The following is a 111,945-nucleotide window of genomic DNA, read 5'->3' on the forward strand; positions in this document are numbered from 1 at the left end:
GCTTTCTGTCTAAGAGTTGAAGCAATCTATCTGGTTGGGATGCCGAATGAATGAGGAAGATTTAGCTCTATTTAAATAAGTATGAAAGTAAACGATAAAGATAAAACGTATTTTTTCGATTTTTATCTTATAATTTTTTACGTACTGTTTTATTTTTTGTTATACTTACATACAAGCAGTCTTCTGACACTTAATAAAATGTGTAGGGGTACAAAAAATGAAAAAAGACTGGAATACGATCGACTTTTTACGGCATGTTCGCCATGATTGGTTAAATAAAGTTCAATTAATTAAAGGTAATTTAGCTTTAAATAAAGAAGAACGAGTAAAAGAAATTATTGATGAAATTATTGCAGAAGCACAGCAAGAGGCAAGGTTATCCAATTTAGAAATTCCTAAATTTGCAACATTATTGTTGACATGCAACTGGGGAAATTATTGCTTCCAATTAGAATATGAAGTGTTAAATGATGAAAAGTGTCAATATATAGAAGATGCAGTACTAACAAAATGGACTACTATGTTTTTTAATATTTTAAATAAAAGTGCTAAATCATTTTCTGAAAATCATTTGTCGGTGTCCATTGCTCCCGAAAGCAATGGAATTCGTTTGTTTTTTGATTTTAGCGGAATAATAATAGATAGAGCATTAATAGATGATTTTCTGCATACAAAAAGTCCAGAAAATATCAAAATCCAAATTCGTACATTGGTGGAAGCGGAGATAGCACTAGAAGTATTTGTGGAAAATGAGAGTGCATCCGACTAGAAAATAGAAATGCTTAGAAAGACAATAGGTTAATTTTTCTATTGTTTATAGGAGGAAATAAGAATATGTTTGTGGATCAGGTCAAGATTTATGTAAAAGGTGGAGACGGTGGGAACGGCATGGTTGCTTTCCGTCGTGAAAAATATGTGCCTAAAGGCGGTCCAGCAGGTGGCGATGGAGGAAAAGGAGCAAATGTCATTTTTGAAGTGGAAGAAGGATTACGGACATTGATGGATTTCCGTTACCAACGCCATTTTAAAGCTCCTCGCGGCGAACATGGAATGTCAAAAAATCAGCATGGCAGAAATTCAAAAGACATGATTGTTAAAGTACCACCAGGCACGATTGTATCAGATGCTAATACAAAGGAAGTAATTGCTGATTTAACACAGCATGGCCAGCAGGCTGTCATTGCCCGCGGCGGAAGAGGGGGAAGAGGAAACTCAAGATTTGCCAGTCCTTCTAACCCGGCTCCAGAACTATCGGAAAATGGTGAACCCGGTCAAGAGCGAGAAGTAATGCTTGAATTAAAAGTATTAGCAGATGTTGGGTTAGTTGGATTTCCAAGTGTAGGGAAATCAACATTGCTTTCTGTAGTATCTGCTGCCAAACCAAAAATTGCCGATTATCATTTTACAACTATTGCACCAAATTTAGGGATGGTAGAAACAGAAGATAGCAGAAGTTTTGTTATGGCAGATTTGCCAGGACTAATTGAAGGCGCCCATTCTGGTATAGGATTAGGTCATCAATTCCTTCGTCATATTGAAAGAACAAGAGTAATTGTTCATGTTATTGATATGGCGGCAATAGAAGAAAGAGACCCATATGAAGACTATTTAACGATTAATAAAGAATTGCAAGAATATAATCTTCGTTTAATGGAACGTCCGCAAATCATTGTGGCGAATAAAATGGACATGCCAGAAGCAGAAGAAAACCTTAAACTATTTAAGGAAAAGTTTCAAGAGGATTATCCTATTTTTCCAGTGTCAGCACTAACTAGATCAGGGCTAAGAGATCTTTTATTTGCCATTGCTGATAAGATAGAATCGACTCCAGAATTCCCATTAGAAGAAGTGAAAGAAGAGACTGGCATACATCGAGTTCTATATAAACATGAAGCAGATGAACGAGAATTTTATATTTCCAGAGATTCAGATGGAAGCTTTATTCTTTCTGGTGAGGGAATAGAAAAGCTCTTTAAAATGACAGATTTCTCACGTGATGAATCAGTGCAAAGATTTGCCCGTCAAATGCGTGGAATGGGTATTGATGAAGAGTTAAGGGAACGTGGAGCAAAAGATGGAGATATCGTAAAACTAATGGATTATGAATTCGAGTTTATTGATTAATGTTAATTATCCTTATGAGGTGAGGAAATGAAACAAAATAAATTCGATCAGAAGTTTTATCTAGTACGAGAAGATGTCCTTCCAGAAGCAATGAAAAAAACTTTGCTTGCTAAAGAACTTATTGATCGAGGCAAAGCGGAATCTGTTTTTGACGCCGTTCAACAAGTAGATTTAAGCAGAAGTGCTTTTTATAAATATCGGGATACAATATTCCCTTTTCATACAGTTGTGAAAGAACGGCTGATTACCTTATTTTTTTATATTGAAGATCGCTCAGGCACCCTTTCTAAATTATTAAGTGTAGTTGCTTCTGGAGGATGCAATATTTTGACCATTCATCAAACCATTCCTTTACAGGGAAGAGCAAATGTCACCCTTTCTTTGAATATAGCGGAGATGGAGATATCTATTGAAGTGCTTCTTGAAAGATTGCGGAGTTTAGAGTTTGTCGAAAAAGTAGAAGTGCTGAGTTCGGGAGCGTAAATATGTTCATCCCGCGTTAAGAGATTTTGACCCTCCCCTCAAAGATTAGAAGAGAAATTGAAAAATCTAGGTGGGGGATTACTGCCCGTAAAAGCCTGTTTGAAGTTTTACTTTATAGAGAATGACAATTTTGGTTATATATATGTAGTGTTTTTTGCTGCTTATCCAATTTTGTCACTCTCTTTTTTAACAAAATGTTTGATTAAAGATTCACTTTATCAATGATGATTCATTAACCAAGCTGAAGATAAGTAAGAGAAGAAAATTCAGAATACATAAAACAGTTGGAAAATGTGGAGGAGAAAAACGTGAAAGTTGGTTATTTAGGCCCAAAAGCAACATTTACAAATATTGCAGTAAATAATATGTTTCCAAAGGAAGAGGCGATTGCCTTTTTAACGATTCCAAATTGTTTGGATGCTGTCCTGGAAGAAAAAGTAGATGTAGCGTTAGTGCCTGTGGAGAATACATTAGAAGGTTCTGTGAATATTACATTAGATTATTTGATTCATGAAGTAAATTTGCCGATTAAGGGAGAAATAACCGTTCCGATTAAACAACATTTAATGATCCATCCAATTCATATGGAGCACTTTGATAAAATGGAAGTAGTATACAGTCATTCCCACGCCATTGCACAATGTCATAAATACCTTCATTCAGAATGGAATGGCATCAGATGTGAAAATACCACTTCTACTGCAGCGGCAGCACAATTTATCAAAGAACATCCAGAAGTTATGGGGGCTGCAATTGGAAATGAATTAACAGCAAAAGAGTATGGTTTGACCATTATCAAAAGAAATATTCATGATTATGATAATAATCATACACGCTTTTTAATTTTGGCAAATAAAAGAATAGAATTTCACTCTCCTTCTTGTGATTTGCAAGGATATAAAACAACAATGATGGTAACATTGCCAGCAGATCGATTTGGAGCGCTGCATCAAGTACTGTCTGCATTTGCATGGAGAAAATTAAACTTAGTTCGGATTGAGTCTAGACCAACAAAAACAGGATTGGGCAATTATTATTTTATTATCGATCTAGATAGAAAAATAGATGATGTACTAATTCCAGGAGCAATAGCTGAATTAGAGGCTGTTGGCTGCAAAGTTCAAGTGCTAGGAAGTTATCCTGCCTATGCAATAAATGACTAAAAAAGATTTTGGTTCATTTAATTAAATGAACCAAAATCCTAGAAATGCTTTCTAAAACGAAGGGATGAAAAAAATTTTTGCACTGTTTTGATTCCTATAGGAAAATTAATCCTCTATTAAAAAATTTGCTGATTGTAATGCTTCTTCTGCTTCTTCTAAGATCTTTTTAGAGGAAGCGGAAATGGTGTGCAAATGAATTCCTTCTGTTAGTTGTGATAAATAGGCAGCGTTCGTATTGGCAATTTTTTTCATAAATTGCTGCACTTCCTTTCGATTAGAGACAAGAATAGATGCGGTTAAATCACCATAAACGGGATGTTCAATTTTGACATCTTTTACAGTCACCCCATTATCTACAAATAAATTTAATTCTTCTTCCGTTCTTTCTGGTCCATGGTTGCATGCGACAATTTTTTCATATAAAACAGGCTTAGATGGCGATAAATAGATATAGCCTTGACTTGTTGCTAATATAGGCTCATTTTTTGCCTTTAGCAAGGTAATATCTCCAACAATAATTTGTCTGCTGACATTTGTCAGTTTAGCCAGTTCGCTTCCCGTGTAAGATCTCTCATTATTTTGCAGTAAAGAGAGAATATAGGCTCTTCTTTCATCTCCTAAAAGCTTCTTTGTATCTGTCATGAAATCTCTCCTTTTTTATAGTATGAAACAGCAATTACATGCCAATGTATGAATAAATTCTTTGCTAAACAGTAAGATAAATGAATAAAAGCAAAAAATATGTATACGGCACTAAAAATCAAATAAGTAAAAAATCAAGCATATACTTGTACTATTTTATCAAAAGGAATAATAATCATGCCAATGATTTAATATCCTTTTATAGAGAAAGAAAATGAAAAAAGCTTCTTACTATAGAAGGAAACATAATTTTATAAAAAAAAGCATAGTTTTTTTGTAGAATGATAACAAATTTTTTCTGACAACATAGACTATATGGACATATGCATAGGAGGGAAACTATAGTGAAGATCCATATTGTACAAAAGGGGGATACTCTTTGGGAAATTGCCAAAAAATACGGTGTTAATTTCGAAGAGTTAAAGATGTTAAATCCCCAATTAAGCAATCCAGATATGATAATGCCCGGGACGAAAATTAAAGTTCCTACAACAGGTGGAAATATAAAAAAAGAAGCACCAATTATGGGAATAACAAAAGAAATGCCAAAAAAAGAGCATTCTTATGTAAAAGAAAAGCCAATCGCGATGCCAATTAAAGAAGCTCCTAAAAAGGAAATGCCCAAAAAGGAAATGCCTATAAAAGAACTGCCAAAAGAAAAGCCATATACTCCTAAAATGCCTACACCAATTATTCCTGAAATAGATATTAATAATTATTATACAATGAACATGACTAATGTAGACGTTGATGTTGATATTGAAGAAACAATACCAGCGCCGCTGAAGCCAGTAGAACCGCCAAAAATGCATATAGAAGCACCAGTTCAAGATGTATGTCCGCCAATTATTCCTTATCAGCCATATTGTTATGAAGTTTCACCAATGATGCCAGGTTCTGGATTTCCTCCAGGAGTCTGTCCTCCTTCTCCATTAGAACAAGTGCCGATGCAGTACGAGCAAATGCCAGGAGTAACGCATGGAGAGTATACAAAATGGGAAGAAGAGTCCTCCTCCTCTTCACATATGCATCATTATGGAAAAGTTGCGGGGGCATATCAGCCAAGTGTAATGCAGTCTAAAGCAGGATACCCTGAAATGGGCAATATTCCAGCAGATTACTATCAACAACCATTAGTGACATATGGACAAATGCCGACAGAACATGGCTATAACGAAAAACATTCCTATCAGCAGGAGTCTGCTTCTAATTCTATTGGTCATCATATTTATCAGGCTCCAATGCAAATGCCATATATTCCGGCTCAAAAAGATGATTGTGGCTGTGGTGGTCCAGCTATTCCACAACCAGGGATATATGGAGAACAAGGTTTTAGTCCACAGATGGGGGCATATCCGTATCCAGAAGTGCAAGCACCGCACATGGGAATGCCGCAAGGAGCAGGAAATCCACAAGTGGGAGCATACCCATACCCAGAAGTGCAAGCACCGCACATGGGAATGCCACAAGTAGGAGCATATCCACAAATGGGTGGCTATCCATTCCCAGAAAGTCGTCAAGGAATGCTACAAGGATTTGTACCAGCTCCGTTCCCTTCAAGTCCAATGCCAATGGATCCAAGAATGATGGGGGCTCCATATCCACAAGGAGTAGTGGGCAATATTCCATCGCCTATGATGATGGAAGATGAAGTGCATGTACAACATGTACATCAGCAAGAATCATTTGCAATGAATAATCAACAACCATTTGCATCTGAAATGATACCACCAGTTTTTGGTCCAGGAGGAAATGCGCCAGTATATGCTCCGCCGTTTAATGGAAATTTCGCCCAGCCGCCATTAATGAATCCATATGGGGCTGGTGCTACAACACCTTTTGGAATGCCTCGTTATTTTGACGATGAAAGTAGTGACTATGGAAATTAAAGGAAAAGGAGACGATTATTTTTATTATCGTCTCCTCTCTTTATTAAAAAAACGCATTCCATATCCCATTAAAGAAATTTCTAGGCTAAGAAAATCTGTCTATTTAATAAAATCTGAACCATTTTGGTTTATTGTAAAAGGCTATCCTAGCTATCAAAAACTTAAAACACAAGAAGCCTTTACTAATTCATTATTACAAGAAGGGTTTGCTGAAACATATCGATTTTATGTCTTTAAAAAAGAGCCAATTATTATAGATCAACAAGTATTCGGGATAATGGAATATATTAAGCCCAGTGAGAAAATATTTTCATATGCAAATAAGAGCAATAGAAAAGAAGCAATTGGTCTTTTGGAGAAATACTACAAAACGTCTGAAAATCTAGTGGATATCTATAAATATATTATTCCTGAACACAATATGATGAAAAAGTGGCTAGAAAGAAGGGAACAATTTAAGCGGAATATCCCTATTATTCGTTATTTTTTAGACGAGCAGTATATTCAATGCATAGAATATTGGACAGATTGGTCATTAGAATCTTTAGAAAAAGATAAAAGTTGTTTTTTGGAGGGAAAAAAAGTAGTGCTGCATGGAGATGTAGCACATCATAATTTCCTCCATGGAAAAAATAACTGCTTATATTTAATTGATTTTGATTTAATTAGCATTGGACCAAAAAGTGTTGATTATGTCCAATTGGCGAATAGATTTTTGCTCCATATAAATTGGTCTTTTTCTCAATTAGAAAAAATGCCTGTTTTTAATGAACTAGTAAAAAATAAAGCATTTTTAAGCGCCTTAGTATATCCAAGTGATTTGCTTAGAGAATGGAATCGTTGTATTAGACAAAAAAATTTTTCCAAAAAAGTACTAGAGAATTATATGATTCCATTAACAACTAATCAATTTGCCAAAAGGAAAAAATTTGCTGATCAAATTATCCAGTTAACCAAAATAATATAATGAAAATATTGCCTGTACTATAATCAGCATGAAAGTCCCCTTTTACACCAAATATAAGATAGAGCTACTGCTCATTATTCGATAAAAGGGGGCAAAACGTTTTGGAATATAGTCAAAAAATAACTGCTTCTCTCTTTTTAGGATTGTCTATTTGCTTAACAGGATGCGGCATTTCTGATGAAGAGGCAAATAATAAAGAAGTAAATAATGCAAAGCCAATGGGATATTATTCTAATGAGCATCATGAAAGGAATAATGGCGGCAATGCACGAATATTGGATAATGAAGATAATGATGGTCCCCTTGTTGAAATGATGGATCACACATTGGGAGAAGAGGGACAAACTGTTCGAAACGTAAATAATCATAAACTAACAAGAGCCGAGTTGAACGAAGAAATAACAAATAAAGAAGAGAGAACGGATGCAGCCTATGATAATCAATTGGCCAAGAATATTGAGAAAAAGTCGGCAAGTGTAAAAAATGTAAAGAAGGCGCATTCCCTTGTTTATGGAAATAATGTGGTTCTTGCTGTGCAGATGTATGATAAAGGGGAAATAGATGCAACAAAAAAAAGATTAGAAAAGAAAATTAAACCGTATATCGATAATAAAAGTATTTCTATTGTAACAGATCAAGGAATATTTTCTGGAATCGAAGAGATTAATAAAAAAATTAGAGAAGGAAAACCAAATAAAACGATTACGAATAATATAGAAGATATGTTCGAACAACTGAATATAAGATAAAGTGAAATTTCAACCAGTGGGGTTTTCCACGTCCCCACTGATTTATAGCCTGAGACCTATGGGTATAGGGCACACAAACGTTGCCACTATAGTCTGTGTACTTTTTATATCAGACTTTTACAGAAAGTTAGATTTCCCGTTTTCTCTTATGATCCTTTAGGTAGGCTCAAAAGCCCATTGATGTGTAATAAACAATAACTGGTAAGGGCTCCTTTTCCTACTAGCTATTTTGGATCCTATTAATTGTTTGTGAAAAATGTTCTATATAATTAATGATGAATCAAAAAATTGTTCTTAATGATGAATCTTTTATCATAAATCCCTTTAAAAACAGAGGAAAATGCTTTATAATGGAAAATATATTCTTTATAAAGAACAAGTTAGGTGGGGAGCATGGTGAAAGTTTTACTAACTGGTGGATACAGCAGCAGTATCGGATTAGAAGTAATACATCAATTATTACATAATAACATTCAAGTAGTTGTAGTGGATGAGCTAAAGGAAATAGACCCGATTTTTCCTCTATCCATTGTTCCCTATTATCAACAAAAAATAGATAAAAGTAGTTTATTAAAGATATTAGTAAAAGAACAAGCAACTATCATCATTCATTTAAAGCAAGAAAAAATTTTAGATAGCATAAAAGACTCGTTTGATGCATCAGAAAACAATATTGCTGCAACGATTGATGTATTAGAAGCAAGTGCAGCTGCTAATGTAAAAAAAATAATTTTTTTCTCCTCAATTTCCGTATATGGAGAATCGGAAGAACTGTTAACAGAAAATTCTCCTTTGCAACCACTACAATTTGAAGGCGTCTCTAAAAAAATAGAAGAACAATACATAAAGAATTATCATGCATTATATGGATTAACTTATACGATTTTACGATTTGCTGCTATACATGAACCAAATAAAAAAGATGAATTAACGGAAAAAGAGTGCGTTTATATAAAAGATGGAGCAACAGCTATCATAGCAAGTTTACATCAAGGAGATAATGAGTTTTTTAATATTTTATCAACTTCTGCCATGGCAGATAAAATCAGAATATCAACAGAAAAAGCAAAAAAGTTGCTGCACTGGAAACCAAGCGCCTGTTCTTTTTTGCCTGATAATAAGATTTATAAGGATTAAAACTTTCGATTGTCAGCAAATATAAAGTATGGTGATAGGTTCACAAAGTTTTTAGAATGAAAAAGAATAATATGGTGAGAATAATAGTGGTAAAGTGAAATGCGGACAGGTGAGGCATACAGTTTTCCTTATTAAGGGGAATAAATTGGATTTTATATTTCATCAATAAGGGCAGCTTGCTTCTTCCTTTATTCAGGTGAAGGAAAACAGACTGCTAATATGCTGGGATTTAAGTACACAAAAGCAATGCTATTGGTCTTTTATAAAAGGTGAAAAAACAGTTATGCTAAAAAAATGTTTTTTTAAAAGTATTAAAGAGGTGGTTAAAAATGAAAACCAGATTCCTTTTATTCTCAACTGTTTTTCTATTTTCCTTGATAGGTTCTTATTCGATGATAACTAGTATAGGACATGCAAAAGCTTCTAGCACTTTTCAAAATCATCCAAAACAATTTCATATAGTATTAAAAAGAATCTATTTAGATGGAGAAATAAGTGAAGAAAATGTAGAAGAAACGGTTTGGTCTATGGAAGATTTCTGGTCGAAATATGACAAGTGGCAGCTTGCAGATAAAAATAGCAATACACTTGTTTTTACACAAGTGGTGGATGATATATCGCCTTTGTTAAAAACAAATGGGTATTTTGGAATTTCCACTGAAGGGATACTGACCATTTATAATGGGAAACCAGAAAAATCTAATATTATTCAATCGTTTTTTCAAATAGATTTGAAAAAACTAGAGTCCACACAACAAAAGCATTTAAGAAAAGGAATTCCCATTAAAACGAAGGATCGTTATGTCGAAGTGTTGGAAACTTTTAAGAATTATACCATTTTGGAAGAAGCTAAATGAATCTTATAGAAAATAATCTATAAAACTTTTATGTGTGCGAGCATGTTTCATTCGCTGTTCATAAAAGTTTTTTTTGCGTGGAAAAATGAAATCTTCTTTAAAAAGGCTATGTTAAAGCTCATTGGTTTGTGGATTGGAGCCTAAAGAAAAGAAGCAGTGACGGAATATTATGAAAATCATCTCAAATAGTAGTTTTTCTTTAATATATGATAAAATAAGCATTAGGTTTTAAAAGGAGCGATTTGATTTTGTATGAATATATTAAAGGTAAAATAGATTTTGTAGGACCAGAATATATCGTGCTCGAGAACAATGGCATTGGATATCAAATAAAAACACCGAATCCTTTCTCTTTTTCTTCTTATGCAGGACAAGATATTGCAGTTTTTATCTATCAGTATGTGAGAGAAGATATAATCAGTTTATATGGATTTCGCTCACGAGAAGAAAAAGCATTGTTTACCATGCTTCTGAATGTTTCAGGAATTGGTCCTAAAGGAGCTTTGGCTATTTTGGCAACAGGGGAGCCAAGCCAAGTCATTAACGCAATAGAAGAGGAAGATGAATCCTTTTTAGTTAAATTTCCTGGAGTTGGCAAAAAAACAGCACGACAAATGATTCTTGATTTAAAAGGCAAATTGCAAAATCTTATGCCAGATTTTTTCCCAAATCTTTTTACTGCAGAGGAAATCGAGAAAAAACAAATGGGCGATCTGGAATTAGAAGAGGCATTGCTTGCTTTATCTGCACTTGGATACTCAGAAAAAGAAATTAAAAAAATTACGCCAAGCTTAAAAACGGAGCAGCTTACAACAGATGAGTATATTAAGCTTGCATTAAAACTGCTGTTAAAATAAAAGCAACAGCAGGGGGGATTGGCACTGTAAGCATTTTTAAGGAAGGGGGGAAAAGGAATGGATGAGGATCGCATTATATCGGGCGACGCGGACATACAGGATATTTCTTTTGAACAAAGCCTGCGACCGCTCAGGCTACAAGATTATATCGGCCAGGATAAAGTGAAAGAAAATTTGGAAGTATTCATTCAAGCGGCGAGACAGCGGCAAGAAGCCCTTGACCATGTATTACTATATGGTCCCCCAGGTCTTGGGAAAACAACATTAGCTACTATTATAGCTAATGAAATGGGTGTAAATATTCGTACAACCGCAGGTCCTGCCATTGAAAGGCCTGGAGATTTAGCAGCTATTTTAACAGCTTTAGAGCCTGGAGATGTGCTTTTTATTGATGAAATTCACAGACTTCCAAGATCCATTGAGGAAGTATTATATCCTGCTATGGAAGATTTTTGCTTAGATATCGTTATAGGAAAAGGACCAAGCGCAAGATCGGTACGCATTGATTTGCCCCCTTTTACCCTGGTTGGAGCTACGACAAGAGCTGGAGCTGTTTCTGCTCCTTTAAGGGACCGATTTGGCGTGTTGTCAAGATTAGAATATTACGAACAAAAGCAGCTAAAAGATATTGTCGAAAGAACAGCAGAAGTGCTGCATACACAAATAATAGAAGATGCAGCTTGGGAGATTGCAAGACGTTCTAGAGGAACCCCGAGGATTGCTAACAGGCTTTTGCGCAGGGTGCGTGATTTTGCCCAAGTAAAAGGAAATGGCAGCATTACAAAAGAGATTTCGAACCTATCATTAGAGCTTTTGCAGGTGGACCGTTTAGGACTTGATCATATTGACCATAAATTAATAATGGGAATGATACATAAATTTAGAGGTGGTCCTGTCGGGTTGGAAACAATTGCTGCAACAATCGGTGAAGAAGCCCATACTATTGAAGATGTGTATGAGCCTTATCTATTGCAAATTGGCTTCTTGCAGAGAACTCCTAGAGGAAGAGTAGTAACTCCACTTGCATATGAACATTTTCAGCTGCAAAAAGATGAGGAATAACAAGAAATAAACGAAACAGGTGACCATATTGAAAGTAGAATTATTTGATTTTCATTTACCAGAAGAGCTGATTGCCCAAACTCCCCTTGAGGATAGAACAAGCAGCAGGCTGATGGTTGTAAATAAAAAAACAGGCGATTTAGAGCATCGCAGCTTTAAAGATATCATCGAATATATAAATCCTGGCGATTGCCTTGTTCTCAATGATACAAGAGTATTGCCGGCAAGACTTTATGGAGAAAAAGAAGATACAGGTGCACATATTGAAGTTCTGCTGTTAAAACAACAAGATGGAGACAAGTGGGAATCTTTAGTGAAGCCGGCAAAACGAGTGAAAGTGGGAACTGTAATTTCTTTTGGAGATGGCCATTTAAAAGCGGTATGTGTACAAGAATTAGAGCATGGTGGAAGAGTGCTTGATTTCCAATATGATGGGATTTTTTATGAAATCCTAGAGGAACTTGGTGAGATGCCGTTGCCTCCATATATAAAAGAAAAACTAGATGATCAAGATAGATATCAGACAGTGTATGCGAAAGAAAGAGGATCAGCGGCAGCTCCGACAGCAGGCCTTCATTTTACAGAAGAACTGCTTGATTCTTTGGAAAAAAAGGGAGTTCATATTGCATTTATTACGCTGCATGTCGGCTTAGGAACATTTAGGCCTGTAAGTGTTGATGATGTCGATAGTCATGAAATGCATGCAGAATTTTATCAGTTGACGAAAGGAACGGCTGATTTGCTGAACAAGGTAAAGGAAAATGGTGGGAGAATTATTTCCGTCGGCACGACATCAACAAGAACATTGGAAACAATCGCTGCAGCCCATGATGGAGTATTTAAAGAGCAAAATGGCTGGACGAATATTTTTATTTACCCTGGTTATGAATTTAAAGGCATTGACGGGATGATTACAAACTTTCATTTGCCAAAATCAACACTGATTATGCTTGTCAGCGCCCTTGCTGGAAGAGATGAGATATTACATGCATATAAAACAGCAGTTGAGATGAGGTACCGCTTTTTTAGTTTTGGAGATGCGATGTTTATCTGTTAGCTTTTTGTTAACATTTAAGATAAAGGCTATGTTGAAATTTATTGGTACTTTTGACACTTTGTTGATTGGAGCGAATAGTAAGCCTCGGAAAAGGATTTATTTATTAATTATAAAGATACTTTCTAGATAGTCTATCACTAATTTAACTTTTTCAGTGGCTTCCGCAAAGCTCCGGATAGGTTCTAGAACCGAGCGGGAATCAACAGACAAGTTTAACAGAGCCAAGATAAAAAAGAGCTGACTTGTATCCAAACTAGTTAGATATTTTTGCATTATAAGAAAAAGGAGAAAAATACATTGACAGCAATACGCTATGAATTAATCAAAACATGCAAACAAACTGGTGCTAGATTAGGCATCGTCCATACACCACACGGATCTTTTGAAACACCGGCATTTATGCCAGTAGGAACATTAGCTACTGTAAAAACAATGGCGCCTGAAGATTTAAAATCAATGGGAGCTAATATTATTTTAAGCAATACATATCATTTATGGCTTCGTCCTGGGCATGAAATTGTCAAAGAAGCAGGCGGACTTCATAAGTTTATGAATTGGGACAAAGCGATTTTAACTGATTCTGGCGGTTTCCAAGTATTTAGTTTAAGTGATTTCCGCAAGATTGAAGAAGAAGGAGTGCACTTCCGCAATCATTTAAATGGGGATAAGCTATTTTTATCTCCGGAAAAAGCAATGGAAATTCAAAATGCATTAGGATCAGATATTATGATGGCATTTGATGAATGTCCTCCATATCCAGCTGAATATGACTACATGAAAAAATCAGTGGAAAGAACGTCTAGATGGGCAGAGCGTTGCTTAAAAGCACATAACCGCCCGGAAGATCAAGGACTATTTGGCATTATTCAAGGTGGAGAATATGAGGAACTAAGAAAGCAAAGTGCTAAAGATTTAGTTTCATTGGATTTCCCAGGATACGCGGTTGGCGGTTTATCTGTTGGAGAACCGAAAGATGTTATGAATAGAGTTCTTGAATTTACGACACCATTAATGCCTGATAATAAGCCTCGTTATTTAATGGGAGTAGGATCGCCTGATTCTTTAATCGATGGAGCAATTCGCGGAATTGATATGTTTGATTGTGTTTTGCCAACTAGAATTGCCAGAAACGGTACAGTAATGACAAGTGATGGCCGCTTAGTAGTGAAAAATGCAAAATACGCACGAGATTTTGGTCCTCTAGATCCAGAATGTGATTGCTATACATGCAAAAATTACAGCCGTGCTTATATTCGCCATTTGATTCGATGTGACGAAACATTCGGAATTCGACTTACATCTTACCATAATCTATATTTTCTGTTAAACTTAATGGAGAATGTCCGCCAAGCGATCCGTGAAGATCGATTAGGCGACTTCAAAGAAGAGTTTTTTGAACGTTATGGATTTAACAAGCCAAACGCTAAAAACTTTTAAATTAAATGCTGTGTTAAAGCTAATTGTTGATTTTTGTACGATGTTGATTGGGAGAAGAAGGTGTGAGACTCCTGCAGGGGAAGAAAGACAGACTTTGACCTTGAAAGGTCAAAGCTACGAAGCGGTTCGACGCTTGCTTGCGGAAAACGAACGCCTCTCGTTAGAATCAATAGCCAATTTTAACAGAGCTAAATTAAAAGAGATTTGAAAGGAGGGGAAATATATGCAACAAATTATGGGATTACTTCCATTTATTTTAATGTTTGTTCTATTTTACTTTTTATTGATCCGCCCACAGCAAAAACGCCAAAAAACGGTTAGGCAAATGCAAAGCGATCTGAAAAAAGGAGACAAGGTTGTTACAATCGGTGGTCTTCATGGTACTGTTGATGCAATTGACGAAGGTTCTGTTGTTATCAAGAGCGGAGATGGAAGCCGTCTAACATTTGACCGTAGCGCAATACGTGATGTAGTAGCCTCTTCAAGCACTGTTTTAGATAAAGCATAATAAAAAAGCAGCAGGAAAAAACATTATCCTCGCTGCTTTTTATTATATGTTTTTTTTATGCAGTACTTCCTCTTGAAAGGTTAACCCCTAAAATTCCACCCATCATACAAATTAACGTATAGCAAATATGATAAATAAATTGTTCAGACGTAAAGAGCTGATCCAATCCTAAAAAGGTAAATAAAAATACAATTAGAGAATAAGTGAAGCCAGTTAATCCTCCGAGAAACCAACCTTTTTGTTTTCCTTTTCCTCCAGAGATAAACCCTCCTGTAAATAGGGTGATAAATGAAACGATGGTTATGGCATATTGCAAGGAAGATTCCTGCAATGATGTAAACTTGAGCAGCAAAGAAAAAAGAATGCTGCTGGTTATTAAAAGAATAAAAATTGAGATTAAACCATATAAAATGGCACTTCCAACATGTTTGCTTTCTTCGATTGTAAACCTCTCCCTTCAAAAAGCTTTAGTTTTCATAAATAAAACATTCTAGTACAAGCATATTCACTAAGAAAAAAAATAGAATCATAAAATGCTTAGCGAATGTTTTTATCCTTGTTTATAACCTTTAGAAAAATAATACCTAGAATTATTTTTTGTTTTTGACAAAACATAAATAAAAAAAGTAAACAAGGGGTGGGGGAATAAAAGTGGAAGAATATATGATTATTCTTTTTAGAACCATACTCATATACGCATTAATCGTTCTTATTTTTCGTTTAATGGGAAAAAGGGAGATAGGGGAGTTAAGCATTCTTGATTTAGTTGTATTTATTATGATTGCAGAGATTGCGGTTGTAGCTATTGAGGATATAAAGGCATCACTTATCCCTACATTAATGCCGATGTTCATCTTATTATTCATTCAATTGCTCTTGGCATTCTTCTCTTTGAAAAGCAAAAAAATTCGTGATCTTATTGATGGAAAACCAACGATTATTATAAACGATGGAAAAATCGATGAACAGGCAATGAAAAGTCAACGATATAATTTTGATGATTTATTGCTACAATTACGAGAAAAGGATATCCGCAATATTGCCGATGTGGAGTTTGCCATATTAGAAACCTCTGGTAAATTATCCGTATTCGAAAAAGATCAGGGTACTTCAGGGATAACATTGCCTCTTATTATTGATGGGATTATACAGGAAGAAAATTTGTCGAAAATTGGACAAACGAATTTTTGGCTAAGGCAAGAATTAAAAAGGCAAGGGTGTATGAACATAAAGGATATTTCCTTTTGCAGCTATCAAGACGGGATATTTTATCTTGATTTTTTTGATAAAAAGTAATGGCTATTTAATAGAAAATGCTTGCTGTTTTAAAAAAGCAGCAAGCATTTTTTTCATCTGGATATTTTTAGGGGAGCAATGTTCCTATCCACGGTATTTTTCGCAGATCATCTTTTCTAAGAAGTTTTAATAAAAATAGCAAAATAATATAGCAAATGGTGATAAAACAGGTTACAATAATAACTTTTAGCGGCAAAGAAAATACATTCAGCCATTTGGTGCAGACCATCCCTAAATAACCAGACGTAAAAATGACAACTAGCATTTTTATGTAATCTTTTATATAGATAGAAAAACTGATTGTCTTAATAATTGTTGCAAAATGAAGCAGAGTTACAAGGACAAATCCCACAATTAAAGCAATAGCTACACCATATATTCCAAATTCGGGACGGCTTGCCAAACAGAAGATAATGATAGTTTTTACTAAGGCTCCGATAAAACTATTAATCATAGCGGCACGAGCTAAGTTAAGGGCCTGCAATGTTGCCTGCAGTGGTCCTTGGTAATAATTTAATAGAAAAAAAGGTGCCATAAGCTGAATAAAGGATGTTCCTCTAGAACTGTTATACATAACAGTCATTAAAGGCTCTGCTAGGACGAATAAGACAACGACAGCAAGTCCACCAGTCATAAAAGTAAAACGAAGAGCCTGCTGCAGCAGGTGATCTATTTTTTTATATTCATGATTTGCGTTTGCTTCACTTATTGCAGGGACAAGAGATGTAGAAAGAGATTGGGTGAAAAAAGATGGCAGCATTAAAAGGGGAAGGGCAAATCCAGTTAATACTCCATATTGTTTGGTCGCATTGATCGCAGTTAAACCAGCTATTGCTAAGCTGTGGGCAACAACGATAGGCTCTATAAACCAAGCGATGCTTCCAATCATTCTGCTTCCAGTTGTAGGAAGAGCTACTTGCATTAACTCTTTGAATGTTTGTTTGCCATTTGTGACATATTGAAAGAATTTTTTCCTTAAAGGAAAGGATTTTTTCCATTTGAAAGATGCTAATAGAAAAAGTAAAGATGCCAATTCGCCAAGAACAGATGCCAACATAGCACCAGCAGCTGCGTATTCAATGCCTAAAGGCAAAAATGCTTTTGTAAGTGCAGCAATTAAAGTAATGCGCACAATTTGTTCAATCACTTGAGAAGTCGCAGCAGGCTTCATATTCTGCCTTCCTTGGAAATAGCCTCTTAAAACAGAAGAAACAGCAATAATAGGAATAATTGGCGTGATTGCAAGAAGTGGCGTTAATGTTCTTGGATCTGTAAATAATGTTTGCGATAAATAAGGAGCCAGCAGAAATAACGCAGGTGTAAATAAAACAGTAAGTGCAAGTGTAGTAGTTAGTGATACAATTAAAATAGATTTTACTTTTTTATGATTTCCTGCTGCTTCTGCTTCTGCAACGTTTTTGGAAATGGCAACAGGCAGCCCAAGCTGTGTAATGGTTACGACGAGAATGAGTGTAGGATATACCATCATATATAACCCGACTCCATCTTCTCCGATAAATCTTGCAATAACTATACGATTAATAAAGCCTAGTATCCTTGTTATAAATCCTGCAATTAATAAAATGATGGTTCCTTTTAAAAACTTAGACATTTCATTCCCTGCCTTCTCAAATAGCGAATAATACTATACAATTAACTATATGCAAGCATGTGGACAAAGCATGACTAGGAAAGATTATTTTTTGCTGTTTGTTCGGTTAGATGTTTTGGAGGAAATCTAATAAAAGTAGAATGGAAGAAATTTTTAGGTTTCCTGGACATTTGAAATTGGCCGCGAAAAAAGTTAGCAGAAAAATGAATGGACATTACTCCTTCCTAACGGTTCAAATAGGTTTCTTGTATGTAAATAATCGATAAGGGAGCTGTTTTCTAGTGTCGTCAGAGCATATATATGATGAGTTTCGTTTTGAAATACAACCAGCCTTGCGAAGTAAATTAGAAGAATTTCAATTACTGGGATATGCTACGATCTCAGAAGATGATCTATGGAAATATTTAACGCAAAAAAAATGGAAAAGGTCATCTGGAGATAGGCGGATTTTTGAGCTGGTGCAAGATGTTTTACATGTGAAAATTTCAGAATATATGAATTTCGCCACAATTGAAGCATTTAAGCTGGATAATTTTTTTACAGAATTAACTGAGGAAGAGAAAAGAGAACTGCTGAAGTAAGAAGGAATTATGATATTTTTTTGAACAAATTGACAGCTAACATAATCTGTTTCATAATGGTTTTTATAAACAAGGCTGTTTTCTCAAAGTTTGTTGTTTTTTATCATACAAAATGAGAAAAGCAAAGTGTATGCAAGCTGCATTTAAAAAGCAACAATCTAGTATGAAAACAGCCATAAACAAAACAGTCTATGTATAAAGCCATCCTGTTACCATTGGGGAATTTTCCTATGCTAAAGGATGGCTTATACTTGTGAAGACTGTACGAAAACAGACAAACCTCTTGGATAAAGCATGATCATGCTATAGAAATTATGTAAATGGAAAGAATAATGAGAATAGCATTGCAAGTTTTTTAAGAGATATGTTTATTTTTTGTTTATCTTTTGAGGAGGATTAATACATAATGGTAAAACGCAGTAGAATAGTAGCATTCCTATTAATTATCATTTTATGTGCCAGTGTTTTGGGAGGTACAACCAAAAATATACTAAATGATATTAAACTGGGATTGGATTTACAAGGCGGATTTGAAGTTTTATATGAAGTCACACCCGTTGACAGCAGCCAAAAGATTACAAAAGAAGTATTAAACAGTACGGCAAAAGCGTTAGATAAACGTGTTAACGTATTAGGGGTAAGTGAACCTAGTATTCAGATTGAAGGCAATAACCGCGTTCGTGTACAACTTGCCGGTGTAACAGACCAGAACAAGGCAAGAGAGATCCTATCTACAGAAGCAAATCTTTCTTTCCGCGATGTCAATAATAAAAAGCTAATGGATGGCTCTGATTTAAAAGAAAATGGTGCATCTCAAACTTTTGATGAAAATGGCAATCCTAGTGTTTCTTTAAAACTAAAAAGTGCTGAAAAATTTAAAAATGTCACACAAACAGTTCTTAACATGGCACCTAATAATTTGCTTGTTATTTGGCTTGATTATGAAAAAGGGGATTCTTTTGAAACAGAATCCGCAAAAGCAGAGCCTAAATATCTTTCCGCACCCCAGGTAAGCAAAGTTATTAACCAAGATACTGTATCAATTACAGGAAGCTTTACCATTCAAGAAGCAAAAAACTTGGCGGATTTATTAAATGCTGGTGCCCTTCCTGTTAACCTTACAGAAAAATATTCCACAAGTGTTGGAGCGCAGTTTGGTGATCAAGCACTAAAAGATACTATTTTAGCAGGTGTAATTGGTGTAGGTCTTGTTTTTATCTTTATGATGCTATATTACCGTTTGCCAGGAATGGTAGCCGTTATTACCCTAACCGTTTATGTGTACTTAAACTTGCTGGTTCTTGATTTAATGAACGGTGTACTGACATTGCCAGGGATTGCGGCACTTATACTTGGTGTCGGGATGGCAGTAGATGCAAACATTATAACGTATGAACGAATTAAAGATGAACTTCGTGTCGGAAAATCCTTGCGGGCAGCATTTCAAGCAGGGAATAAAAACTCACTATCGACAATCTTTGATGCAAACTTAACGACGATTTTGGCAGCAGTTGTGCTTTTCATTTATGGGAATAGCTCTGTTAAAGGGTTTGCGACATTGCTAATTGTCAGTATTCTTGTCAGCTTTATAACAGCGGTTTATGGTTCTCGTTTATTATTAGGATTATTAGTCAACAGCAAACTGTTTAACAAAAAACCAACATGGTTTGGAGTAAACCGTAAAGAGATCAAAGATATTAATGAAGGCTATAATACTTTGACATTGCCAACCAAATTTGATCGCATTGATTTTGTGAAATATAAAAATATCTTTTTTACTATCTCAGGTGTGTTGATTGCGGCAGGTATTGTTGTACTATTTATATTTAAGCTAAATTTAGGCATTGATTTCTCCAGCGGATCTCGTGTTGAAATTATGGCGGATAAATCATTAACAACAGAAGAATTAACAACAGAATTAAAGAAAGTCGATATTGTTGCTGATGATATTATGTTATCTGGAGATAATCAGGAAATAGGGGCTATTCGCATTAAAGGGGACCTTAGCAAAGATAAAATTGCTGAATTAAAAACAGAACTAAAGAAAACATATGGTCATGAGCCAAATATTAGTACGGTTTCTCCAACTGTTGGGAAAGAGCTGGCAAAAAACGCTTTTTATGCAGTGTTGATAGCGTCTGTTGGCATCATAATTTATGTAGCCATTCGTTTTGAAATTTATATGGGGCTTGCAGCAGTTCTAGCATTGCTTCATGATGCTTTCTTTATTATCGTTATATTCAGCATTACAAGATTAGAAGTGGATATAACCTTTATTGCAGCTATTTTAACAATTGTCGGCTACTCTATTAATGATACAATCGTTACATTTGACCGTATAAGAGAAAATTTAGTGCAGAAAAAACGCATTAAAACAGCAAAAGAAATTAAAGATATTATCAATATTAGTTTACGACAAACATTTGCACGTTCTATCAATACAGTTGTAACAGTAGTAATTTGTGTTATTGCATTATTGGTATTCGGCAGCGATTCTATTAGAAACTTCTCTCTCGCTTTGCTTATTGGCTTAATTGGCGGAGCTTATTCTTCTATTTTTATTGCATCCCAATTATGGTATGTATGGAAGAAAAAAGAATTAAAGAAAAAAGGCGTACTTATTACAGTAAAAGAAAAGCGCAAAAACTCAGATATACCACAAGTTTAAAAGCTAGAAGGAAAAAAGAGCTATGCATACATTTAAAAGTGTGCGTAGTTCTTTTTTTACGCATTAACGGGCTTTTGACCCCATATCAAGGTTATAAGAGAAAACGAGGAATTTAGGTGGGCAGAAACTTGCCCGAAAAAGCCTGATTGAAGTTTTACTTTATTGTATCTCTGTAGATGAAAAAGTTTCCTTTATCTCACATTGAAAGCAAGTTGCCTAGATTGTATAATAACTAGATTGGGGTGATGACATGTTACAATCAAAAACTAGATGGATTACACATATTGATAACCAAACGGACGATATAATAGCAGAGTTTGTACAACATTTAAATATAACGCCACTTGTAGCATCATTGCTTATTAACAGAGGATATAGAACGGTCGGAGAAGCGAAGGATTTTTTATTTGCACAAAATCAGGATTTTTATGATCCTTATCTTTTATTGAATATGGAAACAGCAGTAGAAAGAATTCGCACGGCGATAAATAATCAAGAGAAAATATTAGTATTTGGAGATTATGATGCAGATGGTGTAACAAGCACTACGGTTATGATGAAAACATTGGAAGAAATGGGTGCAGATGTAGAATTTTATATCCCTAATCGATTTACAGAAGGATATGGTCCAAATGAAGGAGCATTTCGTTATGCTAAAAGCATTGGAATCGATTTGATTATCACGGTAGATACAGGGATTGCAGCAGTACATGAAGCAGATGTGGCAAAAGAGCTGGGCATTGATTTAATTATTACTGATCACCATGAGCCTAGTCCGATATTGCCTGATGCTTACTGTATTATCCATCCGAAAATTCCAGGAAGTGATTATCCTTTTGGCGAATTGGCAGGGGTTGGTGTAGCCTTTAAAGTAGCGCATGCCTTATATGGCTATGTTCCTGAACATTTACTTCCGTTTGTTGCTATTGGAACAATTGCAGATCTAGTTTCCTTAACAGGAGAAAACCGTTTAATTGCAAAACAGGGAATCAAAAAATTGCAGCAAACAGACAATGTTGGATTAAAAGCCTTACTGAAACAAATGAACACAGATTCAAATGTGATTGATGAAGAAACAATTGGTTTTATGATTGCACCAAGAATCAATGCTGTTGGAAGACTTGGAAGTGCAGATCCTGCTGTTGATTTGCTGATGACATCTGATAAAGAAATGGCAATGGAACTTGCCATGGAAATGGAAGAGACCAATAAAGAGCGCCAAGACATTGTTAATCAAATAACAGAAGAAGCAATTGCTCAAGTAGACGAACTGTATCCATTAGCAGAAAATCGGGTATTAATTGTCGGCAAGGAAGGGTGGAATGCGGGAGTTGTTGGGATTGTTGCTTCTAGGCTTGTAGAAAAGTATTGCCGTCCAACGATTGTCCTTAGTTTGGATCAGAATAAACAAATAGCTAAGGGATCTGCTAGAAGTATAGCTGGATTTGATTTATATAAAAACCTTTCTACAGCAAGGGATATTTTACCTCATTTTGGAGGACATCCAATGGCAGCAGGAATGACCCTTGCATTAGGGGATGTGGATCTATTGCGTCAAAGATTAAATGAATTGGCTTTTGAACAATTACAAGAGGAAGATTTAATCCCGCTAACAAAAGTAGATGGCAGTTTTATGCTAGAAGAGGTACAGTTAAAAACGATTGAACAAATGCAATTATTGGCTCCATTTGGAGTCGATAACGCGAAACCGAAAGTAATTTTGAAGGATATGGAAATTGCGGCAATTCGCAAAATAGGAGCAAATCAAAACCATTTGAAAATGCAGCTGAAGCAAGGAGAAAATAGTTTAGATGGTATTGGATTTGGTATAGGAGAGTGGCATGAACATATTTCTCCATCTGCAAAAGTTTCGGTATTAGGCCAACTGGCTATTAATGAGTGGAATAATATTAAAAAACCGCAAATTTTTATTCAAGATTTAATGATAGATAAATGGCAGCTTTTTGACTATCGTGGTGCCTTGCAATTAGAAAAATTAGTCGCAAAAATGCCTGTAGAAGATGCTTTATGGATATTTTTTCATCAAGATTCTGTTACATCCGCTTTTAAAAGCAAGGTGTCGAATTATAAAATAGTGGAAACAATAGAAGAAGCAGCATTTTTTTATAGCAAGGAGCCAAATATAGTATTAGCTGATTTCCCAACAGATATCGAAATAATAAATAGGCTGCTTTCTAATATAACACCAGAAAGAATTTATGCTGTTTTTTACAAAGGGGAAAGTGATTTCTTTAGTACGATGCCAACGAGAGATCATTTTAAATGGTATTATGCCTTTTTAGCAAAACAAAAAAGTTTTCATTTAGATAAATTCGGTGGAGAATTAGCGAAAAGAAAAGGCTGGAGCAAAGAAACAATTGTTTTTATGACAAAGGTGTTTTTTGAGCTGAATTTTGTTACAATGGAGGATGGGTTTATTTTGTTGAGTAAGAATACAGCGAAAAGAGATTTGACAGAGTCACCTTCTTTTCAACAGAAGCAAGCACAATTTACGCTCGAAAATGAATTAATATACTCGTCGTATGAGCAATTAAAAAATTGGTTTGATCTTATTCTAAAAAAATCCGTTAACAATGAGGAGGAAGTAAAAGAATGGATTTAAAACAGTTTATTACAATTGTTGAAGATTGGCCAAAACCAGGAATTAAATTTAAGGATATCACAACATTAATGGATAATGGTGAAGCATATAAATATGCAACAGACCAGATCGTTTCATATGCAAAAGAAAAAGAAATTGATTTAGTTGTTGGACCTGAAGCAAGAGGTTTTATTATTGGCTGTCCTGTTGCCTATTCTTTAGGGGTTGGTTTTGCTCCAGTTCGCAAAGAAGGTAAGCTGCCAAGAGAAACAGTGAAGGTAAAATATGGATTAGAATATGGCAGTGATGTTTTGACTATTCATAAAGATGCCATTAAACCTGGACAAAGAGTTTTAATTACAGATGATTTGCTTGCAACAGGGGGAACAATTGAAGCAACGATTAAATTAGTCGAAGAATTAGGCGGCGTCGTTGCAGGGATTGCTTTTTTAATTGAATTATCTTATTTAGAAGGACGCAAAAATCTAAATGGTTATGATGTCCTAACATTAATGGAGTATTAATAGCCCATTTTTATATACAGATCCTTAATTGGTACAAGTCTATAATTGTATGTCAAGAGCGCTAATAAAAAGCGCTCTTTTTAATAGATGAATAAATAGTGATGACGTTTTTCGACATTTTTTTTATTTTTTCAAGAAAATTACAAGTATTCTCTTTACAACTACCCTCATTTTTTTAATAATAGAAATAATGATTCTTAAATTATTACGATTTTATTTTATATTCTTCTCTAAGAGGGAAATAGAACAAAAAAATAGCAATAATAAATTTTTTTATAGTCAATGATAACAATAAATGACAAATGAAAGGTGATTATATGGCGAATGATCAAGTATTGACCGCCGAACAAGTCATCGACAAGACGAAAGGGTATTTAAACGAAGAGCATACAGCGTTTATTGCAAAAGCATATAATTTTGCAAGAGATGCTCATCGTGAACAATATAGAAAATCTGGTGAGCCTTATATTATCCACCCTATTCAAGTTGCAGGGATATTGGCTGATTTACAAATGGATCCTGATACAATTGCTGCCGGTTTTCTCCATGATGTTGTTGAAGATACGGATATCACATTACAAGATATAAGTAGAAGCTTTAGCAAAGAAGTGGCCATGCTCGTTGACGGCGTTACAAAGCTCGGAAAGATAAAGTATAAATCCCATGAAGAACAGCAAGCAGAAAACCACCGGAAAATGTTTGTTGCGATGGCACAAGATATAAGGGTCATTATGATCAAACTTGCTGACAGGCTTCATAATATGCGAACATTAAAGCATTTGCCAGCAGAAAAACAGCGCCGCATTTCAAATGAAACATTGGAGATCTTTGCACCACTAGCGCATCGATTAGGGATTTCTACGATTAAATGGGAGCTAGAAGATACAGCATTACGTTATATGAATCCACAGCAATATTATCGAATTGTTAATTTAATGAAAAAGAAACGGGCTGAACGTGAACAATACTTGGATGAAGTGATAACGGAAATTCGTCAAGGTACCAATGAAGTAACGATTGAAGCAGATATTTCTGGTCGCCCGAAACATATATACAGTATTTATCGCAAAATGGTGCTGCAGAATAAGCAATTTAATGAAATATATGATCTTCTTGCTGTAAGAATTGTTGTAAACAGCATTAAAGATTGTTATGCAGTGCTAGGAATCATTCATACACGCTGGAAACCAATGCCAGGAAGATTTAAAGATTATATTGCGATGCCAAAGGCTAATATGTATCAATCTTTGCATACAACAGTGATTGGTCCAAAAGGCGACCCGCTTGAAGTGCAAATTAGAACAACAGAGATGCATCGAATTGCAGAATTTGGGATTGCAGCACACTGGGCGTATAAAGAAGGCAAATCGGTAAATGAAGGGTCTTCATTAGATGAAAAATTATCTTGGTTTAGAGAGATATTAGATTTTCAAGAAGACAGCATTAATGCAGAAGAATTTATGGAAAACTTAAAGATTGATTTGTTTTCCGATATGGTTTTTGTGTTTACTCCAAAAGGCGATGTGTTTGAATTGCCTTCTGGTTCTGTTCCAATCGATTTTGCTTATAGAATTCATTCAGAAATCGGCAATAAAACCATTGGAGCAAAAGTGAATGGGAAAATGGTGACATTGGATTATAAGTTAAAAACTGGTGACATCATCGAGATTCATACAAGTAAGCATTCCTATGGTCCGAGCCAAGACTGGCTGAAGATTGTCCAAACATCTCAAGCGAAAAATAAAATCAGACAATTCTTTAAAAAGCAGCGAAAAGAAGAAAATGTCGAAAAAGGAAAAGAGCTAGTAGAAAAAGAAATCCGCAATATGGATTTTGATTTAAAAGAGATTCTAACACCAGAAAATGTAAAAGCAGTTTTAGAAAAATTTAATTTTATGAACGAAGAAGATATGTATGCAGCAGTTGGTTATAACGGCATTACAGCTCTTCAGGTTGCAAATCGTTTAACAGAAAAATGGCGCAAAAAACGGGATGCAGAACAAAACGCAACAATATCCAATGCTGTTGCCGAGTTAAAATCTTTTCCTGCTAACAAAAAAAGAGCATCCGGTGTACGTGTTACTGGCATTGATAATTTGTTGATTCGTCTTTCTCGTTGCTGCAATCCTGTTCCAGGTGATGAAATTGTCGGTTTTATTACAAAAGGAAGAGGAGTATCTGTGCATCGGGCAGACTGTACCAATATTGATACAGATGATGCAAAAGCAAGATTAATTCCTGTTGAGTGGGAGACAGCTCTTAACGATCGTAAAGAATATAATGTAGAAATTGAAATTAGCGGATATGATAGAAGAGGACTGCTGAATGAAGTGCTGCAAGCAGTCAATGAATCGAAAACAAATATTTCCGCTGTATCCGGCCGTTCTGATCGAAATAAAATGGCAACTATTACAATGTCGATATTAATATTAAATGTTAATCATCTTCATAAGGTAGTGGATAGAATCAAACAAATTCCTGATGTGTATTCTGTCCGCAGAATTATGAACTAAGGAGCAAAAAAAGTGCGAATCGTATTGCAAAGAGCAAAAAAAGCAAAAGTAGAAGTAGATGGGAATATTGTGGGAAGCATTGATAAAGGGTTTGTGCTTCTCGTTGGCATTACACATGAGGATTCAATAGAAGATGCTGAATACTTGGCAGATAAAATTGCGCATTTACGTGTGTTTGAAGATGAAACAGGTAAAATGAATACTAGCATATTAGATGTGGAAGGATCCATTTTATCGGTGTCGCAATTTACATTATATGGGGATATTCGTAAAGGAAGAAGACCAAATTTTATGAATGCGGCAAAACCAGCCATTGCCCAAAAGTTATATGAAGACTTTAACGATTGCTTAAAAGCGAAAGGGCTTGTTGTTGAAACAGGAATATTTGGCAGCATGATGGATGTTTCTCTTATAAATGATGGACCTGTGACATTAATATTAGAGAGTAAATAAAAACGTTTTGTGGGACAAGTTATCAGGATAATAATTTGTTTCATAGACGTTTTTTTATGTGAATATAACATTTTTTGGCTCATTGGTGAGTACAGCTTTTTGCCAATGAACCAAAAATGAAAACTTTCCTATTTAAAATAGTTAGCTAAGCCTTGATAGATTGCAGCAGATACCGTTTCTTGATATTTATTGGTAGAAACAAACTTTTCTTCTTGCTGATTGCTTAAATAGCCTAATTCTAAAAGGGTTGCAGGCTGGCTATTTTCTCTAAGAACAAAATAATCATTTTTTCTGACACCACGGTCTATCATATTAGTTGCTTCGATTAATTCTGCGTGTAGTTCATTTGCTAATTCTTTTTGCCGGGAGGTATAGTAATAGCTGGTCATCCCCATAATATTATGATCTTTTACACTATCATAATGAATGCTCACAAAGGCGTCGGCATCATATGTGCTGCTGATTTCTACTCTTTTTTCCAATGAAAGGAATGTGTCATCTGTTCTTGTTAAAATGACTTTGCTGCCAGCACTTCTTAATTTTGCTGCCAATAAATTAGCCGTACGATTTGTTAAATTTTTTTCTAATGTACCTAAGTATCCGATTGTTCCACTATCTTTTCCTCCATGTCCAGGGTCAATGACAATCACTTTTCCTTTTAAGTCTTTTTTGTTTCCTTTTTTTGTTTTCTTTTTGCTGGCAGTTGGAGAATCGCTTTTTGCATCTTTTGTTATGGAAGGAGTATCGACGATCCAATTAGCTACATAACCTTCTGATCCATTGGACAATCGAATTTTATACCAATCCCCAATTTCTTTTATGACAGGAAAGCTATCGCCTTCATTCGCAATAGAAACAATAGTAGAGTTAACGGTCGCATTGCTTCGTATATTTGTTCGATTATACAAGATAGTGATTCTTTTGCTGTCTTTATCTGTTGTTGCTTTATCTTTTGTTTTAGCAGTGTTGCTATCTTCCTTATGCTGTAGAAGCGAGCTTTTTATCCATCCTTTGTTGCCAGAGTATTGGATTTCTGTCCACTCTCCCTGTTCTCCAACGATATGAATTTGCGTATCTTTTGCTAGTTTTCCGATAATAGCAGAAGATGTTGTCGGCTCTAGGCGAACATTAATGGCATCTTCTAATACACTGGCAATAGTGGCAGAAGAATGATGTTCGTCCGTATAATTGTCATCGTTCGTTTCGTCTGTTCTTTTTTCCTCTTTTACAACCAGATAACTGGCAACCCAACCGGATTTTCCTTCAGGTAATTGAAGTTCCACCCAATCTCCTTGGGTGCGAATAATTGGATATTCTTTGCTTATTTCCATTTTATCTGTTATAAGAGCGTCTAAACTAGGACTTTCTCTTATATTAACAACCACGGACGATATGGCATTTTCGCTGCTTTCTGCTTGTATTTCTTGTAATGGAATAAACAAAAAAGAAACAAAAAAAGCAAGAAGGATCATCCCTATTCTGCTCAAATGACTAGAACCCTCCCTCACCTGTTAGTCTTAGATTTCTTCGCATTAATGATTTCTTTTAGAGAGCACTTAATTCCTTTAAAAAAATTTCTTGCATTAACTTCAAATTTAGACAAGAAAATAGTGATTACGTGATATTTTTTTGAAAACTTGGGGGAGAATAGATAGAAAGAATAAGAATAAAGGGTGATTATCATGAGATTTGGAGAAAAAAATTTGTCTGCAGGTACAATCGGTTCAAAGTTGTTAGGAGTTAATTTCCATGATTTTATTGAAAAGGAATCCCGTAATAATGTACTAGAATTGGCAGCAGAATTTGGCTTGTCTGTTGGCCAAGTAAAGCAGCTTAAAAAACAATTAGAAAGAAATTGAATAAGTTATTGACAATAAAATAGTTCCTCTTTATTATTAAATAAATAATGGATTAAATATGTGGAAATAACCAATGATGGAGAAAAGTAATTAAGAGACACATGAATAGAGAAGAAATGCCTTAGGCTGAAAGCATTTCTGCATGATGACTTAATGAAAGAACACTCTTTAGGTTTTCTTTTGAATGTTCATCATATGGACGAGTAGGAATGAAACGTTAGCAGGCGTTAACTGTAAAGTGGAAGATTTTATCTTCAATTAGGGTGGTACCACGGGATAATAACTCTCGTCCCTTGTATTCAGTGATGCAAGGGACGAGGGTTTTTTGTTGTATAAAATATAATTTAGCAGTAAAAAACCTTTCTTTTTAGGTTTGTTTATATAGGAGGATACATAGTATGCAGATTAATATACCTAGAGGTACGCAGGATATACTTCCAGGCGAGGTAGAAAAATGGCAGTATATTGAGAAGAAACTAAAAGAAATTTGTGATAAATTTCAATACAATGAAATTCGCACACCGATTTTTGAACATACAGACCTTTTTTTAAGAAGTGTTGGAGATACAACTGATATTGTAACAAAAGAAATGTATACATTTGAAGATAGAGGAAATAGAAGTCTTACCCTAAGACCTGAAGGTACAGCATCTGTTGTACGTTCTTTTGTCGAAAATAAAATGCACGGTTATGCATCTCAGCCGATTAAACTATATTATTTAGGGCCAATGTTCCGCTATGAACGCCCACAAGCAGGAAGGTTTCGCCAATTCGTTCAATTTGGAGTAGAAGCAATCGGAAGTAATGATCCGGCAATTGATGCAGAAGTGATTGCGTTAGCATACACTGCCTACAAAAGCTTTGGACTATCTAAATTAAAAGTAGTCATAAACAGTCTTGGAGATACTGAAAGCCGTGTAGCGCATCGGGAAGCATTAATGGCACATTTTGCGCCAAACATTGGTGAATTCTGCCATGATTGTCAAAATCGTTTAGAGAAAAACCCAATGAGAATTTTAGATTGCAAAAAAGATCGGGAGCATCCATTAATGAAAACAGCTCCATCGATTTTAGAGTATTTAAATGAGGAATCAAGCCGATATTTTGAGAAAGTAAAAACATATTTAGCGGCACTAAATATTCCATTTGAAGTCGATTCTAATCTGGTTCGAGGTTTGGATTATTATAAACATACTGCTTTTGAAATTATGAGCGAAGCAGAAGGATTTGGCGCTATCACTACATTATGCGGCGGCGGCAGATACAATGGCTTAACTGAAGAATTAGGCGGTCCCGAGGCTCCTGGTATAGGATTTGCGATGAGCATCGAAAGACTTCTTTCTGCATTAAAAGTGGAAAATATTGAATTGCCTATCGAAAAAACAATTGATTGCTATTTAGTATCATTGGGAGATGCAGCAAAAGATTATACGGTTGGTCTACTGCATACATTAAGACAGGCTGGATTATCAGCGGAAAGAGATTATTTAGACCGCAAAATTAAAGGCCAGTTTAAAGCAGCAGATCGTCTCCATGCTAAATATGTAGCGGTACTCGGGGAAGATGAATTAAAAAATAATAAAATTAATGTAAAATCATTAGAAACTGGCGAACAGAAGGAAGTAGAATTATCTGAACTTGTAGCTGTTTTAAAAGATTTTACAGCCTATTAAACAAAGGAACAAAGAGATAGATATATTTTTGACTCGGTTCACTTATGTAAATGGGAGAAAATAATAGATATCATACTAGGAGGATATACAGCATGTTTGGTAGAACTTATTTTTGCGGTGAAGTAACAGAAGCCGCTATTGGAGAAAAAGTTGTCTTAAAAGGTTGGGTGCAAAGAAGACGTGATCTTGGAGGGTTAATATTCATTGATTTAAGAGACCGTACTGGAATTATACAAATTGTTTTTAGTCCAGAAGCAAATAAAGAAGCATTAGCTATTGCTGAAAAGGTCCGCAATGAATATGTTCTTGATATTCAAGGGAAAGTAGTAGCACGGCAAGAAGGCACTGTTAATGATAATTTAAAAACAGGAAAAGTAGAAATAATTGTCGATGAAATTACCATTTTAAATGAATCGAAAACACCTCCTTTTACAATCGAGGATAAAACAGAAGTAGCAGAAGACGTACGCTTAAAATATCGCTATTTGGATTTAAGAAGACCAGTTATGTTCGAAACATTTAAAATGCGTCATCAAGTAACAAAAGTGATGAGAGACTTTTTAGATGCTGAAGGGTTTTTAGATATTGAAACACCTATTCTAACAAAAAGCACTCCTGAGGGAGCTAGAGATTATTTAGTGCCAAGCCGTGTTCATGAAGGAGAATTTTATGCACTGCCACAGTCGCCGCAAATTTTTAAGCAATTATTAATGGTAAGTGGAGTGGAGCGCTATTATCAAATTGCGCGCTGTTTCCGTGATGAAGATTTACGTGCAGATCGCCAACCAGAATTTACTCAACTTGATATTGAAACAAGTTTTATGAGCCAAGAAGATATTATGGGTATGATGGAACAGATGATGGAAAAAATCATGAAAGAAGTAAAAGGCATTGAAATTTCTTTGCCAATTGCTAGAATGCCATATGATGAAGCAATGTCACGATATGGTTCAGATAAACCAGATACTCGTTTTGATATGGAACTTGTAAATCTTTCTGAAATAGTAAAAGACTCAGGCTTTAAAGTTTTTGCGCAAGCTGTAGAAACTGGCGGACAAGTAAAAGCGATTAATGTGAAACAGGGAAGCGATAAATATTCACGTAAAGACATTGATGCATTAACTGAATTTGTTAAGGTATATGGAGCAAAAGGTTTAGCATGGCTGAAAGCAGAAGAAGATGGACTTAAAGGACCTATTGCGAAATTTATTTCTGAAGAAGAACAAAAAGGTTTGGAATCCGCTCTTGCGATTGAAAGTGGAGATTTATTGCTATTTGTTGCTGACAAAACAAATGTTGTGGCAGATGCTTTAGGGGCGCTTCGTTTAAAACTTGCAAAAGAATTAGGGTTAATTGATGAAACAAAATTCAACTTCTTATGGGTAACAGACTGGCCGTTATTTGAGTTTGATGAAGGAGAAGGCCGTTTCTATGCTGCGCATCATCCATTCACTATGCCGCAAAGAGCAGATTTAGAGTTACTGGATACAAATCCTAAACAAGTAAAAGCTCAAGCATATGATATTGTGTTAAATGGATATGAACTAGGCGGAGGCTCACTGCGTATCTTTGAAAAAGATGTCCAAGAGAAAATGTTTGAAAAGCTAGGTTTTACTAAAGAGGAAGCATATGAACAGTTTGGTTTCCTTTTAGATGCATTTGAATATGGAACTCCTCCGCATGGTGGAATTGCACTTGGCTTAGACCGACTAATCATGCTTCTTTCTGGAAGAACAAATCTTCGTGATACAATAGCATTCCCGAAAACAGCAAGTGCAAGCTGTCTGTTAACAAATGCTCCGAGCGAAGTTAGCGAAACTCAGTTAAATGATTTGCATCTTGCTTTGAATGTAAGCAAATAAAGAAATAAATATAATTGTATTGGAACAAAAAAGCAGTTTATTGAATGTCTCAATAAACTGCTTTTATTTATTTATTAAAGGGAAAATAATTGAAAACGTTGTCCCTTTATCTAGAGTGCTTGAAATATGAATTTTTCCTTGGAGACTACTAATAATTTGCATGGCGGCCATCATTCCTAATCCGGTGCCTTCTCGCCCCTTTGTTGTGAAATAAGGTTCTCCAATTCTTGCAAGCTGTTCTTTTGTCATGCCTGTTCCTGTATCAGAGATGGTCAAATGAAGATGGTTGTTTTCTGACGCTGTTTCAATAGTTAAAGTACCACTGTTTGACATGGCCTCAATACAGTTTTTGCAAATATTTAATAAACATTGCTGCAATAGCTGTGACTCCCCTTTTATAAAAAAAGGTTTAACGGCAGTATCAATGATAATGCTGCTCATATTGGCAAGAGGTGTAATTATATCAATCGTTTTACAAAGTTCATCCTTTATATTAAGAATTTCAATATTTTCAGGCGATGGTTTAGCGAATGTTAAATAGTTGCGAATAATGGTATCTGCACGATTGATTTCATTAATGGATATTTGCAGGAAATCTTTTCGTTTTGTTTCCTCTAAATCCGCATTTTCCATCAATTGCAGAAATCCTTTTACAACTGCTAATGGATTGCGGACTTCGTGAGAAATAGAAGAAGCAAGATGACTGACCATTTCCATTTTTTCTGTTTTAATAATTTTTTGGCTAATATGGATGCTTTCATGGAATGTTTCATAAATATAAACAATGCATGGGCAAGATATTGCTGTAATGGCTAAATAATAAAAAATAATCAATAGTTCAAAATGAGCAGAAAAAATAGTAAGACCGAAAATAACAAAAATACTAGAATTTAATAATGTCAATAACGTAACCGTTAACATGCGTTTTCTTTTTGTGAAATTATTGAATTTTTTTATAAAAGGCAGTATTGAAATAAGGGTGACACAAACAGTGAGTATCGTTCCAATTGTACCAATTCCGCCAAAACATAAACGATAAAGCACTGTAACGACTATTAAAAGCAGCCCATTTTTTAGTCCGCCATATAAAAAACCCATAACGAGTGCGATTAATCGCAAATCAAATATAAACCCGTTTGTTAAAGTGAGGGGAAAAGTAATGCAGCTGATAATGGCCATGGAAAAAGAAAAAAGTTTCAAAAGGTTTATATGAGAATCATTATTACATTTTAATACAATAATCAAAGGAATAAACAAAATAAAAACAATCAAAACTAATACATTTAACAATAATTCTTGTATGCCAAACATAATGAATAGTTCCTCCTAAGATAGCCACTAACCAATACAATATACGATAATTTCAAAAATGAAAATAAAAATTTTAATAAAAGGCTAAGTTATCTTCTATAGCTAGTTCCTTTCTGCAAATTATGTTATATTACAAAATGGAGTAATTGTGCTTGAAAAGTAAAGGAAATAAGTTTACATAGCGTTATTAATTAGGAATACTAATAATGATTGATTAAAAAGATTGCAAAATGATCATCTAAATAGTAGCTAGATTATTCCACTACTTGTGAATAAAAAAGATGGAGTTGAAATATATATGTTGCATCAATTTTCTAGAAATGAATTGGCTATTGGAAAAGAAGGATTAAATACATTAAAAAACAGTACGGTAGCTGTTTTAGGTATAGGTGGCGTTGGCTCGTTTGCTGCAGAAGCGCTTGCTAGATCTGGTGTAGGGAAATTGATTTTAATTGATAAAGATGATGTGGATATAACCAATGTAAACCGTCAAGTTATCGCATTATTATCAACAGTTGGTCGTCCTAAAGTAGAAATCATGGCTGAAAGAATTGCAGATATCAATCCAGAATGTGAAGTAATTGCATTAAAAATGTTTTATACGGAAGAAACATACGAAGAAATTTTTGACTATGGTTTGGATTATGTAGTAGATGCATCGGATACAATCAGCTATAAAATTCATTTAATGAAAGAATGCTTAACTAGAAATATTCCGATTATTTCTAGTATGGGTGCAGCTAATAAAATGGATCCAACACGTTTCCAAATTGCTGATATCAGCAAAACACATACAGATCCTATTGCAAAGGTGATTCGCACAAGACTTCGCAAAGAAGGAATCCGTAAAGGAATTACGGTTGTATTTTCTGATGAAAGTCCGATTGTCATAAGAGAAGATGTTGTAAAAGTAGTCGGAAAAGAAGATGCACCAATCCGCAAAGCAAAAATGCCTCCTTCTTCTAATGCATTTGTTCCTTCTGTAGCAGGTTTAATCATGGCAAGCCATGTTGTGAAGGAGCTATTAGGGGATATTAAAATTGTGCGTGTAAAAGATGAAAAAAAATAAAAAGGAAAAAAGGCTGGGACATAAGTATTCCAGTTGAAGAAAAACCCGAACGATTATACGTAAATTACGTATAATCGTTCGGGTTTTTAAGTTTTTAAAAGGGCGATTTCAGTAAAGTTTGTTGTTATTACCCGCAGCCTGAATACACTTCGCTTTCCGTGGGGCTCGCGCTGGCCTGCAGGGTCTAAGCTGTCTCGCTAATCCCACAGGAGTCTACGTGTATTCAGGCTGCTCAGTTTTTCCAAATAATTAATTTTTTAAATTTTTTTAAATTTTTTTTAGATAACAACCTTTAAAAACGAAGTGGAATGGAGTGTCTGTAGCACAATGGAACGAATTAGTTTTTACACTTGACTATATTTAAAAACACAAGTAACCAAGATTGCGAAACCAGCCTTTATTTTAAAGCTAAATTAGAGATTATTCGTCTTTACAGATTATCTAATTAGTTGTGTCCCAACCTCTTTTTATTTTTTAATAAAGGGATTTTTAGATTATGAGAGATAAGGCTAAATATAATATTCCTGAAAAAGGAAATTATTCTATTGACGAATATAAATGTATTAGTGTACTGTTTAAGTAGTACACTAATACATTTGGAAATGGAGGTATATATATGACATCATTTATCGGCTTATTAAAAAAAGATTTGAAAATTTCTTTGCCCTTTTTTTATAAAACATTAGTTATTATTGCTGTTAGTCTAATCGTTGGTTCTGGTTTTTCAGGCTATTACGGCAAAATAGATACGTTGACAGTAATTTCGATAGTCTTAGTCATTATTCAAATGCTCTGTTTGCCAACAGCAGTTTTTCAGTCATTAACTATAGAAGGTAAAACACAATTATGGCTCCATAACCCTATCAGCAGCTTAAAGCTACTTCTATCAAAAATTGTTGCAAACAGCATTTATCATCTTATCTTGACTCTTTTGACAACAGCTTTGGCAGGAATCTTATTATTGTTTTCAGACAATATTTCTCCTTTTTTTGATTTTAAAGATTTATTATCCATGGCGGTAGCAATATCATGGGTCGGACTATATATTAGCTTTTGGGTTATCTTTTATTGGGCTGTTTATTATAGTTTGGCAAGCTACCCCCGCATTAAAAGTGTTAGATGGCTTGTGCTGATTATTATATGGGGCATTTGGAATACAGCAGGAGACCTGATAAATAAGCTAACTTTTATTAAAACATTAAAAAAATTAGGAACAATTCATGTAGGGAATGGGTTTCAAATAGAAAGTAATTCGGTATCTTTTCAAGCGGGATTTGAAGCAACCGAAATATCTTTATTTACTATAGCTGGATATCTCTGCACGGTGATTATCCTTTTTATCATCTCTTCCTGGTTGTTGGATAATAAAGTGGAGGTTTAATAAAATGGCAGCAGAATTTGAAGCATCAAAACCAATATATATGCAGATTGTCCATAAAATATTGCTGCAAATTGTTCGACTAGAAAGGACTGCCGGTGAAAAGCTCCCCTCTGTAAGAGAAATGGCTATTACATTAGGAGTAAATCCAAACACTATCCAAAGAACATATGGAGAATTGGAGAGGATGCAGATGGTAGAAACAAAAAGAGGGCAAGGGACTTTTATTACAGAAAATCAACTTGTCTTAGAGAAAATGGTCAAAAAGTTGCAGATGGAGACCATGGAGCTGTTTGTTGGCAATATGCAAGAGCTGGGAATAGAGGAAGAAGAAATGATAGAAAAATTAAACAGTTATTTAAAAAAAAGAAAGGAGGGAAATGATGATACATTTTGAAAATGTAACGAAAAAATACGGCAAAGAAACGGCATTAAGCAATATAAATTTAACATTAGAAAAAGGGAAAATTTATGGCCTAATTGGTGCAAATGGCAGCGGGAAATCAACTTTTTTAAAGATGATAGCAGGTCTTGTACGTCCTAGCATTGGAAATGTATTTGTGATGAATAGACAGTCAAACCGCAAAATAGCAGAAAAAGTTTCTTATTTAACAGAATTAGATCTGTTTTATGAGGGTTTTACGGTAAAGGAAATGATTAATTATTCGGCTTCGCAATTTTCTGATTTTCAAATAAATAAAGCAGAAGAGCTAATAGAGTTTATGAAACTTGATGGTGCAAAAAAAATAAAAGCCTTATCAAAAGGCAATAGAGGCCGATTAAAACTTATTCTTAGTTTAAGCAGAGATGTGCCTATATTATTAATGGATGAACCATTTTCTGGATTAGATCCGATGGTGAGGGAATCCATTGTCAAGAGCTTATTAACATTTATTGATTTTGAAAAACAAACAGTTATCATTGCAACACATGAAATTGTAGAAATTGAGCCTATTTTAGATGAAGTCATTGCGATAAATAATGGTCAAATTGTAGCATCGTATAATGTCGATCAATTACGGGAAGAAAAGGGGCAATCTGTTTTAGAATGGATGAAAGAAAACTTAAATAGTGCATCTGCAAAGTGAAAGGAGTGAGTCGAATGAGCTTGATAGAAATAAAAAATGTTTCAAAAGTAATAAAAGGCAAAAAGATAATTGATTCTTTAAGTTTTAATGTAGAAGAAGGGGAAGTATTTGGTTTTCTTGGACCAAATGGAGCGGGCAAAACCACAACCATTCGAATGATGGTTGGATTAATCGATATTAGTGAGGGAGATATTTATATATGTGAACAGAGTGTAAAGAAAAACTTTGAGAAAGCAGTCCAGCATATTGGCGCAATTGTTGAAAATCCAGAAATGTATAAATTTTTAAGCGGCTATCATAATTTGCTTCATTATGCCCGCATGACAAAAGGAATAACAAAGGAAAAGATTATGGAGGTAGTGGAGCTTGTTGGCTTAACTGATCGAATCCATGATAAAGTCCGCACCTATTCTTTAGGGATGAGACAGCGTCTAGGACTCGCGCAAAGTTTGCTTCATGATCCAAAAGTGCTGATTTTAGATGAGCCGACAAATGGATTAGATCCCGCAGGCATTCGAGAGATTCGCGACCATTTGCGGATGCTTGCAAGAAATCGCAATATGGCCGTTATTGTTTCTAGCCATTTATTATCTGAAATGGAAATGATGTGTGACCGCATTGGGATTATTCAAGGCGGGAAATTGGTCGATGTACAATTAGTAAAAGACTTTGTCGGCAACATGGAACAAATGTATGAGATAGAGGTTAATCGGAAAGATGAGGCACTAAAGCTCATTCAGAAATATTTTCCTCAATCAAAAGCGGCTATTAATGATTTATATATTGAAGGCACTTTTTCAAAAGAAGACATACCAGCAATAATTCGTAAGTTTGTTGAAAGAGAAATTGATATTTATGGAATAAAAAAAATATCCAAAACATTAGAAGACCGTTTCTTAGAAGTAACTAGAGGGGAGGAAGAGGCATGATTGAGCTTGTCAGAAATGAATGGATGAAAATTTGGAGACGCCCTGCGACCATCGTTATGATTGGCATAATCCTATTAGTAGTTGCAGCAATCGGCATATTTACAAAATATCAGGAGAACGGTTTAACGGTTCCTAATAATGAGAACTGGAAACACGGTCTTGAATTAGAAAATAAAGGATACAAAGAACAACTAAAGGACGAGGCGCTTCCAGAAGAATCAGTTAATTATTATAAGCAGCAAATTGCCTTAAATGAGTATCGGCTCAAACATGATATTTCCACAAATACTGATTATTCAGTTTGGGATTTTGTATCAGACAGCTCCCAACTTATTTCTCTTGTAGCACTTTTTACCATTATTATTGCAGCAGGAATTGTTGCAAATGAATTTAACTGGGGAACCGTTAAACTACTCCTTATCAGGCCAATCAGCAGAACGAAAATTTTATTATCAAAATATATCATGATTATTGCCTTCGGTTTGCTTTTGTTAGTGGTTTTATTTCTATTTTCCTTTATACTAGGCGCTATCTTATTTGGATTACCAGAAGAAAGCTATCCATATTTAGCCTATTATAATGGAATAGTAAAAGAGCAAAGCATGATTGTTCATCTTATTGTCTATTATGGATTTAATTCAATAAGTATGCTGATGCTGTCAACAATGGCATTTATGATTTCAACTGTTTTCCGCAATAGTTCTTTAGCTATTGGCGTAGCGATCTTTTTAATGTTTATGGGGTCAACAGCAACCATGCTTTTAGCAAGCAGATTTGAATGGGCGAAATATATTTTGTTTGCCAATACAGATTTGCTCCGCTATTTTGATGGAGTTCCAATGGTAAGCGGTATGACGATAACCTTCTCCATTATTATGCTGATTTTGTATTTTTGTTTATTTCATTTTTTTGCGTTTTTCGTATTTAATAAACGAGATGTTGCTGCTTAAGATATAGACGGAATAACGATTACAGTTATTCCGTTTTTTATTTTGGAGAGGACGGCGAATAACCACAAAATGACCGCCGGAGAAGTAACCGTAAAAGAGCCTGATGAAAAAATGTCCTTTTACTGCTAAAAAGGGGGATACACTTAGAATGCCTGTTCTTTTCCTTTCTGTTATTGCTGCGTTATAATAAGAAAAAAGATGCGAGTGATAAGAAGGTGTTAGTAATGAACGGTGAGCCACTTGCTTATCGAATGCGGCCAACAACACTTGAAGAAATCGTTGGTCAAAAAGATGTTATTGGAAAGCAAACAACTTTATATAAAATGATCAAAAACGGCCATGTTCCATCCATGCTTTTGTATGGGGAACCTGGAATCGGAAAAACATCGATAGCGTTTGCTATTGCAGGTACAACCAATCTACCTTTTATTGCATTAAATGCAACAACCGCAGGCAAAAAAGATGTAGAACATGTAGTGGACGAAGCGAGATTAACGGGAAAAGTGATTTTATTCTTAGATGAAATCCATCGTTTTAATAAAGCTCAACAAGATTATTTGCTGCCACATGTGGAGCGTGGAGATATTGTATTAATAGGTGCGACGACGGAAAATCCTTTTCATGACGTAAATCCGGCGATTAGAAGCAGATGCGGACAAATAAAGCAATTAACCCGTCTAATTGCTCAAGATATTGAAGAATTATTGCATCGGGCCATAAATGAAAAAGAAAAAGGTCTAGGAAATCTTCAAATAGAAATAACAGAGAAGCAAATAAAAAGTATTGCAGCAGGTACGAACGGAGATGCGAGAAAATCTTTAACCCTGCTTGAGTCGATCGTATATTCTTCTGACAAAAAAGGGGAAGTTTTTATAGTGACAGATGAAACGGTGGAACAAATGATTGATAAAGTAGGAGTCTATGGAGATAAAAAAGGCTCTCATTTTTATAATCTATTATCCAGCTTGCAAAAAAGCATTAGAGGAAGCGATGTAGATGCAGCCCTTTATTATTTAGCCCATTTAATTGAAACAGGAGACTTAGTGGCGCTTAACCGCAGATTACTAGTAATTGCTTATGAAGATATTGGTCTTGCTAACACTTCTGTAGGAAATAATGTTTTAGCAGCGGTTACGGCAAGCGAGAGACTTGGACTGCCAGAAGCGAGAATTCCACTAGCTGTAGCTGTTGTGGAAATGTGCTTATCTTCTAAATCCAATTCTGCTTATCTTGCATTAGATAAAGCAATTGCTGCAATTCGTGCAGGAAATGTGGGGGAAATTCCTATGCATCTTAGAGATGGACATTATCAAGGAGCCAAAGCATTGGGACATGTTGGCTACGTTTACCCACATGATTTTCCAATCGGAACATTTGGGGGTTGGGTAAATCAACAGTATTTGCCAGAAAATATAGTGGGCACACAGTTTTATATGCCAATAGAAGCTGGAGAAGAAAAAAAACTTGGGGCTATTTATGAAAAGTTAGCAAGATTTCGTCAAGAAAAACAGGAATAATCTTAGAAAAAAGCGCTGCTAGACAAACGATGGGACTGCTCTTAAAAGGACAGGCCCGTTTTATTGTGCAAGAAGAAAAATGAGAAGCATAAACAAAATTAATAGAGGTGAAAAAGGATGAAGATAGACAAAGTAATTATCGACCATATAAAAATGCCTTTAGTGCACCCATTTGAAACAAGTTTTGGCAGAATGGTCGAGAAAGATTTTCTTGTTATTCAAATGTATAGTGGCGAATATATCGGCTATGGGGAGTCAGTAGCGCTCCCAGATCCCACTTATACAGAAGAAACCACTGGAACGATTTCCTATATGCTCGATCAATTTCTAATCCCATTATTGTTCCGCAATACAATTAATCATCCAGATGATATAACAACGATTTTTGCTCCCATCCGAAGAAATAATATGGCAAAAGCAGCGTTAGAAGGTGCAGTTTGGGATCTTCACAGTAAACAAAAAGGCATATCCTTAGCAACAGCTCTTGGCGGAAGCCGAAAAGAAATTGATGTTGGAGTCAGCATCGGCATTGAAAAGTCGATAGAGGATCTTCTCGGAAAGGTAGAACAATTTCTGCATGAAGGGTATAAAAAAATTAAAGTGAAAATTAAACCAGATTATGATATAGAACCGTTGCAAAAAATCAGAGAGCGATTTGGATATAATATTCCGTTAATGGCTGATGCAAATTCAGCATATACTTTACAAGATACAAATAAATTGCAAAAACTAGATCCGTTAAAATTGCTGATGATTGAACAGCCTTTAGGATTTGATGATATTGTGGACCATGCGAAACTGCAAAAACAGCTGACAACACCTATTTGTTTAGATGAAAGCATCAATTCGGCAGAAGATGCTCGCAAAGCAATTGAGTTAGGAAGCTGCCAAATTATTAATATTAAGATTGGCAGGGTAGGGGGATTGTCTGAAGCAAAAAAAATCCACGATCTGTGTGCCAAAAATAATATTCCGGTTTGGTGTGGGGGAATGTTAGAGGGGGGCATTGGTCGTGCCCATAATATTGCGATTACATCTTTAGCCAATTTTACTATTGCAGGAGATACATCTGCATCAAACAGATATTGGCATGAAGATATCATTTATCCAGAAGTAGTTCTATCAAAACCAGGAACGATACAAGTTCCAGCTGCTCCAGGAATTGGCTATGAACTAAAGGGAGACAGCATAAAAAAATATCGAATAAGCAGAAAAATATATGAAAATTAGATGATGTTTGTGATTTTTGGAAGAAAGGCAAAATCAATAAGTTTTCCATAAAATTAAAATCAAAAGGTACACGATATAAAAGAAGGAGGAGGTGGATAATGCAAGAAAAAATACATGCTTTAGTGGACAGCTATGAAAAAGAAGTGAAAGAAATGTATCATTATTTGCACCAAAATGGGGAAATTAGCTGGGAAGAGAAACAAACAACGGATTTTATATGTAAGCAGCTTAAACAACTGCAAATACCATATACTCGTTTTTCTGATCAAACGGGAGTAATTGGCTACTTTGGCAAAAAAGAAGAAGGACCTGTTGTCGGATTAAGAACAGATATGGATGCATTATGGCAAAATGTGAATGGCACCTGGAAGGCAAACCATTCCTGCGGACATGATGGGCATATGACGATTTTAATATTTGCATTAAAATGTTTAAAAGAATTAGGCATAGAACCAAAAGGGCTAATTAAAAGTATTTTTCAGCCTGCAGAAGAAACTGGAGGAGGAGCTCTATCTTTATTAAGGAAAGGCGTAATCGATGATATCGATTATTTGTTAGGACTTCATGTAAGGCCTATTCAAGAAATGAGGTTTCCAAACTGCTCTGCCGCTATTTATCATGGTGCTTCGACTATTTTAAAAGGAAGAATATTTGGCATGCAAGCACATGCTGCACGCCATCATTTAGGAGTGAATGTCATTGATAGCTTATCTTTAATTAATGCGACAATCCGGTCGATTCCAATTAATCCAGCAGTTCCCTCTACCATTAAAATGACATATGCACAAGCAGGAGGGAAAAACTTTAATATAATTCCTGATTATGGAGAATTCGGCATTGATATAAGGGCGCAAACGAATGAAGCAATGCAGGAGCTGCTGAAAAAGCTGAAAAAAGCAATTATAAATGCGGGAGAAGCAAATGGTGCAAAGGTAGAGATGGAGATTCTTGCTGAAATGGTAGCCGCAATCCCTAATCCAGCGATGGAAAAAATTGCAGCAGAAAGCATCGTTGAAATGCTTGGAGACGATAATCTAGTTCTGCCGCCAGTAACGCCAGGCGGAGAAGATTTTCATTTTTATTATCACCATAAAAGAAAGCTTAAAGCTACTATGATTGGGTTAGGAAGCGACTTGCAGCCAGGTCTTCATCATCCTAATATGTCTTTTAATTTAGATAGTTTGTTAAATGGAATTAAAATAATGGTGCTTGCTACAATCAAGCTGCTCCAAAATCCATAAGGCAAAAGAAAACGATACATAGAGTAAAGAAAGCTGTCTTAATTTTGGCAGCTTTGTTTTATTTTAAGTAAGCATTCCATAAAAGAATGCTCTTAAAAAGACAATAATAACATAAATGTGATATCCTATTAAATAGATTGGAAATACTATAAGAGAAAAAGTATATTTTATTGCCATAATATAAGGGGACCGCAAATAATGTCGAATTATGGTATAATCGTGGTTGCCTCTTTTCGTTATATAAAAAAATTATCACAAGGGACTAAAGTGGTTGATCAATAGGCAGGACCCTTATTGGAAAAAAATAGAGTCATTTACTAGTTTATAGAAAAAGGCTGTTTTCGTAAACTTTGTTGCTTTTAAAGGAGTAGGTTGATTTTCATTGCAGGCTGCTCGCTTTCCGTGGGGCGGGCGGTGAGCCTCCTCAGGCTGTGCCTGCGGGGTCTCACCTATTCCGCTAATCCCACAGGAGCTCGCACCTTTCACTCCAATCCACCTGTTTTAACAATGGATTTACTCATGGAAACGATCCGAAAAACAACCATCTTTTAGAAAACAGTCATAGAAAAATATTTGTATACTTAATGAAAATAAAGGGGGAATAGTGATGAAAATCTCAACAAAAGGTCGTTACGGATTAACCATCATGATGGAACTTGCAAAAAAACATGGTGAAGGACCAATCTCACTTAAAACAATTGCGCAATCTAATAATTTATCTGAACATTATTTGGAACAATTAGTTGCACCATTGCGAAATGCAGGGTTTGTCAGAAGCATTAGAGGAGCATACGGGGGATATGTTTTAGGAGATGATCCGGAGAAGATTACTGCTGGAGACATCATCCGAACATTAGAAGGTCCAATTAGTCCTGTAGAAGGATTAGAAGATGAAGAACCAGCAAAAAAAGCTCTATGGATGAAAATTAGAGATGCCGTAAAAGATGTATTAGATGGCACAACGATTAAGGATTTAGCGAATTATAAAGAAGATGGAAATATGCCAGATTCTTATATGTTTTATATTTAAGTATTGGCGACAATTAATCATTGTGATAGTTTATGCAAAATGTAAGTCTAATTATATATAGTAGGTGAATGAATTGAAAAAAATTTACCTGGATCATGCGGCAACAGCCCCTATGCATCCAAAAGTAATTGATAGAATGCATCAAGTGATGAACACTGTTTTTGGAAATCCATCGAGCATTCATTCATATGGTCGTGAAGCAAGAAATATTGTCGATAAAGCAAGAGATACTTTTGCCCAAAGCATTGGAGCACAAAGTACAGAGATTGTATTTACAAGCGGCGGAACGGAAGCAGATAATCATGCCATTTTTGGCGTTGCTGAAAGTTTAAAGCATAAAGGCAAACATATTATTACTTCGCAAATTGAACATCATGCTGTTTTGCATGCATGTGAACAATTAGAGAAAAACGGCTATGAAGTAACGTATTTGCCTGTTAATGAGTTTGGAATAATTAATATGGAAGATTTTGCACATGCATTGCGAGAAGATACAATCCTTGTTACGATAATGTATGGAAACAATGAAGTAGGCAGTCTGCAGCCAATTACAGAAATTGGAGAAATGCTGAAAAATCATCAAGCCGTTTTTCATACAGATGCTGTACAGGCATATGGTTTAGAGGAAATTAATGTGAAAAAACAGCATATTAATTTATTGAGTGTATCTTCCCATAAAATAAATGGTCCAAAAGGAATTGGATTTTTATATATTGAAAATGGCATTAGCCTATCTCCTCGTCTGTACGGGGGCGAACAGGAACGCAAGCGCAGAGCAGGAACAGAAAATGTTCCTGCAGTAGCAGGATTTCAGACAGCAGTGGAAATTGCGGAAGCAGAACGGGAGCAGAAAAGAGCATTGTTTACTCGATATAAAGAAATTCTCTTTAAGCAACTAGACTCACAACAAATAGAATATGTGCCAAACGGATTAGTTGATAAATCCCTCCCACATGTTTTAAACTTAAGCTTTCCCGGAACAAATGTGGAGGCAATGCTAGTGAATTTAGATTTAGCAGGAATTGCGGTATCAAGCGGTTCTGCATGTACGGCAGGTTCTGTTGATCCATCACATGTACTTGTGAGTATGTTTGGAGAAAACTCAGAGAGAACACAAAATTCGATTCGTTTTAGTTTCGGTTTAAATAATACGGTAGAACAAATAACAAAAGCCGGTCAAGAATTAGGGAAAATAGTACAAAGATTAACAAGATAAAAGGCAGAACTTGATTACTCTACTGTAAATTTCCCTATAGAAGGACGGAAAAAGATATAGGGGTGGAAACAACAAATGGAAAAGGCACCAAAAGATACAAGAGTAGTTGTTGGAATGTCAGGGGGAGTGGATTCCTCTGTTGCAGCATTATTGCTAAAAGAGCAAGGGTATGATGTTATTGGGATTTTCATGAAAAATTGGGATGATACAGATGAATTTGGCGTTTGTACAGCAACTGAAGATTACGAGGATGTTATACGTGTTTGTAATCAATTAGAAATTCCCTATTATGCCGTGAATTTTGAAAAGCAATATTGGGACAAAGTATTTACGTATTTTTTAGAGGAGTATAAAGCGGGCAGAACACCAAATCCAGATGTTATGTGCAATAAAGAGATTAAATTCAAAGCGTTCTTAGAGCATGCAATGAATCTAGGCGCTGATTATCTAGCTACAGGACATTATGCTCAAGTAGTCAGAGAAAATGACAAAGTCCGCATGCTTCGTGGAAAAGATGAAAATAAGGATCAAACATATTTTCTCAATCAACTAACGGAAGAGCAGTTGGAAAAAGTAATGTTCCCAATAGGAAGTATGGAAAAATCGAAAGTGCGGGAATTGGCAGCAAAAGCGAATCTCGCAACAGCAACAAAAAAAGATAGTACAGGGATATGTTTTATTGGCGAACGTAATTTCAAAGAATTTCTAAGTGGCTATTTGCCTGCACAAAAAGGAAATATGGAAACTTTTGATGGTAAAGTAGTCGGACGCCATGACGGATTAATGTATTATACAATTGGACAAAGACATGGTCTTGGTATCGGTGGAAGCGGCGATCCTTGGTTTGTAATCGGTAAAGACTTAAATAGAAATGTATTATACGTTGATCAAGGTTTCCATCATGAAAAATTATACTCAGATAGTATTATTGCGACAAATGTCAGCTGGGTTTCCAAAGATAAAATGCCTGCATCTTTTGCGTGCACAGCTAAATTCAGATATCGCCAGCCAGACAATAAAGTCACGGTTGAGATATTGGATGAAACAAGTGTAAAAGTAATTTTTGATGAGCCTATTCGTGCTGTAACTCCAGGCCAAGCTGTAGTATTTTATCAAGGCGAAGAATGTTTAGGCGGAGGAACAATTGATCAAGTATTTAAAAATAACGATAGACTAACATATGTTGGCTAAATATTTTTAAAGAAATATTAAAGGCTAGTCCTGATTTATATCCTGAAGATGCAATTGCTTTTGAGGAAAATTCTGGGCTGGCATTTAGTGTTTCTTTTTTTTGTAAGAGATGCTAATAACAGATGATATGATAAAATGATTTTTGGCTAGTTGGAAAATGCATCGTAAAAGGAAGTGAATAACGAGGCGATAGAGGTAGCCAGAAGGATAAATATGCTATAATTTGTACATAGAAATGGAGTGTTTTAAGTGGAAAATAATGAATTGGGTATTCAATATATGCAAGAAGGAAAATGGGAAGAAGCAGCAAAAGTATTTATGGAAGAGATTGAAAAAGCTCCCAATAACCCTGTGTCCTACATTAACTTCGGCAACGTCTTATCGGCATTAGGAGATCAGGAAAGAGCCTTAACTTTTTATAAAAAAGCAATAGAAATAGATGGAAATGCTGCTGCTGCTTATTATAGTGCAGGAAATGTTTATTTTGAGCAGGAACAGTTGATAGAAGCAAAAGAGATGTTTGAAGCAGCTATTAATAAAGGGTTGGAAAATAGTGATACTTTTTTTATGCTAGGACTGACATTGATTGGACTAGAACAGTCAACATTTGCAATTCCTTATCTGCAGCGAGCGGTAGAATTAAATGACAAGGATGCAGAGGCGTATTTTCAGCTAGGTCTATGCCTTGCACAAGCTGAATACATCGATGAAGCAATTGAACAATTTAACCGCTGTGTTCAAATAGATGAGTTCCATGCAGATGCTTATTACAATTTAGGGGTTGCATATGGATTTAAAGAGCAAGGAGAGCATGCAATGGACATGTTTGATAAAGCATTAGCCATTCAGCCAGATCATATGCTTGCAGGATACGGAAAAAAAATTCTAGAAGCAGAATAAATTTGTTTTATAGACCAAAATAGAAGAAATCTAAAAATCATTAAATAGAAAGGAGGGAGAAGATTGAAAGAACAAGAATCATTGGATCTTTTTAAAGAAGAGCCTACTTATGTAAAAGGACATCATCTTGTCACGATTTTTTATAATGAACAAAATTTGTATACGGTCATGAGAATCAGGATCGAAGAAACAAATGCTAATTATGAAGATAAAGAAGCGGTTATTACAGGGTATTTGCCTAAAATTCATGAACAGGAAACATATTGTTTTTTTGGGGATTTTAAAGAACATCCGAAATTTGGCAAACAATTTATTGTGACATCCTTTCGCAAAGAAATGCCTCAGACAAAACAGGGGATTATTACTTACCTATCTAGTGATTTGTTTAAAGGAATCGGCGTTAAAACAGCAGAAAGCATTGTGGACACCCTTGGAGAAAATTCGATATCACGGATTTTAAGCAAGCCATCATTGCTTGAAACAGTGCCCAAACTCCCTCCAGACAAAGCTAAATCTGTATATGACACATTAATGAAGCACCAAGGGCTGGAACAAGCGATGATTGCACTAAATGAATATGGGTTTGGTCCACAGCTTTCGATGAAAATATACCAAACCTATAAAGAAACGACTTTGGATATTATTCAAAATAATCCATATCAATTAGTAGAAGATGTAGAAGGAATTGGTTTTGGAAGAGCCGATGATTTAGGATCACAGTTAGGTTTGACAGGTAATCACCCAGATCGATTAAAGGCAGGCTGCTTTTATATTTTAGAATTAGCCAGTCAGCAAGCAGGCCATGTTTATTTAGATCTACAGGTTTTGCTTGAGAAAGTGAAAGATCTTTTAGAAGAAAATAAGAAAGAAGAAATTGAGTTTTCAAGCATTGCAGAGCAGATTATTCAATTAGAAGAAGAAGGGAAAATAATCGGAGAAGAGAAAAAGGTTTATCTCCCTTCTCTCTATTTTTCCGAAAAAGGACTTGTTCGCAATATTAAACGAATCCTTGATCAAACAGAATATAAAGACCAATTTCCTGAATCGGAATTTTTATTAGCATTAGGAGATTTAGAGGATCGTCTTGGTGTACAATACGCTCCATCGCAAAAAGAAGCGATTCAAACAGCTTTAATGTCGCCGATGCTGATGTTAACAGGGGGTCCTGGTACAGGGAAAACAACGGTAATTAAAGGGATCGTGGAGCTTTATGGAGAGTTGCATGGATGTTCATTAGATTCAAGCATGTATAAAAAAGAAGAAGTATTCCCATTTGTACTGGCTGCGCCAACTGGTCGAGCAGCAAAAAGAATGACAGAATCGACAGGGCTTCCTGCTGTGACTATTCACCGTTTATTAGGGTGGAATGGTTCCGGTGGATTTGACCGTGATGAAGATAATCCTCTTTCTGGGAAAATTTTAATTGTAGATGAAACTTCTATGGTAGATATTTGGCTTGCTCATCAATTATTTAAGGCAGTGCCAGAGCATATGCAAGTAATCCTTGTAGGCGATGAAGACCAGTTGCCGTCTGTTGGTCCAGGACAAGTGCTAAAAGATCTGCTTGCCTCTGAATGCATTCCAACAGTAAGATTAACTGATATTTACCGTCAGGCAGAAGGGTCTTCCATTATTGAACTTGCCCATGAAATCAAAAAGGGGGGCTTGCCTGAAAATCTTACTATGCAGCAAAATGACCGCTCTTTTATTAAATGCACACAAGGACAAATTGGAGAAGCAATCAAAAAGGTAGTTTTAAATGCGAAGAAAAAAGGATATGCACCAATGGATATCCAAGTGCTCGCACCTATGTACCGTGGACCTGCGGGAATTGATCGGATGAATGTTATTTTGCAAGAAATATTAAATCCAAACTCAGAGGGCAGAAGAAAAGAATTAAAGTTTGGCGAGGTTGTATACCGAATTGGCGATAAAGTACTGCAGCTTGTTAATCAGCCAGAAAACCATGTATATAATGGGGATATGGGAGAGATTGTCTCTATCTTTTATGCAAAAGAAAATACAGAAAAGCAAGATATGATTGTTGTTTCTTTTGATGGAATCGAAACGACTTATACGAGACAAGATTTGCATCAGATCACCCATGCTTTTTGCTGTTCTGTCCATAAATCACAAGGAAGCGAGTTTCCAATTGTTATTATGCCGATTGTAAAAAGCTATTACCGTATGTTGAGAAGAAATTTAATTTACACGGGAATTACAAGAAGCAAGCAATTTTTAATTTTACTTGGTGAAGTGGAAGCAATGGAGATTGGCGTAAAGCGCAATGATGAATTGTTAAGGCAAACGACATTGCAAGAGAAATTAAAAGAAATATTATCTGATTCTGAAGGTCCCCCAGTAGAAATTAAAATGGAGGAAGCAGAAGAGGAAGAGATTTCTTTATTATACACCGATCGAATGAATGAAATAGATCCATTAATCGGCATGGAAAACGTTACACCGTATGACTTTATGGAAAAGGATGGAGATTATCCTTGAAACACTATGGGATTTTGATATATCAACATTTGTCTTAAAGTTTAATTGGATTTATTTCTTGTGATTTTTTATCGAAAGTTAAAAAAACGTGACTTTTATGTGACTTTAATTTTAAGTTAATTTCGTTTTTGAAATTAACTTAAAATTAAACGTGAAATTAAAAAGTCGGGGTTGAAACATAAATGTCAGTTATTGAAATTATTACTTCAATTAATGAACGTAAAGATATAAAAAAGAATAGTACAAAAAACTAAAAATGAGTGAACCAACATCCTCTCAAAAAATTCAAGAAGAAGATTACGTATGGGATAGCAAGGAAAGAAAATATCTCAAAAATCCCAATATGGTATTAAATGAAGTTGCGTTCACAATTGAAGATGATGAGAGTAAAGATGAAATGGATCATAAAAGCATCGATGAAAGTAAATTGAAAAATCAAAAATGAAATGAATTTAGAAATTGATGATTTAATCAATTCGATATGTGAAAAAAAGTTTGTGCCACCTACCAATCGCATTAGAAGCGATATATAAGGAATGCTTTCTAAAACGATTAAATGCAACTGCTTTGTACAGTTGTATAATATTATAAGTTTCATCACTTATAGAATATTCTCTATACAGATTTAACTATAACCCAACTACACGTAATCCAGTTTATGTAAAAAATATACATTCACCTTAAATGTTATTTGATCAACTTAATTTACGATTAAAAAACCTTTATAGCATACAAAAAGATATTTCCTCTGTTTTTCCGTATACTATAAAGGTAAATAGATCCTACTAACATACTTATATCAAAGACTAAAGTAGAAAAGACTAAGGATTAGGTAGAATCTCAGCACCAGAGAACGTTACTGGTCCAATTACAGTAGCACTGCCAGTAACCACTCTAGCTTCCAAGTAATAAAGAACATCTCCAGTAGTTTTAGGTAGGTCAATATGCTCGAATGTAGTGTTTTGATTAGCATCAGACCCTGCTTCTCCAGATTGTCTTGTAGTAAAGATGACTGTACCAGTATTAGGGTTGTCCCTAAGAATTGCAAATTCTACTGTTGTTTCAGCAGCATTTGCTGCCCAACCAATAGTAGCTTCCAGTTGTACTTTGTTACTAGAGTTGTCGATAGTTACTGTTCTCGGACCATTTAATGAAGCGATTACACGAAAAGTTAGAAGCAACGGGATTGCAACAGTACCAGAAGTATTGCTGACAGGTGAAGTAGAATTAAACTCGTTTAGCAGACTCATTTTTCTCCCCCCTTTCATACTATATAAAATGCAATTTGGAAGCATTTTGATTCGGACAAATAGTTTATTATTTGTAATAAGTAAATAAAAATGATTCATTTTCATCATATTTTTTCAGCTATACTTATACTGATTCACGTTTTGATCAACAAAAAGAGAAGGTCCTCCCTTAATGGATAAACATCCTTTTGCTTATTTTTTCTGTTTACTTATAAACCTCATTAGTAGATTAACCTCTATCAATTAAATCAATTAAACAAGACTGAAACGGATCAAGAATTGTGGGTCGATATTCCCAATTATGAAGGTTTGTTTCTGATAAGTTCATTGGATAAAATAGTTTTGAGAATTGATTCAAGAAGATCATTATAGAAGCGAGAGAATCAAAAAGTCATGGCTATGCGACTGTACAGCTTGTTAAAAGGGGAAAAAAACATTTAGAATTAGCGATTTTATGAGGCTGATTTTCGATATAGAAGTAGAAGATCATAATAAACAAAAAGAAAAAGAGGAAAAGATAGGTGGAGAAGAATAGTGTTATTTACCAGATTATGAAGACATTTATGAATTAGTTCGATGGGTAGAGTTTGTAGCGTAGATAAATGAAAAAGCTATAGTTTGTTTTGATTTGGCGATTGGCATATGTAGTTAGAAGGGTGGTTCTTATTTTGGGACAGCCCTTTTCGAGCGCCAATTGTTAATTATGGGAATGATTTCAGTGCATGTTTCTCTTTCGAAGACTTAAACTAATGATATCTTCAGCTTGGTTAAACTGAGTGGATATTCCAATCTTGCAAAAAAACTTTTCATTAAAAAAACATGCCGACTCCTAAAAAAGAATGGAAAGTGATGGTATATAATGGCAGGTATTTGGAGAGGATGGAAATAATTAGGGTTCTTAATTGTTTTTATTTAAACGGACAAAAAAGTGCCTACCACATATAAAATGTTTAAATGGGGTGCATTCCATATGATGATCTGTCCAAACTGCCAAAGCAAAGATATTGGAAAAATCGGCATTAATCAATATTACTGTTGGAGCTGTTTTATTGAATTATCATTAGTAAAAGGGGTAATTCATACACATCAAGTTGAAGAGGATGGGAGCTTAAGTTCACTTGATGATTTATTTGAAGAAGATGATCGCCGTTTTATTCTTTAGGTAGTCTTCTGTTCATTTAGCTCAGAAAAAGTGAAAATTGCTTAAGCTTTCGTGAATAAATGATAGCGAGGTGCACTTAGATGGGCAAAACATTAAATACTTTGCTAGTAGTTGGAGCTGGTGTTGCTGTATACAACTATATGCAAAAAAATCATATAATCAGCAATAAACAAATGAAGAAACTGCAAAAACGTGTGATGAAAGCGTTATAAAGTGAAACTTCAATCAGTGAGGGTTTTCTTCATCCCCCACTGATTGTTAGTTGAACCAATCAGGCTTTTATGGGCTAGTTTGACCACCTGGATTTCTCGTTTTCTCTTACCATCCCTTAGGTGGGGATTTTACTGCCCGTTACTGCGTGATAAATTTTTAAAAAGTAGGATGCCGTTTTAGGTATTCCTACTTTTTGCATAAATTCTCCTCGTTCTACTCAAAATATGGTAGGAGGGGATTAGATGGATATTCAGATTAAATGGTATTATCGGTTAGGGTTTTCTCTATTAGTATTTATTGTTCTTTTTATCTTTGTCAAACTATCTCCGATATGGCTGCCAGTTGTAAGTATACTGCTAAAAGTCATTTCTCCATTTATCATCGGTGCATTTATTACGTATTTACTGCATCCTGTCATTGAATGGCTCCATGAAAAAGGATTGCACCGCGGTTTGGCCGTTGCTCTTATTTATATCTTATTTTTTGGCGGAATTGGCTATGGATTTTATAAAGGTATTCCTGTGTTTATCGAACAGCTTGAAGAGTTGACAGAGAGTGCTCCAGAACTTTCTAATCAGTATCGGGATTGGATACAATACATACAAGAAAAAACAAAGGAATGGCCTGAAAATATGCAAGAAAAGGTTGATAATGGCATTGAATCCTTTGAAGTGAAAATGGATGAGCTGTTAACGAAAGTGATTAAAGGGGCTATGGGGATTGTCAATTCCGTTCTTATCATTATGCTTATCCCATTTATATCATTTTATATGTTAAAAGATATAAATGCTGTCAAAAAGGCAACAGCATTTATTACACCTGCTAAATGGAGGAATAGTGGCTCCTTATTTCTTAAAGATGTTAATTTATCTTTAGGCAGCTATATAAGAGGACAATTATTGGTTTGTTTTATTATTGGTTTTATTTCGACCCTATTATTTTGGTTTTTTCATATGAAATATCCTCTTGTTTTAGGAATTATTATTGGCATTACAAATGTCATTCCCTATTTTGGCCCAATAATTGGAGCGGTGCCGGCTGTTATTATTGCAAGCACGATATCTGTTAAAATGCTGCTGATTACGGCCATCATCATCATTGTCTTGCAATTTTTAGAAGGGAATATTTTATCTCCCTTTATTGTAGGGAAAAGCATGCATATGCACCCATTATTTATTATGTTTGCTCTGCTCCTCGGAGGAGAAGTTGGTGGAATAATTGGCATGATTATTGCTGTTCCTGTTCTTTCTATATTGAGAGTAGCTCTTATTCATTTACGTAAGCATTTTGGAAAAAAGACATAGATGGTCTAACATGATACTATATTGACAATACTGCATAATAATCAGTATAATGCGAAATGTAGAATTAAATTTTGATAAAATGTTGATAGATTAAAGTAGATTATAGTCCGCTTAATGCATAGGCATGGCAGAGAGGAATTTCCATAGGCTGCAAGGAATTCTAAGTGAGGGATAATCGAAAGCTAGTTCTTGAATGCAGCTAATCCCTGCCGTAGTTCCGCGTTAAGGAACTAATGAGAGATGGTAGATTTTTTACCGTAATCAGGGTGGTACCGAAAGCATACTTTCGTCCCTGTCCAGGGATGGAAGTTTTTTTTATGCTGAAAAATATCATAATATATCAGAGTATAGTCAAAGTCAAAAATGAACACATTCAGGCGGATTAAAAACGTTTGTCAACAGCCTGATGTATGCTTATTCTTTTATGGAAAAGTATACTTGTATACATATAAGGAGGTAGAATAATGAAAGTTTTAACTGGTTCAGAAATTAGAAGCAAATTTTTAGAGTTTTTCCAAGAAAAAGGCCACACAGTAGAACCTAGTGCATCATTAGTTCCACATGATGATCCATCTTTATTATGGATAAATAGTGGAGTTGCTACATTAAAAAAATATTTTGATGGAAGAGTTATTCCTGAAAATCCAAGAATTACAAATGCGCAAAAATCAATCCGCACAAATGATATTGAAAATGTAGGGAAAACAGCAAGACATCAAACTTTTTTTGAAATGCTAGGTAATTTTTCTATTGGAGATTATTTTAAAGAAAAAGCTATTGATTGGGCTTGGGAATTTCTTACAGATGAGAAGTGGATTGGCTTTGATAAAGAGAAGTTATCGGTAACGGTTCATCCAGAAGATGAAGAAGCATACCAATTCTGGAAGAATAAAATTGGCATTCCTGAGAATCGCATTATTCGTTTAGAAGGTAATTTCTGGGACATTGGAGAAGGTCCAAGTGGTCCTAACACAGAAATTTTTTATGACCGTGGTCCTGAATACGGAAATGATGAAAATGATCCGGAACTTTACCCAGGTGGAGAAAATGATCGTTATTTAGAAGTATGGAATCTTGTATTCTCAGAATTTAATCATAACCCAGATGGTACATATACGCCGCTTCCTAAGAAAAACATTGATACGGGCATGGGGCTAGAGCGCATGGCATCTGTTGTGCAAAATGTACCGACAAACTTTGATACAGACCTGTTTATGCCAATTATTCGTGCAACAGAACAAATTGCCGATGTAAAATATGGGGAACAAAAACAGCTTGACGAAGCTTTTAAAGTGATTGCAGACCATATCCGTACAGTTGCTTTTGCGATTGGGGACGGGGCGCTTCCTTCAAATGAGGGCAGAGGCTATGTTATTCGCAGATTGCTTAGAAGAGCGGTTCGTTATGCGAAAAATATTAATATTAACCGTCCATTTATGTTTGAATTAGTCCCTGTTGTTGGGGAAGTAATGGTAGATTTTTATCCAGAAGTAAAAAATAAAACAGATTTTATCCAGAAAGTAATGAAAAGTGAAGAAGAACGTTTCCATGAAACACTTCATGAAGGATTAACGATTCTTGAAGCAGTTATGAAAAAAGAGAAAGAAGGAAAAAGCACAGTCATTTCTGGTGCCGATATTTTCCGTTTATATGATACTTATGGATTCCCTGTAGAGTTAACAAGCGAATATGCAGAGGAACAAGGAATGGAATTAGATCTGGAAGGTTTTGAGCAGGAAATGGAAAGCCAGCGAAATCGCGCCCGCAGCGCACGTCAAGAAGTGGACAGCATGCAAGTTCAAACAGGCGTTCTTGGCGATATTACTGTAAGCAGTGAATTTGTTGGCTATGAAGCGTTAACCGTTGAATCAACGATTGTTGCGTTGCTTCAAGAGGGAGAGATAATATCTAGCGCATCAGCAGGGAAAGAAATTCAATTTATTTTGGATCAAACACCTTTTTATGCAGAAAGTGGCGGACAAATTACTGATATCGGTACATTAAAAGCAACGGGTGTTTTAGTAAAAATAAAAGATGTCCAAAAAGCGCCGAACGGACAAAATCTTCATAGAGGAATAGTAGAAGAAGGAACTGTTTCTTTAAATGACAAAGTGACAGCGAGTGTGGATGCAAGCAATCGTTCGAAAATTATTAAAAACCATACAGCTACACACTTGCTTCATCAAGCATTAAAGGATGTGCTTGGAACACATGTTAATCAAGCAGGTTCTTTAGTGCAAAGTGATCGTTTGCGTTTTGACTTTTCACATTTTGGACAAATTACAGCAGATGAATTAGAAAATATCGAAAAAATCGTCAATGAAAAAATTTGGGAAAGCATAGCTGTTTCCATTGAACATAAAAATATTGATGAAGCGAAAGCAATGGGAGCCATGGCTTTATTTGGCGAAAAATACGGAAAAGTCGTTCGTGTTGTTCAAGTAGGAGATTTTAGTTTAGAATTATGTGGAGGATGCCACGTTGACAATACTTCTGCAATCGGACTATTTAAAATTGTTTCAGAAGCTGGAATTGGAGCAGGAACACGAAGAATTGAAGCTGTAACAGGACAAGCAGCATATCAGCAATTAACAGATCAAATCAGCTTGTTAAAGCAAGCTTCTGCTAAACTAAAAACAAGTCCAAAAGATATTGTGGTACGAATTGACGGGTTAATGGCAGAAACGAAGCAGCTTCAAAGAGAAAATGAATCATTGGCTGCAAAAATCAGCAATATTGAAGCAGGCAATCTAGTGAATAATGTAAAAGAAATTAATGGTGTTAATGTGCTAATTGCCAATATCCAAGGTGTGGATATGAACAACTTGCGTACGATGGCCGATGATTTAAAACAAAAGATTGCTTCTGTTGTCATTGTGCTTGGAAGCGTTAATGAAGGAAAAGTAAACATCATTGCAGGGGTAACAAAAGATTTAATTGAAAAAGGATTCCATGCAGGGAAAATTATCAAAGAAGTTGCAACACGCTGCGGAGGCGGAGGCGGAGGCCGTCCAGATATGGCCCAAGCAGGAGGGAAAGATCCTTCTAAATTACAAGATGCTCTACAATTTGTAGAAGAATACGTGAAATCCGTTTGATATTATCAGCAACTAGTGTAAAATGTAGATAACTACTAAAGCAGTCGTTTTTAATAGAAAATGAGGTGTTGTTTGATGAGTTCATTCGATAAAACGATGAGATTTAACTTTCCTGAAGAACCATATGAACATGATGTGAAGGAAGTATTATATCAAGTATATGATGCACTTCAAGAAAAAGGCTATAATCCCATTAATCAAATAGTCGGTTATCTGCTTTCGGGAGATCCTGCTTATATCCCGAGGCATCTGGATGCACGTAACATCATTCGTAAATTAGAACGAGATGAAATTATAGAAGAGCTGGTAAAATCCTATTTAAAACAGCAGCGAGAGGAATAGTATAAATGCGAACCATGGGCTTGGATGTAGGCTCAAAAACAGTAGGAGTATCTATAAGCGATGCTTTTGGCTGGACAGCACAAGGTATAGAAACAATTAAAATTGATGAAGATAAAAAGGAATTTGGCATTAAAAGAATAGGGCTATTGATTGTTGAACATGATGTGAGTAAAATAGTGGTTGGACTTCCTAAAAACATGAATGGCAGCATTGGCTTTCGTGGGGAAGCAAGCATGGACTATGCAAAATTGCTTGAAGAAGAATTTGGGCTGCCAGTAATTCTGTGGGACGAACGTTTAACAACAATGGCTGCTGAAAGAATCCTTTTAGAAGCAGATGTCAGCAGGAAAAAAAGAAAAAAAGTAATAGACAAAATGGCAGCATCAATGATTCTACAAGGCTATTTAGATAGCCAGAAATAATGAGGTGGAAAAAATGGAACATGGTGAAACAAATACAATTACAGTAGTAGATGAAGAGGGCAACGAGCAGTTATGCGAGATCCTTTTTACATTTGAATCAGAAGAGTTTGGCAAGTCTTACGTTTTATATTATCCAATTGGAGAAGATGATGACGAGGACGAAGAAATTGATATTCATGCATCTTCTTTTATTCCAAACGAAGAAACACGCGACGGAGAGTTATCTCCAATTGAAACAGAAGAAGAATGGGATCTAGTAGAAGAAATGCTGAATACTTTCCTTTCCAATCAAGAAGAAGAATAAAAATAAAAAGCGGCCAATTTAAATTGGCTGCTTTTTATTTTGGCTATTCTCGTATAGATTGTTGCTTTTAAAATCTGTAGTCTGCATACACCTTGCTTTTTGCTAAGCGAGAGTTGAGCCTCTTGTCTGTCTCGCTTTTCAAAGCAGGAGTCTAACGTATATGTCGGCTGCTAAACATTTCTTTCCTATTTTCTTTTTCTAAAACAAAAAGCTTTGAGAAAATAGCATTTATTTTAGGAAATATATCCTAAAGGTTGAGTGTTTTGATATAGGGAAGATGGAACATATCCTCTTGCATATTCGGCCTTTCGCCAAAACTTGCGACTTTTAAGGTCATAATATAGTATAATGAGTCGAGATATGAGATTTTTTGGGCAGACATGCTCTACATCTAGGAGGGAAATATGTGTCTTTAGATAAAGAGGGGAATAATGGAACAAAAAATAAAAAAGAGCTTTTTTTAGAAAATTTAGCAGACAGACAAAATGAAGCGAAAGTTGTAAGAAGAGTTGTACTTGTGGCTGCAGCGGCATTAGTGCTGATTATTGGTATTGCATCATTAAGCATCTTCTTATATATTAATTCTGCACTAAAGCCAGTTGAGCCAAATAGCAAAAAAGAAATCGTTGTAGATATTCCAATCGGTTCAAGTGTATCTTCTATTTCACAAACATTAGAAGATAAAGGAATGATAAAAAATGCTCGTGTGTTTAAATATTATGTGAAATTTAAAAATGAGTCGGATTTTATGGCAGGAGAATACCATATGAATCCTTCTATGACCTTTACGCAGATTATTGATAGTTTAAAAACGGGGAAAATCATGCAAAAGCCTGTTTTTTCCATCACTATCCCGGAAGGAAAACAATTGGATGAAATAGCAGCTGCGATTGCCAAAAAAACGAATCAAAAAGAATCGGATATTATTAAACAATTGAATAATGAGACATTCATTCAATCAATGATGAATAAATATCCAGATTTATTAACAACAGAAATAATGGCAAAGGATGTAAAGCATCCGTTAGAAGGATATCTTTTCCCAGCTACCTATTCTTTTTATAAAAAAAATCCATCGCTTGAGGAGATTGTTTCCGTCATGCTGGATAAAACCGTAAATGTTGTTCAGGAATATGAAGTGGAAATAGCAGATCAAGAATTATCAGTTCATCAATTTTTGACGATGTCCTCTTTAATTGAAAAAGAAGCAACGAAAAAAGCAGACCGCAATAAAATTGCGAGTGTGTTTTATAATCGGATAAAAGAAAAAATGCCGTTGCAGACAGACCCGACTGTTTTATATGCACAAGGCAAGCATAAAGCAAAAGTAACATATAAAGATTTGGAAGTAGATTCTCCGTATAATACTTATCAAAATAAAGGTCTTCCTCCTGGGCCAATCGCAAATGCAGGTGTGATGTCTATGGAAGCAGCTTTGCATCCTGAAAAAACGGATTATCTATACTTCTTGGCATCAAAAGATGGAAAAGTTTATTTTTCTACAACATTGGAAGAACATAATAAATTGAAGGCAAAATATATTTCCAATAATTGATTTGTTGAATAATGAAAAGGGGAAGCAGATTAATTAGCTTTCCCTTTTATTTTATGTTAAAATAGTACAAGTGTTTTTAGATATTTTATTATTTTTATGAAATAATTTTTTTCTATTTATTATATTGTATGGGGAAGTATTGAAGGTTGGGTTCTTATAAAAAGAAGCTAACTATTTTCAGGTAGAGATTTTTTTAAGGATAAGGCTTTGTTAGCATATGAGGATATGAGAGCCAAGTAACAGGGCCTATTTAGAAGAGAGAACAATGAGGTGGAAGAAATGCAAGAAGATAAAATAACGGCATATATTGAGGCTTTGGTTCCGCAAAGAACAAAAGAGATAGAGGAAATTGAAAACTATGCCCATGATAATGATGTGCCGATTATGGAGCTTGTTGGTATAGAATCTTTGCTGCAGCTCTTACGCATTCACAAGCCGAAAACAATTCTCGAAATAGGAACAGCGATTGGCTATTCAGCTATAAGAATGGCAGATGCTTTGCCAAATACTACAATAGTAACGGTTGAAAGAGATGAACAGCGTTATAAAATTGCCGAACAAAATGTGGCTAAGTTAAATAAACAAAAGCAAATTAAACTCATTTATGGGGATGCTTTTGAAGTGGAAAATTTAGTGGAGCAATACGGTCCATATGATGTATTATTTATTGATGCAGCCAAAAGTCAATACCGCAAATTTTTTGATATATATACAAAACAGCTTTCAGATGAAGGCATTATTTTCACCGATAATGTATTGTTTCACGGTTTAGTAGCCCAAAGCAATATTGAAAGCAGAAATGTTAGAGCATTAGTGCGGAAAATTAACAATTATAACGAGTGGCTAATGAGTCATCCAGAGTATGAAACAGTCATTTTACCTGTTGGAGATGGAATAGCCATTAGCAAAAAGAGGAGATAATGATGAAGAAACCTGAACTATTAGTTACACCAAATCATGTTGATGATATACTGCCCCTTATAAAAAGTGGTGCAGATGCATTTGTAATAGGAGAGCAGAAGTTTGGACTTCGTTTAGCGGGTGAATTCAATCGTGAGGATGTAAAAAAGGCGATTGAATTAGCACATGCAAATGATAAAAAAGTGTATGTAGCAGTAAATGCTATTTTTCATAATGATAAAATGGATGATCTTTATGCTTATCTCCCATTTTTAAAGGAAGCAGGAGCAGATGCTGTTATTTATGGTGATCCTGCTGTTTTAATGGTTGCTCGTGAAGCTGCTCCAGAATTAAAGCTTCATTGGAGCACAGAAACTACTGGAACCAATTGGTATACATGCAATTATTGGGGCAAAAAAGGTGCAAAAAGGGCGGTCTTAGCAAGAGAGCTCAGCATGGACAGCATTATTGAAATAAAAGAACATGCTGAAGTAGAAATTGAGATTCAAGTACATGGAATGACGACAATGTTTCAGTCAAAACGCTCTCTTTTGAAACATTATTTTCAATATCAAGGAAAAGAGCAAGAAATGGATGAACAAAGAACGGAAAAAGATTTATTTTTACATGATAAAGAAAGAGAAAATAAATATCCAATCTTTGAAGATGAAAATGGCACTCATATTATGAGTCCTAATGATATTTGCATTGTAGATGAAATGCAAGATTTAATCGAGGCAGGCATTGATTCCTTTAAAATTGATGGGTTATTAAAAGACTCTTCTTATATCGAAAAAGTAACAAGCATTTACCGAAAAGCTATTGATATGTGTGTAGATGATCCAGATCAGTATGAGGAAGAAAAAGATTCTTTCCTTGCAGAAATCGAAAAAATTCAGCCAGTAAATAGACCACTTGATACAGGATTTTTCTTTAAGGAAACTGTTTATTAAGAAGGGAAAAGGAGGAAAGAGCATATGACAATCGTTAAAAATCCAATATCTGAAATAAGAGATGGAAAAAGAGTGATCGTTAAAAAGCCAGAATTATTGGCTCCCGCAGGAAACTTAGAAAAGTTAAAGATTGCTGTTGCTTATGGGGCAGATGCAGTATTTATTGGCGGCCAGGAATATGGACTACGTTCCAATGCAGGTAATTTCACTTTTGCTGAAATGAAAGAAGGAGTGGAATTCGCTAAAGAATATAATGCAAAAGTGTATGTAACAACAAATATTTTTGCACATAATGAGAATATTGATGGATTAGAAGATTATTTAGCAGGATTACAAGATGCTGGGGTACATGGAATTATCGTTGCCGATCCATTAATTATTGAAACATGCCGCAGGGTAGCTCCAGAAGTTGAAGTGCATTTAAGTACACAACAATCACTTTCTAACTGGAAAGCTGTGCAATATTGGAAAGAAGAAGGATTAGAGCGTGTCGTTTTAGCACGGGAAACAAGTGCTGAAGAAATTATCGAAATGAAAGAAAAAGTCGATATTGAGATTGAGACATTTATCCATGGTGCAATGTGTATTGCATACTCTGGAAGATGTACATTGAGCAACCACATGACTGCACGTGATTCAAACAGGGGCGGATGCTGCCAAAGCTGCCGCTGGGATTATGATTTATATAAATTAGAGGATAATAAAGAAAATCCTTTATTTGCAAATGAAGATTCTCCATTTGCAATGAGTCCAAAGGATTTAAAATTAATTGAATCCATTCCTGGCATGATTGAAATCGGCATTGATAGTTTAAAAATCGAAGGAAGAATGAAATCTATCCATTATATTGCTACAGTAGTAAGTGTATATCGCAAAGTTATTGATGCCTATTGTGCTGATCCAGATAATTTTGTTATTAATGAAGAATGGTTAAAAGAACTGGATAAATGTGCAAATCGGGAGACAGCTCCTGCCTTTTTTGAAGGACAACCAGGATATGAAGAGCAAATGTTTGGCAATCATAGCAAAAAGACAACTTTTGATTTTGCTGGATTAGTGCTTGATTATGATGCAGAAACACAAATTGTAACATTGCAGCAACGCAATCATTTTAAAACAGGACAAGAATTAGAGTTTTTTGGTCCGGAAATCAATAATTTTACAATGGTTGTAGATACAATTTGGGATGAAAATGGAGAAGTTTTGGATGCGGCAAGACATCCGATGCAAATCGTAAAATTTAAAGTAGACCATCCTGTGTTTCCTAATAACATGATGCGAAAGGAGCTCTAATTGCATGCAACGTAAACCAGTTGTAATTGGGGTCGCCGGCGGATCTGGTTCAGGGAAAACGAGCGTCTCTAAAGCAGTTTTTGAAAGCTTTAATGATCATTCTATTTTAATGATTGAACAAGACTTTTATTATAAAGATCAAACAAATTTGCCTTTTGAAGAAAGGTTGAAAACAAATTATGATCACCCACTGGCATTTGACACAGAGCTGTTGATCGATCATATTGAGAAGTTGCTTCGTTATGAAACAATAGAAAAGCCTGTATATGACTATAATATTCATACGAGATCGAAAGAGACGATCACTGTAGAGCCAAAAGATGTTATCATTATTGAGGGAATTTTGATTTTAGAGGATGAGAGACTTCGTGATCTGATGGATATTAAATTGTTTGTCGATACAGATGCTGATCTAAGGATTATTAGAAGATTAAAAAGAGACATTCAGGATCGTGGACGGACAATGGATTCTGTTATTGATCAATATGTTAATGTTGTTCGGCCAATGCATAATCAATTTATCGAGCCAACTAAAAGATATGCAGATATCATTATTCCAGAAGGTGGACAAAATCATGTTGCCATTGATTTAATGGTAACCAAAATACAAACAATCCTTGAACAAAAGTCACTTTTATGAAACAATAGCAGATAATAACCAGGCTTTCTGTTAAATTACTTTGATGATTTTGGTTCATGAACCTCGTTAGCACTTATAAACGTTAAAAGGCCATGAGAAACATTTGTTATTTATGAATGAATCAAAAATTTTTTATCAATAGTCATTAGCGTAGCCAATAGATAAAATAATTTTTCATTTTTTAGGTTTATAAGGAATTTTCGTATAAATGATTCTATTCTTGGCAAGTTATGTATATCATTACTATTACAAAATGAAAAAAGGGCTTTCTTTTTTCCGTAATACGTATTAAACTCTTCCTATTAGAATAAGTACGCGCGTCTTATCGGACGCGCTAAATTTCTTATACATAAAAAAACAACTATTCCTAAACAAAATGATTGTTATGGAAACTAGAAGGAGTGGAAGAACACAATGGAAAAAGTATTTCCGATGACATTGGCTGGTAAAGAAAAATTAGAACAAGAGTTAGAACAATTAAAAACGGTAAAAAGAAAAGAAGTAGTAGAACGCATTAAAATTGCAAGAAGCTTTGGAGATTTATCAGAGAACTCTGAATACGATTCGGCGAAAGAAGAGCAAGCATTTGTGGAAGGCCGTATTACAACAATTGAAAATATGATTCGTAATGCAAAAATTATTTCAGAAGCTGAATTAGATCGAGATAAAGTATCATTAGGCAGCTCTGTTACATTTATTGAACTTCCTGATGGAGATGAAGAAACATATACTATTGTCGGTAGCGCAGAAGCAGATCCATTTGAAGGGAAAATTTCTAATGATTCTCCAATTGCTAAAAGTCTTATTGGCAAAAAAGTTGGCGATAAAGTAGTTGTACAAACTCCTGGCGGAGAAATGAATGTACAAATTGTAACTATTAAATAAAAGCTTTAAAATATAGTTTGAAATAAAAGCACCTCGTCAAGACTTTTGATGAGGTGTTTTTTTATGTGGAGAAAGAGAATAATTGGTATAGGAATTATTTTAATGGTGGGGCTGGCTTGTTTGCTTGCACGTTTAGTACAAGTGCAGCTAGTTGAAACAAAACATTTTACAAAACATAACATTAATTTAACAGAAGCAAGCGTTAAGCAGCGATCCGAAGAAATTGTATTAGATAATGGAAGGGGAGGGTTTTTAGATAAGGATGGAAATTTCCTTACCCATCAGACACAATCGGTTTTAATCCTTTTTCCTTTTCTGAAAAGTATGGACTGGAACAAGAGCAAAGTAGCAGAAATTATAGGGGTTTCTGAATATCAGTTACAGGATGCAGTAAAAACGGCAAAAGCTCCTATTGTTTTTGGAGGAGATGATCCTATTAGTTTAACAGATTTGCAGCGAGAAGCTATCAATAAAATGGCGATACCAGGGGTGTTTGCTGTGGAAAAAAAAGATAGTCTCAAAAATAATTTGGCAGAACAGCTTCTTGGAATAACAGGCCAAAATGAGGAGTTATTAGCAAAAAGATATCCAGACAAAAAACTCTCTTTTAACACACTAATAGGACTTACGGGCATGGAAAAAAGCTTTGATGAGTTTCTTTTGCCTGATGGAGAAGCAAAATTAGTCTATCATGTGGATGGTATAGGAAAGCCATTGTTTGGCATTAACGTTAAATATGTAGAACCGGCAAACCCCTTTTATCCTGTTAATGTAAAAACGACTATAAATAAAGACCTTCAAGAAACAGCGGAGAAATTGGTGGACGAGCAAGGTATAAAAAAAGGGGGATTGGTTTTGTTAGACTTAGAAACCAATTCTGTAGCAGCGATGGTTTCTAGACCTGCGATTAATAAACAAAGCCCCTATGAAACAGAAGGAATAAACAATTTTATGCTAAAGCAGCAAATTGTCGGATCTGTGTTTAAAACAGTTGTAGCAGCGGCTGCTATTGATTATAAATTAGATGATGACAAGCGAATGTTTAACTGCAGTCAAAAGATTAATGGTGATCCTGATCCAAACTATCAACATGGAATGTTAAATTTTACAAATAGTTTTGCAGTCAGCTGTAATAATACATTTGCAACAATTGCCAAGGAATTAAAAAATATAGATGCGAATATATTAGAAAATTATGCAGAGAAATTATCGTTAACACAAATCGTTGGCTGGGAGGGAGCCATCTACCATACGAAAAATTTTAAACAATTGCAGGATGAGGAAAAGGGAAGAGTATTTTTAACAGAAGAGGCCAAAAAGGATAATAATTTTGTTGCATTAACTGGGATTGGCCAAAATGAAGTCAGAGTAACTCCACTTGCAGTCGCCAATATGATGGCAACGATCGCACGAGGAGGAGAAAAACAAAATGTGCGCATTGCATCAGAAATACAGTATAAAAACCGAAGCACCCTTTTAAAATTTAAGCAAGAAGACTTATCGGGGGATACGATATCTCCTTATACTGCAGCAAGATTGCAAAAATTACTTCGAGAAGTGATTGTAAATGAAAGAGGTACAGGCAGCTGGTTTCAAGATTTGCCATATGAAGTGGCAGGAAAATCAGGAACAGCAGAGACAGATGTGATGATAGAAGGAAAGCAGCTCCATAATAAATGGTTCGCTGGCTACTTTCCTTATGATAAGCCAAGATATGCACTAGTTACAGTCAATTTAGGCGTTTTTGCTGATGAAGGAGGAGTAAATCCATTATTCGCTGACATGGTTAAATCTGTTTATAAGTATGATCTAAAGTCAAAATAACCAGCAGATCGCAGCATACTGTCCTTTAATACTTTTCACTATTGCTTTCTCATGGTAGAATATGTACAGTCTTAATAAATGTATGGTTAGTTACATAACCATACAAATAAATACAATCACCATTGACTGGAACAGAGAAATAGGAGGAGAAACACTTTGAATAGTGAAGATAATACAAATAATCGAAGTCGTTCTGAGCAGCGCTCCAAAAGAAAAAAAACCAATTTAATTTTAAATAGTTTAATCGTAATAGTCATACTGCTAATTGTATTTGTATCTTATACAATTTTCGGCTCCAAAGATGAAGCGAATGGAGATAAAACAGTTAAGGAAAAAACTGCGGAAACAAAAAAAGACAATAATACAACAGAAACTGTTAATGGAAATACAGATGAATCCACTAATTCTGATGAAGAAAAAACGCTAGAGGAAGACGAGTCTAAAACAGAAGAAGAAGCAATTGTAACAGAAGGAGGCAGTGATTCCAATGTTGTGAAAACAATTGAAAATCCTTCATGGGAATCTGTTGATACTACACAAACAGGTGAGCATAAAGCGGTTTATTCTGACGGACCAGATTGGGATGAACAAGTGAAGGCATTAGCGTATGGTTCAGGCTTAGATGAGTCCGATATGGTAATCTGGTTTTTAGGGAATAATAACCACGACCCTCAGAAGTCAATTGGTACCGTATCATCTAAAGATAAATCCAAAAAATATCGTGTGTATATTGAATGGATCGACCAAAAAGGATGGAAACCTGTAAAAGTAGAAGAAATCAAAGACTTAAATATAAGATAAAAATAAAAAATGTGGGTGAACATCATCCACATTTTTTATTTATACATAAAATTAGCTTTTTAAAATAAATATTATCTGTTTTTTGCTTTAAAATGAACGACTGCGGTAAAATAAGGTCTCCCGTTGTCGCTAATAGCCATTTGATGGCTAACAGAATAAACACCTAAAAAGATGCCTTTGTTTATATCAATTTGCTCATTGATTTTTTTTTCTAAAGTCCTTAAATTATCTGCTTCAAAAAATTCAATTTTATCCTCAATTATGTCTAGATGAAAGTTCATTTCACTCTTCCTTTCCTATAAACTAATCCTTATTTTATCATACGTTATTTATCTTTTATTATAGAATGAAAAGTATTTTTTAAAGGAATTCAATCCCAAAATCAAATCAAAAACATACTATGTTTATAGGAATAATATATTTAATAAAGAGGTGTGGACTTTGGGAAATGAGTTTGCTGAGATTTTTGAAAAATGGGCTGATACTTATGATGAAAGCATAAAAAGTGATGCAGAATATAAAGAAGTATTTTTTGATTATGATAAAATTTTACAAGAAGTTGCAAAGCGAGCTTTTGGCCATGTTCTAGAATTTGGTCCTGGGACTGGAAATCTGACCGTAAAATTATTAAATAAGGGTTTGAGTGTTACAGCGATTGAGCCATCACAAGCGATGCGCAAGCACGCAAAAGAAAAATTAGGAGAAAAGGCGATAATAAAAAATGGAGATTTTCTTGTCTTTGAAATAACAGAGAATCCACAAACGATTGTCAGCACATATGCATTTCATCACCTGACAGATAAGGAAAAACGGAAGGCGGTAGAGTTATATAGTAATTTCTTGCCTAGTGGTGGTAAAATAGTTTTTGCAGATACGATGTTTACATCAAATGATAAATATTTGCAAACGATTAATGATGCAGTAAAAAAAGGCTATCCAAATTTAGCAGAAGATTTAAAACGTGAATATTATACAACTATTCCTATCTTAACGGAAATATTTCAGGATAATGGATTTACCGTTAAGTTTGAACAGTTTAATGATTTTGTCTGGATTATGGAAGGAGTCAAAAAAGGAGAAGAAGACGAAAAATGAAAATAGCAATCATTGGAGCAATGGAAGAAGAAGTAGCTTTATTAAGAGAGAGAATAACGAATAAAAAGGAGCAGCAAATTGCAGGTTTTCAATTTATAGAAGGAAGTTTATTTGATAAAGAGGTAGTATTATTGCGTTCAGGCATTGGGAAAGTAAATGCAGCAATGAGTACGACGATTTTATTAGAAAATTTTAAACCGGACTATTTGATTAATACAGGGTCAGCAGGAGGACTTAATCCAAAGCTGAATGTAGGTGATGTGGTTATTTCCAAAGAAGTGCGTCATCATGATGTGGATGCAACCATATTTGGATATGAGTACGGCCAAGTACCACAAATGCCTGCTGCTTTTGAAGCAAATGCTGAACTTGTTCAGATCGCTGAAACTTGTGCGAAAGAGGTAGGAGATCATGCAGTTGTAAAAGGATTGATTACAACCGGAGATTCTTTTATTAATGATCCAGAAAAAGTGGCATTTATTCAAAGTAAGTTTCAAGGACTGCAGGCTGTTGAAATGGAAGCAGCTGCGATTGCACAAGTTGCTTACCAATATAAACTGCCATTTGTCATTATTCGTTCTTTATCAGATATTGCTGGGAAAGAGTCACATCTTTCTTTTGATCAATATTTAGAAAAAGCAGCTGTTCATTCGGCAAATTTAGTAATGACAATTGTTTCTAAAATAAGCTAATGCCACATGTTTTAACAATATTCATCTAAAATAGTGGAGACTCTAAGAAAAATACTTAGAGTCCACTTCTTTTCAAATCCTACTTTTCCACTCTGTATAATTATTTGTAAAAATAATTGTAAAACTCCTCTATATTTTTAATACAGCTGTAAAAATAAAAGGCAAAGGGAGGAAATGCCTTGAAGATTTTTCAGAATGTCCATCAATTAATTGGAAATACTCCAATGGTAGAACTGACGCATTTTTTCTTGCCCCAAAAAGTGCGCTTATTTGCGAAATTAGAATATTACAATCCCGGAGGTAGCATTAAAGATAGATTAGGAATGGAACTAATTAAGGATGCCTTAAAAACAGGGAAAATACAAAAGGGTAGTACTATTATTGAACCGACTGCAGGCAACACTGGAATTGGTTTGGCGCTTGCTGCCTTAAATCAAGATATTGATGTTATATTTTGTGTACCAGAAAAATTCAGTATAGAAAAACAACAAATTATGAGGGTGTTAGGTGCCAAAATTGTTCATACAAAAACAGAACTAGGCATAAAAGGAGCTATTCAAAAGGCAAAAGAGCTTCAAAAACAAATACCGAACTCTTATATTCCAGGACAATTTGAAAATCCTGCAAACCCAAATACCTATTATCAAACATTAGGGCCGGAAATTTGGAAGCAAATGGATCATAAAGTGGATGTTTTTGTTGCAGGTGCTGGGTCTGGAGGAACATTTATGGGAACAGCTCGATTCTTAAAAGAGCAGAATCAACAAATAAGAACTATTATTGTTGAACCAGAAGGATCCATTTTAAATAAAGGAAAACTTGGGCCTCATAAAACAGAAGGAATTGGTATGGAGTTTTTGCCTGAGTTTATGGATGCCTCTTATATTGATCAAATTTACACGATAAGCGATGAGGAGGCTTTTGAAAAAGTAAAAGAGGTGGCTAGAAAAGAAGGGCTGCTCGTTGGAAGTTCTTCTGGAGCTGCATTGCAGGCAGCTCTTCTGGAAGCAAAAAATGCAACAGAGGGAACAAATATTGTCGTTGTTTTCCCAGACAGCAGTGATCGTTATATGAGCAAAAAAATATTTGAGGGAGGTATGTAACTTGAAACGAAAAACCAAGCTTATTCACGGAGGCATTTCAGGAGATCTTCATACAGGAGCAGTAAATGTGCCAATCTATCAAGTAAGTACGTATAAGCAAGAGGGAGCAGGCAATCATAAAGGGTTTGAATATTCAAGAACGGGAAACCCAACAAGACACGCATTGGAGGAATTGATTAAAGATTTAGAAAGTGGGAAAAGAGGTTTTGCATTCAGTTCTGGGATGGCGGCAATTACGGCTGTTATGATGCTGTTTAAACAAGGGGATCATATTCTTCTAACAGATGATGTGTATGGCGGCACATTTCGAGTGATGACAAAAGTATTAACCAAATTTGGAATAGAAGCTACTTTTGTTGATACAAGTAACATCAACAATATTCAAGAAGCCATACAAAAGAATACAGTTGCATTATATTTAGAAACACCAACAAATCCTTTATTAAAAATTACCGATATAAAAGCAGCCTCGACTTTAGCAAAAGAACATGGCTTATTAACGATTGTGGATAATACATTTTCGACTCCTTACTTTCAAGTACCTCTTACATTAGGTGCGGATATTGTCTTGCATAGTGCTACCAAATATTTAGGAGGCCATAGTGATGTTATATCTGGATTAGTCGCAGTAAATGATGATGCCTTAGGAAATGACCTGCATTTTATACAAAATTCAACAGGTGGAATTCTTGGACCAAATGATTCGTGGCTGTTAATTCGAGGCATTAAAACACTAGGTATCCGTATGGAGGAACATGAAAGAAATGCAAAGAAAATTGTTTCTTTTTTATCTAAACATCCTCAAGTCGAAAAAATATACTATCCAGGACTGCCAGCACATCCTAATCATGAAATTAGCAAACGACAAGCGTTAGGATTTGGTGGGATGATAAGTTTTGATGTAGGCAGTGAGGAGAAAGCATCTAATTTATTAAGCAAGTTGAAATATTTTACACTTGCAGAAAGCCTTGGTGCTGTAGAAAGTTTGATTTCTGTTCCAGCTAAAATGACACATGCATCTATTCCAAAAGAAAGAAGAGCAGAACTTGGCATAACGGATGGATTAGTGAGGATTTCTGTTGGATTAGAAGATGTAGACGATTTAATAGAAGATTTAAAACAAGCATTAGAGTCATAAATGCTGGAAAGGAAAGCTTTGACCAAAAATAGTGGTCAAAGCTTTTTATCGCCCATTAAGGAGCTATTGCCCCTAAGAGAAAACGAGAAATCTTAAAAGCATGATTGAAGTTTCGCTTTATCATTTTGTTATCCCTAATAGCAAATAAATTAGCAGTTAGTGATGGTTACAATCATTTTTCTCTCTTTTTTAATGGTTGTTAATTTCCAATTTTACTATTAATTTCATAAGGAGAAGAAATTGCTGGTATGATAAAGTAAGAAAATAGATAACTAGATAAAAAGGGGGAGAAAAATGGAGAAGGCATTAAAAGATCTAATGGGGAAAATAGTAGACTTTAAAAGATTTGCGATTGTTTTATTAGCTGTAGGCGTCTTTTTTTATTTAGGTGTTATCATTCCAACTCCCGATAAAACAGAAATAAATACTGCTGTAATGATGATGATGACATCTGCTTGTTTAGGTGGATCTATTTTCTTTTTCGCAAAAGCAAAAAAATTAAAAAATAAATTAAATGAACTATCTAATAAATAAAGAAAAAGAGACTAGCTTTTAAGGGGAACTTAAAGACTAGTCTCTTTTTTTGCTGTTTTCATAAACTTTGCTGCTTTTAAAGAAGTAGGTTGATTTTCGTTCCAGGATGCCCGCTTTCTGTGGGGCGGGCCGTGAGCCTCCTCAGTGGGATCTCACCTGTCCCGCGCTAATCCCACAGGAGTCTCGCGCCTTTCACTCCAATCAGCCTGTTTTAACCATGGATTTACTCATGGAAACTATCCGAAAAATAACAATCTTTTAGAAAATAGCTTTTTTTTAAAGGCTAAAGGAGAAAAACTTATTGTCAGAATTAATTCTGTTTTTTTGCCTATTTTCTGAAAAATAAGTTTACAAAAATGGTAATAGAGGATATAATTACCAATGTAAACAAATTATTTCTTAAAGGAGGTTGAATAATATGAAAAAGCATATCGTTGTATCAGCATGTTTATTAAATGAAAGCACAAAAATTTTATATGCAATCAACACAAATTCAACCTATAAGGAATGGAAGAGCTAGTTTACGATAAATTCTGTCTATCCAACCGCAGGTGAATGGTGTCCTGCGGTTTTTTATACCATTTTTAGGGAACCGCAGGGATTCATCTCTCTGCGGTTTTTTGTGTGATTTTTTCATAAATTTTTACATTTTTTATAAAAAAAGTAATTATGGATAGGAAAGGGGGTGAAATGATGACACTAAATTTATTGTTTTTTACCATTATAATCAAAAAATATGAAAAGACATCAGAAGAAATTAACCATGAACAGGAAATAAATCGAATTATGGATGAACATAACAGAAGGAATATCTTGATAGGGGGTTCGCCGCGCATCTAATGATAAAAAACGAAAGGAGTGAAAAAGAATGACCTTAAATATGTTGTTTTTTACCATTACGATAAAAAAGTAAAACAATCAGAAAAGGAACTTTTAGCAGAGCAGCAAATAGCAGAAATTATGGAAGAAAATAAAAGCAAACACTATTACATGAGTCGCTTTTAAATGACATAAATAGAAAGGTGTTGAGGTATTATGATTATAAAACTACAAAATCGGCAAAAAATCTTCTGGGTGGAGAAGGATTCTACCTAACGGCTTAAACACTGGAGAAAATCTAATGAATGTATATATATTATTGCTGACCTTGAAGTGGAGAAGAAAAAGGTAAATTATTTTTTATTGAATTTAAAAACCACAAGTGACCATCACTTGTGGTTTTTCCCCTATCTTATGGAAATGAATTTAGTTTTTGACGAAACGATACTCTAACAGATGTTTTAAATCAGTAATTTGTTCTAATATTTTTTCGCCTACATTTGTTTCCAGTACTTTTTTTCTTCTAAGCTCACGATCTACTATTCTTTTTACTGATAAAACATCTGTACCATTCTGAAGCACATCTTCTTTGGAAGTAAATTGTTTATGTGCAACAAGCTGCATCCCATATGAATTATATAAAAGGGTATATCCAGCAATCCCAGTTTTTGATTGGTAGGCTTTAGAAAATCCGCCGTCGATAACGATCATTTTTCCCTTTGCCTTAATTGGATTTTCTCCGTTTATTTCTTCAACAGGAGTGTGTCCATTAATGATATGCCCTTGATCTGGATTTAAATCAAATTCAGCTAAGATATTTCGGCAAATGTTTTCATCTTCCCGCAATTTATAATAAGCATTTTTTTCTTCTTTATGTGTTTTTTTATCTTTAATAAAATAACGTTCAAATGTCGTCATGTCTTTTTTTCCGAATAGCGAAGAATTTTCACCAGACCATAAATACCAAATCATATCTGTTGCTAAATCATCGGTTGTTTCGGGATGAGCAAAGCCAGCTTTTAAATAATACTCAAAAATATCCAACAATTTTTTGCCTGCATACTCTTGTCCATCAATGACCATTGTTTTCATCGTTCCATCATTGTTGAGTGGAATACAGCCATGAATCAGAAGATTTCCATTATAAGGAAGATAGAGGCTGCCTTTTTTCATTAGAAAATTCATATGCCTGGCGAGTTTTTCTGAATGCTGAATGGCAAATAATAATTTTTCCAGTACTTCTTCTTCTTCTTTTAATAGCAATCCAGGATTTTCAGGATTAACTGTTGCAAAACATGTGTTTTCTAGCTGGTAGGTAATATCATTTAATTCAATGGTATTATTGTAGTAATTTATTTTTTCTAATAATAGTCTTCGCTTCATATGGAAATCTGCGCGTCTTTTAATAATGGCACTTTCCAATTTAAATTGAATAATAGAAATAGCTTGATGAATTTTTGTTATTTGCAATATTTCTTCTGCAGAAACATTACTTTCTTTTGAGGCTTTTGGCCGAAATGCTGAATTGTCTCCATAATATTTTTCCGCTAAATTAAGAAGCGGGCGCAAATTAATGCCATATACATCTTCGATAATATCTAAATTATTGTATCTGGCACAAATGCGAATAATGTTGGCAAGACATACCTTTGATCCTGCAAATGCCCCTATCCACAACACATCATGGTTTCCCCACTGTATATCAACAGAATGGTAAGTCATTAATTTATCGACAATTTTATCAGGATCTGGCCCCCTATCGTAAATATCTCCTACAACATGAAGGTGGTCCACTACTAAATTTTGAATAGCATATGCCATGCCGCTAATTAGTTTTGGTGCTTGGCCTAAAGAAATAATTCTTTGGATAATTTCTGTATAGTATTCTTTTTTATTCTCTAGTTCATCTTTTTTATAAAGAAGTTCTTCAATAATATAAACAAACTGTTTTGGCAGCGCCTTTCTAACTTTAGAGCGTGTGTATTTAGAAGAAGCAAAGGATACGAGCTTAATTATTCGTTCAATTGTATCGGCATACCATTGATACAGTTGATCAGAACGTTCAAAGGATAATTTGACCATTTCTAGCTTTCCCTCAGGATAATAGACCAATGTAGCAAATTCATCTACTTCTTTTTGGGAAAGTTCTTCTTTAAATAAGTCTTTAATCTTTTCTTTTACATTGCCTGAACCATTTCTTAATACATGTTGAAATGCATTATATTCTCCGTGAAGATCGCTGACAAAATGTTCGGTTCCTTTGGGCAGGTTCAAGATGGCTTCTAAATTGATAATTTCTGTGACAACTTTTTCTTCAGAATCATATTTTTCTACTAATAAGTCCAAATATTTTGTATTCATTATTATCCCCTCGCAAAATAGCCATATGTTGTTTGTTAGCTGGCCAAAATGAAGCAATTATGTATTATAAGTAAAAGGCTGCTTATCCATATTATACAAGGAATTCAATAAAAAACCTTAATTTTATTTGAAAAAGGGAAAAAGGATACTGAAAATTTTGTAATATATCGCTCTCTTTTTTCATTATCTGTTTTCTAGTTTGTCATACAAACACCATTTTTACCCCGTCTTTTAGTTTTTTAAACCTAAAACTAAAAGATTTTCCAAAGATTATTATTTCTTGGACATGCAAAACAGTCCTCTTATTCACATAGTTATAAAGTATAGGCTAATGTCCTTTAATGTGGAGGTGAAACAATGTCTGGAATTTTATATTCGCTTGGAATTTTACTGAAAGAGTTAGTATTCCTTGTTTCTTATGTGAAGAATAATGCCTTCCCACAGCCGTTGTCTGCAGCAGATGAAAAAAAATATTTGCGCTTAATGGCACAAGGAGATTCACATGCGAGGAATATGTTAATTGAACATAACTTGCGTCTTGTTGCACATATTGTCAAAAAGTTTGAAAATACAGGGGAAGATTCTGAAGATTTAATTTCAATTGGTACTATTGGATTAATTAAAGGCATTGAAAGTTTTTCAGAAGGTAAGGGTACGAAGCTTGCGACATATGCAGCTAGATGTATTGAAAATGAAATCTTAATGCATTTGCGAGCATTAAAGAAAACGAAAAAAGATGTTTCCTTGCATGATCCAATTGGTCAGGATAAGGAGGGGAATGAGATTAGTCTTATCGATGTCTTAAAATCGGAATCCGAAGATGTTGTCAACACGATTCAATTAAATATGGAATTGGAAAAAGTAAAAGAATATATCGATGTATTGGATGAAAGAGAAAAAGAAGTAATTGTCGGACGTTTTGGTCTAGACTTGCAAAAAGAAAAAACACAGCGGGAGATAGCAAAAGAACTAGGTATATCAAGAAGTTATGTATCAAGAATCGAAAAAAGAGCATTGATGAAAATGTTCCATGAATTTTACCGTGCTGAAAAAGAGAAGAAGAAAAAATAAAACCAAAAAGGGCTCTCTGTAATCGAGTGCCCTTTTTGGTTTTATCGTTCATGTAGATAGCGATTATTCTAGGCTAGTACTGCCTGTAATTTTCATTTGCATAAATAGTTGTTTATAGCAAAACTGTAGCCCAATTGTTAGATACACTTAACGATTGGGCCACAGTTCAGATCAAGTTTTTTCTTTTTATCTATGCAAATGAAATAGTTTTAGAGTCATTAAATTTAGGAATCCAATCCCCATGTGCTTCGATTAAGTCGTCACACATTGCAATAATATCGTCCATGGATAATTCTGCTGCTGTATGTGGGTCAAGCATGGCTGCTTGATAAAGATGCTCTTTTTTTCCAGTTGCAGCTGCTTCAATGGTCAGTAATTGTGTATTAATATTGGTCCGGTTAAGAGATGCTAGTTGTTCTGGAATATCCCCGACATAACAAGGTGTAATGCCGCTTCGATCTGCTAAGCAAGGCACTTCAACAACAGCCTTTTCCGGCAAATTGCTGATAAGACGTCCTGTATTTAAAATATTTCCGCCAAATTTAAATGGATTATTTGTTTCAATTGCTTCAATAATCCGTGAACCATATTCATGAGAGCGGGTATGAGTCAGCTGTGCATTATTTACCATTTCATCCCGCATTTTTTCCCAGCGTTCAATTTGTTCTACACAGCGGCGTGGATATTCATCTAATGGAATATTAAATTTTTCAATTAGTTCTGGATAGTTTCTTTTGATGAAATATGGATGGTATTCTGCATTATGTTCAGAGGATTCTGTTACATAGTAGCCGAATTTATCCATTAACTCAAAACGGACCATATCATCATGTTTGGTAAGTTGTTTTTCTTTTGCACGGCGTTTAATTTCTGGATATAAATCTTTGCCGTCTCGTTTAATTTCAAGAAGCCAAGCCATATGGTTAATTCCCGCAATTTTTTCTTCCACGCCTGTATGGTCCATTCCTAATGATTCGAACAAGTGTTCGCTGCAAACTTGAACACTATGGCATAAGCCGACTGTTTTGACATTTGTATAGCGCAGCATCGCACCAGTTAAAGCTGCCATTGGATTTGTATAATTCAAAAATAGAGCATCTGGACAAACTTCTTCGATATCTTTTGCAAAATCCCACATAACAGGAATAGTGCGCAAAGAACGGAAAATCCCGCCAATTCCAATTGTATCGGCAATTGTTTGGCGAAGCCCATACTTTTTCGGTATGTCAAAATCAATGACAGTACTAGGTTTGTAGCCGCCAACTTGAATGGCATTAATGATATATTTTGCACCCCTTAAAGCTTCTTTCCGATCAGTGTATGCTTTTATCACAACATTTGCCTGCAAGCTTTGTTGTAAATTCTTTAGCATGTTTTCTGATTCCTTTAGACGCTGTTCATCAATATCAAATAAAGCGAATTCAAATCCTGCTAAAGCGGGAACAAACATGCAGTCTCCAAGAACATTTTTCGTAAAAACGGTACTTCCTGCCCCAATAAAGGTAATTTTGCTCATCTTTTTTCCTCCTAGTTACTGAAATTGGCTAGATGCTTTATTGCTTAAGACAAAATTGCTTACTTCATTTAGATAGTTAGCATCTATTCAGAATTGTTTTTTCTTGATAAATTAATAATAGAGCGCTTTCAAATTAATATCAATGGTAAGTTACTGTGATTGGAGGGTAAGATATTGTCTTTTATTCAAGAGGAAAATAATAGAGTGGGTTATGGCGTATATGGCTTTTATTTTCAAGATAGCATCGGCAACGATTTAGCCAATATTTCGGTGCTTGGCAGGGAAGAAAAATTATTTGGCACAACATATGACTGGCATGGGTTAAAAAGGAAAGAGGTAGGCAAGTATGTCTTTCAATATACATTATCCGGAGAAGGCAGGCTTGAAATGGAGGGAAAAGATTATCGATTAGAAGCAGGTCAAGCGTTTGTTGTAGAGATTCCAAGCAACCACCGCTATTATCTCCCAAAGGACAGCAAACGTTGGGAGTTTGTTTTTATTACATTAGTTGGAAAAGAGGCAGCTAACTGCTGGAATATAATACAAGAGAACTATGGTCCTGTGTTGAAGATTCCAGCAGATTCTAAGCTTATTCAGCTTTTACTAAAAATTTATCAGCATACGTATGAACAAAAAATTTCAGATTCTTATCATGCTTCAGCAAAAGCGTATGAATTTATTATGGAATGCTATCGTTTTATTAAAAATATGGAAAAACCCAAAAAAGATTTTTCGCTGAACATGACAAAAGCAATAATTTATATTCAAACACATTATCATGAACCAATTACACTTGATGAAATAGCGGTCATTTCTGGTTATTCTAAATATTATTTTATTAAGCAGTTTCAGCATCAGTTAAATATGACACCTGTCCAATACCTTACTAAAATACGCATCCAAAAAGCAGCAGAACTTCTAAGAACAACAGATTCTTCTATTATAGAAATTGCAGATGCTGTCGGTTATGCCAATGCTAATTATTTCAATAAAGTGTTCCGTAAAGTGGTCGGTGTGTCTGCAGGAACATTTCGTGACAGCAAGGATGTAGCAGAAATTGATTATTTAATTATGGAATAATCGAATCCGATAGCCATTATGTATATTGTGTAAAAGAATGAAAAATAACAAAAGGGAGTTTCACTTTATTGCTAAGTGGAAACTCCCTATTTACGAAAACAGGATGAATATGCAAGCTTTCTATTTACTCATCCTCTGCGTATTTAATCGTTTGTGTATTGGAGGTTGCTTTTGTTTTAATCACTTCTCCATTTTTGTCTTTGTATATTTCATATTCCCGGTAAGTTTCTACTATGTAGCCATCTTCTTTAACAGTGGAATCTAGTTGATATTCTAATTCTGGTGCACCAAGGGATTCTGTTGATGTGCTTGCTTCTTCTGACTCGTCTGTCACTCCATAGTAGTAAACATACGGTTTATTAATGAGGGCAGTCGGAGTTTCTATATAAGCAACTAATGCTACTAATAAAATCAGGATAAAAAAAATAGCGCTTTTTTTCATCGAAATGTTGATTCCTCCTTCTATACATCATATGCATGTCCGAAAAAGTTATTCGAGGGCAATCGGAAAAATTAAGAAAGAAAAAAGGGGAATTGCGGTAACTTTAGCAATATTTATCAAGTGAAGGCAAGTGTCCAAGCATTTTTCCTAATTTGCCATACTATATGATTAGGTGATGAATTAAATGGTGGAAATTTTTATTGATCCAGGACATGGCGGTTCTGACGCAGGGGCAGTTAGCAATGGAATTCAAGAAAAAAATATTACTTTACAAATTGCCAAAAAAGTACAAGATATCCTTCAAGATGAATATTCAGATGTTTCCATGCCAATAATCTAGCAGATCAAGCGAAATCGAAGGGATTCGATACAACTATTGTTCAAAGCGAAAATTTATATAAAGTGCAAATAGGGGCATTTTCCAAAAAAAGCAATGCGGATGCTCTTGCGTCAAAAGCTAAATCAAGTGGTTTTGATACGATTATTATTCAACTGGTACTAACCAAACTGAAACAAATTAGCGCAATATTATCCTTATTTAAAGAGCAGGAAGGACCTTATTGACTGAAGTTTCATTTTAGAAAGGCAAATATGCTATACATAGAGAAAACGCCTATTCATGTAGAAGAAAAGATGAATAGTTTATAATAGAGAGGAGGAATGTAAATGGCTGCATACGGATATCCATATCAGACAATGCCAAGCGTGCCATTAGGAGCACCAATTCCACAAGCAGCACCCCCACCGCCATTGCCTTCACAAGCAGGAGCACCATATGCTGCTCCCGTTGCTTACGGCATTGCAGGAGGAGCATGGTATGCGCTGCTGATTGTTCTATTTATTGTTATTTTAGTTTTTGGAAGCATATGGTGGTTTGGAAGCCAGTTTTATTGTTGAATATATTTAGAAAAATAAATATACGGTTCAGTACAAACGCTTCTATTTTTTGACGTTATAGAAGCGTTTTTTATCTTAACTGTCTAGAAGATTCCCCGAACTATAGTGTTGCTATTTTTGTGAAGGGGAAGTAAAGATGGCTTAATAAAGTGTGTCTTAGAAGAATATAGTAAAAAAATAGGGAAACATCAGGAATAAACCGATAATATAAAGGGAGAAATAGGAGGAGATCACGATGACAAAAGATATATACTCAAAAATTTGGGATTTAGATGTATTTTATAAAGGTGGAAGCGATTCGAAAGAATTTTTGGAGCATCTGTTCCAAACTGGAGAACACATTAAGCAGTTTTCTAATAAAGTTCAAATGTATCAACCCTTCAATGGAAAAAATGATCAATCATTTGTACTAGAATTGATTAAGCTATATGAACGAATTGTCAAAAAAGTTAGACAAGCAGGTGCTTTTGTCAGCTGTCTAGAAGCACAAAATATAAAAGATAAGCAGGCTAATACTTTGAGAGGGAAAGTGATGGAGCTTAGTGCATCCTTTCAAAATGCTCTAACAATATTTGATGGGAAAATATCTGCTTATGATGACGAACAATGGAATAAACTTTTGCAGGGCGAGGGATTAACAGAATTAATTTTTGTGCTGACAGAAAGACGAATGCAAGCTAAAAACAAACTTGGAGAAGAAGAAGAAATGCTTATTAATAAATTGAGCATAGATGGTTATCATGGCTGGAGCCAAATGTATGATACAATCGTTAGTTCCATTCAAATTCCTCTCGAAGAAAATAACCAAACCTACTATTTATCTGTAGGGCAAGCTGCCAATAAATTTTCCGATTCTGATCGGAATGTTCGAAAAGCGGTTTTTTCTGCTTGGGAAAAAGCTTGGGAAGATAAAAGTGCATTAATTGCCAAAACATTAAATCATCTATCAGGATTTCGCTTAAATGTTTATGAGAAAAGGGGCTGGCATAATATTTTAAAAGAACCTTTAGAGATGAACCGGATGCGGGAGAAAACATTGCAAACCATGTGGAAGGTAATATCCTCTAATAAAGAACCTTTTAAACGCTTTTTAGAGCGTAAGGCAAAATTATTAGGGGTAGAAAAATTAAACTGGTATGATTTAGATGCTCCTATTGGAAATGCCTTAGGAAAAATGAATTATCAAGAGGGAGCAGCATTTATTTTAAAACAATTTTCGTTATTTGGCGAAGAAATGAAAGCTTTTGCACAAAAAGCATTTACAGACAGATGGATTGAAGCGGAAGACAGAAAAGGAAAAAGACCAGGGGGGTTTCATACCTATTTTCCTGAAAGTGGGCAGTCACGCATTTTTATGACTTATTCTGGCACAACAAGCAATGTGTCTACATTGGCGCATGAATTAGGACATGGCTTTCATACATATGCAATGAGGGATATTCATACATTAAACCGGAATTATGCAATGAATGTAGCAGAAACAGCGTCTACATTTGCAGAAACGATTGTATCAGATGCTGCTGTTAAAGCGGCTTCTAATAAACAAGAAAAGATTGTACTATTAGAAGGGAAAATTCAAAATTCTATTGCATTATTAATGAATATTCATGCCCGTTTTTTATTTGAAACAAATTTTTATGAAGAGCGTAAAAAAGGAATTGTCAGTGAAGTAAAATTAAACGAAATAATGGTGCAAGCACAAAAAGAGGCATATGGTGATGCATTAAATACCTATCATCCCACTTTTTGGGCATCTAAACTGCATTTTTATATTACAGGTGTTCCATTTTATAATTTTCCTTATACATTTGGCTATTTATTTTCCCTTGGCATTTATGTACAGGCACAGAAAGATGGAATAGGCTATGAAAAAAAATATATGGCTTTATTAAAAGATACTGCGAGTATGACGGTAGAAGAACTAGCAAAAAAACATCTGGCTGTGAATTTAGCAGAAGAAGTATTTTGGCAAAATGCCATTCAATTATGCATAGACGATGTAGAAGAATTTTTAGAGTTAACAAAATAATGGTGCGGCTATAAAAAAATGCCTTTTGCTTCATCATGCAAAAGGCATTTTTTTAACTGAAATTATATTTTTTTCCAACTGAAACTAGCGATCATTAAAATAGAAAGTACAAGCATTAAAAGTAAGTAAAGGTGAGCGGGAATAAAACTAACTCCTAAACAAACAAATGTAAGAATGCAGCCTGCTGCAGTGATAGGCAGGCCGGTGAAGTAGCCGTTGTTTTCGGTAATATTAAATCTTGCTAAACGAAACGCCCCACAGCAAATATATAAAACGGTAAAAAAGGAACCAGGTGAACCTAAATCAAAGAGTATGCCTTGATATACTAAAACAGCTGGTGCTACACCAAAAGAGATAATGTCGCTCATTGAATCTAATTGTTTGCCTAATTCTGATTCAATATTAAATTTTCTTGCTGCCATCCCATCTAATCTGTCTAAAAATGCGGCAATAAAAATCAATAATATACTTAGCGAGATATGGCCTTTAAAACTAGTTATAATAGAAAATCCGCCTAAACATAAGTTCATTAAAGTAAGGCAATTTGCCACTTGCGATTTAAATTTTTTTACAGTTTGATCTAAAGCATTGGGTAGAAACATTTTATTCACTCCTAGTATGAAAATCTTTCATACAACTTTTATTTATATAATAATATATAATTTTAAGGTAGTATATGATTGTTCGCAAAGAAAATAATTTTTATGGAGGAATTGTTGGCTTGAAATCTTATCTATACAAATTTTTTATAGAACTAACAAATGGTAAATGGAGTTCTTATTTAATTATGAAATTTGCTCACTCTAAAGCAAGTTCTCTTATTATATCTTCGTTTGCAAGGGTATACAAAATAAATGTAGACGAAATGGAAAAAGATTTGACTTCCTACAATAATCTTCATGAATTTTTCATTAGAAAATTGAAGAATGGAACGAGAAACAGCTTTTTTGGACAAACAGAAGTTATTAGTCCGGTGGATGCTATTATTGAAGATATTGGAATAATTACAGGGAACAAAACGATTCATGTAAAAGACAAAGTATATTCCATTTCTGAAATGCTGGGAAATAAAGAAATGGTGGATAAATATACAGGAGGCACTTTTATTATTTTTTATTTAAGCCCAAGCCATTATCATCGTATCCATAGTCCTGTATCTGGGCGTGTGATCAAACGATGGACATTAGGGGGGAAATCTTACCCTGTTAATAAATGGGGATTGAAATTTGGAAAAAGCCCCCTTGCCAAAAACTATCGGACAATCACGGAAGTTAAAACACAAGATAATCAACATATTGCGATTGTAAAGGTAGGAGCAATGTTTATTAATTCCATTATACTTAGCCATCAAAAAGAAGAAGTGAAAAAAGGAGAAGAAATGGCTTATTTCTCATTTGGGTCTACTGTTATATTATTATTCGAAAAAGAAACTTTTAGAAGCAAAGACTTTCTTTCTACTCCATATCCAGTTAAAATAGGGGAAGTAATTGGGGACCTTAGTGGAAAAAGTAAATAATAATGATAAAAAGCCCATAATTTGGGCTTTTTATTAGGATGACACTTTTATTTTATTAGTTAATGAACGTCGGTGAATCTCTGTTTCAATGAGACGTATAAATTCAGAGCTGAGTTTAAGCTCTCTTGCTTTATGATAAGACTCAATTAACAATTCATCTGACAGTTTACGCATGTCAGAACTCACCTCCATTCACTAAGCTCATTGTTAGATAGCTTGTTTTTCTATATCATTACTTTAACAAAAATAAACAGTAAGAACAACTGTTCGGTTATCCACAATAATAAGTGGATAACCTGTGATTAACTTGTTTAAAACTAAAAGAAGAGTATGTTCATCAATAGGGAATATGTGTACAATGTTATCCACATATAAAGAAACATACGATTTTTGTCGAAAAGTATTTAGGGGTTTTTTGGGAAAAATAGTTCTAACTGCTTTTATTCTTGTTTTACGTTTACGGTTCGTGTTGATTGTTCGATTCACTTTATGTGTATAAAACGGTATAATATAACTTTGTTTTTAAATTTTTACTAGCAGGCCAAAACTTCTCAAACAAAGGAAAGCAATTATCTTAAAGAGGTGCATATACATTGTTAAATGATTTTTTACCAGATCAGCATGTAAAAAACATATTTGAAATTACCCCAGAAGCATTAAAAGAAAAAGGGATAAAAGGGATTATAACCGATCTTGATAATACATTGGTAGAGTGGGATCGTCCTCTTGCAACACCTAGAATTATTGAATGGTTTGAAGAAATGAAAAGAAATAAGATAAAAGTAACTATTGTTTCTAATAATAAGGAAGGAAGGGTAAAGGCTTTTTCTGCTCCTTTAAATATCCCATTTATATTTGCCGCAAGAAAACCGATGGGGCGGGCTTTTAAAAAAGCGATTTTACAAATGGATATTAAAAAAGAAGAAGCAGTTGTTATTGGCGACCAATTATTAACAGATGTACTTGGAGGCAACCGAAGTGGATTTCATACTATTTTAGTGGTGCCTGTAGCACAGACAGATGGTTTTTTTACAAAAATCAATCGAACAATTGAAAGAAGAATATTAAACTGGTTCCGCAAAAAAGGAAAGATAACTTGGGAGGATTAATAAGTGACAGAAAAGATACATTGCATAGGTTGTGGAGTAGAAATTCAAACAGATAAGCGTGACGATTTAGGGTATGCTCCGCCCTCTGCTTTAGAAAAAGAAGTAATTATTTGCCAAAGATGTTTTCGGTTAAAACATTATAATGAAGTACAAGATGTCTCGTTAACAGACAGCGATTTCTTAAAAATACTAAATGAAATTGGTCAAAGTGACAGCCTTATTGTTAAAATTGTTGATATTTTTGATTTTAATGGAAGTTGGCTGCCTGGTTTGCACCGCTTTACAGGGAAAAATAAAGTGTTGTTAGTGGGAAATAAAGTAGATTTACTGCCAAAATCGGTGAAAAATCAAAAAGTAATCAATTGGATGAAAAAAGAAGCAAAAGAGCTTGGCTTAAAACCAGAAGATGTTTTTTTAGTTAGTGCAGAAAAAGGACAAATGATCCAAGAAGTGGTAGAAGCAATTGAGCACTATCGAAAAGGCAAGGACGTATATGTTGTTGGCTGTACAAATGTCGGCAAATCAACATTTATTAATCGAATTTTGAAGGAAGTATCTGGGGAGGAAAATATTATTACAACCTCTCATTTTCCAGGAACCACATTAGATATTATTGAAATTCCATTATCTGATGGGAAGGCACTAGTAGATACACCAGGAATTATTAATCATCATCAAATGGCACATTATGTAGATAAAAGAGATTTGAAATATATTACGCCGAAAAAAGAGATTAAATCGAAAATTTATCAGCTGAATGAGGGACAAACTTTATTTTTTGGCGGATTAGCACGTTTTGATTTTGTAAAAGGACAAAAACAAGCATTTGTTTGTTATTTCTCCAATGAAATTAATATCCATCGCACGAAAACAGAAAAGGCTCAAGAATTATATGACAAGCATGTTGGAGAGATGCTCACACCACCTCGAATAGAGCAATTGGATCAATTTCCAAAACTTATAAAACATGATTTTACTATCAAAGAAGCAAAAACAGATATTGTATTTTCAGGATTAGGCTGGATTACTGTAAATGAACCAAATATCCAAATATCGGTGTATGTACCAAAAGGGGTACATGCGATGATTAGAAAATCACTGATTTAAGGAATGGCTAGGAAGTTCCCATCGTTTAGAAGCTAAACATATACTGCATCAAGGGGATAGTTGCTACTTTCTACTATAGAGAATAAAAAAGTCCGGGAGAGCAGAAAATGAAAAAATATGTAGTTATTGGAGATCCTATCGCACATAGTATGTCACCTGTTATGCATAATGATTTATTTCAATTTTATCAAATAGAAGCACAGTATGATTTGTTTCATATTAAAAAAGGAATGTTAAAAGAAGGTCTTTCACAGCTAAAAGAAATGGACGTTGCTGGTTTTAATATTACAGTGCCGCATAAATCAGATATTATTCCTTTTTTGGATGAACTGGATCCCTTAAGTCAAGCGATTGGGGCAGTAAATACAGTAGTAAATGAAAACGGCAAGTGGGTAGGCTATAACACGGATGGTTATGGTTATGTGAGAGGGCTTTTAACTATACTTCCTGCTTTAACTGATAAAAAGGTAATGATGATTGGTGCAGGTGGAGCAGCAAGAGCGATTTATTTTACACTAGCATATGAGAAAGTACACAAAATTGATATCGTGAATCGAACTTTAGAAAAGGCAGAGGATCTAAAAAAAGCCTGTCCTTATTCTGTGGAAACAGATGTTCTTGATCTAAAGTCAGCAAAAGAGCGATGTGGGGAATATGATTTGATTATTCAAACGACTTCGATTGGAATGTCGCCACATACAAAAGAGCAGCCGATTTCTCTTGAGAATTTAAACAGCAACTCGTTAGTTAGTGATATAATATATAATCCATTAGAAACTAAATTGCTTCATGAAGCAAAAATGAAAGGAGCAATAGTGCAAAATGGATTGGAAATGTTTGTTTTTCAAGGGGCATTAGCTTTTGAAAAATGGACCGGTATTTTTCCAGATACAGAACGTATGAAAAGAAATGTGTTAAAACAATTAGGAGGCAATTTTGATGCTTAGAGGCAAACAAAAAAGATTTTTACGTGCAAAGGCACATCATTTAAACCCAATTTTCCAAGTGGGAAAAGGTGGAGTAAATGAAAATATGATTACACAGATAGCAGATGCTTTAGAAGTAAGAGAATTGCTGAAAGTCAGCATCCTGCAAAATTGTGACGAAGATAAAGAAATGGTAGCAGCACAGCTTGTGAAAGGCACAAAAAGCGAGTTGGTACAAATTATCGGATCGACAATTGTTCTATATAAAGAGTCGAAAGAAAATAAAACGATAAATTTACCATCTTAACATTTGTAAAAAGAGGGGATTTCTTTGAGAAAAAGGATTGGAATATTAGGAGGGACTTTTGATCCCCCTCATATTGGACATCTCATCATCGCAAATGAGGTACTGCATCATGAAAGATTGGATGAGATCTGGTTTATGCCAAATCAAGAACCTCCACATAAAATAAAAGCAGGGAATGTTTCTAATAAAAATCGTATAGAAATGCTTCAATTAGCAATAAAAGACCATCCAAAGTTTCGTATAGAAACAATAGAAATGAATCGGGAAGGCAAATCTTATACGTTTGATACAATGAAAATATTAAAAGAAGTGCATCCACATATGGATTTTCATTTTATCATTGGTGGAGATATGGTTGAATATTTGCCAAAGTGGTATAAGATTGAAGAATTAGTAGAGATTATTCAATTTATTAGTGTAAATCGTCCACAATACAGCAATGAAACAGCCTATCCTGTCCGATATGTAGATGTGCCTGCCATTGATATTTCTTCTAATTTAATTAGGGAACGGTTAAAAAAAGGGGACACTATTCAGTATCTAACGAAAGAGAGTGTAAAGAGATATATTGAGGAGAATCGTCTTTATGAAGCGTGAACAAGCATTAGCGATTGTGAAAGAACATTTAACAGAGCATCGATATGTGCATACAATTGGCGTCATGGAAACGGCCGTTAAACTTGCTGAAAAAAATGGAGTAAATCCAGAGAAAGCAGAACTTGCTGCTATATTTCATGATTACGCTAAATTCCGTCCAAAAGAAGAAATGAAAAAAATTATTGTAGAGCAAAAGATGGATCCGGCTCTTTTGGAGTTTCATTCTGAATTATGGCATGCCCCGGTCGGAGCCTACCTTGTAGAAAAAGAAGCAGGTATTCATGACCAAGAGGTTTTACAGGCAATTAAATACCATACTTCCGGCAAACCAGGGATGAGTATGCTTGAGAAAATTATTTATTTAGCAGACTATATCGAACCTAACAGGGCATTCCCAGGTGTTCAGGAAGTGCGAGAATTGACAAAGGTTGATTTTCATCAAGGATTTATAAAATCAGTAGAAAATACGATGAATTTTCTTATACAAAATAATCGGCCGGTTTTTCCGCTGACTTTTCAAATGTATAACAGCATCGTAATGAAAATGGAGGATGAATAGATGGATGATCGTAAATTACTAGTAACTGCTGTGAAAGCAGCTGATGATAAAAGAGCGGAGAATATTGTGGCGCTTAATATGAAAGGCATTTCGCTTGTATCGGATTATTTTATTATTTGCCATGGTAACTCGGATAAACAGGTACAAGCAATTGCAAGTGAAATAAAAGATAAATGCTCAGAAATTGGTGTAAATGTTAAAAGACTAGAAGGTTTTCAAGAAGCAAAATGGATTCTTGTTGATTTAGGAGATGTTGTTGTGCATGTATTCCACCGAGATGAAAGAACGTACTATAATCTAGAACGATTATGGGGAGATGCACCTATCGAAAATATTCAAAGTGAGATTAGTCAATGACATACGGCAGATTTGCTTATCTATATGATAGGCTAATGAGCGATGTGCCATATGAAAAATGGGTAAAACTAATTGCAGATGCTAAAGAGAAATACAATATTTCAGGCAATCATCTTTTGGATCTTGCATGTGGAACAGGAGAATTATCCATAAGTCTTGCAGAGCGTGGCTTTCAAGTAACAGGAGTGGATATTTCAGAAGATATGTTAAGTGTGGCCCAAGATAAAACAAATAAAAAAGGGCAGTCCATTTTTTATATCGAACAAGATATGTCCAAGCTAGAAGGTCTTCCGTTATTTGATATTATTGGGGTTTTTTGTGATTCTTTAAATTATTTGCAAACAGAAGAAGAGGTTATCGAAACATTCAAAGGGGTACACCGCCATTTAGATGAAAAAGGGTTATTTATATTTGATGTCCATTCTTTATATAAAATGAATGAACTTTTTATCGATCAAACTTATGCAGTCAATGATGAAGAATTAAGTTTGATTTGGCAATGCTATCCTGGGGAATATGAGAATAGTGTAGAGCATGATTTAACCTTTTTTGAGTTAGATGAGGAATCTGAGATGTATAATCGGTATGATGAACTTCACTGTCAGCGAACCTATTCTATTGACCAATACAAAAAATGGCTAAAAAAAACCGACTTTTGTCTTGTGGATATTATAGTTGATTTTGATGAAAAAGAAAGCAAAGAAAATGGAGAAAGAATTTTTTTCCTTTGCCAAAAAGCATAATAAAAAAGATGACTAGAGGATTGTTTCTCCAGTCATTTTTTTATGCAAAAGTATAGTGCTGGATAATAAAATTTGTTTTTATACCCTCTAACAAGTGCTACATGAATGAAAAATGATAGAAAAAAATAAAAAAAGGATATTTGTTGACTATATCGAATTTATTTACTGGATAGACTATTAACTATCTTTTGCTGCAAGCATTGTGTTTTGCACTAATTCTACATCTTCTGCGAACTTTTCATGTGTTGCATGAAAAAGCTGGTTAAAGGTATCTCCCAAATTCTTCTCCAATATCTCAATCCCAACCCCAGTAATTCCACCTTTGACACAAACCTTTTCTTGTAAAGTAGGCAATGTATAATAACGTTTTTTAAGCAGTTCTCCAAGGCCAATCAGCATCTCACTTGCAAGCAATGTTGCTGTTTGGCTGTCCATTTCGGTTTCCTCCACCGCTCCGTCTATAAATCGCTGTGTTAAATAGCTGAAAAAAGCTGGACCGCAGCTGACAATATCGGAAGCTGCCCTCGTGATATTTTTATCAATTATATAAGGACTTGAAAAGTTTTCAAATATCATGGTTAATATTTTTTTCCATTTTTCTGTACATTGCTTTCCGAAAGAAAATAAACTGACCCCCGTTAATGCCCTATTTGTAATGCTGGGAATAATTCTTGCAACAGAACATGTAAAAAAGACCTCCAAATCTTCTGCATTAATCGGGCTTGTAATGGAAACAACGCACATGTCATCTGTAATATATGGGGCAAGCTTTTTTGCAAGTATGATAGAATCACGTGGCTTGATGCATAAAAAAACGACGTCACTAGCCTTTGCTACCTCTATAAAATCATCATAAACAACAATGTCAGGATAACTTTTTTTAATTTGTAAAGCTTTGCTTTTTGTTCGATTATGAATCAATAATGAATCGGGGGAAATAGCCTTGCTATCAAGCATTGACTCAATCAGTATTCTCCCCATATTCCCCGTACCAATTATTCCGATTTTCATCTGTCCTTCCCCCCCTAAAATGAGCGGTTTCTCATATAACGATATGAACTCGGTGACAAGAATATACCTAGAAAGGATGATAATGATGAATTGGGCAAAAAAATATCAAGGAATTTTAATTATTGCGGCTGTTATTCTCCTGTTTATTGGCTACAAAATATATCCTTATGTTTTTACAAATCAACAAAGGCAGATAGAGGCTCCAATGTATGATACAGAGAAATTACAGATAAAAGAGGGGGAAATGAAAGAGGAACAAGAAGAGAAAACAAATGAAACAGTAGTTGTTGATGTAAAAGGGGCAGTAAAACGTCCAGGTGTATACGAAGCCCTTCAAGGAGATCGAGTAGTGGATATAATAAAAAAAGCGGGAGGAATAAAGGATCAGGGAGAAGAAAATGGAATAAACTTAGCATTAAAAATAACAGATGAAATGGTTATCTATGTACCCTATAAAGGAGAAGAAGGGGTAGAGGGCAGTACGGAAAGTTTCGTAAATACGGGTGGGGTAACTGAAAATGAAAGCAGCAATGGGGAAGCAGTTGATTTAAATCAGGCAACAGCAGCTGAATTAGATGAACTTCCTGGAATAGGTCCTGCCAAAGCAGAGACCATTATTGAATATCGGGAGAGCAATGGAGGATTTTCCTCCAAAGAAGATTTTAAAAAAATCAGTGGCATTGGCGAAAAGACCTATGAAAAATTAGAAAATTTAATTACAGTAAATTAATGAATGTTATGCCATTTATGTCTCTAAGAATTACGAAAAAGGACTGTTGACTTTTGGTTTTGATAAAGTGAAACTAACAATCACTGGGGGGAAAATCCTGTTAATGGGTGATAAAAAAACGCCAAAATATTTTAGTGATACTGCCTTTTTCTATCGAAAAAGTTCACTATCGAAAAAGGCGGTATCACGTTATAATAAATGAATAATATATTTGATTAGAAAGCAGGTAGGTGGAATAATGAACAGAATTTCATGGGATGAGTATTTTATGGCACAAAGTGAGTTGCTTGCTTTAAGGAGCACATGTACAAGACTTGCTGTTGGTGCAACCATTGTTCGAGATAAACGAATTATTGCAGGGGGCTATAATGGAAGCATCACAGGTGGAGTTCATTGCATAGATGAAGGGTGTTATGTTATCGATAATCATTGTGTGCGGACCATACATGCAGAAATGAATGCATTATTGCAATGTGCAAAGTTTGGTGTAGCAACAGAAGGAGCAGATATTTATGTAACACATTTTCCTTGCCTGCAATGCTGCAAAGCGATCATACAAGCAGGCATTAAAACGGTTTATTATGCGAATGATTATAAAAATCATCCATATGCAATAGAACTATTTACACAAGCAGGCATTTCTATGGTGCAAGTTTCTAACAAGGAAGTAGTATTTGATAAACAACAAGCCGAAAAACAATTGTTTGTAGAGAAACTAGTAGATAAGTTAAAAGACAAAGACATTGATGATTTAGAGCTAAAAGAATTGGAAGAGCAAGCAAAAGCATTGTTCACAGGGAAGATTTCTGAAGGAGTCTTAAAGTGATAGCATTTCTTTCCTGCATGTACAGGATAAATTAGCAGTGCAGGAGAGTTTGGTGAAAATAGGAATGGAGTTTTTCGGTATAAGCGAAATAGAAATGCCTTGCTAATTATTAAGTTTGCTTTTAGAAAAAGATCATTAATTTGTTTAAAAGGTGATTGTATGTGATGAAAAATAGAATATTGTATTTTAGTATATCAGGTTTGTTTGCTTATTTATGTGTTTTTCTGCACTTGTATTTTTTTCTTCTTGTATTTTTTCTTTATACTTTGTGGCTTTTTTTTTCAAAAAAATTCACGTTGATTTTCCTGTGCAGCCTGTTATTTATTTTTGGATTATTTTTTCTTCGTGCTGACTTGGAAAATCGTCTTTCTTTTTCCCGATTGCTTCCGACTACTACAAAGTTCACTCTTCTTTTTTTAGAAGAACCAACAGTGGATGGTGATATGTTAAAAGGCGTTGCAAAAGAAACGAAAACAAATGAAAAAATACACTTCTCTTATAAAATAAAATCTGAAGTGGAAAAGGAATATGTTGAAAAGCTTTCTTTGCTTGGAAGAAGATGTTTAGTAATAGGTGAATTAGAGAAACCAGCTTCTGCAAGAAATGAATTTAATTTCGATTATAAAAAGTATTTATGGAACCATTCAATCTATTGGAATGTAAAAGCAGATACATTTATAGATAAGAATTGTTCTGATTCTTCGGTCAATCTTATCGATCGAATCAAAACAGAAAGACAATCAGGCATAAAGTGGATACAAGAAAAGTTTTCTAAAGAAACAAAAGGGGTTGCTATTGCACTTATATTTGGAGATAGACAGCTGATGGATGAAGGGATTCAAACCGCCTTTCAGAGATTGGGGATTATTCATTTATTAGCTATTTCAGGATCGCATATTATTATCCTTATTGCTATTTTTTATTTTTTGATGATTCGTTTTGGAATTACTAAAGAAAAAGCTATTACAATTATGTTGATTATATTGCCGGTATATGCTGTGTTAACAGGACTAAGTCCTAGTATAATTCGTGCAGTGGCCACTTCTGTACTCGTTCTTCTTAAGTTAAAAGTAAAAAAGCTTCGCTCATTTCCCTCCATTGATCTACTAAGTTTTGTTTTTCTTTTTTATATTTTTTTTCAGCCAAAAGTGATTTTTGATGTTGGTTTTATCTTATCTTTTACTGTCTGTTTATTTTTGCTGCTTTCTTCTTCTATTTTTATTAATTTATCCTCTAACATTATGTATAGACTGTTATTTCCTACATTTGTTTCTGAGTTTTCTGTATTACCTATTATTTTATCTTATTTTTATGAAATTCCCACGCTATCTCTTTTAGCTAATGTATTGTATATTCCATTCTACTCCATTATTGTTCTTCCCTATTTATTAATTGTGTTTGTCCTTTCCTTTTTTGTTCCTTTTATGATAGATATTTTATTGCTGCCAATGGATGTGATTTTATCTTATTCTAATCGTTTAATTATTCGATTATCTTCCTTTCCATTCAGTACCATCATATTAGGAAAGCCTTCTAACATCCTGTTGTTTTTTTATCTTTTAGCACCGATTATTTTTTTCTATCAATTTGAAAAAAATAACAGCTCCAGTCGCATCTATTTCCTGTTTATTCCGATTATCTTGGTTTTGATGCAGGTGATGGGAAATTATTATCATTCAGAGGGAGAGGTTTCCTTTATTGATGTTGGCCAAGGGGATAGTATTTTAATTAAGCTCCCGCAGCATCAAGGCATTTATTTAATTGATACAGGGGGAACCATAGAATTTGATAAAGAGAAGTGGCAGAAAAGAAATAATCCATATGAAGTAGGAAAAGATACATTGGTCCCTTTTTTAAAAAGTAAAGGCATTGCCACAATTGATAAATTAATATTGACACATGGAGATTTAGACCATATTGGCGGCAGTTTAGCAGTGGTTTCTTCGATTAGAGTAAAAGAAATCGTATTTCCAAAAACGAATCTTGAACCTGGAAAAGAAGAAAAGGAGATTTTGCAGCTTGCAGCTCAAAAAAGAATTCCTGTTTCCTATGTAAAAGGGGGACAATCATTTTTAAGTGGGGATACTCGCTTTTATATTTTATCTCCCCTGACAGAAAATATAGAAAATAAAAATGATGCATCTATTGTCATAAAAGCAAAAATAGGTGGTTTAAATTGGCTATTCACTGGTGATTTGGAAGAAAGCGGCGAACAATTATTATTAAGCAGATACCCTAATCTTAAAACTGATATATTAAAAATTGGTCATCATGGCAGCAAAACATCAACTTCGGAAAGCTTTCTTCAAAAAATTGAACCAAAAGCGGCGATTATTTCTGCTGGGAAAAATAATCGTTATGGCCATCCTCATAAAGCGGTTATTGATAGGCTGCAAAAAGCGCATATTACTACGTGGAGAACAGATCTAAATGGTGAAATAACCTATAAATTTTCAAAAAGGAAAGGCACCTTTTTTATGCAATTGCCATAAACTAAAAGCAAGAAGCAAAGAATCTAAGGGGTTCCTTCCTATCCTAGCTTGCAGCATACATGTATTGGCAAGGAAAAGATCTAATTGCTTTTTTTCTTTGTTAATGAAAAAAGCATAAGAGTAATAATGAAGCAGAAGGACTCTAACATACGCTACATTCTTTTTGGATGAACTAATTTAAAGAAAATACTTAACACAACTATTCCTTAAATGACAAGACTTTACACAAATAGAGGCAGGGATTTGAGGGAATAGTATAATCAGGTCGCACCGTTGCTTAATAAGTATCCTAGGCCTTATTGAGCAATGTTCATTATAGATTAAAAGAGGATATAATAAAAAGAATCCGTCCTGCGTTTATATAAATGGATATACTATTCCATTATAAGTGCAAATATGGACTCTTATTATATTCTCTTTTTATTTGGCTGTTTTCGTAAACTTTGTTGCTTTTAAAGGAGTAGGTTGATTTCCGTTCGAGGATGCTCGTTTTCCATGGGGCTCACCTGTCCCGCTAATCCCACAGGAGTCTCGCACCTTTCATTCCAATCCACTTGTTTTAACCATGGATTTACTCCTGGAAACGATCCGAAAAACAACAATCTTTTAGAAAACCGCTTTTTATTTTATAAGCATCGAGATAGTAGGGAAAATATTGTATTAAATTCTAAATAACATACGGATATTTTGCTTACCTCTTGTAAAAAAGAAAAAGCTTCTTTAGGATAGGAGAAAAGGATAGGTTGAAATTTTTAATGGGGAGAATTTTATGATAGAAGAATTATGGAAAAATGTAAAAAAGAAAAAGTTTTCGTCCATCTATTTATTTTATGGTGCTGAAACTTTTTTAGTAAATGAAACAAAACAATTATTAATTCAATCAGCAATTGATATAGATGAAGAAGATTTTAATTTATCTTCTTATGATTTAGAAGAGACGCCAATAGAAGCAATCTTAGAGGATGCAGAAACTATTCCTTTTTTTGGAGAGAGAAAAGTTATTGTTTTGCATAACCCAACTTTTTTGACTGCTGAAAAAACAAAGTCAAAAGTAGAGCATGATATCAAAAAATTAGAAGTATATTTACAAGAGCCCCCTCCTTATACGATTCTTGTGTTTATTGGAAGTTTTGAAAAGTTGGATGAAAGAAAAAAAATCACAAAAGAACTTAAAAAAAAGGCAGAAGTATTAGAGGCCAAAAAGCTAACCGAAGCAGAATTAAAAAAATGGATGAGACAAAGGGCAGCATACAACCAAGTAGAAATGGATGAAGAGGCCCTTGACACAATGCTTCAACTTGCTGGAACGAATCTTTTTTTATTAACAAGTGAAGTAGATAAAATGGCATTATATGTGCAAGATTCTCATTTGATCACAAAAGAAATTGTGGAAGAGTTAGTAGCAAAATCATTAGAGCAAAATATATTTTCATTGGTAGATAAGGTTATTTCCAGGAAAATAGATGAGGCTTTGCGCATTTATTATGACCTTATAAAACAAAATGAAGAACCATTAAAAATGTTAGCGATTATAACGAATCAATTCCGCCTTATTTATCAAGTAAAAGGACTTTCGAGGACTGGCTATGGACAACAGCAAATAGCATCTGTCTTAAAAGTTCATCCATTTCGAGTGAAATTAGCAGCAGGACAAGCCCAGAAATTTTCCGAACAAGAACTGCTGACATGCATCAACTTATTTGCCGAAGCTGATTATGGAATGAAAACAGGAAGCATGAATAAAAATATGATAATTGAAATGATTCTTTTTCAAATACATGATCGATTTAAGCAGAAATCTTATTGAAAAATTAGGATGAAGAAAAAACAGGAATTAATCAATTCCTGTTTTTTTGCATAACAAAAGGCTATCATTTTACATGATAGCCTGCGTTCACTCAATTAAGCGTTAATAGAATTTTTTCTTTTCGCTAAACGAGATTTTTTACGAGCAGCAGCATTTTTATGAATAAGACCTTTTGCAGCAGCTTTGTCTAATTTACTAGCAGCTTCTACAAAACTTTCATTTGCAGCAGTTGCGTCATTAAGAGCAATAGCAGCTTCAGCCTTTTTAACAGCAGTACGCATTGCAGATTTAACTGTAGTGTTTTGAGCGTTACGAGCATCACTAGTTTTCACGCGTTTAATCGCAGATTTGATATTTGGCATTTACGTTCACCTCCTAAAAAGAAGCATCGAGTGGCATATCCTCTCGATTTTACATTCCTAAAACAAACTTAAAGAACAAGTGATATTTTATCAAAATCAGATCGATAATGCAATACTATCCTTTTAATTTGCCGAAAACAACTTGATATTTATGATAAAAAGTTGTTGGAAAGAAAATTTAATACTTTTCTTTTCTCTAAAGTACTAGTGTAATGTATTCTGCTTTGATTAGTCAATATAGATTGATTTAAGCGGGTTCTTTTTTTGTGAATGTTTTTTCTTTTCCTAGGAAAAGATAGGAATAAATTGAACTATTGTTCTGGAAGGAGATCGTCATGAAGAATTCTATTGATTTAAGCAAGTATTCTGTAAGAACAGATTTAGCGATTGAAGCAAAAGAACTAGCGTTAAATAAGGCAAGTAAAATTCACAATGAGCCCAATCAATCTCAACTAGATGGTGTCATTATAAAAGAAAAAGATGAAAAGGGCATGAAAATCTCTTATGTGGAAGTGACGGAAAAGGGAGAAGAAATAATCGGCAAAAAAAAGGGGAAGTATTTAACGATAGAAGTGCTCGGCATTAGACAGCAAGACAGCGAGCTGCAAAGAGAAGTAGAAAAGGTATTTGCACAAGAGTTCTCCCAATTTTTAAAACAACTTAATATAGTAGAGGATGCCTCTTGTTTAATTGTCGGTTTAGGAAATTGGAATGTAACTCCTGATGCATTAGGTCCTCAAGTTTGTGAAAATGTGTTGGTTACAAGACATTTATATGAATTGCAGCCAGAAAATGTCCAAGAAGGGTATAGACCAGTCAGCGCCCTTGCTCCTGGGGTGATGGGACTGACCGGCATCGAAACAAGTGACATTATTAAAGGGGTAGTAGAAAAAACAAATCCTGATTTTATTATTGTAGTTGATGCCCTTGCGTCAAGGTCCATTGAACGTGTAAATGCTACTATTCAGGTTTCGGATACAGGTATTCATCCTGGATCTGGTGTTGGGAATAAAAGAAAAGAGTTAAGCGAAGCGACATTGGGAAGGCCTGTTATTGCCATTGGTGTACCGACAGTCGTTGATGCCGTTTCTATTACAAGTGATACGATAGACTATATATTAAAACATTTTGGCAAAGAATTAAAAGAAGGCAATAAACCTTCTAGAGCGCTAGCACCTGCGGGACTAAACTTTGGAGAGAAAAAAGTTTTAAAAGAAGAAGATTTGCCAGAAGAACATCATCGTAAAACGTTTTTGGGGATTATCGGAACACTGCCAGAAGAAGAAAAAAGAAAATTGATCTATGAAGTATTGTCGCCAATTGGCCATAATTTAATGGTTACACCAAAGGAAGTGGATGTATTTATTGAAGATATGTCTAACCTCCTTGCAAATGGTTTAAATGCTGCACTGCATCAAGCCATTAATCAAGATAATGTAGGTTTTAACACCCATTAACCACTTCATCTGACAGGGTACGTTGTAGACTTTATCTGCAATCTGAACTTAGAGAGAATGGAACGATTGGTTGAAATAAGAGCAGTAGGGGAGAAAAACACCTTGCTGTTCCTATTTTTCTTTCTAGTAATTTGTTCTATTTTCTCTAGCAAATACATAGCATTTTAGTAGAAGTGCTAGAAAAATAACAGAACATAATCCCTTCTATTCATCCACTTAATATAGAGTTTTGCTGAAGGAGGAAAAAAACATGAAAGGATTTACATTACGTGCAGCAGTGCTCGCCTTATTAATGTTTTTATGTGTTTTATTTGGTATGCAGCAGGCAAATAACGGCATAAAAAGTATGAAAGGGTATGAAGATGAAAAATTTGCAAATGCACTTGATTTTCAAAAAAATGATGGCAATTTAGAAGCATCTGTACTTGGCGAAGATGTTACCAGCCATGACTTGCAAAAAAAGAAACAACAACTAGAAGAAATGAAAGCATATAATTTATTTTCCAGTATGGGAAAAGGCGTAGCTGATGGAATGAATTCACTGGTTCGAAAGGGTGTAGATATTGCTGCTGATTTGATGGATAAAAAGGAGTAGCCGACCATTTTTTTTTAAGTTTGTTGCTTTTGACATAAGATGAAAAATAGTTTAGCAGCACTAAAACGGCCTGAATACACAGAGACTCCTGCAGGAAAAGTGAGCAATGGGAGAACCTGCAGCGAGAAGACCCACAGGTCACCTGCGGAAAACGAAGTGCATTTTAGGCTACGGGTTAAATAACAACAATCTATACGAATATAGCCTTTATTTTGTTGGGGAACTTGATTGAAAATAGGGAAGTTTGCGCATTTATTTAGTGGCCTAGATTAGTTTTGATTGAATCTTATTAATCACACTGCTATAATCAAAAATAGTGTACATGTGCGATTATTGTAGGAGTGAACAAGATGAACAGAGAAGAAATGTTAAAAAGACAATCTAAAATCCGGAATTTTTCCATTATTGCCCATATAGATCATGGTAAATCTACATTGGCTGATAGAATCTTAGAAAAAACGAATGCACTTACAGCAAGGGAGATGAAAAATCAGCTTCTTGATTCCATGGATTTAGAAAGAGAGCGTGGAATTACGATAAAGCTAAATTCCGTACAATTAAAATATCAGGCAAAAGATGGAGAAATCTATACATTGCATTTAATTGATACTCCTGGACATGTTGATTTTACATATGAGGTATCTCGTAGTTTAGCTGCATGCGAAGGAGCTGTTTTAGTAGTGGATGCAGCCCAAGGAATTGAAGCACAAACATTAGCCAATGTTTATTTGGCGATTGATAATGATTTGGAAATTGTTCCAGTTATCAATAAGATTGATTTGCCAAGTGCTGATCCAGAACGTGTCCGCAATGAAATTGAAGATGTAATCGGACTAGATGCACAAGATGCAGTGTTGGCTTCTGCAAAAGCTGGGATAGGAATTGAAGACATCTTAGAACAAATTGTAGAAAAGGTACCTGCACCAGAGGGGGATCCTGAGGCTCCTCTTAAAGCACTTATCTTTGATAGCTTATATGATGCCTACCGTGGGGTTGTAACATATATTCGTGTCGTAGACGGTACAGTAAAACTAGGCGATAAAATAAAAATGATGGCAACAGGCAAAGAGTTTGAAGTAATTGAAGTAGGTGTGTTTACACCAAAATCAACTCCAACAAAAGAATTATCTGTCGGAGATGTAGGGTACTTGACTGCAGCTATTAAAAATGTTGGGGATACTCGTGTTGGGGATACCATTACAAATGCCAAAAATGGGGCAACTGAAGCACTGCCTGGATATAGACGACTAAATCCAATGGTGTATTGCGGTCTTTATCCAATTGACAGTGCCAAGTTTAATGATCTTCGTGATGCATTAGAGAAGTTAGAGCTGAATGATTCTGCTCTTCAATTTGAACCGGAAACATCGCAAGCATTAGGTTTTGGATTCCGCTGTGGGTTCTTAGGATTGCTTCATATGGAAATTATTCAAGAACGCATTGAGCGTGAGTTTAAAATTGATTTAATTACAACGGCACCAAGTGTTATTTATCATGTAATTATGACAGATGGAACAGAAATTAACGTAGACAACCCATCTGCAATGCCTGATCCGCAAAAAATCGAACGCATTGAAGAACCATATGTGAAAGCGACGATGATGGCGCCTAATGAATACGTAGGAGCAATTATGGAACTATGTCAATTAAAGCGCGGAATATTCATTGACATGCAATACATGGATGAAACACGTGTGAAAATTGTGTACGAAATTCCTTTAGCTGAAATTGTATATGACTTCTTTGACCAACTAAAATCAAATACAAGAGGATATGCTTCATTCGACTATGAGCTAATTGGCTATCAGCCATCAACCCTTGTGAAAATGGATATTCTCTTAAACAATGAACAAGTGGATGCTTTAAGCTTTATTGTCCATAAAGATTTTGCATATGAACGTGGGAAAGTGATTGTGGAAAAATTGAAAGAGCTCATTCCTCGCCAGCAGTTTGAAGTGCCAATTCAAGCAGCTGTTGGGCAGAAGATTATTGCTCGTTCTACAATAAAAGCCATGAGGAAAAACGTGCTTGCTAAATGTTATGGCGGTGATATTTCCCGTAAACGTAAGCTTTTGGAAAAACAAAAAGAAGGTAAAAAGCGAATGAAGCAAGTAGGGTCGGTAGAAGTGCCGCAAGAAGCGTTTATGGCTGTGTTGAAAATGGATGACAGCAGCAATACGAAAAAATAATATAAAGAACGAGGTTAGGCTGCTAGTTTTGCGCTAACCTCTTTTCTTATTTGTTTATCTATTTTTGACTTTGATAATAAAAATATAATAAAGCAAAAAAGGTTGTGAAAAATTGATAAAAGCTGCGTATATCCATATTCCCTTTTGTGAACATATTTGCCACTATTGTGATTTTAACAAAGTGTTTTTAAAGGGACAGCCTGTGGATCAATATTTAGATGCGTTAGAACAAGAAATAAAATTAACGGTGGCGCAGTATGGTAAAACGCCTCTTTCTACTATTTTTGTTGGTGGAGGAACGCCTACAGCATTATCTGTTTCCCAATTAGAGCGATTATGTGCCATGATAAAAAAAAATTTAGCAATGGAAGAAGAAGTGGAGTATACATTTGAAGCAAACCCTGGAGAAATAACAGCAGAAAAATTACAGACTCTTTACAATGGCGGCGTAAACCGTTTGAGTTTTGGCGTCCAATCTTTTCATAATGAGCTTTTAAAAAAAATTGGCAGAACACATAAAGCAGAGGATGTTTTTCACTCTATTGAAGATGCGAAAAAAATTGGTTTTAAGAATATTAGTGTCGATTTAATTTACAGTTTGCCAGGTCAAACGGTAGAAGATTTTAAAGATACACTAACAACGGCATTTACCTTAGATATCGAGCATTTTTCTGGATATTCCTTGATTATCGAACCTAAAACTGTTTTTTATAATTTAAGAAGAAAGGGCAAACTTCCTACACCAGGGGAAGATGCGGAAGCAGCAATGTATGCATTGCTAATGGAAGAAATGGATAAAAATGGCTATAAGCAATATGAAATCAGCAACTTTGCTAAACCGGGCTTCGAAAGTAAACATAATTTAACTTATTGGAATAACGAAGAGTATTTTGGTTTTGGAGCAGGTGCACATGGATATGTAGCAGGAAAAAGAGTTTCTAATTTTGGACCTCTAAAAAAATATATGGAGCCTCTTGCACAAAAAAGATTGCCTGTTATGGAAGAACATCATGTTACAAAAGTGGAAATGATGGAAGAAGAATTGTTTTTAGGCTTGCGGAAAAATGAAGGGGTAAACTTGACATTATTTGGACAAAAATATAATCAAGAGGTTCTTGAACTTTTTCATATTGAAATAGAAGAGCTAATGAAAAGGGAGTTAATTGTCATAAATAATCGATTCTTGCAATTAACAGACAAAGGGCGCTTTTTAGGGAATGAAGTATTTCAATCTTTTATCGGGACGCTTACTGAATGATAGTAAATATGGCAAAACATCTGTAAAAGAGTAAAGTTTTGTACAAAACAATAATAAGTTTATAATTTTTCTGTGAGAAAAAGAAGCAAATTATTGACATAGTCCCTGTATATTTGATAATTTATAAATAGATTTAGCACTCGTTAAGAGAGAGTGCTAACAGAGGTGATGAATGTGTTAACGCATCGTCAATTATTAATTTTACAAGTGATTATTGATGATTTTATATCGACCGCACAACCTGTTGGCTCAAGAAGTTTGTCGAAGAAAGAAGAAATAACCTTCAGTTCGGCGACTATCCGCAATGAAATGGCTGATCTGGAAGAGTCGGGATATTTAGAAAAAACACACTCTTCTTCCGGTAGGGTTCCATCGGAAAAAGGATATCGCTTTTATGTGGATCATTTATTGGCACCACAAAAGCTTAACAAGACAGATATGGTAAAGATTAATTCGGTTTTTGCCGAAAAAATATATGAATTAGAAAAAATTGTGCAAAGATCAGCGAAAATATTGTCAGATTTAACTAATTATACTACTATAGTTCTTGGGCCAGCTGTAAAAGAAAATAAGCTGAAAAGAATCCAAATTGTTCCTTTAAATAAACATACTGCGACCGCTATTATTGTTACAGACACTGGTCATGTTGAAAATAGAATGTTTCAATTGCCTGAATCTGTTGATGCAAGCGAAATAGAAAAAGTGGTCAATATACTAAATGCGAGGTTGCTAGGAGTTTCTCTTGATAAATTGCATAATAAAATATATAAAGAAGTGGCATCAATATTAAGGCAGCATATTAGCCACTATGATTACTTTATCAAATCCTTATCAGAGACAGTGAAAATCGACAGCCATGAAAAATTATTTTTCGGCGGCAAAACAAATATTCTGAGTCAACCAGAGTTTCATGATATTGGAAAAATCAGAAACCTTCTTAACATGATAGACACAGAAGAGGGAATCCATGATTTGATTCGCAATACTTCAGCAGAAATCAGCATTAAAATTGGCACAGAAAATAAAAATAGTGCAATGGATAATTGCAGTGTCATTTCAGCGTCGTATAGCATCGGCAATGAGCAATTAGGATCTATAGCTATATTGGGGCCAACCAGAATGGAGTATTCCCGTGTAATCAGTCTTTTGCAATTTTTGTCACAGGACTTAACAAAAGTTTTAACAAATTTGTATCAAAAATAAAACATGCTTTAAAATAATAAAGCTGTTCTCACGATTTTTGTGAAAGGTCTCCCTTTGAAAATTTTTTCGAGCAGAAATAACAAGGGAGACAGTATTAATAAGCGTTTCATTTAAGGGAGGTGAACATTTTGGCAGAAGAAAAAACAACACAGAATGAAGAATTAGAACAAAATGCTAGTGAGCTGCAGGAAGAAGTAGTAGAAGAAGTGTTTGAAGAAGTGCAAGCAGAATTCTCTGACGAAGAAACTTTAAAAGCAGCAGAATCAAAAATAGCTGAATTAGAAGCTAAACTAGAAAATGAAGCAAATCGATATCTTCGTCTTCAAGCTGATTTTGATAATTCCCGTCGCAGAGCAAGGCTGGATTTAGAAGCGGCGCAAACATATAGAGCTCAAAGTTTAGTCGTAGATTTACTGCCAGCGATTGATAATTTTGAAAGAGCGCTAAAAATGGAAGCAACCGAAGAACAGGCCCAAAGCTTATTTACTGGGATGGAAATGGTGTACAGAGGTTTGTTGGAAGCTCTTAAAAAAGAAGGCGTAGAAGCAATTGAGTCCGTTGGTTCAGAGTTTGATCCCCATCTTCATCAGGCAGTAATGCAAGTAGAAGTAGAAGGAACAGAGCCGAATATTGTAGTAGAAGAGTTTCAAAAAGGGTATAAGCTAAAAGATAGAGTAATTCGACCAGCGATGGTAAAAGTAAGTCAATAAAAACATTACATATAAAAATTGGAGGGATATTCCATGAGTAAAATTATTGGAATCGATTTAGGTACAACAAACTCATGTGTTGCTGTACTAGAAGGTGGAGAACCAAAAGTTATTCCAAATCCAGAAGGAAACCGTACTGCTCCATCTGTTGTAGCATTTAAAAATGGAGAAAGACAAGTAGGAGAAGTAGCAAAACGCCAATCTATTACAAATCCAAATACGATTATGTCCATTAAACGTCATATGGGTACAGACTATAAAGTAGAAGTAGAAGGCAAAAACTATTCTCCACAAGAGATTTCAGCTATTATTCTTCAATACTTAAAAGGTTATGCAGAAGAATATTTAGGAGAGAAAGTAACAAAAGCAGTTATCACTGTTCCTGCGTACTTCAATGATGCAGAGCGCCAAGCGACGAAAGACGCTGGTAAAATTGCTGGTTTAGAAGTAGAACGCATTATTAATGAACCAACGGCTGCAGCACTTGCATATGGTCTTGATAAAACAGACGAAGATCAAACAATTCTTGTTTATGACCTTGGCGGCGGTACATTTGATGTTTCTATTCTAGAGCTTGGCGATGGCGTATTCGAAGTTAAATCTACTGCTGGTGATAATCGTCTTGGCGGAGATGACTTTGACCAAGTAATCATTGATTATTTAGTAGATCAGTTCAAAAAAGAAAATGGCATTGATTTAAGCAAAGATAAAATGGCTCTTCAACGTTTAAAAGATGCAGCTGAAAAAGCGAAAAAAGATTTATCAGGTGTGGCATCTACACAAATTTCTTTACCATTTATCACAGCTGGAGAAGCTGGACCGCTTCATTTGGAAGTAACACTTTCAAGAGCAAAATTCGAAGAGATTTCAGCTGACTTAGTAGAGCGTACTATGGGTCCTACTCGTCAAGCATTAAAAGATGCAGGCTTAAGCACTTCTGAAATTGATAAAGTTATTCTGGTTGGTGGATCTACTCGTATCCCTGCTGTACAAGAAGCGATCAAAAAAGAAATTGGCAAAGAGCCTCATAGAGGTGTAAACCCAGATGAAGTTGTTGCTATGGGTGCAGCAATTCAAGGTGGAGTTATCACTGGTGATGTAAAAGACGTTGTATTGCTTGACGTTACACCACTTTCTTTAGGTATTGAAACAATGGGTGGAGTATTTACAAAATTAATCGACCGTAACACAACGATCCCAACATCTAAATCACAAGTATTCTCAACTGCTGCAGATAGCCAAACAGCTGTTGATATCCATGTGCTTCAAGGGGAACGCCCAATGGCTGCAGATAACAAGACATTAGGCAGATTCCAATTGGCAGATATTCCGCCAGCACCACGCGGAATCCCACAAATTGAAGTATCATTTGATATTGATAAAAATGGTATTGTAAATGTTCGTGCTAAAGATCTTGGCACAAACAAAGAACAAACTATTACAATTAAATCTTCTACTGGATTATCTGATGAAGACATTGACAAAATGGTAAGAGAAGCAGAAGAAAATGCAGAAGCAGATAAATTGCGTAAAGAAGAAGTAGAACTTCGCAATGAAGCAGATCAATTAGTTTTCACTACAGAAAAAACATTAAAAGATCTGGAAGGCAAAGTAGATGAAAGTGAAGTTGCAAAAGCAAACGAAGCGAAAGATGCGTTAAAAGCAGCGATTGAGAAAAACGAATTAGAAGAAATTCGTACTGCAAAAGATGCATTGCAAGAAATCGTGCAAAATCTTTCGATGAAACTTTACGAAGAAGCTGCAAAACAAGCACAAGCTGCACAAGGCGCAGAAGGCCAATCTACTGGTAAAGATGACAATGTGGTAGATGCAGAATTCGAAGAAGTAAAAGACGATAAATAAGCATAAGAAAGTCTAAAAAGTCAAAGTCAGGTTATTCTTGGCTTTGGCTTTTTCTCTTGTTGCACCGTAAGAGAAGTTTGATAAAAAATATGTAAACTATTGTACTTTAGTATAGCGAAATGATACAATAGCATCTATGTGAAAAGAATCGGGGAGTGGTAATCATGAACAAACGAGATTACTATGAGGTCCTTGGAGTAAGTAACTCGGCCTCTAAGGATGAAATAAAAAAGGCATATCGAAAGCTTTCAAAAAAATATCATCCAGATATTAATAAAGAAGCAGATGCAGATGAAAAATTTAAAGAAGTAAAAGAAGCTTATGAAGTATTAAGCGATGATCAAAAACGTGCTCACTATGACCAGTTTGGCCATACTGATCCGAATCAAGGGTTTGGCGGGGGAGCAGGAGATTTTGGCGGCTTTGGCGGTTTTGAAGATATTTTTAACAGCTTTTTTGGCGGAGGCGGAGGCGGCAGAAGACGCGATCCGAATGCACCAAGACAGGGAGCGGACCTGCAGTATACAATGACTCTTTCTTTTGAAGAAGCTGCATTTGGCAAAGAAACTGAAATTGAAATACCAAGAGAAGAAACTTGTGAAACATGCAGCGGCTCGGGTGCGAAGCCAGGAACAAAACCTGTAACATGTAAGCAGTGTAGTGGAACAGGTCAAATCAATGTCGAGCAAAATACACCATTTGGCCGCATTGTGAATAGAAGAACATGTAACCATTGTAACGGTACAGGCAAGGAAATTAAGCATAAATGTTCAACATGTGGCGGTGCAGGCAAAGTGAAAAAACGCCGCAAAATCGCTGTTAAGATTCCAGCAGGCATAGATGATGGCCAACAATTGCGTGTAAGCGGCCAAGGAGAGCCAGGAGTAAATGGCGGACCAGCTGGAGACTTATATGTTGTATTCCATGTTCGAGCACATGAATTTTTTGAACGTGATGGAGAAGATGTTTATTGCGAGATGCCGATTACATTTGTTCAAGCAGCGATTGGAGACGAAGTAGAGGTTCCGACTCTTCACGGCAAGATTAAGCTGAAAGTGCCAGCAGGAACACAAACGGGAACAAAATTCCGTCTTAGAGGCAAAGGAATAACAAATGTGCGTGGATATGGCATTGGGGATCAGCATGTGATTGTGCGCTTAATTACTCCAACTAAATTAACAGATAAACAGAAACAATTATTGCAAGAATTTGCAGAAGTAACTGGAGATTCTCCAAGAGGAGAAGAAGAAGAAGGCTTCTTCTCAAAAGTAAAAAGAGCCTTTAAAGGTGAATAATGAAGATGGAGTTGGTAGAGATGAAATGGTCAGAAATCAGTATTCATACAACAAATGAAGCGATTGAACCTATTTCTAATATTTTGCATGAAGCAGGAGCAAGCGGAGTAGTTATTGAAGATCCTTTTGAATTAAGTAAAGAAAGAGAAGACCGTTTCGGCGAAATCTACCAATTAAATCCTGATGATTATCCTGAAGAAGGTGTCATAGTAAAAGCTTATTTGCCTATTAATAGTTTTCTTGGAGAAACGGTTGAGGAAATTAAAGAAGCAATTAATAACCTTGTGTTATTTAATATCGATATAGGATTAAATAAAGTTTCTATTATGGAAGTAAATGAGGAAGAATGGGCTACTGCCTGGAAAAAATATTATCACCCTGTTAAAATCTCTGAAAAATTTACAATTGTGCCAACATGGGAAGATTATACGCCTGTTAACAGCGATGAATTAATCATTGAGCTAGATCCTGGAATGGCTTTTGGCACAGGAACACATCCTACAACAGTATTATGCATCCAAGCTTTGGAAAGAATAGTAGAAAAAGACGATGTAGTAATTGATGTCGGCACAGGTTCAGGTGTTTTAAGCATCGCTGCAGCAATGCTTAAAGCGAAATCTGTGTTAGCACTTGATTTAGATGAAGTAGCAGTAAATTCAGCAAAACTAAATCTAAAGTTAAATAAAGTGCAGGAAGTCGCATCAGTTAAACAAAATAATCTTTTAAATGACATTCAAGAACAGGCAGATGTGATTGTTGCGAATATTTTAGCTGAAATCATTATTCGCTTTACAGATGATGTGCATCGCTTATTAAATAAGGATGGTTATTTTATCGCTTCTGGAATTATTTCCCAGAAAAAAGAAGAAGTGAAAGAGGCGATAGTAGCATCTGGGCTAGAAATTATAGAAATAGTTCAAATGGAAGACTGGGTTAGCATTACTGCTAAAAAAATTCATTAATAAATCATGCAGGAGTTTTGGTTGTCTTATTTTAGGCGGACAAAACTCCTCTGCTAATTATTAGAACTTGAAGCATATGTTAAAATAAAGGCAGGTTTTTTTATTGCAGAGGTATTTTGCAGAAAATGTAGAAGATATTTTTTATATTGAAGAGGAAGATTTCCATCATATAACAAGAGTTATGCGCATGAAGTTTGGTGATGAACTATATTGCGTAAACCATCAAGAGCAAGCTGCTCGCTGTTCTATAGAAAAAATTACCGAAAACCAAGTCGTTGCTAAAGTGGTACAATGGATAGAAGAAAAGAAAGAACTTCCAGTTTCTGTTTCGATTGTGAGCGGACTGCCGAAAGGGGATAAGCTTGAATGGATTATACAAAAAGGTACAGAACTAGGAGCATCTAAGTTTATCCCTTTTATTGCAGCTCGCTCCGTTGTTAAATGGGACGAGAAAAAGTCCGATAAAAAACTTGTCCGCTGGAATAAAATTGCCAAGGAAGCAGCAGAACAGTCCCATCGCCATAGAATGCCTGAAGTAATGGCTCCAGTAAAACTCAAAGGATTAATAGAACTTGGAAGTTACTATGACCTTAAACTAATTGCTTATGAAGAGGAAGCAAAAGCCGGCGAAATTTCGATTTTAGCAAGCAATTTAAAACAGCTTGAGTACGGCAAGTCGATATTAGTTGTATTTGGCCCGGAAGGCGGTTTAACAGAAGCTGAAGTAACAGCATTAAAGGAAAATGGTTTTCAAACATGCGGGTTGGGACCAAGGATTTTAAGAACAGAAACAGCACCCCTTTATTTATTATCTGCTGTTTCCTACCATTATGAATTATTGAGGTGACGAAAAATGCCAACAGTTGCATTTCACACATTAGGCTGTAAAGTAAATCATTATGAAACAGAAGCTATATGGCAGCTTTTTAAAGAACAAGGATACGAACGAGTAGAGTATGAAAATATGTCAGATGTATATGTTATCAATACATGTACGGTAACTAATACAGGGGATAAAAAAAGCCGTCAAGTAATTCGACGTGCTGTCCGCAAAAATCCTAATGGGGTAATTTGTGTAACGGGATGTTATGCACAAACATCACCAGCAGAAATTATGGCTATTCCTGGCGTAGACATTGTTGTCGGCACACAAGACCGAGTGAAAATGCTTGAATATATTGAGCGATATAAAGAAGAAAGACAGCCAATCAATGCAGTCGGAAATATCATGAAAAATCGTGTATACGAAGAATTAGATGTTCCTGCATTTACTGATCGAACAAGAGCTTCTTTAAAGATTCAAGAAGGGTGCAATAATTTCTGCACATTCTGTATTATTCCATGGGCAAGAGGGTTAATGCGTTCTAGAGATCCAAAAGAAGTAATCAGACAAGCACAGCAATTAGTGGATGCTGGCTACAAAGAGATTGTTTTAACCGGAATTCACACTGGCGGATATGGGGAAGATATGAAAGATTATAACTTGGCTACTCTTCTTCGTGAACTAGAAGCAAAGATAAAAGGATTAAAGCGTCTCCGCATTTCTTCTATTGAAGCAAGTCAAATTACGGATGAAGTAATCGAAGTATTGGATCAGTCCAATATTGTTGTAAATCATCTTCATATTCCTATTCAATCAGGCTCTAACACTGTATTAAAGCGGATGAGAAGGAAGTATACAATGGAATTTTTTGCGGAGCGAATTACACGCTTAAAAGAAGCGTTGCCTGGACTTGCCATCACATCCGATGTAATTGTTGGTTTCCCAGGAGAAACAGAAGAAGAATTTATGGAAACTTATAATTTTATTAAAGAACATAAATTCTCGGAACTTCATGTATTCCCGTATTCAAAACGTACTGGAACTCCTGCAGCTCGAATGGAAGATCAAATTGATGAGGAAATTAAAAATGAACGAGTGCACCGTTTAATTGCATTATCTGATCAATTGGCAAAAGAGTATGCTTCCAACTATGAAGGAGCAGTAGTGGAAGTCATTCCAGAAGAAGTATATAAAGACACAGCAAATGGCGAATTATATGTTGGCTATACAGATAACTATCTTAAAGTTGTTTTTCCGGCAACAGAAGAAATGGTTGGTCAAATTGTAAAAGTGAAAATTACAAAAGCTGGTTATCCTGTCAACGAAGGACAATTTGTTCGTGTTATGGATGCAGTTGAACAGAAACAAGCAATAAGTTAAATAGAAGAAGCGCCCTGTTATCTTATCCTTATAATATTATCTTGATATAATAGATGGAAGGTACAGGCGCTTTTTTTAATGACCAAAAATAGTTTGTGAAAAGTATGATACATATTGATTAAAGGAGAAAAAGAAAATGAATAAAATTGCTGGAATGATTGATCATACATTGCTAAAACCAGAAGCAACAAAACAACAAATTATTTTATTATGTAAAGAAGCAAAAGAGTATTTATTTGCTTCTGTATGTGTAAATCCGACATGGGTAAAAACAGCAAGTGAATTATTGGCTGGCACAACGGTAAAAGTTTGTACCGTAATTGGATTTCCTTTAGGTGCAAGCACAAGTGCCACAAAAGCTTTTGAAACAAAAGATGCAATTGAAAACGGCGCAACAGAAGTAGATATGGTGATCAACATCGGTGCATTAAAAGATAGAGACTTTGAGTTAGTAAAAGCAGATATTAAAGCAGTGGTAGATGCTGCAGGAAATAAAGCTTTAACAAAAGTAATTATTGAAACAAGCCTTTTAACAGATGAAGAAAAAGAAAAGGCGTGTCGTTTAGCTGTGGAAGCAGGCGCTGATTTTGTTAAAACATCTACTGGATTTTCAACTGGTGGAGCAACTATTACAGATATCCAATTAATGAGAAAAACAGTTGGCCCAGATATTGGCGTAAAAGCCTCAGGTGGAGTAAGAAGCAGTGAAGATACACAAAAAATGGTAGAATCTGGAGCAACGAGAATCGGAGCAAGTTCAGGTGTTGCTATTGTTACTGGTTTAACAAGCACATCAGACTATTAAAAAATAAAAGCTCTAAAATAGGGTGTTATATCTGGTGTTAAACGAAAAGTAAAGTCCTAAAAATAGGGCTTTTTTTGTTTTATCTTGATTGAGTTTGTTTTAAAAAGATGGACCAGGGGTATAATTCTTAACAGTTAAAAGATAAAGGAGAGCACCAGATGAAAAAAATATGGATAAGTTTGTCGATTATGACGGGACTTGCTTTAGGATTAGCTGCTTGCAGTCAAAATGATAATAAGCAACAATCAGCAAATAATGCAGATAATCAGGGAACAAATGCAAATAATTCAACTGCTAACAATGAAAGTGATTCACTAGCTAAGGAAAATTTAAAGGTAAATATAGAAGATGCAGTGAAAACATTTCAAGATAAATATCCGGACGCTGCTATTACTGAGATGTCATTAGATAGTGACTTTGGAAAATGGCATTATGAAGTAGAGGGAATTAATGAACGAAATCAATATGAAGTAGAAATAGACGCGAATAATGGCGAATTGAATGTAAAAGAAGAAGAGAAATTAGATGCAGAAGATGCAAATGGTGTTAAAAAAGAAAAAGAAGCATTAAATTTGGATAATTTAATTACACAAGAAAAATTATTTAATATCGTAAATGATGCACAAAAAGGAGCCATTACACAATGGAGCTTAGAGAAAGAGTCAGCTTCTACTTATTTTGATGTATCAGTAGAAGAACAGTTAAAAGAATATGAAGTCAGCGTTGATGCACAAACTGGAGAAATTTTAGAAAAAAAACAAGATAATTAAGCACAAAAAAATTTTTAATAAAAAACTGCAGATAGTCTGAAAACTGGTCTTACCCCTGTCAAGTAGACAGCACAAAAAAACTATGCAACTAACGCGTGTCGGTACTCAACTGGCGCGCGTTGTTTTAGTCTTTTTTGAAAACGTTTATAATTATAATGATAAATATATTCCTCAATTGCTTGTTTAATTTCTTCTTCTAATTTACACTCTATCCTATACAACTTCTCTGTTTTGAGATGTGAAAAGAAGGATTCAATGCAGGCGTTATCCAGGCAGTTTCCTTTGCGAGAGTGGCTGCCTTTAATGCCATATTCCTCTAATCAATCGTTTGTTGTA

The 111,945-nt window shown here is 35.0% G+C and carries 106 protein-coding genes, 2 pseudogenes and 1 other annotated feature; of the genes and pseudogenes, 92 read left to right on the forward strand and 16 right to left on the reverse strand.

The window, feature by feature from the left end; genetic code table 11:
• The first annotated feature begins 217 nt into the window (after window positions 1–217).
• The 4 genes from CWS01_RS06315 to pheA all read left to right on the forward strand — a co-directional run bounded on the left by CWS01_RS06315 (window position 218) and on the right by pheA (window position 3,770).
• A complete protein-coding gene (locus CWS01_RS06315; RefSeq protein WP_101176349.1) occupies window positions 218–769 on the forward strand; it encodes a Spo0B C-terminal domain-containing protein in 552 nt (183 codons plus the stop codon).
• A gap of 65 nt (window positions 770–834) precedes the next feature.
• The gene (gene obgE / locus CWS01_RS06320; RefSeq protein ID WP_101176350.1) at window positions 835–2,124 is read left to right on the forward strand and encodes a GTPase ObgE; all 1,290 of its coding nucleotides are present in this window, start codon (window positions 835–837) and stop codon (window positions 2,122–2,124) included.
• Window positions 2,125–2,151: 27 nt separating this feature from the next.
• The gene (locus tag CWS01_RS06325) at window positions 2,152–2,607 is read left to right on the forward strand and encodes an ACT domain-containing protein (RefSeq protein ID WP_101176351.1); all 456 of its coding nucleotides are present in this window, start codon (window positions 2,152–2,154) and stop codon (window positions 2,605–2,607) included.
• 308 nt (window positions 2,608–2,915) lie between these two features.
• Window positions 2,916–3,770, forward strand: a complete 855-nt coding sequence (pheA, locus tag CWS01_RS06330; RefSeq protein WP_101176352.1) for a prephenate dehydratase — start codon at window positions 2,916–2,918, stop codon at window positions 3,768–3,770.
• 105 nt (window positions 3,771–3,875) lie between these two features.
• Here the strand turns inward: pheA and CWS01_RS06335 are convergent, their stop codons facing one another.
• Window positions 3,876–4,412, reverse strand: a complete 537-nt coding sequence (locus CWS01_RS06335; RefSeq protein WP_101176353.1) for a transcription repressor NadR — start codon at window positions 4,410–4,412, stop codon at window positions 3,876–3,878.
• A 344-nt stretch (window positions 4,413–4,756) separates the two neighbouring features.
• Between CWS01_RS06335 and safA the strand changes: the two genes are divergently transcribed.
• The 10 genes from safA (at window position 4,757) to yajC (ending at window position 14,932) form a co-directional block, all read left to right on the forward strand.
• Complete coding sequence (gene safA / locus CWS01_RS23295; protein ID WP_101176354.1) at window positions 4,757–6,301, forward strand: SafA/ExsA family spore coat assembly protein; 1,545 nt, start codon at window positions 4,757–4,759, stop codon at window positions 6,299–6,301.
• Window positions 6,276–7,268, forward strand: a complete 993-nt coding sequence (locus CWS01_RS06345) for a phosphotransferase (protein WP_235851990.1) — start codon at window positions 6,276–6,278, stop codon at window positions 7,266–7,268. The genes safA and CWS01_RS06345 overlap by 26 nt, the downstream gene beginning before the upstream one ends.
• Before the next feature lie 101 nt (window positions 7,269–7,369).
• The gene (locus tag CWS01_RS06350; protein WP_101176356.1) at window positions 7,370–8,017 is read left to right on the forward strand and encodes a YhcN/YlaJ family sporulation lipoprotein; all 648 of its coding nucleotides are present in this window, start codon (window positions 7,370–7,372) and stop codon (window positions 8,015–8,017) included.
• Between the two features lie 393 nt (window positions 8,018–8,410).
• Window positions 8,411–9,154, forward strand: a complete 744-nt coding sequence (locus CWS01_RS06355) for an NAD-dependent epimerase/dehydratase family protein (RefSeq protein ID WP_101176357.1) — start codon at window positions 8,411–8,413, stop codon at window positions 9,152–9,154.
• Between the two features lie 329 nt (window positions 9,155–9,483).
• Window positions 9,484–10,011, forward strand: coding sequence for an intercompartmental signaling factor BofC (locus CWS01_RS06360; RefSeq protein ID WP_101176358.1), 528 nt, complete (start codon window positions 9,484–9,486; stop codon window positions 10,009–10,011).
• A 248-nt stretch (window positions 10,012–10,259) separates the two neighbouring features.
• Window positions 10,260–10,868 carry a Holliday junction branch migration protein RuvA gene (ruvA, locus tag CWS01_RS06365; RefSeq protein ID WP_101176359.1) on the forward strand — a complete coding sequence of 203 codons (609 nt, stop codon included), beginning with the start codon at window positions 10,260–10,262 and terminating at the stop codon, window positions 10,866–10,868.
• 57 nt (window positions 10,869–10,925) lie between these two features.
• Entirely contained in the window at window positions 10,926–11,930 is a 1,005-nt protein-coding gene (ruvB, locus tag CWS01_RS06370) for a Holliday junction branch migration DNA helicase RuvB (protein WP_101176360.1), read from the forward strand.
• A 28-nt stretch (window positions 11,931–11,958) separates the two neighbouring features.
• Window positions 11,959–12,987 carry a tRNA preQ1(34) S-adenosylmethionine ribosyltransferase-isomerase QueA gene (gene queA / locus CWS01_RS06375; protein ID WP_101176361.1) on the forward strand — a complete coding sequence of 343 codons (1,029 nt, stop codon included), beginning with the start codon at window positions 11,959–11,961 and terminating at the stop codon, window positions 12,985–12,987.
• 297 nt (window positions 12,988–13,284) lie between these two features.
• Window positions 13,285–14,424, forward strand: a complete 1,140-nt coding sequence (gene tgt / locus CWS01_RS06380; protein WP_101176362.1) for a tRNA guanosine(34) transglycosylase Tgt — start codon at window positions 13,285–13,287, stop codon at window positions 14,422–14,424.
• A gap of 223 nt (window positions 14,425–14,647) precedes the next feature.
• Entirely contained in the window at window positions 14,648–14,932 is a 285-nt protein-coding gene (gene yajC / locus CWS01_RS06390) for a preprotein translocase subunit YajC (RefSeq protein ID WP_101176364.1), read from the forward strand.
• Between the two features lie 55 nt (window positions 14,933–14,987).
• Here the strand turns inward: yajC and CWS01_RS06395 are convergent, their stop codons facing one another.
• Window positions 14,988–15,374, reverse strand: coding sequence for a TIGR04086 family membrane protein (locus tag CWS01_RS06395; RefSeq protein WP_101176365.1), 387 nt, complete (start codon window positions 15,372–15,374; stop codon window positions 14,988–14,990).
• A gap of 209 nt (window positions 15,375–15,583) precedes the next feature.
• On the opposite strand from CWS01_RS06395, the gene CWS01_RS06400 reads away from it, so the two are divergent.
• Entirely contained in the window at window positions 15,584–16,228 is a 645-nt protein-coding gene (locus tag CWS01_RS06400) for a DUF421 domain-containing protein (protein WP_101176366.1), read from the forward strand.
• Between the two features lie 67 nt (window positions 16,229–16,295).
• Here CWS01_RS06400 and spoVB read toward each other — a convergent pair whose 3' ends face one another.
• The gene (gene spoVB / locus CWS01_RS06405) at window positions 16,296–17,840 is read right to left on the reverse strand and encodes a stage V sporulation protein B (RefSeq protein WP_101176367.1); all 1,545 of its coding nucleotides are present in this window, start codon (window positions 17,838–17,840) and stop codon (window positions 16,296–16,298) included.
• Window positions 17,841–18,121: 281 nt separating this feature from the next.
• Between spoVB and CWS01_RS06410 the strand changes: the two genes are divergently transcribed.
• The 6 genes from CWS01_RS06410 to dtd all read left to right on the forward strand — a co-directional run bounded on the left by CWS01_RS06410 (window position 18,122) and on the right by dtd (window position 27,181).
• Window positions 18,122–18,421, forward strand: a complete 300-nt coding sequence (locus tag CWS01_RS06410) for a post-transcriptional regulator (protein ID WP_101176368.1) — start codon at window positions 18,122–18,124, stop codon at window positions 18,419–18,421.
• A 406-nt stretch (window positions 18,422–18,827) separates the two neighbouring features.
• A complete protein-coding gene (gene secDF / locus CWS01_RS06415; protein ID WP_101176369.1) occupies window positions 18,828–21,089 on the forward strand; it encodes a protein translocase subunit SecDF in 2,262 nt (753 codons plus the stop codon).
• A 250-nt stretch (window positions 21,090–21,339) separates the two neighbouring features.
• Window positions 21,340–23,712: a single-stranded-DNA-specific exonuclease RecJ gene (gene recJ / locus CWS01_RS06420; protein ID WP_101176370.1), complete on the forward strand. Its 2,373-nt coding sequence runs from the start codon at window positions 21,340–21,342 to the stop codon at window positions 23,710–23,712.
• Complete coding sequence (locus CWS01_RS06425) at window positions 23,703–24,215, forward strand: adenine phosphoribosyltransferase (RefSeq protein WP_101176371.1); 513 nt, start codon at window positions 23,703–23,705, stop codon at window positions 24,213–24,215. Before recJ ends, CWS01_RS06425 begins: the two co-directional genes overlap by 10 nt.
• A gap of 317 nt (window positions 24,216–24,532) precedes the next feature.
• Complete coding sequence (locus tag CWS01_RS06430; protein ID WP_101176372.1) at window positions 24,533–26,728, forward strand: RelA/SpoT family protein; 2,196 nt, start codon at window positions 24,533–24,535, stop codon at window positions 26,726–26,728.
• A 12-nt stretch (window positions 26,729–26,740) separates the two neighbouring features.
• A complete protein-coding gene (dtd, locus tag CWS01_RS06435) occupies window positions 26,741–27,181 on the forward strand; it encodes a D-aminoacyl-tRNA deacylase (protein ID WP_101176373.1) in 441 nt (146 codons plus the stop codon).
• 128 nt (window positions 27,182–27,309) lie between these two features.
• On the opposite strand, the gene CWS01_RS06440 is transcribed toward dtd, so the two are convergent.
• Window positions 27,310–28,668: an N-acetylmuramoyl-L-alanine amidase gene (locus tag CWS01_RS06440; RefSeq protein ID WP_101176374.1), complete on the reverse strand. Its 1,359-nt coding sequence runs from the start codon at window positions 28,666–28,668 to the stop codon at window positions 27,310–27,312.
• Between the two features lie 216 nt (window positions 28,669–28,884).
• Here CWS01_RS06440 and CWS01_RS22610 point away from each other — a divergent pair, with 216 nt between their 5' ends.
• The 3 genes from CWS01_RS22610 (at window position 28,885) to aspS (ending at window position 32,575) form a co-directional block, all read left to right on the forward strand.
• Entirely contained in the window at window positions 28,885–29,040 is a 156-nt protein-coding gene (locus CWS01_RS22610) for a hypothetical protein (protein ID WP_168714363.1), read from the forward strand.
• A 64-nt stretch (window positions 29,041–29,104) separates the two neighbouring features.
• Window positions 29,105–29,337, forward strand: a binding site (T-box leader).
• A 101-nt stretch (window positions 29,338–29,438) separates the two neighbouring features.
• Window positions 29,439–30,713, forward strand: coding sequence for a histidine--tRNA ligase (gene hisS, locus CWS01_RS06445; protein WP_101176375.1), 1,275 nt, complete (start codon window positions 29,439–29,441; stop codon window positions 30,711–30,713).
• A 92-nt stretch (window positions 30,714–30,805) separates the two neighbouring features.
• On the forward strand, window positions 30,806–32,575 hold the full coding sequence (aspS, locus tag CWS01_RS06450; RefSeq protein WP_101176376.1) for an aspartate--tRNA ligase: 1,770 nt from the start codon (window positions 30,806–30,808) through the stop codon (window positions 32,573–32,575).
• 63 nt (window positions 32,576–32,638) lie between these two features.
• On the opposite strand, the gene CWS01_RS06455 is transcribed toward aspS, so the two are convergent.
• Window positions 32,639–33,886, reverse strand: coding sequence for a sensor histidine kinase (locus tag CWS01_RS06455; RefSeq protein ID WP_101176377.1), 1,248 nt, complete (start codon window positions 33,884–33,886; stop codon window positions 32,639–32,641).
• A 298-nt stretch (window positions 33,887–34,184) separates the two neighbouring features.
• On the opposite strand from CWS01_RS06455, the gene CWS01_RS06460 reads away from it, so the two are divergent.
• The 9 genes from CWS01_RS06460 (at window position 34,185) to CWS01_RS06500 (ending at window position 43,288) form a co-directional block, all read left to right on the forward strand.
• The gene (locus CWS01_RS06460) at window positions 34,185–34,955 is read left to right on the forward strand and encodes a tRNA threonylcarbamoyladenosine dehydratase (protein WP_101176378.1); all 771 of its coding nucleotides are present in this window, start codon (window positions 34,185–34,187) and stop codon (window positions 34,953–34,955) included.
• A 616-nt stretch (window positions 34,956–35,571) separates the two neighbouring features.
• Window positions 35,572–36,336 (forward strand): hypothetical protein, encoded by a 765-nt coding sequence (locus CWS01_RS06465; RefSeq protein WP_101176379.1) that lies wholly within the window; start codon window positions 35,572–35,574, stop codon window positions 36,334–36,336.
• Window positions 36,337–36,340: 4 nt separating this feature from the next.
• Window positions 36,341–36,730 carry a GntR family transcriptional regulator gene (locus CWS01_RS06470; protein WP_101176380.1) on the forward strand — a complete coding sequence of 130 codons (390 nt, stop codon included), beginning with the start codon at window positions 36,341–36,343 and terminating at the stop codon, window positions 36,728–36,730.
• The gene (locus CWS01_RS06475; protein WP_101176381.1) at window positions 36,717–37,421 is read left to right on the forward strand and encodes an ABC transporter ATP-binding protein; all 705 of its coding nucleotides are present in this window, start codon (window positions 36,717–36,719) and stop codon (window positions 37,419–37,421) included. The genes CWS01_RS06470 and CWS01_RS06475 overlap by 14 nt, the downstream gene beginning before the upstream one ends.
• A gap of 14 nt (window positions 37,422–37,435) precedes the next feature.
• Complete coding sequence (locus CWS01_RS06480) at window positions 37,436–38,350, forward strand: ABC transporter ATP-binding protein (RefSeq protein ID WP_101176382.1); 915 nt, start codon at window positions 37,436–37,438, stop codon at window positions 38,348–38,350.
• Window positions 38,347–39,300 carry an ABC transporter permease gene (locus CWS01_RS06485; protein WP_101176383.1) on the forward strand — a complete coding sequence of 318 codons (954 nt, stop codon included), beginning with the start codon at window positions 38,347–38,349 and terminating at the stop codon, window positions 39,298–39,300. Before CWS01_RS06480 ends, CWS01_RS06485 begins: the two co-directional genes overlap by 4 nt.
• Window positions 39,301–39,524: 224 nt before the next feature.
• On the forward strand, window positions 39,525–40,817 hold the full coding sequence (locus CWS01_RS06490) for a replication-associated recombination protein A (protein ID WP_101176384.1): 1,293 nt from the start codon (window positions 39,525–39,527) through the stop codon (window positions 40,815–40,817).
• A 117-nt stretch (window positions 40,818–40,934) separates the two neighbouring features.
• A complete protein-coding gene (menC, locus tag CWS01_RS06495; RefSeq protein WP_101176385.1) occupies window positions 40,935–42,047 on the forward strand; it encodes an o-succinylbenzoate synthase in 1,113 nt (370 codons plus the stop codon).
• Window positions 42,048–42,145: 98 nt separating this feature from the next.
• The gene (locus tag CWS01_RS06500; protein WP_101176386.1) at window positions 42,146–43,288 is read left to right on the forward strand and encodes a M20 peptidase aminoacylase family protein; all 1,143 of its coding nucleotides are present in this window, start codon (window positions 42,146–42,148) and stop codon (window positions 43,286–43,288) included.
• 291 nt (window positions 43,289–43,579) lie between these two features.
• Here CWS01_RS06500 and CWS01_RS06505 read toward each other — a convergent pair whose 3' ends face one another.
• Complete coding sequence (locus CWS01_RS06505; protein WP_101176387.1) at window positions 43,580–43,774, reverse strand: hypothetical protein; 195 nt, start codon at window positions 43,772–43,774, stop codon at window positions 43,580–43,582.
• A gap of 121 nt (window positions 43,775–43,895) precedes the next feature.
• On the opposite strand from CWS01_RS06505, the gene cymR reads away from it, so the two are divergent.
• From cymR to CWS01_RS06535, 6 genes are all read left to right on the forward strand, one after another.
• A complete protein-coding gene (gene cymR / locus CWS01_RS06510; RefSeq protein ID WP_101176388.1) occupies window positions 43,896–44,318 on the forward strand; it encodes a cysteine metabolism transcriptional regulator CymR in 423 nt (140 codons plus the stop codon).
• A 73-nt stretch (window positions 44,319–44,391) separates the two neighbouring features.
• The gene (locus CWS01_RS06515; RefSeq protein WP_101176389.1) at window positions 44,392–45,534 is read left to right on the forward strand and encodes a cysteine desulfurase family protein; all 1,143 of its coding nucleotides are present in this window, start codon (window positions 44,392–44,394) and stop codon (window positions 45,532–45,534) included.
• A 75-nt stretch (window positions 45,535–45,609) separates the two neighbouring features.
• Complete coding sequence (gene mnmA, locus CWS01_RS06520; protein WP_101176390.1) at window positions 45,610–46,725, forward strand: tRNA 2-thiouridine(34) synthase MnmA; 1,116 nt, start codon at window positions 45,610–45,612, stop codon at window positions 46,723–46,725.
• Window positions 46,726–46,974: 249 nt separating this feature from the next.
• Window positions 46,975–47,625, forward strand: a complete 651-nt coding sequence (locus CWS01_RS06525) for a tetratricopeptide repeat protein (RefSeq protein WP_101176391.1) — start codon at window positions 46,975–46,977, stop codon at window positions 47,623–47,625.
• Window positions 47,626–47,688: 63 nt separating this feature from the next.
• Entirely contained in the window at window positions 47,689–50,127 is a 2,439-nt protein-coding gene (recD2, locus tag CWS01_RS06530) for an SF1B family DNA helicase RecD2 (RefSeq protein ID WP_101176392.1), read from the forward strand.
• A 256-nt stretch (window positions 50,128–50,383) separates the two neighbouring features.
• The gene (locus CWS01_RS06535; protein ID WP_101176393.1) at window positions 50,384–50,572 is read left to right on the forward strand and encodes a hypothetical protein; all 189 of its coding nucleotides are present in this window, start codon (window positions 50,384–50,386) and stop codon (window positions 50,570–50,572) included.
• A gap of 376 nt (window positions 50,573–50,948) precedes the next feature.
• On the opposite strand, the gene CWS01_RS06540 is transcribed toward CWS01_RS06535, so the two are convergent.
• On the reverse strand, window positions 50,949–51,377 hold the full coding sequence (locus CWS01_RS06540) for a hypothetical protein (protein WP_101176394.1): 429 nt from the start codon (window positions 51,375–51,377) through the stop codon (window positions 50,949–50,951).
• Window positions 51,378–52,347: 970 nt separating this feature from the next.
• Between CWS01_RS06540 and CWS01_RS06545 the strand changes: the two genes are divergently transcribed.
• From CWS01_RS06545 to CWS01_RS06615, 15 genes are all read left to right on the forward strand, one after another.
• Complete coding sequence (locus CWS01_RS06545) at window positions 52,348–52,539, forward strand: hypothetical protein (protein WP_101176395.1); 192 nt, start codon at window positions 52,348–52,350, stop codon at window positions 52,537–52,539.
• An 80-nt stretch (window positions 52,540–52,619) separates the two neighbouring features.
• Window positions 52,620–52,751 carry a YrzQ family protein gene (locus tag CWS01_RS06550; protein ID WP_101176396.1) on the forward strand — a complete coding sequence of 44 codons (132 nt, stop codon included), beginning with the start codon at window positions 52,620–52,622 and terminating at the stop codon, window positions 52,749–52,751.
• A gap of 243 nt (window positions 52,752–52,994) precedes the next feature.
• Window positions 52,995–54,056, forward strand: a complete 1,062-nt coding sequence (locus tag CWS01_RS06555) for an AI-2E family transporter (RefSeq protein WP_101176397.1) — start codon at window positions 52,995–52,997, stop codon at window positions 54,054–54,056.
• A gap of 464 nt (window positions 54,057–54,520) precedes the next feature.
• A complete protein-coding gene (gene alaS, locus CWS01_RS06560; RefSeq protein WP_101176398.1) occupies window positions 54,521–57,154 on the forward strand; it encodes an alanine--tRNA ligase in 2,634 nt (877 codons plus the stop codon).
• 75 nt (window positions 57,155–57,229) lie between these two features.
• Entirely contained in the window at window positions 57,230–57,496 is a 267-nt protein-coding gene (locus CWS01_RS06565) for an IreB family regulatory phosphoprotein (RefSeq protein ID WP_101176399.1), read from the forward strand.
• A 5-nt stretch (window positions 57,497–57,501) separates the two neighbouring features.
• On the forward strand, window positions 57,502–57,918 hold the full coding sequence (gene ruvX / locus CWS01_RS06570; protein WP_101176400.1) for a Holliday junction resolvase RuvX: 417 nt from the start codon (window positions 57,502–57,504) through the stop codon (window positions 57,916–57,918).
• Between the two features lie 13 nt (window positions 57,919–57,931).
• The gene (locus CWS01_RS06575; protein ID WP_101176401.1) at window positions 57,932–58,222 is read left to right on the forward strand and encodes a DUF1292 domain-containing protein; all 291 of its coding nucleotides are present in this window, start codon (window positions 57,932–57,934) and stop codon (window positions 58,220–58,222) included.
• 406 nt (window positions 58,223–58,628) lie between these two features.
• Entirely contained in the window at window positions 58,629–59,777 is a 1,149-nt protein-coding gene (mltG, locus tag CWS01_RS06580; protein WP_101176402.1) for an endolytic transglycosylase MltG, read from the forward strand.
• 279 nt (window positions 59,778–60,056) lie between these two features.
• Window positions 60,057–60,698, forward strand: coding sequence for an O-methyltransferase (locus CWS01_RS06585; RefSeq protein ID WP_101176403.1), 642 nt, complete (start codon window positions 60,057–60,059; stop codon window positions 60,696–60,698).
• A gap of 2 nt (window positions 60,699–60,700) precedes the next feature.
• Entirely contained in the window at window positions 60,701–61,630 is a 930-nt protein-coding gene (locus CWS01_RS06590; RefSeq protein ID WP_101176404.1) for a peptidase U32 family protein, read from the forward strand.
• Window positions 61,631–61,654: 24 nt separating this feature from the next.
• Window positions 61,655–62,923 (forward strand): peptidase U32 family protein, encoded by a 1,269-nt coding sequence (locus CWS01_RS06595; RefSeq protein WP_101176405.1) that lies wholly within the window; start codon window positions 61,655–61,657, stop codon window positions 62,921–62,923.
• Between the two features lie 4 nt (window positions 62,924–62,927).
• On the forward strand, window positions 62,928–63,563 hold the full coding sequence (udk, locus tag CWS01_RS06600) for a uridine kinase (RefSeq protein ID WP_101176406.1): 636 nt from the start codon (window positions 62,928–62,930) through the stop codon (window positions 63,561–63,563).
• Window positions 63,564–63,977: 414 nt separating this feature from the next.
• Entirely contained in the window at window positions 63,978–64,448 is a 471-nt protein-coding gene (gene greA / locus CWS01_RS06605; protein ID WP_101176407.1) for a transcription elongation factor GreA, read from the forward strand.
• Window positions 64,449–64,511: 63 nt separating this feature from the next.
• Window positions 64,512–66,272, forward strand: coding sequence for a peptidoglycan D,D-transpeptidase FtsI family protein (locus CWS01_RS06610; RefSeq protein WP_101176408.1), 1,761 nt, complete (start codon window positions 64,512–64,514; stop codon window positions 66,270–66,272).
• A gap of 156 nt (window positions 66,273–66,428) precedes the next feature.
• Window positions 66,429–67,073, forward strand: coding sequence for a YrrS family protein (locus CWS01_RS06615; protein WP_101176409.1), 645 nt, complete (start codon window positions 66,429–66,431; stop codon window positions 67,071–67,073).
• Between the two features lie 71 nt (window positions 67,074–67,144).
• Here CWS01_RS06615 and CWS01_RS06620 read toward each other — a convergent pair whose 3' ends face one another.
• Complete coding sequence (locus CWS01_RS06620; RefSeq protein WP_101176410.1) at window positions 67,145–67,354, reverse strand: YrzA family protein; 210 nt, start codon at window positions 67,352–67,354, stop codon at window positions 67,145–67,147.
• A 160-nt stretch (window positions 67,355–67,514) separates the two neighbouring features.
• Here CWS01_RS06620 and CWS01_RS06625 point away from each other — a divergent pair, with 160 nt between their 5' ends.
• From CWS01_RS06625 to CWS01_RS06650, 6 genes are all read left to right on the forward strand, one after another.
• A complete protein-coding gene (locus CWS01_RS06625; RefSeq protein WP_101176411.1) occupies window positions 67,515–68,168 on the forward strand; it encodes a class I SAM-dependent DNA methyltransferase in 654 nt (217 codons plus the stop codon).
• A complete protein-coding gene (gene mtnN / locus CWS01_RS06630) occupies window positions 68,165–68,860 on the forward strand; it encodes a 5'-methylthioadenosine/S-adenosylhomocysteine nucleosidase (protein WP_101176412.1) in 696 nt (231 codons plus the stop codon). Before CWS01_RS06625 ends, mtnN begins: the two co-directional genes overlap by 4 nt.
• Before the next feature lie 179 nt (window positions 68,861–69,039).
• On the forward strand, window positions 69,040–69,963 hold the full coding sequence (locus tag CWS01_RS06635; RefSeq protein ID WP_101176413.1) for a PLP-dependent cysteine synthase family protein: 924 nt from the start codon (window positions 69,040–69,042) through the stop codon (window positions 69,961–69,963).
• Between the two features lies 1 nt (window position 69,964).
• Window positions 69,965–71,101 (forward strand): bifunctional cystathionine gamma-lyase/homocysteine desulfhydrase, encoded by a 1,137-nt coding sequence (locus CWS01_RS06640; RefSeq protein ID WP_101176414.1) that lies wholly within the window; start codon window positions 69,965–69,967, stop codon window positions 71,099–71,101.
• Window positions 71,102–71,395: 294 nt separating this feature from the next.
• Complete coding sequence (locus CWS01_RS06645) at window positions 71,396–71,635, forward strand: YrhC family protein (protein ID WP_101176415.1); 240 nt, start codon at window positions 71,396–71,398, stop codon at window positions 71,633–71,635.
• A 693-nt stretch (window positions 71,636–72,328) separates the two neighbouring features.
• Window positions 72,329–72,475, forward strand: a complete 147-nt coding sequence (locus CWS01_RS06650; RefSeq protein WP_101176416.1) for a YrzI family small protein — start codon at window positions 72,329–72,331, stop codon at window positions 72,473–72,475.
• A gap of 405 nt (window positions 72,476–72,880) precedes the next feature.
• Here CWS01_RS06650 and CWS01_RS06655 read toward each other — a convergent pair whose 3' ends face one another.
• Window positions 72,881–74,815, reverse strand: a complete 1,935-nt coding sequence (locus CWS01_RS06655) for a fructose-1,6-bisphosphatase (RefSeq protein WP_101176417.1) — start codon at window positions 74,813–74,815, stop codon at window positions 72,881–72,883.
• 357 nt (window positions 74,816–75,172) lie between these two features.
• Here CWS01_RS06655 and sigK point away from each other — a divergent pair, with 357 nt between their 5' ends.
• A complete protein-coding gene (gene sigK, locus CWS01_RS06660; RefSeq protein ID WP_101176418.1) occupies window positions 75,173–75,886 on the forward strand; it encodes an RNA polymerase sporulation sigma factor SigK in 714 nt (237 codons plus the stop codon).
• Between the two features lie 190 nt (window positions 75,887–76,076).
• On the opposite strand, the gene melA is transcribed toward sigK, so the two are convergent.
• The gene (melA, locus tag CWS01_RS06665; protein ID WP_101176419.1) at window positions 76,077–77,402 is read right to left on the reverse strand and encodes an alpha-glucosidase/alpha-galactosidase; all 1,326 of its coding nucleotides are present in this window, start codon (window positions 77,400–77,402) and stop codon (window positions 76,077–76,079) included.
• Between the two features lie 174 nt (window positions 77,403–77,576).
• Here melA and CWS01_RS06670 point away from each other — a divergent pair, with 174 nt between their 5' ends.
• Window positions 77,577–78,482: an AraC family transcriptional regulator gene (locus CWS01_RS06670; RefSeq protein ID WP_235851989.1), complete on the forward strand. Its 906-nt coding sequence runs from the start codon at window positions 77,577–77,579 to the stop codon at window positions 78,480–78,482.
• A 124-nt stretch (window positions 78,483–78,606) separates the two neighbouring features.
• Here the strand turns inward: CWS01_RS06670 and CWS01_RS06675 are convergent, their stop codons facing one another.
• Window positions 78,607–78,924: a hypothetical protein gene (locus tag CWS01_RS06675; protein ID WP_101176420.1), complete on the reverse strand. Its 318-nt coding sequence runs from the start codon at window positions 78,922–78,924 to the stop codon at window positions 78,607–78,609.
• Between the two features lie 184 nt (window positions 78,925–79,108).
• Here CWS01_RS06675 and CWS01_RS23400 point away from each other — a divergent pair.
• The 4 genes and pseudogenes from CWS01_RS23400 to CWS01_RS06695 all read left to right on the forward strand — a co-directional run.
• Window positions 79,109–79,252 (forward strand): annotated as a pseudogene (locus CWS01_RS23400) (N-acetylmuramoyl-L-alanine amidase); the annotation flags it as partial.
• A gap of 47 nt (window positions 79,253–79,299) precedes the next feature.
• On the forward strand, window positions 79,300–79,488 hold the full coding sequence (locus tag CWS01_RS23405) for an SPOR domain-containing protein (RefSeq protein WP_407938542.1): 189 nt from the start codon (window positions 79,300–79,302) through the stop codon (window positions 79,486–79,488).
• Between the two features lie 102 nt (window positions 79,489–79,590).
• A complete protein-coding gene (locus tag CWS01_RS06690) occupies window positions 79,591–79,821 on the forward strand; it encodes a hypothetical protein (protein ID WP_101176423.1) in 231 nt (76 codons plus the stop codon).
• Between the two features lie 235 nt (window positions 79,822–80,056).
• A complete protein-coding gene (locus tag CWS01_RS06695; RefSeq protein ID WP_101176424.1) occupies window positions 80,057–81,850 on the forward strand; it encodes a M3 family oligoendopeptidase in 1,794 nt (597 codons plus the stop codon).
• A 62-nt stretch (window positions 81,851–81,912) separates the two neighbouring features.
• Here CWS01_RS06695 and pssA read toward each other — a convergent pair whose 3' ends face one another.
• Window positions 81,913–82,452, reverse strand: a complete 540-nt coding sequence (gene pssA, locus CWS01_RS06700) for a CDP-diacylglycerol--serine O-phosphatidyltransferase (protein ID WP_101176425.1) — start codon at window positions 82,450–82,452, stop codon at window positions 81,913–81,915.
• A 119-nt stretch (window positions 82,453–82,571) separates the two neighbouring features.
• On the opposite strand from pssA, the gene CWS01_RS06705 reads away from it, so the two are divergent.
• The gene (locus CWS01_RS06705) at window positions 82,572–83,366 is read left to right on the forward strand and encodes a phosphatidylserine decarboxylase (protein WP_101176453.1); all 795 of its coding nucleotides are present in this window, start codon (window positions 82,572–82,574) and stop codon (window positions 83,364–83,366) included.
• A 33-nt stretch (window positions 83,367–83,399) separates the two neighbouring features.
• Here the strand turns inward: CWS01_RS06705 and CWS01_RS06710 are convergent, their stop codons facing one another.
• A complete protein-coding gene (locus CWS01_RS06710) occupies window positions 83,400–83,540 on the reverse strand; it encodes a sporulation histidine kinase inhibitor Sda (protein WP_101176426.1) in 141 nt (46 codons plus the stop codon).
• A 419-nt stretch (window positions 83,541–83,959) separates the two neighbouring features.
• Here CWS01_RS06710 and CWS01_RS06715 point away from each other — a divergent pair, with 419 nt between their 5' ends.
• From CWS01_RS06715 to CWS01_RS06750, 8 genes are all read left to right on the forward strand, one after another.
• On the forward strand, window positions 83,960–84,475 hold the full coding sequence (locus CWS01_RS06715) for a YqeG family HAD IIIA-type phosphatase (RefSeq protein ID WP_101176427.1): 516 nt from the start codon (window positions 83,960–83,962) through the stop codon (window positions 84,473–84,475).
• 3 nt (window positions 84,476–84,478) lie between these two features.
• A complete protein-coding gene (gene yqeH, locus CWS01_RS06720) occupies window positions 84,479–85,582 on the forward strand; it encodes a ribosome biogenesis GTPase YqeH (protein ID WP_101176428.1) in 1,104 nt (367 codons plus the stop codon).
• A 107-nt stretch (window positions 85,583–85,689) separates the two neighbouring features.
• Complete coding sequence (aroE, locus tag CWS01_RS06725; protein ID WP_101176429.1) at window positions 85,690–86,529, forward strand: shikimate dehydrogenase; 840 nt, start codon at window positions 85,690–85,692, stop codon at window positions 86,527–86,529.
• On the forward strand, window positions 86,522–86,815 hold the full coding sequence (yhbY, locus tag CWS01_RS06730) for a ribosome assembly RNA-binding protein YhbY (RefSeq protein WP_101176430.1): 294 nt from the start codon (window positions 86,522–86,524) through the stop codon (window positions 86,813–86,815). The genes aroE and yhbY overlap by 8 nt, the downstream gene beginning before the upstream one ends.
• Window positions 86,816–86,839: 24 nt before the next feature.
• Window positions 86,840–87,412 carry a nicotinate-nucleotide adenylyltransferase gene (locus CWS01_RS06735; protein WP_101176431.1) on the forward strand — a complete coding sequence of 191 codons (573 nt, stop codon included), beginning with the start codon at window positions 86,840–86,842 and terminating at the stop codon, window positions 87,410–87,412.
• A complete protein-coding gene (gene yqeK / locus CWS01_RS06740; protein WP_101176432.1) occupies window positions 87,402–87,971 on the forward strand; it encodes a bis(5'-nucleosyl)-tetraphosphatase (symmetrical) YqeK in 570 nt (189 codons plus the stop codon). Before CWS01_RS06735 ends, yqeK begins: the two co-directional genes overlap by 11 nt.
• Window positions 87,972–88,328 (forward strand): ribosome silencing factor, encoded by a 357-nt coding sequence (rsfS, locus tag CWS01_RS06745; RefSeq protein ID WP_101176433.1) that lies wholly within the window; start codon window positions 87,972–87,974, stop codon window positions 88,326–88,328.
• Window positions 88,325–89,071, forward strand: coding sequence for a class I SAM-dependent DNA methyltransferase (locus tag CWS01_RS06750; RefSeq protein WP_101176434.1), 747 nt, complete (start codon window positions 88,325–88,327; stop codon window positions 89,069–89,071). The genes rsfS and CWS01_RS06750 overlap by 4 nt, the downstream gene beginning before the upstream one ends.
• Before the next feature lie 177 nt (window positions 89,072–89,248).
• Here CWS01_RS06750 and comER read toward each other — a convergent pair whose 3' ends face one another.
• Entirely contained in the window at window positions 89,249–90,082 is an 834-nt protein-coding gene (gene comER / locus CWS01_RS06755) for a late competence protein ComER (RefSeq protein ID WP_101176435.1), read from the reverse strand.
• 85 nt (window positions 90,083–90,167) lie between these two features.
• On the opposite strand from comER, the gene CWS01_RS06760 reads away from it, so the two are divergent.
• The 4 genes from CWS01_RS06760 to holA all read left to right on the forward strand — a co-directional run bounded on the left by CWS01_RS06760 (window position 90,168) and on the right by holA (window position 95,937).
• Window positions 90,168–90,812, forward strand: a complete 645-nt coding sequence (locus CWS01_RS06760) for a helix-hairpin-helix domain-containing protein (RefSeq protein ID WP_101176436.1) — start codon at window positions 90,168–90,170, stop codon at window positions 90,810–90,812.
• 238 nt (window positions 90,813–91,050) lie between these two features.
• Window positions 91,051–91,638 (forward strand): ComE operon protein 2, encoded by a 588-nt coding sequence (locus CWS01_RS06765; protein ID WP_101176437.1) that lies wholly within the window; start codon window positions 91,051–91,053, stop codon window positions 91,636–91,638.
• Between the two features lie 164 nt (window positions 91,639–91,802).
• Window positions 91,803–94,130, forward strand: coding sequence for a DNA internalization-related competence protein ComEC/Rec2 (locus CWS01_RS06770; protein WP_101176438.1), 2,328 nt, complete (start codon window positions 91,803–91,805; stop codon window positions 94,128–94,130).
• A 769-nt stretch (window positions 94,131–94,899) separates the two neighbouring features.
• Window positions 94,900–95,937: a DNA polymerase III subunit delta gene (gene holA / locus CWS01_RS06775; protein ID WP_101176439.1), complete on the forward strand. Its 1,038-nt coding sequence runs from the start codon at window positions 94,900–94,902 to the stop codon at window positions 95,935–95,937.
• Window positions 95,938–96,032: 95 nt separating this feature from the next.
• Here the strand turns inward: holA and rpsT are convergent, their stop codons facing one another.
• Window positions 96,033–96,299, reverse strand: coding sequence for a 30S ribosomal protein S20 (rpsT, locus tag CWS01_RS06780; protein WP_101176440.1), 267 nt, complete (start codon window positions 96,297–96,299; stop codon window positions 96,033–96,035).
• A 335-nt stretch (window positions 96,300–96,634) separates the two neighbouring features.
• On the opposite strand from rpsT, the gene gpr reads away from it, so the two are divergent.
• From gpr to CWS01_RS06845, 13 genes are all read left to right on the forward strand, one after another.
• Window positions 96,635–97,756, forward strand: coding sequence for a GPR endopeptidase (gene gpr / locus CWS01_RS06785; protein ID WP_101176441.1), 1,122 nt, complete (start codon window positions 96,635–96,637; stop codon window positions 97,754–97,756).
• Between the two features lie 250 nt (window positions 97,757–98,006).
• Window positions 98,007–98,351 (forward strand): DUF3679 domain-containing protein, encoded by a 345-nt coding sequence (locus tag CWS01_RS06790; protein ID WP_101176442.1) that lies wholly within the window; start codon window positions 98,007–98,009, stop codon window positions 98,349–98,351.
• A gap of 350 nt (window positions 98,352–98,701) precedes the next feature.
• Entirely contained in the window at window positions 98,702–100,540 is a 1,839-nt protein-coding gene (lepA, locus tag CWS01_RS06795) for a translation elongation factor 4 (RefSeq protein WP_101176443.1), read from the forward strand.
• Window positions 100,541–100,652: 112 nt separating this feature from the next.
• Window positions 100,653–101,798, forward strand: a complete 1,146-nt coding sequence (gene hemW, locus CWS01_RS06800) for a radical SAM family heme chaperone HemW (protein WP_101176444.1) — start codon at window positions 100,653–100,655, stop codon at window positions 101,796–101,798.
• Window positions 101,799–101,972: 174 nt separating this feature from the next.
• A complete protein-coding gene (hrcA, locus tag CWS01_RS06805; protein ID WP_101176445.1) occupies window positions 101,973–103,001 on the forward strand; it encodes a heat-inducible transcriptional repressor HrcA in 1,029 nt (342 codons plus the stop codon).
• Window positions 103,002–103,129: 128 nt separating this feature from the next.
• Window positions 103,130–103,711 carry a nucleotide exchange factor GrpE gene (gene grpE / locus CWS01_RS06810; RefSeq protein WP_193603758.1) on the forward strand — a complete coding sequence of 194 codons (582 nt, stop codon included), beginning with the start codon at window positions 103,130–103,132 and terminating at the stop codon, window positions 103,709–103,711.
• 33 nt (window positions 103,712–103,744) lie between these two features.
• Entirely contained in the window at window positions 103,745–105,574 is a 1,830-nt protein-coding gene (dnaK, locus tag CWS01_RS06815; RefSeq protein ID WP_101176446.1) for a molecular chaperone DnaK, read from the forward strand.
• 164 nt (window positions 105,575–105,738) lie between these two features.
• Window positions 105,739–106,869, forward strand: coding sequence for a molecular chaperone DnaJ (dnaJ, locus tag CWS01_RS06820; RefSeq protein ID WP_101176447.1), 1,131 nt, complete (start codon window positions 105,739–105,741; stop codon window positions 106,867–106,869).
• A gap of 20 nt (window positions 106,870–106,889) precedes the next feature.
• Window positions 106,890–107,831, forward strand: coding sequence for a 50S ribosomal protein L11 methyltransferase (prmA, locus tag CWS01_RS06825; RefSeq protein WP_101176455.1), 942 nt, complete (start codon window positions 106,890–106,892; stop codon window positions 107,829–107,831).
• A 103-nt stretch (window positions 107,832–107,934) separates the two neighbouring features.
• Window positions 107,935–108,678: a 16S rRNA (uracil(1498)-N(3))-methyltransferase gene (locus CWS01_RS06830; RefSeq protein ID WP_101176448.1), complete on the forward strand. Its 744-nt coding sequence runs from the start codon at window positions 107,935–107,937 to the stop codon at window positions 108,676–108,678.
• Between the two features lie 6 nt (window positions 108,679–108,684).
• A complete protein-coding gene (gene mtaB, locus CWS01_RS06835; protein ID WP_101176449.1) occupies window positions 108,685–110,034 on the forward strand; it encodes a tRNA (N(6)-L-threonylcarbamoyladenosine(37)-C(2))-methylthiotransferase MtaB in 1,350 nt (449 codons plus the stop codon).
• Between the two features lie 136 nt (window positions 110,035–110,170).
• Window positions 110,171–110,839: a deoxyribose-phosphate aldolase gene (gene deoC / locus CWS01_RS06840; protein ID WP_101176450.1), complete on the forward strand. Its 669-nt coding sequence runs from the start codon at window positions 110,171–110,173 to the stop codon at window positions 110,837–110,839.
• A gap of 158 nt (window positions 110,840–110,997) precedes the next feature.
• Window positions 110,998–111,609, forward strand: coding sequence for a PepSY domain-containing protein (locus CWS01_RS06845; protein ID WP_101176451.1), 612 nt, complete (start codon window positions 110,998–111,000; stop codon window positions 111,607–111,609).
• 80 nt (window positions 111,610–111,689) lie between these two features.
• Here the strand turns inward: CWS01_RS06845 and CWS01_RS06850 are convergent.
• Window positions 111,690–111,929, reverse strand: a pseudogene (locus CWS01_RS06850) (IS3 family transposase); the annotation flags it as partial.
• Window positions 111,930–111,945 lie beyond the last annotated feature (16 nt).

Origin of the sequence: Niallia nealsonii (genome assembly GCF_002835805.1) — a bacterium.
GTDB classification, from domain to species: domain Bacteria; phylum Bacillota; class Bacilli; order Bacillales; family Cytobacillaceae; genus Niallia; species Niallia nealsonii.

What these genes read in the sequence shown, in the direction of transcription:
- CWS01_RS06480 (WP_101176382.1), top strand. Translation starts at nt 37,436, where the DNA reads ATGAGCTTGATAGAAATAAAAAATGTTTCAAAAGTAATAAAAGGCAAA.
- CWS01_RS06465 (WP_101176379.1), top strand. Translation starts at nt 35,572, where the DNA reads ATGACATCATTTATCGGCTTATTAAAAAAAGATTTGAAAATTTCTTTG.
- CWS01_RS06335 (WP_101176353.1), bottom strand. Translation starts at nt 4,412, where the DNA reads ATGACAGATACAAAGAAGCTTTTAGGAGATGAAAGAAGAGCCTATATT.
- CWS01_RS06790 (WP_101176442.1), top strand. Translation starts at nt 98,007, where the DNA reads ATGAAAGGATTTACATTACGTGCAGCAGTGCTCGCCTTATTAATGTTT.
- CWS01_RS06845 (WP_101176451.1), top strand. Translation starts at nt 110,998, where the DNA reads ATGAAAAAAATATGGATAAGTTTGTCGATTATGACGGGACTTGCTTTA.
- comER (WP_101176435.1), bottom strand. Translation starts at nt 90,082, where the DNA reads ATGAAAATCGGAATAATTGGTACGGGGAATATGGGGAGAATACTGATT.
- ruvX (WP_101176400.1), top strand. Translation starts at nt 57,502, where the DNA reads ATGCGAACCATGGGCTTGGATGTAGGCTCAAAAACAGTAGGAGTATCT.
- mnmA (WP_101176390.1), top strand. Translation starts at nt 45,610, where the DNA reads ATGGAAAAGGCACCAAAAGATACAAGAGTAGTTGTTGGAATGTCAGGG.
- CWS01_RS06675 (WP_101176420.1), bottom strand. Translation starts at nt 78,924, where the DNA reads ATGAAAAAAAGCGCTATTTTTTTTATCCTGATTTTATTAGTAGCATTA.
- alaS (WP_101176398.1), top strand. Translation starts at nt 54,521, where the DNA reads ATGAAAGTTTTAACTGGTTCAGAAATTAGAAGCAAATTTTTAGAGTTT.
- sigK (WP_101176418.1), top strand. Translation starts at nt 75,173, where the DNA reads ATGTCTGGAATTTTATATTCGCTTGGAATTTTACTGAAAGAGTTAGTA.
- ruvB (WP_101176360.1), top strand. Translation starts at nt 10,926, where the DNA reads ATGGATGAGGATCGCATTATATCGGGCGACGCGGACATACAGGATATT.
- rsfS (WP_101176433.1), top strand. Translation starts at nt 87,972, where the DNA reads ATGGATGATCGTAAATTACTAGTAACTGCTGTGAAAGCAGCTGATGAT.
- dnaK (WP_101176446.1), top strand. Translation starts at nt 103,745, where the DNA reads ATGAGTAAAATTATTGGAATCGATTTAGGTACAACAAACTCATGTGTT.
- CWS01_RS06315 (WP_101176349.1), top strand. Translation starts at nt 218, where the DNA reads ATGAAAAAAGACTGGAATACGATCGACTTTTTACGGCATGTTCGCCAT.
- CWS01_RS06575 (WP_101176401.1), top strand. Translation starts at nt 57,932, where the DNA reads ATGGAACATGGTGAAACAAATACAATTACAGTAGTAGATGAAGAGGGC.
- CWS01_RS06500 (WP_101176386.1), top strand. Translation starts at nt 42,146, where the DNA reads ATGCAAGAAAAAATACATGCTTTAGTGGACAGCTATGAAAAAGAAGTG.
- CWS01_RS06360 (WP_101176358.1), top strand. Translation starts at nt 9,484, where the DNA reads ATGAAAACCAGATTCCTTTTATTCTCAACTGTTTTTCTATTTTCCTTG.
- CWS01_RS06610 (WP_101176408.1), top strand. Translation starts at nt 64,512, where the DNA reads ATGTGGAGAAAGAGAATAATTGGTATAGGAATTATTTTAATGGTGGGG.
- dnaJ (WP_101176447.1), top strand. Translation starts at nt 105,739, where the DNA reads ATGAACAAACGAGATTACTATGAGGTCCTTGGAGTAAGTAACTCGGCC.
- CWS01_RS06485 (WP_101176383.1), top strand. Translation starts at nt 38,347, where the DNA reads ATGATTGAGCTTGTCAGAAATGAATGGATGAAAATTTGGAGACGCCCT.
- mtaB (WP_101176449.1), top strand. Translation starts at nt 108,685, where the DNA reads ATGCCAACAGTTGCATTTCACACATTAGGCTGTAAAGTAAATCATTAT.
- CWS01_RS06565 (WP_101176399.1), top strand. Translation starts at nt 57,230, where the DNA reads ATGAGTTCATTCGATAAAACGATGAGATTTAACTTTCCTGAAGAACCA.
- melA (WP_101176419.1), bottom strand. Translation starts at nt 77,402, where the DNA reads ATGAGCAAAATTACCTTTATTGGGGCAGGAAGTACCGTTTTTACGAAA.
- CWS01_RS06595 (WP_101176405.1), top strand. Translation starts at nt 61,655, where the DNA reads ATGACAATCGTTAAAAATCCAATATCTGAAATAAGAGATGGAAAAAGA.
- yqeK (WP_101176432.1), top strand. Translation starts at nt 87,402, where the DNA reads ATGAAGCGTGAACAAGCATTAGCGATTGTGAAAGAACATTTAACAGAG.
- spoVB (WP_101176367.1), bottom strand. Translation starts at nt 17,840, where the DNA reads ATGTCTAAGTTTTTAAAAGGAACCATCATTTTATTAATTGCAGGATTT.
- cymR (WP_101176388.1), top strand. Translation starts at nt 43,896, where the DNA reads ATGAAAATCTCAACAAAAGGTCGTTACGGATTAACCATCATGATGGAA.
- yajC (WP_101176364.1), top strand. Translation starts at nt 14,648, where the DNA reads ATGCAACAAATTATGGGATTACTTCCATTTATTTTAATGTTTGTTCTA.
- CWS01_RS06355 (WP_101176357.1), top strand. Translation starts at nt 8,411, where the DNA reads ATGGTGAAAGTTTTACTAACTGGTGGATACAGCAGCAGTATCGGATTA.
- udk (WP_101176406.1), top strand. Translation starts at nt 62,928, where the DNA reads ATGCAACGTAAACCAGTTGTAATTGGGGTCGCCGGCGGATCTGGTTCA.
- mtnN (WP_101176412.1), top strand. Translation starts at nt 68,165, where the DNA reads ATGAAAATAGCAATCATTGGAGCAATGGAAGAAGAAGTAGCTTTATTA.
- CWS01_RS06655 (WP_101176417.1), bottom strand. Translation starts at nt 74,815, where the DNA reads ATGAATACAAAATATTTGGACTTATTAGTAGAAAAATATGATTCTGAA.
- CWS01_RS06645 (WP_101176415.1), top strand. Translation starts at nt 71,396, where the DNA reads ATGGAGAAGGCATTAAAAGATCTAATGGGGAAAATAGTAGACTTTAAA.
- aroE (WP_101176429.1), top strand. Translation starts at nt 85,690, where the DNA reads ATGAAAAAATATGTAGTTATTGGAGATCCTATCGCACATAGTATGTCA.
- CWS01_RS06690 (WP_101176423.1), top strand. Translation starts at nt 79,591, where the DNA reads ATGGCTGCATACGGATATCCATATCAGACAATGCCAAGCGTGCCATTA.
- CWS01_RS06345 (WP_235851990.1), top strand. Translation starts at nt 6,276, where the DNA reads ATGAAAGTAGTGACTATGGAAATTAAAGGAAAAGGAGACGATTATTTT.
- rpsT (WP_101176440.1), bottom strand. Translation starts at nt 96,299, where the DNA reads ATGCCAAATATCAAATCTGCGATTAAACGCGTGAAAACTAGTGATGCT.
- CWS01_RS06545 (WP_101176395.1), top strand. Translation starts at nt 52,348, where the DNA reads ATGATGATCTGTCCAAACTGCCAAAGCAAAGATATTGGAAAAATCGGC.
- CWS01_RS06590 (WP_101176404.1), top strand. Translation starts at nt 60,701, where the DNA reads ATGAAGAAACCTGAACTATTAGTTACACCAAATCATGTTGATGATATA.
- CWS01_RS06535 (WP_101176393.1), top strand. Translation starts at nt 50,384, where the DNA reads ATGAGTGAACCAACATCCTCTCAAAAAATTCAAGAAGAAGATTACGTA.
- CWS01_RS06475 (WP_101176381.1), top strand. Translation starts at nt 36,717, where the DNA reads ATGATACATTTTGAAAATGTAACGAAAAAATACGGCAAAGAAACGGCA.
- secDF (WP_101176369.1), top strand. Translation starts at nt 18,828, where the DNA reads ATGGTAAAACGCAGTAGAATAGTAGCATTCCTATTAATTATCATTTTA.
- CWS01_RS06455 (WP_101176377.1), bottom strand. Translation starts at nt 33,886, where the DNA reads ATGTTTGGCATACAAGAATTATTGTTAAATGTATTAGTTTTGATTGTT.
- CWS01_RS06695 (WP_101176424.1), top strand. Translation starts at nt 80,057, where the DNA reads ATGACAAAAGATATATACTCAAAAATTTGGGATTTAGATGTATTTTAT.
- recJ (WP_101176370.1), top strand. Translation starts at nt 21,340, where the DNA reads ATGTTACAATCAAAAACTAGATGGATTACACATATTGATAACCAAACG.
- CWS01_RS06650 (WP_101176416.1), top strand. Translation starts at nt 72,329, where the DNA reads ATGACACTAAATTTATTGTTTTTTACCATTATAATCAAAAAATATGAA.
- CWS01_RS06765 (WP_101176437.1), top strand. Translation starts at nt 91,051, where the DNA reads ATGAACAGAATTTCATGGGATGAGTATTTTATGGCACAAAGTGAGTTG.
- greA (WP_101176407.1), top strand. Translation starts at nt 63,978, where the DNA reads ATGGAAAAAGTATTTCCGATGACATTGGCTGGTAAAGAAAAATTAGAA.
- CWS01_RS06460 (WP_101176378.1), top strand. Translation starts at nt 34,185, where the DNA reads ATGTTGCATCAATTTTCTAGAAATGAATTGGCTATTGGAAAAGAAGGA.
- gpr (WP_101176441.1), top strand. Translation starts at nt 96,635, where the DNA reads ATGAAGAATTCTATTGATTTAAGCAAGTATTCTGTAAGAACAGATTTA.
- holA (WP_101176439.1), top strand. Translation starts at nt 94,900, where the DNA reads ATGATAGAAGAATTATGGAAAAATGTAAAAAAGAAAAAGTTTTCGTCC.
- yhbY (WP_101176430.1), top strand. Translation starts at nt 86,522, where the DNA reads ATGCTTAGAGGCAAACAAAAAAGATTTTTACGTGCAAAGGCACATCAT.
- obgE (WP_101176350.1), top strand. Translation starts at nt 835, where the DNA reads ATGTTTGTGGATCAGGTCAAGATTTATGTAAAAGGTGGAGACGGTGGG.
- CWS01_RS06750 (WP_101176434.1), top strand. Translation starts at nt 88,325, where the DNA reads ATGACATACGGCAGATTTGCTTATCTATATGATAGGCTAATGAGCGAT.
- CWS01_RS06550 (WP_101176396.1), top strand. Translation starts at nt 52,620, where the DNA reads ATGGGCAAAACATTAAATACTTTGCTAGTAGTTGGAGCTGGTGTTGCT.
- CWS01_RS06555 (WP_101176397.1), top strand. Translation starts at nt 52,995, where the DNA reads ATGGATATTCAGATTAAATGGTATTATCGGTTAGGGTTTTCTCTATTA.
- CWS01_RS06470 (WP_101176380.1), top strand. Translation starts at nt 36,341, where the DNA reads ATGGCAGCAGAATTTGAAGCATCAAAACCAATATATATGCAGATTGTC.
- CWS01_RS06710 (WP_101176426.1), bottom strand. Translation starts at nt 83,540, where the DNA reads ATGCGTAAACTGTCAGATGAATTGTTAATTGAGTCTTATCATAAAGCA.
- deoC (WP_101176450.1), top strand. Translation starts at nt 110,171, where the DNA reads ATGAATAAAATTGCTGGAATGATTGATCATACATTGCTAAAACCAGAA.
- hisS (WP_101176375.1), top strand. Translation starts at nt 29,439, where the DNA reads ATGCAGATTAATATACCTAGAGGTACGCAGGATATACTTCCAGGCGAG.
- pssA (WP_101176425.1), bottom strand. Translation starts at nt 82,452, where the DNA reads ATGTTTCTACCCAATGCTTTAGATCAAACTGTAAAAAAATTTAAATCG.
- lepA (WP_101176443.1), top strand. Translation starts at nt 98,702, where the DNA reads ATGAACAGAGAAGAAATGTTAAAAAGACAATCTAAAATCCGGAATTTT.
- CWS01_RS06620 (WP_101176410.1), bottom strand. Translation starts at nt 67,354, where the DNA reads ATGAACTTTCATCTAGACATAATTGAGGATAAAATTGAATTTTTTGAA.
- CWS01_RS06760 (WP_101176436.1), top strand. Translation starts at nt 90,168, where the DNA reads ATGAATTGGGCAAAAAAATATCAAGGAATTTTAATTATTGCGGCTGTT.
- prmA (WP_101176455.1), top strand. Translation starts at nt 106,890, where the DNA reads ATGAAATGGTCAGAAATCAGTATTCATACAACAAATGAAGCGATTGAA.
- CWS01_RS06585 (WP_101176403.1), top strand. Translation starts at nt 60,057, where the DNA reads ATGCAAGAAGATAAAATAACGGCATATATTGAGGCTTTGGTTCCGCAA.
- CWS01_RS06430 (WP_101176372.1), top strand. Translation starts at nt 24,533, where the DNA reads ATGGCGAATGATCAAGTATTGACCGCCGAACAAGTCATCGACAAGACG.
- aspS (WP_101176376.1), top strand. Translation starts at nt 30,806, where the DNA reads ATGTTTGGTAGAACTTATTTTTGCGGTGAAGTAACAGAAGCCGCTATT.
- CWS01_RS06540 (WP_101176394.1), bottom strand. Translation starts at nt 51,377, where the DNA reads ATGAGTCTGCTAAACGAGTTTAATTCTACTTCACCTGTCAGCAATACT.
- menC (WP_101176385.1), top strand. Translation starts at nt 40,935, where the DNA reads ATGAAGATAGACAAAGTAATTATCGACCATATAAAAATGCCTTTAGTG.
- CWS01_RS06770 (WP_101176438.1), top strand. Translation starts at nt 91,803, where the DNA reads ATGAAAAATAGAATATTGTATTTTAGTATATCAGGTTTGTTTGCTTAT.
- CWS01_RS06490 (WP_101176384.1), top strand. Translation starts at nt 39,525, where the DNA reads ATGAACGGTGAGCCACTTGCTTATCGAATGCGGCCAACAACACTTGAA.
- CWS01_RS06425 (WP_101176371.1), top strand. Translation starts at nt 23,703, where the DNA reads ATGGATTTAAAACAGTTTATTACAATTGTTGAAGATTGGCCAAAACCA.
- CWS01_RS06325 (WP_101176351.1), top strand. Translation starts at nt 2,152, where the DNA reads ATGAAACAAAATAAATTCGATCAGAAGTTTTATCTAGTACGAGAAGAT.